Raw genomic sequence first — 115343 nt, forward strand, 5'->3', positions numbered from 1 at the left:
ATCAGGACCGACAGGGCGTGCGGCCCGACGTCCCACAGCCCGCCCTTGGCCTTGCGCCAGGGCGAGTCGGCGTAGGCGCTGGGCGTGCCGTCGGGCGGGAAGACGGCGCCGAGCCAGTGCGCGGCCGCCGTGAACCAGCCGGTGCGGCCGGCCTGCTCGGCGACCCAGCCCGCGGTGGGCTCGGCGAAGCGCAGGGTGAGGAAGACCACGGAGGCGACCCCGTGGCGGGCGACCGCGTCGGCGACGGCCCGGGCGTCCTGCGGCGTCGTCGCGACGGGCTTGTCGAGCAGCAGATGACATCCGGCGGCGGCCGCGCGCACGGCGAGCGGGGCCTGGATGTCGGGCGGCAGGGCGAAGGCGGCGACGTCGCAGTCGGCGAACAGCGCGTCGGGGTCTTCGTACACCTTCACGCCGTGTTCGTTCGCCAGCTCCGCCGCGGCTTCGGGCCGGCGGCCCCACACGCCGGCGAACTCGGAGCCGGCGTGCGCCGCGAGGGCGGGGGCATGGGTGCGGTGCGCCCAGGGGCCGGTGCCCAGCAGTCCGACCCGGGGGCGGGGGCCTGCGGGGGCCCGACCGGCTGCGGTCGCGGCGATGGTCTCGGCGGCGGACCCGGAGGGGCCTCCGGCACGGTCTCCGGCGGGGCTCACATCAGACGAAATGCTCACGCGGCCAGTGTGCCCCACTCGGACGGGTGCTCGACCGTCAACCCGCACACGCCGGCCGACCAGCGGCGTAAACCTCGGTAACACGGGGTTCACACACGGGCAACGGAAGAGAAATCGCGGGCGGGCACGCTGCGGTCAACACCGCAGCGATGAAGCAGCGTCCAGCAGCACCCGCAGAGTCTGAGGATGGGGCCCCGTGAGCTACAAGGCTGAATACATCTGGATCGACGGCACCGAGCCGACGGCGAAGCTTCGCTCCAAGACGAAGATCCTGGCCGACGGCGCCGAGCTGCCGATCTGGGGCTTCGACGGATCGAGCACCAACCAGGCCGAGGGCCACGCCTCCGACCGGGTCCTGCAGCCGGTGTTCTCCTGCCCGGACCCCATCCGCGGCGGCGACAACGTCCTGGTGCTGTGCGAGGTCCTGAACATCGACATGACCCCGCACGAGTCGAACACCCGCGCGCTGCTGCGTCCGGTCGCCGAGAAGTTCGCCGGCCAGGAGCCGATCTTCGGCATCGAGCAGGAGTACACCTTCTTCGACGGCGCCCGTCCGCTGGGCTTCCCGGTGGGCGGCTTCCCGGCCGCGCAGGGCGGCTACTACTGCGGTGTCGGCTCGGACGAGATCTTCGGCCGCGAGATCGTCGAGAAGCACCTGGACCACTGCCTCGCGGCGGGCCTGAGCATCTCCGGCATCAACGCCGAGGTCATGCCCGGCCAGTGGGAGTTCCAGGTCGGCCCCGTGGGCCCGCTGGAGGTTTCCGACCAGCTGTGGATCGCGCGCTGGCTGCTCTACCGCACGGCCGAGGACTTCGGCGTCTCCGCGACGCTGAACCCGAAGCCGGTCAAGGGCGACTGGAACGGCGCGGGCGCGCACACCAACTTCTCCACGAAGTCGATGCGCGAGGACTACCGCGCGATCATCTCCGCGTGCGAGGCACTGGGCGAGGGCAGCAAGCCGCTCGACCACGTGAAGAACTACGGCGCCGGCATCGACGAGCGCCTGACGGGTCTGCACGAGACCGCCCCGTGGAACGAGTTCAGCTACGGCGTCTCGGACCGCGGCGCCTCGGTCCGCATCCCGTGGCAGGTGGAGAAGGACGGCAAGGGCTACATCGAGGACCGCCGCCCGAACGCCAACGTGGACCCGTACGTGGTGACCCGCCTGATCACGGACACCTGCTGCACCGGCCTGGAGAAGGACGGCCTGGCCTGACGGCCGCGCCCGGCGCCGACACCGACACGACGCCGACACCGACGCCCGCCGAGCCTCCCGAGGCCCGGCGGGCGTTGTCAGTGCCGGGTGGCACGGTGGACCCATGTTGGCGATCAGGATCCACACGGAGCGCGGCGAGTCGTACGAACGGCCCGCGCTCGGCCTTCTGTCCGAACTCGTGGCGCGCATCGGCGCGGACGGGGACCACTTCGTCATCGTCGAGCGGCTGACGGCGGATCCGGACGAGTACATACAGGTGTGGCACGACGAGGGCGGGGACTACCAGCTGGAGCACCGCGCCGGCTCCGCCGACCGGCACTTCCGGACGTACCTGCCCACGGCGGCCGAGGCGGCGACGGTCATGGCCCGCTGGGCCCGCGGGGAGGAGGACTGGGACACCGGCCCCCGCTGGGAGCGCCTCGACTTCCCACCGGAGCCCGCCGGCGCCGACGCAGCGCCGCTCGATCCGCAGGTGGAAAGGGAGTTGGCGCAGGCCGTCCGAGAATGGCTGCGCTGCGGCTACGACAGCCGGGACGCACTCACCGAGTCCGCCGAGGACCACCTCGTCGACGGTGACGTCCGGCCCGTCTCCCGCGACCAGGCCGCACAGCTCGTGGAGCGGCTGTGGCGGGAGCGGGTGGCCGAGCAGGCCGAGTGGGAGGGCACGACCGATCCGGAGCGCATCACCCGCGCCTTCGCCGCCCTGGAGGCCTCCGGCATCACGGCACGGGAGAACTTCACGTGCTGTCGCCGCTGCGGTCTCGGCGAGATCCGGGCGGTCGGCTCGCAGGACGCGCGCGGGTTCGTCTTCTTCCACTCTCAGGCCACCGAGGGGGCGGCCGCCGGACAGGACCTGTTCCTGCTGTACGGAGGGTTCGAGTCCGACGAGGCCCTCACGGCCTCGGTCGGCCGGGAGGTCGTCGCGGCGCTCACCGCCGAGGGGCTCGCGTGGGCGTGGGGCGGCTCTGCCCACGATGCGATACGGGTGACGGGACTGGACTGGCGGAAGCGGTTGGCCAGTTGATGGATTGTCCCGGTTTGCCGGGCATGGGGATTGAATGGCGAGACATTGGTCCGCGATACGAGACGCCGCCTGCCCCGGAGCCGGCACTTCTGCTTGAATGGGGCCATGGCCAGCCACCCGCACACCTCGTCAGGTCGCAGCGACCTCGAGCCGTTCTGGCCGTCCCGTCAGGACCACGACTTCGATCGTGAGTGTTGCCGCGCGAAGAACGCGCCGGCCCTCTAAAGCCTCCGGGACCTCTCCTCCGGGCTTCCCCGAGGCCTTCGGTCTGCGCGGTACGACATCGATGACGCACGCACGTCTCCTGCCGACCACTCCGCGTGAAAGAGCTGACCACTCATGGCGAACACCCGCTCCCTGACCTCCGCTGCGACCGCCGCTTCCCTTGCCCATCCGCCCAGTCCCCGCCACCGGCTGCGCGCCGTCGACCGGGACGAGGTGGCCCGGGTCGTGGACTTCCTCCCGCCCGGCGCCACTTGGCTGCCCGCGCCCCAGCACACCCTTCCGGCGCTGCCGGGCCAGCCGCCGATGGTCGGCTACCTGGTCCTCGTACCGGCCGACCAGCAGCCTCCGATCGCCTTCGCGCCGCAGGCCGTGGCCGCCCCGGTGCAGTCCGTCCCCGGCCCGGCGGGCGCTCCCGACGAGGACGACGCCCTGATCCGGATCGACGCGGCGCAGCGGACGGCCGAGGTCGACGGGCGCGTACTCGACCTGACGTACCTGGAGTTCGAGCTGCTGGCCCACCTCGTGCAGCACCCGCACCGGGTGCACAGCCGGGACCAGCTGGTCACCACGGTCTGGGGCTACGGCCACGTCGGCGACGGCCGGACCGTGGACGTCCACATCGCCCGGCTGCGGCGCAAGCTGGGCGGCTCCCACCGCGGTGCGATCCAGACCGTGCGCCGGGTGGGCTACAAGTACGCGCCCTGACCCCCGCCCCCTGACCGACCCGACGACGACGGTGGGCCCGTACTCCCCAGGGGAGTACGGGCCCACCGCGTTCACCGGTCCCGCGCTACGCGGCCGCGGCCGCCGCCCGACGGCGCGCCACGAAACCGAGCAGCAGGTCCACCACCAGGAAGGCGGCCAGGCTGACGCCGAGCAGCGGGATGAACCAGCCCACCAGCGCGGTCCCCGCGGCCAGCGGCAGCAGCACGGTCACGGGCAGCTTGCGCCAGGCGCCGCGCGGCTGGGGGCGGCCCACCGACAGCGTGCGGTCCTTCGTCGGCCGGCGCATCCACCACATGCGGTAGCCCCAGAAGATCAGGAACATCACGGCGACGGCCAGCGCGCCGAGCACGATCTGGTTGGCGGGGCCGAAGGTCTGGCCCATGTGCAGGTCGATGCCGAAGCGGGTCATCTTGGCGAGGACGGGATAGTCGGCGAAGCGCAGTTCGTCCATGATCCGGGCGTCGGCGGGGTCGACGGCGACCGTGTCGAGGTGCACCGGCACCTGCTTGTCCTGCTCCTTGATCACGTACCCCTTGCCCTCTGCGGGCAGGGTCACGCGGATCGCCTCGGTGACGCCGGCGTCACGGGCGGCGGCCACGGCGCGGTCTATGCCGACGTCGGCGGTGGACGCGGGCGGGGGCATCTGCGTGCCCTCGGGCATGTGGTGGCCGGCGTGCTCGTCGGCGCCGCCGGCCCCCGCTCCCGGGTTCAGCTTGGCGGAGACGGCGGGAGTGGCCCCGCCGAGGCCGTCCTGGAGCTGCCCGATGTTCTCACCGGCGTACTTCGACCAGGTCAGGCCGGTGGCGGAGAGCACGACGAGTCCGGCGACGGACCAGAGGCCGACGACCCCGTGCCAGGACAGGGTCCGGCGCCGCCCGGTGGCCACCCGGTCCGGGAGGACGAGCTGCGCCGTGCGCTTGCGACGGCGGCCGATCCACAGGGCGAGGCCGCCGAGCGCGACCACCCACATCCAGCTCGCGGCCATCTCGCTGTAGTTGCGGCCGAACTCCCCCAGCTGGAGGTTGGAGTGGAACGTGCTCAGCCACGCCCGCAGCGGCAGCGCGTCGCCGATGGTGGTGAGCTGCCCGCGCACCTCGGCGGTGTACGGGTCGACGAACACGGTGAGGGTCTCGCCCTCCGCGAGGCCCGGATTGTCCATGATCACCCGGGTGGTGGTCTCGGCGTCGGGGCCGGGCCACACGGACACGACCTCGCCCTGCGGTGCGGCGCCCTTGGCCGCCTCCATCTGGGCGCTGAGCGGCAGGGCGCCGTCGCCGACGCGGGCGACGGTCAGCTCGTCGGCGTAGACGATCTTCTCGGCCTGCCAGGAGGCGGCGTACAGGAGCCCGGTGGCGGCGGCGAGGAACAGCAGCGGGGCGATGAGCAGGCCCGCGTAGAAGTGCATGCGCAGGAGCAGCGGGCGTACGGCCGCCCAGCTGCCGCTGGGGCTCTTGGATGTGGCGGGCGGATCGGAGTCCGGGGTGCGGACGTCCTGAACCTCGTCAAGGGACATGTTGGTCCTAGGGGTTGGCGAAGGCATGGGGACTGCGGCCCCGGACCTCGCCTCCCCTCTCACGGACGCGCCGTGGAGGTGCGCCGGATCAGGCGCGGGCAGGACGGCCGGGGGCCGTGGAGCGGTGGGCACTGCCGCTCCGGGGCGGCCCGCGGCGCACCACGGCGTGGGCGTGGACCGCTCCGCGCAGTCGGCGCGCCCGCCGGTGCGGGTGCGGGGCGGGGGAGGCGGGCGGGGCCGGTACGGCCGCCACCCGGGCCCGCAGCAGGTCGATCGCGCGGGCGAGCGGCCGGGCGGCATGCACGGCGACGGCGCCCAGGACGCGGGCCAGCCGGAAGACGGCGGCTTCGCCCCGCGCGAGCCAGGCGGCGCAGAGCAGCCCGGCGAGCACGTGCGCGGCGATCATCCCGGCGCCGCCGTGACCGGCCGTCCCGGCCATGTCGGCCATGTCGGCCATGGCGGTCGTGTCGGCCGTGCCCGCCACATCGGCAACGCCGGGGGCCCCGGCGGCGGTCAGGCCCGCGTCGGCCGCTGACATGTCGTGGTGGTGCTGGACGGCGCCGGGCCCGGTGGCGGTCCCCGCCGCACGACTGCCGGAGAAGACGAGGTGCAGCACGCCCTGGACGGCGAGTACCGCCGCGGCGATCCCGACGGGTCCCCGCCGTCGTCCGGCGGCGAGCCGGGCGAGGCCGAAGGTCACCGCGAAAGCACCCAGAAGGCCGAAGAAGGGGATGTCCTTGCCGGACATGTACGAATGCCCCACCGCGCCCAGGACGACGCACACCGCCGCGAACATCGCGGCTCGGGTGGCGCGCAGCGGCGCGAAGGATTCGAACATGGCCGGGACATGTTCGCACGACGCCCCTTGGCTTCCACCAGGGGCTTATCCGATCATGAGCATGTGAATCCAATTCCATGGGGCGCGGTGTACGCCGGCGCGGTCCAGCTCGGGGCATACGCCCTGGAGCGCACCGGACCGGCCGATCGGGAGCGGCTGCTCCGGGACTGCTCGACGAACGTCGACAATCTCGCCGCCGGGCGCTGGGAGACCCTGCTGAGCAGTGCTCTCGTCGTCGAAGAACCGATGCCCCTGCCGTACGCACTGCTGCTGGTCGCGGTGCTCGGCTACGCCGAATACGCCTACGGGGCCTGGTGGACGGCCGCCGTGTTCCTCTTCGGGCACGCCTCCGCGACCCTCCTCGTGTACGGGGCGCTGCGCGGTACCACCGATTCCGCGACCCGGCGCGCCCTGGACGTGGGGACGAGCTACGGATTCAACGCCGTCCTCGGCGCGCTGACCTCCGCCCTGCCCCGCGGGGCCGTCCGCACGGCCGCCCGGGCCGGATTGCTGGCGCTCGCGGCGGCGCCGGCCCTCAGGCGGGGCCGGACCTTCACGGACGCGGGGCACCTCGCGGCGCTCGGGATCGGCATAGGGGTCTCGCTGGCCCTCGACTGTCTCCCTGGTGCGAAACATCAGAAAATGGCCTGAATCGTCCCACCGTCGCACCGAGCCGCGCGTACGACCGCAGCACCGCGACACCGCATGACACGAGTAACCGAACACCGCTGGAGCCGCCACGATGACCGCCACCCCGTCCACCACCGTCGCCAACTTCCGCGACCTCGGCGGCACCCCGCTCTCCGGCGGCCGCACCGTCCGACACGGCCTGGTCCTGCGCTCCGGCCAGCTCGACCGGCTCGACCTCGACGCCGACCCGGTGGTGGCGGCGCTGGGCGTGCGTACCGTCATCGACCTCCGCACCGACGCGGAGCGCGCCGACCACCCCGACCGCATACCGGCCGGGGCCCGGCTCCTCGTCGGCGACGTCCTGGCGGACAAGCTGCGGGACGCCGGCAGGAAGCCCGCCGCCGCGCAGCTCAAGGACCTGCTCTCCGACCCCGTGGTGGCCGAGGAGCGCCTGGGCGGCGGCAAGGCGCAGGCCCTCTTCGCCGACACCTACCGGTCCTTCGTGCACTCCGGCTCCGCGCAGGCCGCCTACCGCATGCTGCTCACCGAGGCCGCCGACCCGCAGGCCGGCCCGCTGCTGTTCCACTGCACGGCCGGCAAGGACCGCACCGGCTGGGGCGCGACCGTCATCCTGTCGCTGCTCGGCGCGGACGAGGACACCCTGATGGCCGAGTACCTCTCGGTGAACCCGGCGGTCAAGCAGGCCTTCGCCCCGATGATCGAGGGCTTCACGGCGGCCGGCGGCAACCCGGACATCGCGCTCGCGCTGATCGGGGTCTTCCCCTCCTACCTGGAGGCCGCCCTCGACGAGGTCGAGACCCGCTACGGCTCCATGGAGAAGTACGTGCGCGAGGGACTCGGCGTCCCCGACGAGACGGTCGAGGCGCTGCGGGCCCGCCTGGCGGGCTGAGCCCGCCCCGGGCGCGCTGGGGGTGACCATCCGACGATTCGCTCGTTCTGCTGAACGTGACTGCGCCGGATACCGCCACCCGCCCCCTGCCCCCCGTGTCCGTGCCGCCGGACGTCGAGCAGGCCGAGGCCGCCATCGTCGAGCACTATCCGCGGCTGGTGCGGCTCGCCTATCTGGTGCTGCCCCCCACGCTCGGCCGCAACCGGCGGGTACTCACCGCGCACTCGCTGGTCCAGCGGGCGCTGCCGCGCGGGCGGCGGGACGCCGCGGCCGGCGCCGCGGCCGTGCAGGGCGGGGTCCCGGGGCAGCGGGGCGGCCCCGAGGACTCCGGGTACGCGTACGTCCGGCTGCGGGTGCTCCGCGCGGCCCTGGAGGCGGGGCTCCCGATGACGTTCCGGGCGCTGCCGCGGCGTGCGCAGCTCCCGCCGGTGCTGCCCCAGGTGTGGGGCCTGCGGCTGTTCCCCCGCTCGGGCGGGGCCGAGGAGCTCGCCCTCGACCAGTGGCTGGCCACCCTCGACGGCCCCGGCCGGGCCGCCTGCGTGCTGCGGGCCCTGGAGCGGCTGCCCGAGACGGATGTGCTGCGGGTGCTCGACGAGGCCGGTGTCCCGGACCCGGCCGCGGCGGTCCGGGAGTCCGGGGATCCGGCGAACGACGCGCTGTTCGCCTCCCCCGAGTTCGACCCGTGCGTGCTCCAGGCCCGGCCCACCGACCTGCTGCGGCGCCGCCGTCTGACGCGGGCCGCGCTGGCCGCCGGAGCCGCCCTCGCCGTGTGCGGGGCGCTGCTCGCGCTGCCCGGCGGGGGCTGGGGCGCGGACGGGGCGGCCGCGCCGCCGTACGCGCGCAACGCCGCCGCCGAACAGGCCCTGGATCCCGCGAAGCTGGTCCGGGCCGCGCCCGCGCTCTGGCACACGTCCTCCCGTACGGACTTCTCGACCTGGCCGGCCCGCGGGGACCGCACGGACGACACGGCGCTGCTGCGCCGGGCGCTGGCCGTCTGGGCGCGGCCCGGTTCCTCCGTGGTCGTGTCGGCCACCCCGGGGACCCCGTCGGGGCCGCCGATGGGACCGGCGCAGCTGCTGTTCGCGGGCGCCGTCGACCAGGCCGTGGTGGTCCTGCTGTACGACGGCCTGCGCGTGGTCCGCTACGCCGAACCGCGCTCCGGGTCCTCGGGCGCGGCCCTGGACTTCGCCCGGACCGACGGCGCCTCGGCGGACACCGCGACCGCGCTGGTCGTGAGCCGGGTCGACGGCAACGTCCGCTACCTGACCGCGCCCTGGGTGACGGGGGCGGCCCTGCGGGACCTGCTCAAGCCCGGCGGCCCGGCGACGGTGCTGAAGCCGACCCAGGACGGTGTGACCCCGCCGGTGCCGGGTCCGGCGCCCACGGGCGACTGCACGAGCTGGAACGCCCTGTCCCTGACCGGGGACGGAGCCACCCGGCTGATCACCGACCTGGGCGAGCTGACCCCGGCCCGGCTCACCTCGGGGGCGCCGGGGGCCGAGCGGAACGTGACGGAGGCCGCGGAGCTCGCGGACTGGTCGAGGATCGCCTGCCTGTTGCCGTCGGTCCGCTCGCACGGGGTCCGCGCGGTCAACGCCTGGACGTACGCGAAGCAGCCGCTGCCGGAGGGCGACGGGACGGCGACCTGGCTCTGTACGCGGGCCGAGACCTGGCAGGGCGCGGCGGACCGTGTGCAGGCCCAGTTCCTGGCGCCGGGCTCGGCCGCGGCGGCGCAGGCGGCGGCCGCGGAAGGGACCGCCGCGTGCGGGCCCCGGGAGCCGCGGGTGCTGGCGGGCGTGCTGTGGAAGTCGCGGGCGGGTCAGTGGTACGTCCTGGCGGCGGGCAGCGCGCAGTTCACCTCGCTGTCGGTGTCGGGCGGCGGGGTGAGCGGCTCGGCGAACGGCAACCGGCTGGCGGTCAAGGCGCCGGCGGGTGCGCAGGTCGACCTGTCGGGGAAGCTCACGGACGGGACGAAGGCGGGCGTGCTGCGCTGACCGCCGGGGCGGGCCATGGGCGCGTGCCGGGACAGCCGCGAAGTCGCGTGAAGATTCAACGACCAAGCGGCCGAAGGGAGTTGGCGGGATCCGGACATGACGGTCACTGCGTACACATGGCATGATCGGATACCGGTTACCGCTCGGTAATCCCCCACACCCCTGCCCCTTTTGAAGGTCCACCACGTGCGCACGCTTGCCCGCAGCCTCCTCCTCCCCGGTCTGACCGCCCTCGCGCTCACCGCCACCGGCTGCGCATCGACATCCCACACCGGCGCCGCCGAACCGGCCGCGCCCGCCCCCCTCACCCCGTCCGCCGACGGCACGTCACAGCAGCTGGACGTGGCCGCCGCACCCCAGGGCGAGCCCACGCCCGCGGCCGTCGCCCGCGGCGGCTCCAAGGGCAGGACGGAGAAGTCCACGCTGAAGGTCGCCTCGTACGACGCGGCCACCGGACGGGCCGTCATAGCCAAGGCCCCGCCGAAGGGGCCCTCCGAAGCACCCTCGAAGGACAAGTCGCCCGAGGCCGACAAGCCCGTCGCCGCGGGTGACGTCATCGCCAGCGCCCCGGCGCCCGGCGCCCCGAACGGCCTGCTCGCCAAGGTCACCGAGGTCGTCGGCAAGACCGATCGGGGCACCGAGGTCAAAACCGCCTCGACGACACTGGCCGCCGTCCTCAACGACGACAAGGCCGACGGCAAGGTCCCCGTCGACCCGTCGTCGGTGGTCGTCGAGCCCCTGATGAAGGGCGTCACCTTCTCCTGGGCCAAGAGCGAGGGCCTGAAATTCGGCCCCGAGGGCGCGAAGCTGCCGCTCGGAAACCTGCGGCTCGACGTGAACGCCTCCGTCGACACCGCCCCGGACGCCCCCGCCTCGGCCGGCGCCTCCGTCTCCGGCTTCGTCCAGCTCGCCCCGCAGGTCGAGTTCTCCTACGACGGCACCCAGGGCGGCGGCTCCGGCCCGCGCGGCGCGTTCCTCGGGATGAGCGGCGACTGGTCCTCGCAGTGGAAGCTCCAGGGCCGCGCCGCCGCGAGCACCGGAGCACCCAAGCGGATCCCCTTCGCCAAGCTGCACGCCTCGCCGGTCATCCAGGTCGGTCCGGTGCCGGTCGTCGTCAACCTCGGCCTGACCTGCTACATCCAGGTGGAGGCCGACGGCAAGGTCACCCTCGACGTCCAGCAGGACGTCCAGGGCGACTTCAAGGTCGGCGGCAGCTACGCCTTCGGCAAGGGCTGGACCCCGGTCAGCTCCTCGAACGTGAAGAGCACGCCGGTCCGGGCGACCGTCACCGCCGCCGGGCGGGTCAAGGGCGCGCTCGGCGCCGAGGCGTCCGTCGGGCTCTACGGCGCCGTCGGCGTCACCGGCGACTTCGCCCCCTATCTGCGCGGCGAGGCCGACGTCAAGGCGGCCGCGTCCAGCGACGGCAAGGCCTCCGTCAGCGGAGCCTGGGCGCTGTACGGCGGGTTCGACCTGAGCGGCCAGCTCCAGCTGCAGCTCTCCCTCTTCGGCACGCCCGTCTTCGAGCGCCGGATCCCGCTGGGCTCCCTGAACCGCGAGTGGGCCCTCGCGAGCGGCAGCACCGGTCGGTAGCCGGACAGGCCCACCCGCCGGACGGCGGCGGGCGCGAGAAGTGGGCGCAGGGGTCTTCTCACTCCCTGTACCCATCAGTACATTGACGCCATGTCTAATACGCCGCTCGCGCCCGCCCCCGTGGCGTCGGAACACGTGGACCTCAGGCCCCGGAACGTGTCCTTCGGCTGGGAGGACACCCCGCTGCACTGGCTGCCCGGCGAACCTTTCGCCGGGCACATGATCAACGTGCTGCACCTGTTGCTGCCCGCCGGCGAGCGGTGGTTCGTGCACGTCTACAAGCAGGCGCTCCCGTACATCGAGGACGAGCGGCTGCGGGAGGACGTCGTCGGCTTCATCGGCCAGGAGGCCATGCACGCCGCCGCCCACGACGACGTCCTCCCGCACCTGAAGCGGCTGGGCCTCGACCCGACGCCCTACACCGCGCAGGTGGACTGGCTGTTCGAGAAACTGCTCGGCGACCGGACCCTGCCGCCGGGCCGGGCCCGGCACTGGTGGCTGATGGAACGGGTCGCGATGATCGCGGCGATCGAGCACTACACGGCGTTCCTGGGCGACTGGGTGCTGGGCGCCGACGAACTCGACCGGCGGGGCGCCGACCCCACCATGCTGGACCTGCTGCGCTGGCACGGCGCGGAGGAGGTCGAGCACCGCTCGGTGGCCTTCGACCTCTTCATGCACGTCGACGGCGGCTACCGGCGCCGGGCCCGGACCTGGGCGACCGCCTTCACCGCCCTGGTCTTCCTCTGGCAGCGCGGGGTGCGCTTCTTCATGGAGAACGACCCCCACCTCGTCGGCGGCAAGGCCTCCTTCGGGCAGTTCTTCCTGGCCGGGCAGCAGGGCGTGCTCCCGTCGACGGGCTCCATGCTGAAGTCCATCCCGAAGTACCTCTCCCGTACGTACCACCCCTCGCAGGAGGGCTCGACCGCCCGGGCGGTGGCCTACCTGGCCTCCTCCCCCGGCGCGAACGGCGGGGTGCGGGCGTGAGGCGCGCCCTCGTGGCCACGGCGGTCGCGGGTGCGGCCTGGGCGGCGCGGCGGGCACTGAACCGCCGTATCGGGCAGTCCCCTCTGTGGCCGCTGCCGGCCCTGGAGGTACCCGTCTCGGGCCACTCCCCGCGCCGAGCGCTGCGTGCGCTGATCGTCGCCCGTGCGGAGCCGGCGCAGGACGTCCTGGAACTGACCCTGGAGTCCCCGGAGCTGCCCGCGTGGACGCCGGGCGCGCACGTGGACGTCACCCTGCCCTCGGGCCTGGTCCGCCAGTACTCGCTGTGCGGCGACCCGGCGGACGAGGGCCGCTACCGGATCGCGATCCGGTTGGTCGAGGACGGCCGCGGCGGCTCCCGCGAGGCGCACGCACAGCTCGTCGAGGGCGCAGAGCTGGAGTTGCGCCCTCCGCGCAACCGCTTCGAGCTGCTCCCGGCTCCGTCGTACGCGTTCGTCGCGGGCGGCATCGGCATCACCCCGATCCTGCCGATGCTCCGCGCGGCCACGGCGGCGGGCGCCGACTGGACCCTCCTGTACGGGGGCCGCTCCCTCGACTCGATGCCGTTCCTGGACGACCTTGCGGCCTACGGCGACCGGGTCACGGTCCATCCCGAGGACGAGGTGGGCCTGCCGGACCTGACCCCGCTCGCCACGGCGGCGCCCGGCACCCTGGTCTACTGCTGCGGGCCGGAACCCCTGATGCTGGCCGTCGCGGAGGCCGCCCAGGATCAGGCGTGCGTGCACCTGGAGCGCTTCGCGCCGTCCGCCGCGCCCGGTGCGGCGCGGGCCTTCACGGTCGAACTGCGCCGCTCGGGACGGCTCGTCGAGGTCGGCGCCGGGGAGAGCACGCTCGCCGCGGTGCGCAGGGAGCTGCCGGACACCCCGTACTCGTGCGAGCAGGGGTTCTGCGGGACCTGCCAACACCGCGTCCTCGCGGGCGAGGTGGACCACCGCGACGACCTGCTCACCGACCAGGAGCGCGGGGAGTCGATGCTGCTGTGCGTCTCGCGCGCGAAGGGGGACCGCCTCGCCCTGGACCTGTGAACGCTCCCCAGTAGGGTGTCCGCATGACGACCGGAGTGCGGCGCAGAATGGGTGTCGAGGAGCGGCGGCAACAGCTGATCGGGGTTGCCCTGGAGCTGTTCAGCCACCGGTCGCCCGACGATGTGTCGATCGACGAGATCGCGGCGGCCGCGGGGATATCCCGGCCGCTGGTCTACCACTACTTCCCCGGCAAGCTCAGCCTGTACGAGGCGGCTCTGCGGCGGGCCGCCGACGAGCTGGCGCAGCGGTTCGTGGAGCCGCGGGAGGGGCCGCTGGGGGCGCGCCTGCTGCGGGTGATGGGGCGGTTCTTCGCGTTCGTCGAGGACCACGGGCCGGGCTTCTCGGCCCTGATGCGGGGCGGTCCCGCGGCCGGCAGCAGCCGTGCCAACGCGATGATCGACGAGGTCCGGCAGGCGGCGTACGAGCAGATCCTCACGCACCTCGGGATCGGGCTCGCCCAGGTGCCGGCCCGGCTCGAACTCGTGGTGCGCTCCTGGGTGTCGCTCGCCGAGTCCACGGCGCTGATCTGGCTGGACGGGCGCCGGATCCCGCGGGGCGAGCTGGAGCTCCAACTGGTGCACGACTTCGCGGCGCTGGCCGCGGTGAGCGCCGCGTACGACCCGGAGATGGCGGGGATCCTCGTACGGATCCTGGCCGACGAGCCCGCCGACGGGCCCTTCGGGGAGCTGGTCGGGCGTCTGGTGGGGCTCGTTCCGGGTGGCGCCGCCCCCGCGGTGTGACCGGCGCGCATACCGCGCCCTCTCTTGATCACGACCGGTGGCGATCACCGATAATGCCCGCGTGATCATTGACGACGGGATCTTGTTCCGGCCGGCCGTGGAGAAGGACGCCGGCACGCTGGTGCGGCTGTACGACGAGGCCGCCCGCTGGATGGTGAAGCACGGGATCGAGCAGTGGAAGCCCGGCGACAAGGACGCCGCGCACTTCCGGTCGAAGATGCACGACGGAGAGGTGTGGCTCGCCGGCGACGCCGACGGGCGGGTGTGCGGGGCCTACGAGTTGTGGTGGTCCGACGAGGAGGCCTGGGGGATCCAGCCGCCCGTCGCGGGCTACGTGCACCGGCTGATGGTGTCGCGCGAGACCGCTCCCGCCGGGGCGGGGCGCCGGCTGCTCGAACATGCCGAACGGCGGACGGCCAGGACCGGGCGGGAGCGGGCGCGACTGGACTGCGTCTCCACCAACCCCCGGCTGCTCGCGTACTACTTGGACGCGGGCTACCGGGTGGTCGGGGAGCTCCCCGACAAGCGGGGGAAGGACGGCAGGACCTACGGGGTGATCCTGCTGGAGAAGCGGCTCGACCGGCTCACCGTCGTGTGAAGACGGCCACCGTGCGCGCCGGGACGGTGAACTCTCCTGTCCGTGCGTCGTAGGCGGACTGCTTGACGGTGGCGTCGGAGCCCGCCGCCTGCACCGGGTGCAGGCGGTAGCCGGTGCCCGCGAGGGCGGTGACGCGCTGGGGCTGGGCGGTGGGGGTGGCGTTGAAGACCACCACCAGGTCTCCCAGGGTCATGGTGATCACGCCCGGGGTCTCCTCCCGGCCCGAGAGCGGGAACGCCAGCCGGGACCGGACGGCCTCCGCCGTGGCGAGGGAGAAGTCCGGCTCGGTGGTGCGGATCTTCAGCAGGTCGCGGTGGGCCGCCGCGGTGGCGTTGATGTCGGTGCAGGTGGGCGCCGGCCCCGTCAGCAGCGGCTTCGCGTAGGGCCACTTCGGGGCGTTGTCGGCGGCCGGGGGCAGGCCGCGGCCGAAGCCGTTGCCGGCGCGGCAGTCCCACTGGATGGCGTTGAACCAGTCGCCGCTGTCGTAGGAGTTGCGGTCCAGGGACTTCGAGCGCAGCAGGTCCGTGCCGGCCTGGGAGAGGGCCGGGCCCTGGGAGAGGGTGGCCGTCGCCATGGCCAGGACCTGCATGCGGGCCTTGTCGGCGTTGCCGGTGGCGGGCGGGAGCTTGAAGGTCAGGGCGTCGGCGAGGGTCTCGTTGTCGTGGGCGTCCGCGTAGGCGAGGGCGTCGCCGGGGGCGGCCGCGTAGCCGGCCGGGGCGCCGTTGTAGTCCACCTCGGAGCCCTTCACGCGGCGCCCGGAGGTGTCGGTGAAGGCGTACGAGGCGAGGTTGCCGGAGAGGCCGACCTTGATCAGGTCCTGGGAGTGCAGGAGGCGGGCCTTCTGCTGCTCGGGGGTGCCGTTGGCGGGCGAGCCGTTCGGGGCGGTGAACAGGCCCGACGCGAAGCCCTGGACGCGCGGGTCCTCGTCGAAGGGGCCGCCGCCGCGGACCGCGTCGCGCGCCCGGTCGGAGAAGGTGGCGATGCCGGTCCCGGCCATGTTCTTCTGCGTGGCCTGCACGAAGCGGGCGTCGTCGGCGATCTCGCCGAAGTTCCAGCCCTCCCCGTAGAGGATGATCTTCTTGCCGTCGACGCCGTCCTTGGCGGGCGTCAGGGCGTCCAGCGCGGCCCGGACGGCCAGGATGTTGGCCTTCGGGTGGTGGCCCATCAGGTCGAAGCGGAAGCCGTCGACCTTGTACTCCTTCGCCCAGGTGACGACCGAGTCGACGACCAGGCGGCCCATCATGGCGTTCTCGGGAGCGGTGTTCGCGCAGCAGGTGGAGGTCGCGACGCTGCCGTCGGCCAGCAGGCGCTGGTAGTAGCCGGGGACGATGCGGTCGAGGACAGACTTGTCCGACTGACCGGCGGCGACGGTGTGGTTGTAGACGACGTCCATCACCGTGCGCAGCCCGGACCCGTTCAGGGACTGGACCATCCTGCGGAACTCGACGGTACGGGCCGTGCCGTTGGGGTCACTGGCGTAGCTGCCCTCGGGAACGGTGTAGTGCAGCGGGTCGTAGCCCCAGTTGTAGGAGTCCTTCGCGGCGGCCGCCGCCACGCACGCCTGCTGCTCCTGCGAGTCCGGCGCGTACACCGCGAGGTCGCAGGCGGGCTGCGTGCGGTCCGCGGCCTTCTCGGGGATGGTGCCGATGTCGAAGGCGGGCAGCAGGTGGACGTAGGAGGTGCCGGCGGCGGCCAGGTCGCGCAGGTGGCGCATGCCCGCCGAGCCGGTGTCGGTGAAGGCAAGGTACTGGCCGGGGTGGCCGCTGGTGCGGTCCGCGACGGAGAAGTCGCGGATGTGAAGCTCCTGGATCTGCGCGGAGGTGAAGGGCACGGCCGCGGGCTTGCGAAGGGACTTCCAGCCGGGCGGCGCGAGCTTGGGGTCGGCGAGGTCGACGGCCAGGCTGTGGGTGGAGTCGGCGGTCAGGGCGGTGGAGTAGGGGTCGGTGACGAGGTTGCGGACCACCTGGCGGGTGCTGGGGGCCCACACGGTCACCGCGTAGCGGTACGGCTTCCCGGTCCAGGAGCGCTCGCCGCGCACCGACCAGACGCCGGTGGCGTCGTCGCGGCGCATGGCGACGGTACGCCCGTCGAGTTCGAGGGACACCTGCTGGGCGGTGGGCGCCCACACGGACAGGGTGGGGCGGCCGTCCTTGAAGACCGGGCCGAGGGCCGCGGTCGTCGCGTACAGGTCGTCGAGGACCCCGGCGAGCTGGACGCCGGTGGCGGCGAGGACGGCGCCGTTCGCGGCGCGGGCGGAGGCGACGAGCTGCCCGCGCAGGGCCTCCCGTACGCGGTCCCGGTCGCGCGGGTCCACGCTGAATGCGGAGTACGCCGCGAGGTGCGGGAACTTCTGCTTCTGGGCGGCGGTGAGTTCGGCGCGGGCCAGCCGCAGCCATTGGGCCGGGCCGGTCAGCGCGCCGTTCTCCGCCTTCACGGCGCCGTCGCGGGAGGCGAGGAGCTGGACGGACGCGGCCGCCGCGGGGGCGTTCCAGGCGACGGTGTCGCGGTCGATCCAGACCGCCTGCGACGTGGTGAGGTCGAGGGCGGCGGAGGAGCCGGCGGGCTGCGGCAGGAGGTACTTCTCCCGGCCGCCCAGCATCCACACCTCGTGGCCGGTGGCCTTCAGGTCCAGGGACTGATCGGTGGGCAGGTCCTTCTCGTCGCCCTTGTGCAGGATGTAGCTGAGGCTGGTGGCGCCGGCGGCGAGCGGGACCTCGTAGACCGCGCCGTAGGAGTCGGTACGGGCGGGGAGCAGCGGCTTGGACCAGTCGGTCGGGGCCGCGGCCCCGGTCCAGACATGCAGGCCCCAGCCGTCGTAGGCGCCGTCGGGGCGCTGGTAGTGCAGTACGGCCTTGCCCTGGTCCTGCGGCGGATGGGCCGGGCGGTCGGTGCGGGCGGGCTCCTTGCCCTGCTCCAGCCAGATCTCGCCGGTCTTCGTCACGTCGATGGTGCGGTCGGCGGCGACGTCCTTGTTGCCGTCCTTGTCGATGACGAGGTAACCGACGGAGGAGGCGCCGGGCTTGAGCCTGACGTAGGCGAAGGCGCCGTAGGCGTCGCGGCCGGTGAAGCCGTGGCCGGCCGGCCACGGGGTGGCCTCGCCGTCCGCGATGTCGCCCCAGGCGTACAGCCGCCAGTCGGTGTAGTCGCCGTCGGGCCGGTTGTAGTGGACGACCGCGTAGTCGCGCTGGGTGGCGGTGGGGACCTCGACGGGCGGGGCCTGTCCGGCGGCGGACGCGGCGAGGGCACTCGCGGTACGGCCGGCCGAGTCGACGACGACGGCCTTGTAGCGCAGCGGGGTCCCGGCGGGCGCGGTGACGTGCTGGGTGACCTTGTAGGGGGCGTGGTCGGCGGAGCCGAGGACCTGCCACTTCTCGTTGCCGGTCTGCGCGGCGAAGACGACCCGGTTCAGGCCGCCGCCGCTGACGTCGGCGGACAGCTCGACGGTGCCTGCGGCGCCGGGGGCCGGGGGCTTGAGCGTCAGGGCGGGCTTGGCCGTGGGGGCGGCGAGGGGGGCGGCGGCCTGGAGGACCACCGAGCCGAGGGCGGGGACGACGACGGTGAGCTTGCCCGCGGCGGAGGCGCGGATCAGGGCGGTGCCGCCGTACAGGGTGCGGTACTGGGCGCCCGCCGGGGCGTCGATCTCGACGGTGCGGGACTCGGCGCCGTTGTTGGCGGCGACCAGGTACTCGGTACGGGTACGGGCGTCGGTGCGCGCGAAGGCGTACACGCTGCCGTCGGCGAGGCGCTCGCTCTGGATGCCGTCGCGCAGGGCAGGGTGGGCCTTGGTCAGCTTCGCGAGAGCACTGATCTCCTTGTAGAGGGGGTGCTCCGGATCGTAAGCGTCGCTCGCGTGCGTGCGCGCCGTTCCGAGCTGGTCGTCGTCCAGATAGTCGGCGACCTTCGAGGCGAACAGCGGCTGGCGCGAATCCTTGTCGCCGCCCGCGCCCGTGTAGCCCTGCTCGTCACCGGAGTAGACCACCGGGTTGCCCCGGGAGAAGAACATCAACTCGTTGGCGAGCCGGTAGCGGCCCAGCAGCTCCTGCTCGGCGGCGCCCGGCCGGTCCTGCTTCAGGAAGGCGCCGAAGCGGCCCATGTCGTGGTTGCCGAGGAAGGTCACCTGCTCGTAGGCGTTGGCCTTGCCCGAGGTGTAGCGGTAGTCGTCGGCGAGGACGGAGCCCAGCCGCGAGGCCGCCGCGCCCTGGGAGGCGTACGCGCGGATCGCGTCCTGGAGCGGGAAGTCCAAAGTGGCGTCCAGGCGGCCCCGCGTCACGTACGGGGAGGTGACGGCGGTGTCGGCGGAGTAGACCTCGCCGAACATGAAGAAGTCGTCGCGTCCGCGCTCGGCCGCGTACTCGTCGAGGGCGGTCGCCCACTGGGTCCAGAACTCCGTGTTGACGTGCTTGACCGTGTCGATGCGGAAGCCGTCGATGTCGAAGTCCTTGACCCACTTCTCGTAGATCTTCTCCATCCCGCTGACGACCTCGGGACGCTCGGTCCACAGGTCGTCGAGGCCGAAGAAGTCGCCCTGCTCGGAGGACTCGCCGGCGAAGGTGGAGTCGCCCCGGTTGTGGTACATCGTCGGGTCGTTGAGCCAGCCGGGCACCTTGAGGTTCTTCTTCGCGTCCGGCACGAACGGGGTCCTCGGGAAGGACTCACCGTCGGCCTTCGGGAATTTCCGCTTCCCGTCGGCATAGTCCTTGTCGTCGAACGGCACGCCGTCCTTGGTCAGGTACGGGAACGCCCCCTTCGACAGGTACGAGTAGGAGGCCTCCCGGTAGTCCACGACGTCGGCGGTGTGGTTGGTGATGACGTCGAAGAAGACCTTCATCCCCTTGGCGTGCGCCTTGTCGATCAGCCGTTCCAGGTCCGCGTTGGTCCCGAAGTGCGGGTCGACCTGGGTGAAGTCGGTGATCCAGTAGCCGTGGTAGCCGGCGGAGACGTCGTTCCCCTTGCCCTGCACCGGCTGGTTCTTGAAGATCGGCGCCATCCAGATGGCCGTGGTGCCGAGCCCCTTGATGTAGTCGAGCCGGTCGGTGAGCCCCTTGAGGTCGCCGCCCTGGTAGAAGCCCTTGTCGGTGGGGTCCAGGCCGGTCTCCAGGCGGGAGCCGGTCAGTCCGCCCCGGTCGTTGCGCGGATCACCGTTCGCGAACCGGTCCGGGAGCACGAAGTAGAACTGCTCGCGGGTCAGGTCATTGCGGGCCGGTTCGGCGGCCAGTTTCGCGTCCGAGGGCGGAGCGGGCGCCTTGGCCTCGGCGGCCGCGGCGGGGAGGGCGGGCAGGAGCGTCACGGCCAGGGCGGCGGCGAGCACTCCTGCGGCAGGGCGTATCAAGGCGGGTCTCCTTGTGTACGTGTCGCATGGATGAGGGCCGCCCGGCGGGGGGCGGGGAAGGTGGTGCCGGGCGGCCCTGGTCTGTGGGGCGGGTTCAGTTGCGCCAGGTGTCGGTCAGCGTGACCTTGCCGCTCGCGGGGACGGTGGCCGTCCGGTTGGCGCCGCTCTCCCAGGTGACGTTCCCGGAGGCGTCCTTGCGGATGTACTTGTACGCGAAGGACGTGCCGGCCGGGAGCGTGACGTCGAGCTTCCAGACGGGGTAGGCGGCCGGGTCCAGCTTGAGCGCGGCGCCGGTGTTCCAGTTCCCGAGCTCGGCGCGGTCGCCGGTGACGTAGATGTTCTGGCCCGGCACGGTGGTGGCGTTGACGGCGAACGCCGCGCCGCCGGGGCCCGCGGGGGTGCCGGCGCAGGTACGGGCGTTGACGTGCAGGGCGAGGGCGGTCCCGGCGCCGAGCGTGGCGGTGAACTGGCCGCCGGAGCCGACGGTGACGGTGCGTCCGCTCTGCACGTCGCAGTAGTCGCCGGCGGGGAGCGAGGTCTGGAACGTCCGGGTCAGGGCCGAACCCTCGTGGTTGATCGCCACGTAGGCCTTGGAGCCGCGCCCGAAGGCGATCTGGTCACCGCCGTTGTCCCACCAGTTCACGACGCCCTGACCGCGCGCCGCGTTCCGGAAGCCGACCATGGAGGAGATCTCCCGCCAGGCGTGCTGGCACTTCCATCCGTCCGAGTAGCAGGCGTTGACCGTGCCGCCGTTCGGCGGGCCGGCGTCCTTGTCGGTCCACTCGTAGCCGGAGTGCACGTCCGGGGAGCCGTAGGGCCAGGCCAGTGTGAAGACCGTGGCGAGGGTGTAGGCGGACCCGTCCTTGTACGTCAGCGTGTCCCCGACGCGCTCGGTGTCGTGGTTGTCGACGAAGACGCCGCTCTGGGCGGACGGCATGTAGCCCCAGGCCTCGCCGAAGTTCTTCAGGTGGGCCAGGTTCTCGTTCTGGAACACGCGCTTGAGGTCCCGGGCGTACCGGAACTCCTGCACGTCACCGCTGCCGAGGTACTCGCTCGGCTGGACGGCTTCCCCGGCGCCGTATATCGCCTCCTGCTTCCAGTAGACCCCGGGGTTCGTCAGCCGGGACTTGATGTCGGCGAGGTCCGCGGCGGGCATGTGCTTGGCGGCGTCGATACGGAAGCCGTCGACGCCCAGCGACAGCAGGTCGTTGAGGTAGCCGGCGATCCGGCCCCGCACGTGGTCCTGGCCCGTGTCCAGGTCCGCGAGCTGCACGAGTTCGCAGTTCTGAACGTTGCCGCGGTCCTGGTAGTTGGAGATCGTCGTCCGGCAGTCGTCCAGGTCCGAGCCGGAGTAGATCCCCGGGTAGTTGTACTTCGTGTACGAACTCCCGCCCGTCCCGGTGAGGGTGGCGCCCGCGTCCGCCGGGCCCGCCATGTGGTTGATGACCGAGTCGACGACGACCTTCACGCCCGCGGCGTGACAGGTGTCGACCATGGCCTTGAAGGCCGTACGGTCGCCCAGCCGGCCGGCGATCCTGTAGCTGACGGGCTGGTACGAGGTCCACCACTGGCTGCCCTGCACGTGCTCCTGCGGGGGCGACACCTGGACGTACCCGTACCCGGCGGGGCCGAGGCTGCCGGTGCAGGCCTTGGCCACGGAGTCGAAGCGCCACTCGAAGAGAACGGCCGTGACGTCCTTGTCGCCCGGGGGCGTGGCGGCTGCCTGCGGCGCGACGGCGGTGAGCGCGGCGGCGGCGGCGAGTGCGGTGGCGGTACTGAAAAGGGTTGCAGCTCTGACGGCCCTGGCAGGCATGCGGGGTCCTCCTGGGGGGAGAGGTGGGGATTGGAGCGACCGTAGGTCCCAGGTAGGAGCCCTGCAAGAGTTTGCGCAAGAGATTGCAGAATTGTTTCCGAGGCGTGTCCTGCTGGACAGACACCTCGACTAGGGCCCCCCAGAGGCGAGTTCACCCCTCAGGAACCCACACGACACCCGGCGCCGCGCACCGAAAGCGGCCGGGGGCGAGGACCAAGGCGCGGAGGGGCTCCGGGGGGGCGGGGCCGGTCGGTCGGAGGCCGAAGGCCGGGGGCGGCTCCGGGGAGCGGGAGCCGGCCGGACGGAGGCCGAAAGCCCGGGGGCAGCTCCGGGGAGCGGGAACCGAACGGACGGAGGCCGAAAGCCGGGGGGCGGCTCCGGGGGCGGGAACCGGCGGGACGGAGACCAAAAGCCCGCGGCGGCTCCGGGATGCGGGAGCCGAGAACTCGGCGGTCAGTGACGTCCTGGGGGCTTCCCGGCAGTCTTTCGGATTTCCGTGGCGGGACGGTCGGTCAAGGGTGGAGCGCAGCGACATCGCGAAGCGACGCGAGGAACGAGCGCCCTTGACGGGCCGGCCCGACACGGAGAGACGATGGGACTGACGGGAAACCCCAGCACATCCCTGATACCGGCCGAGCGGCTCCCGCTCCCCCACACCACCCCGCGCCGGGAGGTGGGTGGGCAACCGCCGACCCGGGGCGGTGGGGCCGCGGGGGTGAAGGCCCCGCCCCCGTGGCCCCGCGCCCCCGACCCCGCCGCACCCCCGACCCGCCCCCCTACACCGGCACTTGGCCCGTCGAGCCGCGCACCACCAGTTCCGGCTGGAAGACGTACTCCGTGCGCTGGACCGGGGTTCCGGAGACCGACTCCAGGAGGGCGCCGACCGCGGCCGTCGCCATCGCCCGTACCGGCTGGCGGACCGTGGTCAGCGGCGGGTCCGTGAAGGCGATCAGCGGCGAGTCGTCGAAGCCGACCACCGACACGTCCTGCGGCACCCGCAGGCCGCGCTCGCGCGCGGCCCTTATCACCCCGAGCGCCATCGGGTCGCTGCCGCACACGATGCCGGTGCAGCCGCGGTCGAGGAGGGCGCCGCCCGCGGCGTGCCCGCCCTCGACCGTGAAGAGGGTGCGCTGGATCCGCCCCTCGTCCTGCGCGTCCGGTACGACGGACCGGAAGCCCTGCTCCTTGCGGGCCGAGGGCACGTAGCGGGTCGGCCCGATGGCCAGTCCGATCCGTTCGTGCCCGAGGTCCTGCAGGTGCCGTACGGCCATCTCGGCGGCCGCCCGGTCGTCCGGGGAGATGAAGGGCGCGTTCACGTGCTCGTTGAAGCCGTTGATCATCACGAACGGCAGCCCGCGGGAGGCGAGGCGCTGGTAGCGGGCGGGGTCGGCGTGGGAGTCGGCGTGCAGCCCCGACAGGAAGACGATGCCGGTGACCCCCCGCTCCTCCAGCTGCTCCACCAGTTCGTCCTCGGTGGCCCCGCCCGGTGTCTGCGTGCACAGCACCGGGGTGTAGCCGTGCCCGGCCAGGGCCTGTTCGATGACCTGGGCGAACGCCGGGAAGATCGGGTTGGTCAGCTCCGGGATGAGCAGTCCGACCAGGCCGTTGCTGCGGCGCTTGAGTCGGACGGGCCGCTCGTAGCCGAGCAGGTCCATCGCGGCCAGCACCTTGTGCCGGGTGCCGGCCGCGACGCCCGCCTTGCCGTTGAGCACGCGGCTGACCGTCGCCTCACTGACCTGGGCCTGCGCGGCGATGTCCGTCAGCCGGAGGGGGGACGTCACCCCGCCGTCACCTGCCACCACACCGTGGTGTCGGCCGGCAGCACGCCGTCCTCCACCGTCGCACCGCTGGACAGCAGGGCCTTGCCCGCGACGGGGAACCGTACCGCCGTGCCGGTGGTGTTGGCGGTGCAGAGGAAGTCGCCGCGGCGGAAGACCAGGACGCCGTCGGGAGCCTCCTGCCAGTCCACGGACTCGCCCGCGCCCAGGTCCGGGTGCTCGCGGCGCAGCCGCAGGGCGGCCCGGTACAGCTCCAGGGTGGAGGACGCGTCGCCGGTCTGCGCCTCGACGCTCAGCTCCGCCCAGGAGTCCGGCTGCGGGAGCCAGCTGCCGCCGGTGCCGAAGCCGTACGGGGCCTCGGTGCCCGACCACGGGATGGGGACCCGGCAGCCGTCGCGGAAGCCGTCCTGTCCGGCCGCGCGGAAGAACGACGGGTCCTGGCGGACCTCGTCCGGCAGGTCGGTGACGTCGGGCAGGCCGAGTTCCTCGCCCTGGTAGACGTATGCCGAACCGGGCAGCGCCAGCATCAGCAGGCTCGCCGCGCGGGCCCGCCGCAGGCCGAGCTCGCGGTCTCCGGGCTCGCGCAGCTGGGTGCCGAGGCCGGCGGGGTTGGCGAAGCGGGTGGCGTGCCGGGTCACGTCGTGGTTGGACAGCACCCAGGTGGTGGGGGCGCCGACGGGGCGCATCGCGGCGAGCGAGCCGTCGATGACCTCGCGGAGCGCGGTCGCCTCCCAGTCGCTGGTCAGGTACTGGAAGTTGAAGGCCTGCTGCATCTCGTCGGGGCGGACGTAGCGGGCCGTGCGCTCGACGGTCGGGGTCCATGCCTCGGCGACCAAGACGCGGTCGCCCTCGTACTCGTCGAGGATGCGGCGCCAGGAGCGGTATATCTCGTGGACGCCGTCTTGGTCGAAGAAGGGCATGACGTCGTTGCCGAGCAGCTTGAGCTGGTCCCTGGCGCCGAGGTCGGGCAGCCCGGGGGCCTTGACCAGGCCGTGGGCGACGTCGACGCGGAAGCCGTCGGCGCCGAGGTCGAGCCAGAAGCGCAGGATGGAGCGGAACTCGTCCTGGACGGCGGGGTGGTCCCAGTTGAAGTCGGGCTGCTCGGGCGCGAAGAGGTGCAGGTACCACTCGCCGTCCGCGACCCGGGTCCAGGCCGGGCCGCCGAAGATCGACTCCCAGTCGTTGGGCGGCAGTTCGCCGTCCTCACCCTTGCCGGGACGGAAGTGGAAGCGCTCGCGCAGTCGGGAACCGGGGCCTTCGCGCAGCGCCTGCTTGAACCACTCGTGCTGGTCGGAGCAGTGGTTCGGGACGAGGTCGACGATGATGCGCAGGCCGAGTCCGTGGGCTTCGCGGATCACGGCGTCGGCGTCGTGCAGGGTGCCGAACATGGGGTCGATGGCCCGGTAGTCGGCGACGTCGTAGCCGGCGTCGGCCTGCGGGGAGGCGTAGAAGGGGCTGAGCCAGACGGCGTCGACGCCCAGGTCCTTGAGGTAGGGCAGGCGGCTGCGGATGCCTTCGAGGTCGCCCATGCCGTCTCCGTTGGAGTCGGCGAAGCTGCGCGGATAGACCTGGTAGATCACCGCGTCTCTCCACCAGCCGGGCAGGGTGCCGGTGGTGGTGGGAAGTGCGTCGGCGAGGTGCTGGGTCATGTCGTCCTTGAAGAGGTCGGGCCGGGAGGTGGAACGGGCAGGCTCGGGTGGTCAGCCCTTGGTGGCGCCTGCCGTCATCCCGGCGACGAGGTGACGCTGGGCGAATACGAAGAAGATCGCCGCGGGGATGGCGATGAGGACCGAGGCGGCGCTCATGGCACCCCAGTTGGAGGTGTACTGGGTGACGAAGGTCTGCAGGCCGCCGGCCAGGGTGAGGTTCTCGTCGCCGACCATGAAGGCGGAGGCGTAGGCGACCTCGCCCCAGGCGGTGATGAAGGCGTAGAAGCCGGTGACGGCGAGGCCGGGCTTGGCGAGCGGGAGGATCAGCCGCCAGAAGGTGCCGAAGGGGTTGAGTCCGTCGACGCGGCCGGATTCGTCGATCTCGACGGGGATGGTGTCGAAGAAGCCCTTCATCATCCATGCGCAGAACGGCACGGCGATGGTGAGGTAGGTGATGATCAGGCCGACGGGCTGGTTGAGCAGCCCGAGCTGTCCCATCAGGTTGTAGAGCGGGACGATCAGGATGGCCATGGGGAACATCTGCGTGATGAGCAGGGTCCACATGAGCGGCTTCATGCCGGGGAACTTGAAGCGGCTGACCGCGTATCCGGTGGTGGCGGCGATGAAGACACCGAGGACGGTGGTGACGCCGGCGACCAGCACGGAGTTGAGGAACCAGTCGAGGAAGTGGCTCGACTCCAGCAGGTACTCGTAGTTGCTGAGGGTGGGTTCCTTGACGAAGTCCGTGGTGATCGCGTGCTGCGCGGGCTTGAGCGAGGTCAGCAGGATCCACAGGACCGGGAAGACGGCGATGACGGACGCGACGACGAGCGTCGCGTGCAGGCCGACGGAGGCGAGCGGGGAGCGGCTGCCCCGGGTACGCGTGCTGGTCATGGTCACCACACCTCTCCCTGCTTGCGCAGCGAGCGCCGGTAGACCAGCGCGAAGATCATGAGCAGCAGGAGGATCAGTACGCCCCACGTCGCGGATACGGCGAAGTCGCGCGGGCTCGTGATGAAGGCCTCCCGGAAGGCCTGGGTCACCAGGATCTCGGTGGAGTCTCCCGGTCCGCCGCGGGTGAGCAGGAAGATCACCGGGAACATGTTGAAGGTCCAGATGGTGGAGAGCAGGATCACGGTCATGCTCACCGCGCGCAGCCCGGGCAGGGTGATGTGCCGGAAGCGCTGCCAGGCGCCGGCGCCGTCCATCTCGGCCGCCTCGTACAGCTCGCCGGGGATCGACTGCAGGCCGCCGAGGAGGGCGACCATCATGAAGGGGATGCCCAGCCAGACGTTGACGGCGATGACCGAGAACTTGGCCCAGGTCGGGTCGTCGAGCCACGGCACGGCGGCGATGCCGCCGCCGTCGAGGACCTTGTTGAGGATGCCGTTGTCGCGGTTGAAGAGGAACCGCCAGGCGAAGACGGAGACGAAGCCGGGCACGGCCCAGGGCAGGATGAGCGCCATTCGGTAGGCGGCGCGGCCCCGGAACTGCCGGTTCAGCATGTTGGCGAGGGTCAGTCCGAGCACGAACGTGATGGACACGCACGCGACGGTCCAGACCACCGTCCACACCAGCCGCTGCAGGAACACCGGGTCGCCGAGCACCGCCGTGTAGTTGTCGAGTCCGATGAACTCGTACGTGGCGTCGATGTGGCGGGCGCCGATGTCACGGGCGACGTTGCGCTCGTTGGCGTCGGTCAGCGACAGGTAGATGCCGCGGACGAGCGGCCAGCCGATGATCACGCCGAGGACGAGCACGACCGGGGCGACCATGGCCCAGGCGTACCAGTGGGTGGCGAGGGCGCGCCTCAGGCCACCTGTGTTGCGTGTGTTCCCTGTGTTCCCGCTGTCAGTCCAGCGGCTCCGGCCGCGGACGGCGGAGTCGTTCCCGACTCCGTCGTCCGCGGCCTTCACCACAGACTGGCTGGTGTCAGCAGCCATCGTTTCGTTACTTCCAGCCCTTGAGGATCTTGCGGAACTCGATGCCGGCCGCCTTGGCCGCGTCCTCCGGGCTCGACGCCCCGGTGATCGCCTTGGTGTATTCGACCTTCAGCGGCTCGAAGAGGGAGCCGTTCTCCGGGATCCAGGCGCGCTCGACGGCCTTGTCGACGGCCGGCTTGAAGAACTGGACCATCTCGCTGCTCTTGACGTCCGGCTGCTCGTAGGCGGCGGTACGGGTCGGCAGCAGGCTCAGCTCCTTGGCGGACTGGACCTGGACCTCCTGGGAGGTCATGTACTCGACGAAGGCGTGGGCGGCGGCGCGGTTCTTCGAGCCGGCGTAGACGCCGAGGTCGTGGCCGCCCTGCGGGGCGCCGGCCTTGGCCGAGCCGGCCGGGACGGCGGCGATGCCGAGGTTGGCCTTGTCCTTGAACTGGTCGCCGGCGTAGGTGTCGGCGACGGCCCACGGACCGTTGATCATCATGGCGGCCTCGCCGGTCTTGAAGGCCGTCTGCATGTTGGCGTAGCCGTCGGTGGCGTTGGTGACCGCGGCACCCGAGGCGACCAGGTCGCGGGCGGTCTTGAAGGCCTTGACGCCCGCCTCGTTGTCGACGGTGACCGTCTTGTTCTTCGCGTCGACGAGGTCGCCGCCCTCGCCGTAGATCAGCGGGAGGAACCAGTAGGAGTCGTCGCCGCGCAGGTAGAGGGCGGCCTTGCCGGTCTTCGCCTTGATCGCCTCGGCGGCGGTCTTCAGCTCCGCCAGCGTCTTGGGGGGCTGGACGCCGGCGTCGGCGAGCATCTTCTTGTTGTAGAAGAGGCCGAGGGTGTCGATGACCTGCGGCACGGCGTAGGTCTTGCCCTCGTACTTGCCGCTGGCCGCGGCCTGCGGCAGGAACTCGCTGTCGACCTTCTTCGCCATGTCCGCCGGGACCTCGTCGAGGTAGCCGAGGGAGGCGAAGTCCGCGACCCAGCCGACGTCGGCGCGGATCACGTCAGGAGCGTCGGAGCCGCTGCTGAAGGCGTTCTTGACCTTGTTCTGCGCGTCGCCGTACGGGACGTTGACGTACTTGACTGTGACCTTCGGGTGCTTCGCCGTGAACCCCTCGGCGATCTTCTGGAAGCTGGCCTTCTCGGCGTCGTTCGCGGTGTCCCACCACGTGACCGTGCCGGAAAGCTCGCCGCCGGCGTCGGTCCCGCCGTTGCCCTTGTCGTCACCGCCGCAAGCCGTCGCCGCGAGCGCCAGGGCCGCGACCAGCGCGGTGGCCGCTATGCCACGCCGCATATGAACTCCTTCGATGATCCCGGCCGCGCCCTCGCGGTCCCGAGTTGCCAGGAACGTAACAAGACTGAAAGAGGACCGAAAGGGCTTGCGCAAACTTTCTGCAAGCGGAGGCGATCGTTACATCCGTGTGTCCGGACGGTGTCCGCAGCTTGCTGTTAGTTCGAGGCACGTTCGACTGGCCGAGCCCGCAACCAGGGGGGTAGTAGCCGCGTTGACCCCGATATGACCCACGAGTCGACGGCCGTCGGCCTTGCAAGCGCTTACAGCAACGCCACGGCTGCGAGCGGTGACTGGTGGCGCGATGCCGTCATTTACCAGGTGTACGTACGCTCCTTCGCCGACAGCGACGGTGACGGGATCGGCGACCTGCGCGGCGTCCGATCCCGCCTCCCCCACCTCGCCCGCCTCGGGGTCGATGCCGTGTGGCTCACCCCGTTCTACGTCTCCCCGCAGGCGGACGGCGGCTACGACGTCGCCGACTACCGGGCCGTCGACCCGCTCTTCGGCGACCTCGCCGACGCCGAGGACCTCCTCCGGGCGGCCCATGGGCTGGGGCTGCGGGTCATCGTCGACGTGGTGCCGAACCACACCTCCGAACAGCACCCGTGGTTCCGGGCCGCGCTCGCCGGGGAGCCGGGTGCTCGGGAGCGCTACCTCTTCCGCCGCGGGCGTGGCGCGGACGGGAGCCTCCCGCCGAACGACTGGGAGTCGGTCTTCGGCGGCCCTGCCTGGACCCGCGTCGCGGACGGCGAGTGGTATCTGCACCTCTTCGCGCCCGAGCAGCCGGACCTCGACTGGAGCCGTCCGGAGGTCGCCGCCGAGTTCGACTCCGTCCTGCGCTTCTGGCTCGACCTCGGCGTCGACGGCTTCCGCATCGACGTCGCCCACGGCATGGTCAAGGCCGACGGCCTGCCGGACATCGGCCGCGGCGCCCAGGCCACGCTGATCGGCACCGAGCCGCTGCCGTTCTTCGACCAGGACGGGGTCCACGAGATCCACCGCTCGTGGCGCCGGCTGCTCGACTCCTACGAAGGGGCGCGCATCGGGGTCGCCGAGGCGTGGGCCCCGTCCTCGGAGCGGCTCGCCCTGTACGTCCGCCCGGACGAGCTCCACCAGGCCTTCAACTTCCGCTTCCTGAACTGCCCCTGGGACCCGGCGGCGATGCGGACCGTGATCGACGAGTCCCTGGCCGCCACCACCTCGGTCGGCGCCCCGACCACGTGGGTGCTGTCCAACCACGACGTCGTCCGCCATGTCACCCGCTACGGCGGCGGGGCGCAGGGCCTGGCCCGAGCCCGGGCCGCGGCCATGCTGATGCTGTCCCTGCCCGGCTCGGCCTACCTCTACCAGGGCGAGGAACTGGGCCTCCCGGAGGTCACCGCCCTCCCCCCGGAATGCCGCCAGGACCCGGCCTTCCGCCGCGTCCGCCGCCCGACCGTCATCGCCCCGCGCGCCGGCGACCACCCAGCACCACAGGCCCACGCCCCCACCCGGCCGGAGGCCGAAACCGCCGCCGGGCCGCAGGCCGGAGCGTGCCGCGAGCCGCAGGCCGCGACCGGGACCGGGCCCGCGCCCGACCTGCCGACCGCGCCGGAGGCGGACGGGCAGGACGGGTTGCGTGACGGCTGTCGCGTACCCCTCCCGTGGGCGGGGGCCGAGCCCCCGTACGGGTTCGGGCCCGGCGGCAGCTGGCTGCCGCAGCCCCCCGAGTGGGCCGGCCTCAGCGTCGCCGCCCAGACCGGCGACCCCCACTCCACGCTGGAGCTCTACCGCGCCGCCCTGGAACTGCGCCGCGCCATGCCGGGACTGGGCGCCCCCGAGGCCGGCGCGTCCCCCGACCCCCGCGGGATGCACTGGCTCCCCTCCCCCGACGGGGTCCTCCTCTTCACCCGCCCCGGCTTCGCCTGCAGCCTCAACACCCGCCCGGAGCCCGTCGAACTCCCCGCGCCCGGTCGCCCCGTACTCTCCAGCGCCCCCGTCGAGACCGACGGCCGCACCGTCCGTCTTCCCCCGGATTCGTGCACGTGGTGGGCATTTTGACGTGGCGGCCGGTACAGTCCAATCCCGTGACCGCACGGCTAGCCGACATCGCAGCCCAGGCGGGGGTCAGCGAAGCCACAGTCAGCCGCGTGCTCAACGGCAAGCCCGGTGTGGCCGCGGGCACCCGCGAATCCGTGCTGGCCGCGCTCGACGTGCTCGGCTACGAACGCCCCGTACGGCTGCGCCAGCGCAGCGCCGGCCTCGTCGGACTGATCACACCCGAGCTGGACAATCCCATCTTCCCGGCGCTCGCCCAGGTCATCGGCCAGGCGCTGACCCGCCAGGGATACACGCCGGTGCTGGCCACGCAGACGCCCGGCGGGTCCACCGAGGACGAGCTGACCGAGATGCTGGTCGACCGCGGCGTCTCCGGGATCATCTTCGTCTCCGGCCTGCACGCCGACACCACGGCCGATATGGGCCGCTATGACCAACTCCGTGGCCAAGGCGTCCCCTACGTCCTGATCAACGGCTTCTCCGACAAGGTGCAGGCCCCCTTCGTCTCCCCCGACGACCGTGCGGCAATGCACCTCGCCGTCACGCACCTCGCCGCGCTCGGCCATACCCGGATCGGCCTCGCGGTCGGACCGAAGCGGTTCGTGCCGGTGCTGCGCAAGATCGAGGGCTTCCGGGCCGGGATGAAGGAGCGCCTCGGCCTGGACGAGGCCGAGACCGAGGAACTGATCCAGCACTCCCTCTACTCGCTCGAAGGCGGTCAGGCCGCCGCTTCCGCGTTGATCTCGCGCGGCTGCACGGCAGTGGTGTGCGCGAGCGACATGATGGCGCTCGGTGCGATCCGTGCGGCCCGCCAGCAGGGACTGCGGGTGCCGCAGGACGTCTCCGTCGTCGGTTTCGACGACTCCCCGCTCATAGCGTTCACCGACCCGCCGCTGACCACCATCCGCCAGCCCGTGCAGGCGATGGGGCAGGCGGCGGTGCGGACCCTGCTGGAGGAGATCGGCGGTACGCCGGCCCCGCACAGTGAATTCGTGTTCCTGCCGGAACTGGTGGTGCGCGGCTCCACGGCCTCGGGCCCCGGTCAGCGGCGCGGTCCGTCTCGTACCTGAGACGGACCGGCTGCGCCGAAGACCGTCCCGGGGGATGATCGGAGGCGAGAGCTCATCTGGCAGACTCTCTCCCCATGGGTGAATCGAGCGTGAAGACACTGGAAACCCGGACGGACGTCTCCTCACCCGAAGTGGTCGAGACCGAGACCCGCCCGGAGTCCGACCGCGCCCTGCTCTCCCGGCTGCGCGCCCCGCGCCGACCGCGGATCTGGTTCGAGATCGTGCTGATTCTGGTCAGCTACTGGACCTACTCACTGATCCGCAACGCGGTGCCCGAGCAGAAGTCGATCGCCCTCGCGAACGCCGACTGGATCTGGAGTGTCGAGCGGACCCTCGGCATCGCCGTCGAGCAGTCGGTCAACCACGCCGTCAATTCCGTGACGTGGCTGATCGTGGGCATGAACTACTACTACGCCACGCTCCACTTCGTCGTGACCATCGGCGTGCTGGTGTGGATCTACCGCTTCCATCCGGGGCGGTACGCCGCCACGCGCCTGGTCCTCTTCGCCACCACCGGCGTCGCCCTGGTCGGCTACTACTTCTACCCGCTCGCGCCGCCCCGGCTGATGAACGGGCAGGACTTCATCGACACCGTGCTGGTGCACCACACCTGGGGCTCCATGGCCTCCGGGAACCTCAAGCACATGTCGAACCAGTACGCTGCGATGCCGTCCATGCACATAGGGTGGTCGCTGTGGTGCGGCCTGACGATCTTCGCGGTCGCCTCGGCCCCCTGGGCCCGGATCCTGGGCCTGCTCTACCCGACGGCGACCCTCGTCGTCATCGTCGCCACCGCCAACCACTTCTGGCTCGACGCCGTCGGCGGCATGATCTGTCTGGCCTTCGGCTACACCGTCTCGCGCACCTGGTACGGCGCGATGCCGCACCGCCTGCCCCGCCACCCCGAGCACACGGGCCCGCACCCCGCGGCGCAGATGCTGAACCGCTTCCGCACCCGCGCCTAGGACTGCCCGCGGCTCGTGCGCTCGTATTCGACCTGGGTCAGTGGCCGCCCGTCACCGAAGTCGTGGCTACGGGTGGCGCCGCTCTCGGTGAAGCCGGCCTTGGTGTAGAAGCGCCGGGACTGGTGGGTGTCGCGCAGCGTCCACAGGTGCGCCCGGGCGAACCCCGCGCCGCTCAGCTCCTCCAGCGTTCCCGCCATGAGCGCGGCCGCGGCGCCGCTGCCCCAGCTGTCGGGGTGGCTGTAGAAGGAGAGGATCTCGGCCAGGCCCGGCCGGGTCGAGGACGAGCGGTAGGCGGACATGGCCACAGGCCGGCCGTCCCCTTCGGCCAACAGGATCGCGGAGTCCTGCTGCGCGAGCCGTGCGTGCCAGCGGGTACGCCTGCTCGCGATCCCGTCCGCGGCGAACCCAGGATCGAAGAAGGGCGCGTACGCCGCCTCCCAGGCGGCGGCGTGGATCTCGCCGAGGACGTCCCCGTCGTATGGGCGAGCGCGACGAACCGTGAACTTCATTTCCACCACCTTCTGAGCGGGGCCGCCTCATCGCCCGGGGCGATTCTCTCCAGGGCCTCGGTGAGCGTGCGGACATATGCCTGGTCGGCGAGGATCCTTACCCCGGCGAAGGGTCGGCTGAGCCGTTCTTCCTGCGCCAGGAGCCCTCGCAGCAGGGACGCCGCCGAACCGGCCGGGGCGCCCATCTCTCCGAGGCGGTGGACGGCTTCCCGCACCGGCATGGCCGGGCTGCCCGTCCAGGCCGGGTCCACCTCCGCGAGCAGCACCGGTATCGCGGGAGCAGGGTCCCCGGTGATGCGCCAATACGCGTGCGCGGCGGCGACCCGCGTCCACGCGCCGGCCGATTCCGTCATGCGGAGAACGGGGTCCGCGTGCGCCGCGGCCAGGGGGCCGAGGTCGGCGTGGAAGGGCAGGCCGTGGCTCGCCGTCCCCGACCGCACGGCCGCCGCGCACACGTCGAGGGCGAGGGTCGGGTCGCCGGTCACCTTCCAGTGCGCCCAGGCAGCCAGGCGTGTGTGGGGGCGGCCGGCTCCCGGGTCACGACCGGTGGCGTATGCGGCCAGCCGGTCGGCGGCGACCGCGGCCGGGGGGCCGATCCGGCCGAGGGCGCGCAGGGCGTCGTAGGCGTACGGGGTATCCAGAATCCGCATCACCTCGGGCACGGCGGGCGCGGCGGCAGGTCCCCACAGTGCGAGGAGTTCCAGGAGGGCGGTGCGTTCCGGCTCGCGCCGCAGGGCGGGCCGCACCACGGGGAGCAGCTCCGCGGCGGGCAACGCGGCCAGGATGCGTACGCGGGGACGGTCCCCCGGGAGGCGGTTGTCGTCGGCGAGGCGCCGCAGGGCGGGCAGCGCCCGGACGTCACCCATCCCGGCAAGGGCGAGCGCGAGCACGTTGTCGCGGTACACGGAGCCCCGGCCGAGGGACTCGGCGATCAGGTCGGCGTGCGCGGAGACGGCAGGGCCGGCCTGCGACACCGCCTGATCGGCGTCCCGGCTGGTGTGCGTGCCGTCGCAGGCGGCCTCGACCACGACCGCCCAGCACCACGGCTCGGGCCGCCGGTGGCGGAAGACAGCCTTGGTGGCTTCCGCGAGTCGGATCACGCGGCGGCGTGAGCGACGAACCCGTTCCAGGCGTCCGGACCGACGGCGAGGCGCGCGCCCTCGGGACGCTTGGAGTCCCGGACGAGGACCGCGCCGGGGGTGTGGGCGACCTCGACGCAGTTGGGGCCATCGGCCGTGCTGTAGCTGCTCTTGACCCATGCCAGGGCGAGGAGGTCCTCGCCCGACGGCTTGACGGTCATGTCTCCCCCAGTACCTTTTCGATGAACATCAGCGATTCGCGAGGCGTCAGGGCCTGTGCCCGGATCATGCCATAGCGCATGTCGAGGATCTGGACCTCTTTGGGTTCGGTGATCAAGCGACTGGACAGCTGAACTTCGTTGTGTCCGATCGTCGTTCCGTCCTTGAGACGCATGACCGTGAACGATGCGCCAAGACCGGAGTGGTCCTCGACCGCGATGGGCATCACCTGGATCTCCACGGTGCGCAGCCGGCCGACCTCCAACAGGTGTTCCAACTGGCCGCGCAACACCATCTTGCCCCCGATGGGCCGTCGGAGGACAGCCTCTTCCTGTACGACGGTCAGGAGCGGGGCCGGATGTCGTCGGAGGATCTCCTGGCGGGCGAGCCTCGCAGCGACCAGACGTTCGACCTCGTCCTCCGAGAACCCCGGGCGCCTCAACCCGAACAGGGCGCGGGCGTACTCCTCCGTCTGGAGCAGACCCGTCACCACGACGTTGTCGTACGACCCGATCTCCACCGCCTCGGATTCCAACTTGGCCAAGTCCCGAACCTTCTTGGGATAGCGGGCCCTCTCGATGTCGGCCTTCATCGCGGCGATTTTCCCGCCCGCCCCAAGGACCTCGTCCGCCTTGTCCAGGAACTCCGGGCGCGGAATACGGGCTCCGCGTTCGATCTTGTAGATCAGGTTCGCCCCGTATCCCATCCCCTCACCGAACTTCGCCCGGTCGAGCCCTGCCGCCTCGCGCCACATCTTCAGCTGGCGTCCCACCGTGGCGATGACCGCCCCCGATTCGTCCTCCGGGTCGAGTTCCCAGCTCGACTCGTCGGCGCCGTCCGTGTTCACATCCGCCTCCCCTTGGACCGCGAGGACACCACCGGACCGCCCTGGACAGCCGTCGTACACAGCGCCCTCAACTCTGTTCAGAGTACGCACGGATGGCCACGCTGAGTCACGTGAATCAGGAAATCTCCCTCGTCGCCACGCTCCCTTCCACCCCGCGCGGAGCCCGCGCCGCACGCGCGCTCGCGGTGGACCAACTCGCGGAGCGAAAGCTTCCGTTCGAGGATGCGGCACAGGTCGTCGCCGAGTTCGCCGCGAACGCCGTGACCCACGGCAGGGTGAGCGGGCGGGACTTCCGGCTCGCGCTGCGCCTCGCGCCGGGGCCTACGCTGCGTATCGAAGTGTCCGACACCCGGAGGGAGTTCGGGCCGCTCGCAACCGGCGGCGCACCGGACGCCGAGGCAGAGTCGGGGCGGGGACTGGTGCTGGTGTCCGCGCTCGCCGTGCGGTGGGGGACGGACCTCGGGCCGGCACCGCTGAAGACGGTGTGGGCGGAAATGGATTTGGCGAGTCCGATTTCACCGGATCGAGGTTTCCACGACCCGGTGGATCAATATCCGGTGCCGCACGACGCCTAAAGACCAATAACCGGGGGAAATGACCTTCCATACCTCCCCCTCCCCTCTCACCCGGTCGGGTGAATCACCCCAACCGAGCTGGCGGGCAGGGCAATTCGCCGGGCACTCTGAATCCCGACAACCCCTAAAACGCATTCGGCCCCCGGCCGGGACGGCAATCCCGGTCGAGGGCCTGACCACAGCGGAAGCGAACCCCTTCCCCATGGCTGACCAGCAGCTTAGCGCGCCTGTGCGCGTCCCGTCGGGGATCCGACACGTCAACCACGACCACCGCCGCGGCTACGTCAAGATCGGCAACCATCTCGCCCAGCACCGCGAGCTGAGCATGGCGGCGATCGGCCTGGCCACGCACATCCAGTCGCTCCCGACAGGCTCCAAGGTCACCATCAAGGCCCTCGCCGAACGCTTCCCGGAGGGCGAGGTCCGTATCGCCACCGCCCTGCGTGAGCTGGAGCGGCACGGCTACCTGGCCCGCTTCCAGGAGCGGCTTCCCACGGGCCGCGTCGTGACCTGCACGGTGTCGTACAACAACCCGCCCGCGATGGCCGACGCCACCCGCGAGCGGCGGATCCCGTCCCAGCGGTCCGAGCCGAAGCCCGTCCCCCAACGGGACCCGGATCCGGAGCCCGAACCGGAGCCCGAGCCCGGCCCGGAGCCCGCGCCTGCAGGCGCGCCCGAACCCATGCCGTCCGAGGTCGAGTTGGCGGCGCGGGAACTGCTGGCCCGGCTGCGCCTGCGCGATCCGCGGTTGCTGCTGTCCGAGCGCGACACCGTACGGCTGGCGCCCGCCGCGGCCGTCTGGCTGGAGCGCGGACTGACCCCGAGCGCCGTGACCGCGGCTCTCACGCGCTCGCTGCCGACGCCGCCGATCCACTCCCCCGCCGCGCTGCTCACCCACCGCCTGCGGGAACTGCTGCCGCCCCGCCTGCCGGACCACCCCTGGACACCCCACCCGGCCGGCCCGGACCGTACCGTCCACCCCCTCCGCACATGCGACGGCTGCGAACTCGCCTTCCGCTCCCCCACCCCCGGCCGCTGCCGGAGCTGCGCGCCGCCGACGGCCGGGACGGCCACCGCCGTCGCCTGAACCCTGCGGTGCGGTGCCCGCGCGCTACAGCGATTCGTCGGCGGCCCGGTCCATGAACGACTGCAGTGCGGCGAGCTGCGCCTTCACCGCCTCGGCGAATTCGGCGTCGACCTTCGCCAGGTCGACACCTTCGGGGCCCTTGGCGTACCAGTCCGTCGCCAGCTCCCCCACGCGCGCGGAGCGGGTGTCGATCGCCGCCAGGTCCCGCCGCCCTTCGGACGGTGCCACGAGGCGCGCCGTCGTGAGGGCCCGGGAGAGGTCCGTGTTGGCCGGCGCGTATCCGCCCTCGACCTGGCGCCGCCTCTCCTGCGGGGTCTTGGTGGGGTCGAGGCTCACGCTCAGCAGTTGGGTGGCCTGCTGCACGTACTTGTTCACGGCCGCCGCGAGTTCCACGTAGGCCGCCCGGCGGATGTCCGAACGGCGGGCGTGGGCCTCCTCCCGGCGCGTGTCCTTGGCCTCGAAGTAGGCGAGCGCGCTTCCCGTCAGACCGGCCAGGGCGCCGATCAGCGCTCCGGCGAGCGCGGCGGTCGTGGCGGTCGCGGCGGTCGCGGCGCTCCGCTGTCTCGGACGTTCGCTCGTCCCGTCACCGGCCCTGTCCTTCTTCTGCGTCATGCAGTACCCCTACCGCGGCCGAACCGGCTCGGCACCTGCAACCACCTGTAGGCACGAACACGCACAGTCGCGCGAAGGAATTGCTACGGGCCGATCATGCCGACCGTCGTCCTGATCTTTTCCGGGCCCCGTCAATTCCTCCGAATGGTTCCGCGGGGAATGCGGGCGGGTTGTTCCGGCACCCTCCGCCGGGCCCTTTCCCCCGCAGCCAGGACCACGCCCTGGGCCGCGCCCTGGACCGCTCCCGTCAGGGCACGAGCCCCGACGCCGCGGTCCGGCACCTGGTTGCGTGACATGCGTCACGACACGAACCCCAGCGCCGGAGGGCTTCCCCGGCGTACCAGCCCATCGACATTTCGATATTTGTCCGTTTTGGATTCGACATTCCCCTCACCTACGGGAACGGAATCCCGGCTACCGCCTGACCTGCCGCCTACTTCCCTGGTCACGGCCGCTCCTGAAGACACATCACATGGTTGTGCAAGTGACCTGATCGTGACCATGCACGATCAACGGCCCGTTTCAAGCGGCGTGCCGAATCCTCCGCGTGAGCGCGAAACGGAAACTTGCCAGGCCAATGGCGGGCTTCTAAGAATGTCGACCATTCCGGCGTCCCGCAGTTCCGGCGCCCGGAAGCTTCGCGATCACCGAATGAGGTCACGCATGCAGAAGCATCGGAAGAAGAAGCAGTACCGGAAGATAATCATCGGCGTCAGCGCTCTCGGAATCGTGGGTGTCCCCACGGCCGCCATGGCCTGCTTCGACACCGGCGGCGACGACACCGGCCGGACGCGCACGGTGAGCCACCAGGCGCAGCGCCCGTGGCAGTACGTGCCCACGGCCGTCCCGAACACCACGGTTCCGGTGGACGTCCCGACGGCGCCGAGCAGCTCACCGGCGCCCGAGCAGCCGGTCGTGGAGACCTCCCAGCCCGCGCAGCCGCCGCAGGCGCAGCCCTCGCAGGCGCAGCCGCCGCAGGCCGCGCCGCAGCCCGCGAAGCCGCCGGTCACCAGGAAGCCTCAGGCGCCCCAGCCGCCGAAGACCTCGCCCGCGCCGGCCGCCTCCGGCTCCGTCGCCGCCGTCCTCGCCCTGGTCAACCAGGAGCGCGCCGCTGCCGGATGCCAGGCCGTCACCCTGAACGCGAAGCTCACGAAGGCCGCCCAGGACCACAGTGCGGACATGGCCGCCAACAGCAACATGTCCCACACGGGCTCCGACGGCTCGGACCCCGGCGCCCGCATCACCCGCGCCGGCTACGCGTGGAGCACGTACGGCGAGAACGTCGCCTACGGCTACAGCACGCCCGAGAAGGTCATGGAGGGCTGGATGAACAGCCCCGGCCACCGCGAGAACATCCTGAACTGCTCCTTCAAGGAGATCGGCATCGGCCTCGCCCAGCCGAACCACTACTGGACCCAGGACTTCGGCACGGCCCGCTGACGCCCGCGCCACTACGGAACAGCGGAGCGCGGACCCTTCCCCGGGTCCGCGCTCCGCTGTTCCGTGTCCACGGCCCACGGCCCCCGGGCGGCAGAAGGCTGGTCAGCCTCCGTAGAAGAGTTCCTCGACCACCGCGCGGGCGCGGCGCGTGATGCGGCGGTAGTCGTCCAGCAGCTCGCCGACCGTGCCTTCGGCGTAGCCGAGGTAGCGGCCCACCGCCCCCAGTTCCCGGGCCTCGGACGGGAAGGTGTCCCCGGCGCGGCCCCGCACCAGCATCACGGCGTTGCGGACCCTGGTCGCCAGCACCCAGGCCTCGTCCAGGATCTGCGCCTCGTCGGTCGGGATCAGCCCGGCCGCGTGGGCGGCCGCGAGGGCCTCGCGGGTCCGGGTGGTCCGCAGGCCCGGCTCGGCATGGGCGTGCCGCATCTGCATCAGCTGCACGGTCCACTCGACGTCGCTGAGACCGCCGCGGCCCAGCTTGGTGTGCAGGGTCGGGTCGGCGCCGCGCGGCATCCGCTCCGACTCCATACGGGCCTTCAGCCGGCGGATCTCGCGCACCGCGTCGTCGCCGAGTCCCTCGGCGGGGTAGCGCAGCGGGTCGATCAGCTCGATGAAGCGGCGTCCCAGCTCCTCCTCGCCCGCCACCGGCTCGGCCCGCAGCAGCGCCTGGCTCTCCCAGGTCAGCGACCAGCGCCGGTAGTAGGCGGCGTAGGAGGCCAGGGTGCGCACCAGCGGGCCGGAGCGGCCCTCGGGGCGCAGGTCGGCGTCGATGAGCAGCGGCGGGTCCGCGGTGGGCAGCTGGAGCAGCCTGCGCATCTCGGCGATGACGGTCTGGGCGGCCTTGGCGGCCTCCTGCTCGTCGACGCCCTCGCGGGGTTCGTGGACGAAGAGGACGTCGGCGTCGGATCCGTAGCCGAGTTCGTGGCCGCCGAAGCGGCCGACGCCGATGACGGCGAAGCGGGTGGGCAGGGTGTCGCCGAATTGCGACTGCACGGCGGCGCGCAGGGCGCCCGCGATGGTCGCCGCGGTGATCTCGGAGACGGCCCCGCCGACCCGGTCGACCAGGGCTCCGTGGTCCTCCTCGGCCGGGCTGTCCTCCGTGCCGTAGGAGCCGATGATGTCGGCCGCGGCGGTGCGGAACAGCTCGCGGCGGCGCACCCCGCGGGCGGCGGCGACGGCGGTCTCCGGGTTCTCGGCGCGGCCGACGGCGGCGAGGACCTCCTGGACCAGGGCCTCGTGCGTACGTGGCGCCAGGCCTTCGGGGTCGCCGAGCAGGGCCACCGCCTCCGGGGCCCGCATCAGCAGGTCGGGGGCGAGGCGACCGGCGGACAGTACGCGGGCGAGGTTCTCGGCGGCGGCGCCCTCGTCGCGCAGCAGGCGCAGGTACCAGGGGGTCTTGCCGAGGGCGTCGGAGACCTTGCGGAAGTTCAGCAGGCCGGCGTCCGGGTCGGCGGAGTCGGCGAACCAGCCCAGCATCACCGGCAGCAGGGTGCGCTGGATGGCGGCCTTGCGGGTGACGCCGGAGGCGAGGGCTTCGAGGTGGCGCAGGGCGGAGGCCGGGTCGGCGTAGCCGAGGGCTTCGAGGCGCTGGCCGGCGGCGCGCGGGGAGAGCCGGGTCTCGCCGGGGGTGAGCTGGGCGACGGCGTCGAGCAGCGGCCGGTAGAAGAGCTTCTCGTGGAGGCGGCGCACCACGGAGGCGTGCCGGCGCCAGGCCTTGTTGAGCTCGGCGACGGGTTCGGTGCGCAGGCCCATGGAGCGGCCCAGGCGCCGCAGGTCGTTCTCGTCCTCGGGGACGAGGTGGGTGCGGCGCAACCGGTAGAGCTGGATGCGGTGCTCCATGGAGCGCAGGAAGCGGTACGCGTCGTTCAGCTGGGCGGCGTCGGCGCGGCCGACGTAGCCGCCGGCGGCGAGCGCGTGGAGGGCGTCGAGGGTGGTGCGGGAGTGCAGGGTGGCGTCGCTGCGGCCGTGGACGAGCTGGAGGAGCTGGACGGCGAACTCGACGTCGCGCAGGCCGCCGGGGCCGAGCTTGAGTTCGCGGTCGACCTGGGCGGCGGGGATGTTGTCGACGACGCGGCGGCGCATCTTCTGGACGTCGGGGACGAAGTTCTCGCGTTCGGCCGCCTGCCAGACCAGGGGCGTTATGGCGTCGATGTAGGCGGCGCCCAGGGCTTCGTCGCCGGCGACGGCGCGGGCCTTGAGGAGCGCCTGGAACTCCCAGGTCTTGGCCCAGCGCTGGTAGTAGGCCATGTGGGAGGCGAGGGTGCGGACGAGGGGTCCGTTGCGGCCCTCGGGGCGGAGGTTGGCGTCGACGGGCCAGATGGTGCCCTCGACGGTGGTCTCGGAGCAGATCCGCATCAGGTGGGAGGCGAGGCGGGTGGCGGCCTGGAGGGCCTTGGCCTCGTCCGTGCCGTTGACGGCGTCCCCGACGAAGATCACGTCGACGTCGGAGACGTAGTTGAGCTCGTTGCCGCCGCACTTGCCCATCGCGATGACGGCGAGGCGGCAGAGCGCCGCGTCCTCGGGGGCGGCGGCGGTGGCGATCCGCAGGGCCGCGCGGAGGGTGGCGGTGGCGAGGTCGGCGAGCTCGGCGGCGGTCTGGGCGACGTCGATGGTGCCGCAGACGTCGCGGGCCGCGATGGAGAGCAGGCAGCGGCGGTAGGCGACGCGCAGGGCGACGGGGTCGTGGGCGTCCGCGAGGCCGCGCTCGAACTCGGGGAGTCCGGGGTGCAGGTCGGCGGCCTCGTACGTGACGAGGCCGATCCAGTCGCGGGGGTGGCGGGCGAGGTGGTCGCCGAGGGCCTCGGAGGCGCCGAGCACGCCGAGGAGGCGGTCGCGGAGGGGTTTGGCGCTGACGAGGGTGTCGAGGAGCCCGGGGAGCTCGCCGGAGGGCTGGGCCTCGGCGAGCCGGACCAGCCCGCGCAGGGCCAGGTCGGGATCGGCGGTCGCCCCGAGGGCGTCGAGCAGCACGGGATCGGCGCGGACGGCGGCGAGCGCGCCGGCGTCGAGCAGCCGGGCGGCTGCGGAGGGGTCGGTGAAACCGCTGCGGAGCAGCCGGATGAAGGTGCTGCTCCTGCGTCCCGGGACCGTCATCCCGCCGCCTCCCGCGGTCGTCGCTGCCACTGCCTTGGCTCTCGTTGCACTGCCCTGACCTGCCTGGGTCGAGCCTAGCCGGAGCAGGCGTTCGACTCACCGGGACGTACCATGGCGTGGATTATCGGATTATCTGAATAGTTATCGCGTGATGGGGCCCGCTCCCCGCCGACCGGCCACGAGGAGCCCCATGTCCGACGGACACCCCCGCCCCGGCCCCCCGGCGGGCGGAGCCCCGGGCCCGGACCCTGATCCGACGCACCGGTACGGACAGGCCGTGCAGTACGAGCCGTTCGGGCCGGACGGGCAGTACGGGCAGTACGCGTGGAACCAGGAGTCCCAGTCCCAGTCCCAGCAGTACCACCAAGCCCACCTGCCCCACCAGCATCAACACCCCGAGCCCGTACGTGAGTTTCACCATGCCCCGCAGGCCGGGTGGAGCGGCTGGACCGGCGGGGCGGACGACCGGCCCCACCAGCCGCAGCAGTTCCACGAGCCCCACGCGCGCTTCCTGCCTCAGCAGACCGACGGATTCCGGCGGACAGACGCTCCCGTCCTGCCGCAGCAGGCCTACGAGTTCCAGCACCCGGGGTTCCCCGAACCCCGCCACCCGGCCGACGCCGAAACCGCCGGACCGCCCACCGCCTCCCAGGCGCCTGCCGACGGCCGCGAAGCCGGCACGGCCGCGGCCGCCAACGGCACTCCCGGCCCCGCCCGGACAACCACCGCTGCCCCGGATCCGGCGGGCGGCCGCCGGGCCGCACGGCTGGCCGGCGAAGCCGGGGCACCGGACGGCCCCGTACGCGCGGCCGACGGCCGCAAGGGCACAGCGGCCGGCCGCAGGGCCGCACGGCTGGCCCGCGAAGCCCGGGCCACCGACCAGGCTCGCGGGCGCGCAGAGGCGTCCGCCTCGGCCCCAGGCCGCGGCGGCAGCCGCAGGGCGGCTCGCGGAGGCGGGGCCGTGCCGCGGGCGCAGCGGCGGCGGGGCGGCGGGGGCGCGGCCGGGCAGGGCCCGCAGCGGAACCACCGGTGGGCCGGCCTCGTCAAGGCCGTCGCACTCTGCGCCGCCGTCGCCGCCGCCGGCATGCTCGTACTCCGGGCCGGCACAGCCGTCGAGGGCCTGGGCGGCGGCTCCCCCGCAGCCCCGCACGGTCCGGACCCCGCACCCTTGGCGGCCGGCGCCGTACCCGACCCCGGCCGCGTGGTCCAGATCGTCGCGCACCCCGACGACGACCTGTACTTCATGAATCCCGACCTGCGTTACTCCATATCCGCCGGCCACCCCGTGACCTCCGTCTACCTCACCGCGGGCGAGGCCGACGGCGTCAACGCCGCCCCCGCCAAGGGAGCGACCACCGCACCCAACAAGCCCGCCTACGCCGAGGCCCGCCAGAACGGCATCCGCGCCGCCTACGCCAAGATGGCCACCGGCGACCGCAGCAGCGCCTGGAAGCGCACCGTCGTCCCGACGAAGGGCGGCGGCCACGCCGAGGTCGACGTCCTCGTCGCCAACCCCCGGGTCAACCTGGTCTGGCTGCAGCTGCGCGAGGCCGGCCACGGCTACGCCGACGTGCCCGACAGCCTGCACGGCCTCTGGGACGGCAAGGTCGCCCGTCTGGAGTCGATGCTCTCCTCCGGCACCCCGGTCAAGCAGCGGTTCGCGTACTCGAAGGACCAGGTCGTCCAGACCCTCGTCGGCGTGCTGGAGCAGTACACGCCGACCACCGTCCGCTTCCAGGACCCGACCCCCGGCCGGTACCCGGACACCAAGCAGTACACCGACCATCAGGACCACTTCTACGGCGCCCGCTTCGTGCAGATGGCCACGGCCGCCTACGCCAAGGACGTCAAGGACCGCCCGCACTTCGCGGTGCAGAACTACGTCGGGTACTTCAACGGCTCCCTCCCCAGCGCACTGGACCCGCAGGAGGCGAAGGAGAAGCTCGACAGCCTCGACACCTACGCCTGGCTCGACCGGCAGAACCACTGCGGCAGCGACGCGGGCTGCGGCGACCTCAAGGTCTCCGATCACCCGGCGGGCAACCGCTGGACGGACTCCATCAACTACGCCCGCGGCACCGGCACCAACTGGCTGACCTCCGACAAGGACCACGGCCTGTGGGCCTTCAAGGTGCTCGACGGCCAGGTCGCCGTCTGGCACCGGCCCGGCCCGGTCGGCGCCTGGCGCGGCCCCGACCTGCTGCCCGGCACCGGAATGGACCCCGGCGTGTCCGCCGTGACGCTGAAGGACGGCCGCATCGCGGTCTTCGGCACCCGTACCTCCTTCGGGGCGCGGCCCGCCGACTACAAGCGCGAGGTCGTCCACGCGGTGCAGAAGGAGCCCGGGGCGGACGGGTTCGGGGAGTGGCAGTCGCTCGGCACCCCCGAGACCGCGGACGAGACGTGGACCTCCGACATCAGCGCACCGGCCGTCTCGGTCGACGGCACCGGCCTGCTGGCGGCGTACGTCCGCGACGGCGCGTACGGCCTGCGCGGCCGGGTGCAGCAGGCCGACGGCGGCTGGGGCCCCTGGGAGAAGCACGGCGGCGAGGACCTGCACGGCGCTCCGGTCACCGCGACCGACGGCGCGGGGCGGCGCATGGTGCTGTCCGCGACGTCGAAGACGGTCGTCGGCTGGGCGCAGCCGAAGCCGGGTGCCCCGCTGGGCCGGGCCACGGCCACCGGGCTGCCCGACACCACGCTCCCGCTGACGGCGGAGGGCCGCGAGGGCGGGGTACGGCTGTGGTTCCGCAAGCCCGGCTCGGGCAACGTCCGTACGGCTCTGTTGACGGCCGACGGCGGGCTGAAGGTCAACCACATGACCGACCTCGGCGGGCTGAACGGCTTCGGCTCGGTCACGGCGAGCGGGCACGTGCTGGCGGGTCGCGCGGCGGGCGGACAGCTGGGCTCGGAGGTCGGGCCGGGACGTCCGTGGGGGCGGTCCCCGCTGATGTTCGTCGGCGCGCCGTCGTCGACGATGACCGGGAGGAACATGGTCAGCCTGGCGGTGGTGGGGCTCGACGCCCGCCTGTACGTGACCTCTTCGGCGGACGCCCCGGACGCGTACCTGGCGCCGTGGCAGCCGGTGGGCCCGCGCAACGCGGCTCCGTAGCGCGGCGCGTTCTCCGCGGCGCGGCGCGTTCCCCGCAGCGCGGCGCGTTCTCCGCCACGCGGCGCGCTCTCCGCCACGCGGCGCGTTCTCCACAGCCCGGCAGCCCGGCCCGACTTCCGCCACGTGGCCGGGACTTCCGCCACGCGACCCCATAACACCCCATAGCACTCCACACCGTCGCCACGCCCGGACCGGACGAATTGCCTCCACTTTGGCGGCACTTACCCGGTCTTTTCCGGAAAGCTGGAGTCATCGGCCGCTTCGGTGAACCAAGTTCGCCGATTCGGACTCTCTCTGACTGCTCAGCGTTTTCTCCTGCCCGGAACGAACCCAAGGCGTGCCCGATGCCCGTGACCCGTCGCCGCTTCGCGGCCCTGCTCACCGTGCTGACAGCCGGCACCACCGGCGTGCTCTCCGTACTCTCCGTGGCCTCCGGCCAGCAGACCGCCGCCGGGACCGCACAGGAGAAGAACCCGACCGTCGTCCAGCCCGCGAGCGTCACCTCCGGGTCGGTCGTCCAGGTCGTCGCGCACCCCGACGACGACCTGTTCTTCATGAACCCCGACCTCAGCCGCTCCCTGGTCTCCGGCACCCAGGTCACCACCGCCTACCTCACGTCCGGCGAGTCCGACGGCCGCAACGAGGCGCACGGCAACGCCGCCAAGGACCCCGAACAGCCCGCCGACCGCGCCCACTACGCGGAGGCCCGGCAGAACGGCATACGCTCCGCCTACGCCCAGATGGCCACCGGCGACCGCACCAGCGCGTGGCGGCGTACGGTCGTGCCCACGGCCGGCGGAGGCCGCGCCGAGGTCGACGTCCTCATAGCGAAACCGCAGGTCAACCTGGTGTGGCTGATGCTGCGCGAGGCCCGCAGCACCGGTGAGGACACCCCCGAGAGCCTGCGCGGCCTGTGGAACGGCCGGATACCCGCGCTGGAGTCCCAGCTGACCACCGGGACCCCGGTCAAGCAGGGCTTCTCGTACACGAAGGACCAGCTGATACAGGCGATAGCCGGGGTCCTGGAGCAGTACCGGCCCACGACGGTACGGATGCAGGACCCGACGCCCGGCCGGTACGGCGAGAACGGCCGCTACACCGACCACCAGGACCACATGTACGGCGCCCGCTTCGTGCAGGCCGCCACCGCCGCCTACGCCCAACAGGTGCAGCGGCGCCCGCACTTCTCGGTGCAGAGCTACCTCGGCTACCACAACAGCACGCTCCCGCACTCGCTGGACCCGCAGACGGCCGAGACGAAGACCGGCTACCTGCGGACCTACGCCTGGCAGGACCACCAGGACTACTGCGGCAGCCCCTCGGGATGCGGCGACCGCAAGGTCGCGGGCAACCCGACCGGGCGCAACTGGGCCCAGTCGCTGCGCTACACCCGCGCCGACAACGCGTCCTGGCTGACGGAGGGGACGCCCGGCCGCCTCTGGGCCTTCACGGTGCTGGACGGCCGCATGGCCTACTGGACGCGCGCCGCCGGCGGCGCCTGGGAGAAGCCGGTCTTCCTGGCGGGCACGGGCATCGACCCGGGCGCGACCGCCGCCCGGCTGCCCGACGGCCGCGTCGCCGTCCTCGCCACCCGCACCGTCCTCGGCCCCGCCCCCGCGGACTACCGGCGCGAGGTCGTGTACGCCGTCCAGGTCGCGCCCGACGGGGCGTTCGGCGCGTGGCAGTCGCTCGGCACCCCCGAGAAGGGCGACGACGACGGCACCTCGGCGATCAGCGCACCCGCGGTCGGCGTGGACCGGCGGGGCCTGCTCACGGTCTACCTCCGCGACTCCCGCCGCACGCTGCGCGCCGTCGTTCAGCAGCCGGACGGCGGGTTCTCGCCCTGGCAGCGGCTGGGCGGCGAGGACCTGCAGAGCGACCCGGTCACGGCGGTCGACTCCGCCGGGCGGCGGCACGTGTACGCGACGACGACGACATCAGTGCTGGCCTGGACCCAGGCCGACCCGGACGGCCCGCTGCGCGGGCCCTCGCCGACGGGCCTGCCGGCCACGACGGTCCCGCTGACGGCGTCCCCGGACGGCGCGGGCGTCCGCCTGTACTTCCGGCGGCCCGACTCGGGGGTGGTGCGCACCGCCGTGGTCACCGCGGGGCCGGCGACCCGGCCCCAGGTCTCCAGCGTTACGGAGGCGGGCGGCCGGGCCGGCTACGGCGCGGTCGGCGCGGCGGGCCGCCACGTGGCGGGCCGCGCGGACAGCGGCACGGTCAGCACCTCGGGCCTCGGCGGCCCGCCGGCCTGGGCGGAGTCCCGCATGCTCTTCGCGGGCGCCCCGGCGGCCGTCCAGGAACCCGACGGCACCACCACCACGACGGTCCTCGGCCTGGACGCCGAACTCCACACCTCCACCACCCCCGCGCCCCCCACCCGCCCCACCTGGCACCGCGCAGTCCGCTGACGGGCCGGCCTCAGCCCTGTGGGGCGGGCGGCGGGCGTCAGGGGACGGCGGGCAGGAGGGCGTGGATTCGGTCGGGGGTCCAGGTGCCGGCCGCGCCGGGGCAGGTGGAGAGGTATTCGGCGGTGTCCTGTTGCGTCCAGGGGCCGGAATCCAGGAGGCCGGTGGCCAGGTGGCGCAGGTACGCGGCGGCCGGGGTGCGCAGTTCGACGTCGCGGAGGGTCCACGGCGCGGTGAAGGTCACCACGGGGATCCCTTCGATCGTGCCCGGGCAGACGAGTGTCTCGTACCGGCCGGGGCCCAGGGCGTGGCGGCCGTCCCGCAGGACGCTCGTGAGGTCGAGGTCCGCGCACGGTTCCCGGGCCATCTCCTGCGCGGCGATGTCGGACAGCTGCCCGGTGGTCACCAGGTGTGCCCGCCCGCGGATCCGGCCGGGGGCGGTGGGGTCGTAGTAGCCCCGTCCGCCGGTCCACACCAGGGACTCGGTGGCGAAGTACAGGCGGCCGTCGAGCTCGACCGGGACCGAGCGCTCGGGCGCCCGCCGGTCGCGGCAGCCCGGGTGGGCGCGCGTCGCTCCCGGCGGGGCGCCGCCGGCGATGTAGGCGGCGAGGCGGTCCGTGTGCATGTTGGAGCCGTAGGAGGCGTACCAGACGCGCTGGGGGTCGGGGATCGTCCGGGTGAGCGGACGAACGGTGTGTACGGCCATGCACGGGTCCTCGGGGCTGAGCGACGCGGGTTCCACCAGTGCGCCTGCACGTGCCGGGCGGAACGTATGCGGCTTGTCGGGCAAAAAAATTCTACCCAGGCCACCGAGCCGCCGGTGGTCCCGCCGGTGGTCCCGCCGGTGGTCCCGCCCGTGCGGGGCCGGGAACGCTGCGGGGGCGGACCGACGTCGCCGTCGGTCTGCCCCCCGCGGCGCGGGCCGCCGGATCAGGCACCCAGGTGGTGACCCTTCGCCCACTCCCGCTCGCCGTCCGTGAGGCAGGTGGAGGTGTAGATCGGGCCCGTGAAGCCGGGCTTGGTGGCGGGCACCGCGGCGAGCGAGGAGCACTTCGACGAGAGGCCCGCGCGACCGCCGGAGAAGTAATCGATGTCGACCCCGTCGTTGGCCAGAGCCGCACCGGCCCCGCCCAGCAGGATGCCGGCGGCCAGGACGGACGCGGTGACAGCAGAACGAATACGCATGACTCCCCTAAGGATCTGTGGAACGACGACGCGCTGGTCGATGTGCGCGTCGGCCGGTCCAACGCCTGGGGACACCGCCGGGAACGGCAGTTCACTCCAATGCCCGCGGCAGTATCGTTTCACCAACTCCCGCCCCCTGTGCGTCCCCCTTGTGCACCCCTAGCGCCGGGGATGGAGTGTCACGGGCAGCCGGCCGAGCGCGATGCCGAACTCGGTACGGTAGATCCACACCTCCTCGTCGGTGGCCGGCTCCTCCTCCGGGCTGGTGCTGTGCCACCACGCCCGGTCCGGAAGTCGGCGAGCGCCCGGGGCCGTGTCTGCAGCCGGTACGCGGGCACGCCATCGCGCAACACGTCGAGGTCGCCCTCCGTACCGTCAGCGGCCGCCTTGACGAGGAACACCCCGCCGGGATCCTTCTGCTCGCACGGACCGTCCAGGTCGAGCGGATGCGCGCTGTGCTCGCCGAAGCCCACGTCGGCGAGCCAGCGCCCCTCGACGCGCAGCGCGAGGTGGTCGTACGGGATGCCCCGCGCACCGTCCTTCCCGTACACGCGCGCCTGGAAGAGCTCCACGCGGTTCGTCGGGCCGGGAGTCGGCGGCCTGGGCAGCGGGGGCGGCCACGGCCAGCAGTGGCAGGCACAGGAGTGCCGCGACGAGGAGCTTGCGCATCGGGGTGTTCCTCATTCTGATGGATGCCGGTGACGTGCGGGGGGAGGACGGTCGGTCGGTCAGTTGACCGTGAAGACGACGTCGGCGTTCTTGCCGCCGGCCTGTCCGGGCGCAGGAGTGGCCCGCGGGCACCTGGCAGTCGTAGGAGTTGCCGCCAGCGAAGGGGTTGTTCCAGCGGAAGACGACCTTGCCGCCGCCGGACATCTGGTACTCGGCCGAGCCCTCCGTCCCGGTGGCGAAGCCGTCGGATTCGCTCTGCCAGCGCGCCACCGCGCCGTTGTTCATGACCGACGGAGGCAGGTTGTCGGCGCTCCAGATGCCGTGGCCCAGGCCCGCACCGGTCCGGGCCAGCAGGCCGCCGGACTGGTTCACGACCGTCACGCGGACGCTGCGCACGGGGGTGACCGCGAAGGCTCCGGCCTGTGAGAGGGCCGCGACCCGGGCGGTGGACTTCGCCGTCAGGGCGAAGTTGACGGTGGCGTTGTTCCCGCCGCCGCCCGAGCGGCTGCACTCGTAGCCCTCGGGAGCGTCGCAGCTGTAGGAGTTGCTGCCCAGCGACACCGCCCTGCGCGCGCAGGAGGAGGCCCTGCGGGAACAGCGCCGGCGCATCCAGCTGCAGCGCGACGGACTGGCTGCGCTGACGCCGGTCTACCTCCAGGCCCGCCAGCACGTCTTCCCCCAGGCAACCATCGACCACCTGCCGGACAAGCTGGCGGTGCGCTCGCTGTTGTCGGACGTGATCGACTCCTGCCACAGCGAGGTGCTGGTCTCCAATCACGGCGGCTCGTTCCCGCCCGCGGCGCTGCGGGAGGCACTGCCGCGCGACTTGGCACTGCTCGGGCGCGGCATCCGGATGCGGAGCCTCTACCAGCACGCGACGCGGTTCGCCAAGCCCCCGCGGCTGCACGCGGAGCAGCTCATCGGGGCGGGCGCCGAGATCCGGACGCTGCCGGAGGTGCTGCCGCAGATGATCGTGGTGGACGGGGCGCTGGCCCTGCTGCCGGCCAGGTCGGGCGGCGCGCTGCTGATCCGGGAGCCGGACCTGCTGGCCTATTTGCTGGACGTGGTCGAGCGGGACTGGGAGAACGCCGCGCCGTTCGCGACGGGGCCGCAGGCCGCGCACGACGTGTCCAAGACGATGAAGCAGAGCATCCTCGTGCTGCTCGCCAAGGGGCTCAAGGACGAATCCATCGCGCGCCGCCTGGGCATCTCCCTGCGCACCTGCCGCCGCCATGTCTCCGAGCTACTGGAGGGGCTCGGCGCGCACAGCCGCTTCCAAGCGGGGGCATCGCCGAACGCCAGGGCCTGACCGACCACCCGGGCCGCCCCGCCCAGGCCGACACCGCCGCCACCCGCCCCACCCGTGCCCGTGCCCGCCCCGGCCGTACCCGCGCAGGCCGCGCCCATCGCAGGTGGGCTCGCGGTCGGCCCGGAGTGTCCCGGCTGTGGCGGGGCGATGCCCGTGCCCGCCGCGGGTCCGGGCCGGGCAGTGGGCGTCCGCCCCGCCATTGCTCACCCAGCTGCCGCTCGCGCTCCTACCGGGCCGACAGTAAGACCAGAGGGCCGGTCCGTGTGACGGCGGCGCCGCGGCGGACCGTACGGGCGTCACGAAACCACCGACCACGTCACGTAACCCCTGAGGGCCCAGGCTGGGAGACCTACGCGGCCGTGTGGCGGTACCGCCCTCTGATCTTGCATGTTCGGACCAAGGGAACCTTAGAGCCCGTTCTGGCAACCGCCGTTCCCCTCCCTGCCGGATCGTCACCCTGTGGGGCAGCTCGGAGACCCCCGCCCGGGGCGACGACCTCGTCGCGAAGCTGATAGGCGCCGAGGGACCGCGGGCTGCAGATGTCGGCGGTCCCGCTTGAGTGCACGCCGCGCCCGAGGGTGATCACACCGAGTACGTCATTTGCGCTGGTTTACCGACTACTTGAGGTGCTTGCATGGTTGACGTTCCGGCGGAAGGGAACAGGCTCAGGCGAGCACGGTCTCGCGTTTGGTCGTGCGCGCGGCGTTCACTGGCGGCGAGGGGGACGAATGCACCCGCGAATCAAGACACCGGCGGCATTACTACTGAGTCGAAGGAGCTTCAGTTCCATCCTTTTTTTCTTTGTCGCCGCCTCGCTGGCGGTCTCGGCCCTGCTCGCCCTCGGCCTTACCGAATACAGCTCCCATAAGATTTCATACCTGACCGCTTTCCGTCTGACGCTGTCTTCGGTGTGGAACCCGGGGGACCTGATGTTCCAGGAAGACGAGTCTGCGGGCTACTACGTTTTCGCGGGATTCTCCACGCTCGCCGGAGCTGTCGTCCCCGTTCTATTGCTGGGGTCATTTGTCTTCAAGCTATTCAATCGCGACCCGTTGCAGTGGCGGAGCAAGATCTCGCTGATAAACCGCCCCGGAGAAGGGGCGGTCATGGTGCTGCGCTTCTACAACGGAACACAGATGAGTCTGGTGAATATGTCGATCGACGTGATCGCCCGATACGAGACGACCGCTGTACCTAAGTCGCTGATCAACAAGCCACTTGATTGCCTCTCCGGGACGAAGCGGGTCAATCGCGGGTTCTGGGCCTACAGCACTCCGGGCGTCCCTTTTACGGTCCGGGTGCCACTTTCCGAGACGCTGAGCGCTGCCCAGACGTACGAAGGGGGCGTGATAGACCTTCAGGGTCAGATGTTGGAGAAATCGCTCGTCGACATCATCGCGCTGGCGAGGGGGACCGTCGTCGAGACAGGAAGAGATTTTGCAAGCATGTACCGCTACAGCACAGAGGACTGCTTCTCTATCGGCCACCCAGCAGAGATCGAAGTCGATGAATCCACCAACCCGAGGCACTGGAACGGGTGGCGGCAGTTCGAAGAGAGTTTCGACGTGTACTTGTTTGCGTACGGCTCGCTGGTGAGCGGCAGTTCTATGGCTCGCACCGTCGGCCATGAGTATCACCCTTTTGACGGACCGATTGCCGCCCGACTGTACGGTTGGCGGCGAACGTGGAATGTTGCTTCGGACACCTCGCAGCTCGCCACTAGGGTGTACCGGATGCCAGACGGTTCGACATATGACGGGTGGGTTCGTTCATTAGGGATCAAGCGGGACCCTTCGGCCTTCTGCAACGGAGCCGTGTTTCGCGTTTCCGCGAAAGACCTTTCCCTTCTCCGTATCAGGGAGCATAGCTACACCGAACAGGACGTCAGCACCGAGGTCACGTGGACCGGGAAGCCGGCAGACGCCAAGGTGGTGACGTATGTTCCTCACGATAGGCTTGTTCCCGAACCGCGGAACCCGGGAGATGTTCGCCCTACCGTGATTCGGAGGGGCTACATAGCGCTGATCGAAGACGCCTTTCGCGTACTGGGCGGTGAATCACTAGACGAGTACAGGGACACCACGGACGAGCCGGACGGGATTTTCGTCCAAGACATGGATATCGAAGTCGTCGACTGAATGGTCTGGTGGCTTAGCCGGGGCCCTGCCCCGCCCTCATACGCTGGCCGATCGGTGCCGACGTGGAACTACCACACCGACCGGCCCCGCATCGCGGCAGCAGCTGCTTTCCACCCCCACAGTTCCGGTGGTGCGGTCGCCCTCAGGCACTCGTCATCCGTGACGCCGGGGGTACGGGCGCCCAACTCCGCTCGTCTCCCACAGCTGGCTGGCCTCGCGCCGGAACTGACGTCCGACAGACAAAGGCCGTTGGAGGATCGCGACCCAGGCCTTGGACGCGGGGAACGCCTCAGCATCGGCGCTGGTGAGCGGGCGGTGGGTACCGCCGAATCGGGACCCTGTACCGGTGCGTCATAGACGAATCCACCCAACAATTGCAGGCATGCCCGTCGTTCGGCACAGTCACCGTCACCGGCCTAAGGGCTGTCCCGTAATGCCCGGTGGATCGGCGCGCGGCGTCGGGTGCGGTGCCTCGCAAGGCGGAGGTGCGTCCTGGCAGTGGGCCGTATCCGGGCGTTCCGACAACGCGGCGGGGTGCCGTAGCTGTCGTCGTGCGCCCGCCGGGGTTGCGGGACGTGCTTGCCTGGCCTGCCCGCGCCGCCTGCCTGCCTGCCTGCCTGCCTGGCTGCAACTGGTGAACACGGCCAAGCCCGACGGCGAAACCAGCCGCGGCATACGGCTGCAGACCGATCGCCGCGAATGCGTCCTGACAGAATGCGCCTTTAACGCATGCACACTAGGCAAACTGCTCTGCGACCGGGACCTGTACGAGGCGGCAAGAGGGACGGCCCATAGGCGGCCCAGAGCACCCAACACTCCGGGCCGGTGGTCGTCGACCACCGGCCCGGAGTGTTGGGTGCTCTGGGGTTACAGCACCGGGAGGTTCTTGCGGAGTTCGAAGGCGGTGACCTCCGAGCGGTACTCCTCCCACTCCTGCTTCTTGTTGCGGAGGAAGTCATGACCCCCTTCTCCCACCAGGCGGGTCATCCTCCGACCCGGCGCCGACCAGTACCGGAGGGGCCGCCGATGGTCGTCCTCGGTGGCTGGCGGCCACCCTCTGACGGCCCACAGACGGCCCAGACGAAGCACTGGCTACCGGACGTCCAGGCAGGCGTATACGCCGGGTTGTCGCGGCCCAGGACGTGTAGCCGGCGCTAGCCCAACACCTCATCCTCGCGTCCGGGCCAGGCCAGGGTGATGCCCACTCGCCTACAGAGGCTGATCCACCTAGTCGGCAGGCTCGTACTCCACCCACAGAACGGCGCGCACGCTGGCGGCGCGCTCCCGCAGCCTGTCGTGATAATCGAGGAGCTGCCCCCACACCGGCTCGCAACTGACGTGTCTCGTTTGCCAGGGTCAGCGACTTCACCTCGCATTTCGTCAAGTCATCAACCGTCAGTCGCCATGCCAGGTCGAAGTCGGGGTCTGTGACTCTCGGGGAGAGGATCTCAGCCCACGGGTCTGAGCCCATTCGTCCACGACCACCCAGCGGAGGCCAGGATCCTCCTGCCAGTACTAATCCGGCGTGCTCCGCTGCTGGGTAGGGGGGCCAGTGATTCGCCCTCGTCCCACCAGTCCCCCACGGGGCCCGGTGAGCCAGATGACGAAGCGATCCCCAGCCGCCAGCTCCTGCCGGTAGCGACCCACACTCCAGGACCGGAGCTCGTGCCTGTCTCGACGGAATCCGCCTAGGTCAAAGACGTCCGGGTTGCACGTAAGGAGCCAAGCGTTCATACCCCACCCTGGGGCCCGTCGACAGTCCACGGCAGAGTGGGCGCCTCCAAAGTTAGGCGCTGGCCGCCTTTGCTGGGGTTGACGGAAGACGTCCGATCAGGACGGACACCGCGCGCGTCAAAGATCCGCACCGCCAGCCCCATGGTTCGTAGGGCCGTGTACCCCTACTGGGTCGCAGGCGGGGCCGGATGACGCATCGCCCGGCACAGACTCCAGTGGCACATCGAGCTGAGCCGTGATGCCCTTGATATGTGGGGAGCACTCGAAACCCTGAAGACCGGGGCCAGCAAGATGCAGTGCGACGGCCGACCATTCGCGGAACTATCGACACGCCGTTATCACGATCTCCCTCGTAGCGGGCAGTCTAGGCATCCTCGTAGCCCTTCACATCGGGCAGGCCTACCTGACGCGACACATTGCCATCCTCGTCATTCTTGCATACTCCTAATCTTTTGGTGCACTCGTTCCGCGGCAGGGGCGATCGGCTCCTGCCTGGCGATACTGGTTATGATTGCCGGAGTTATCACTCACACCACGAGATAGGCATTTGGCGAGACATTATTGATGACTGACCCTCGATCCCAGGTTAAGGACGGTTCGGTCTCACATTGACCCTTTCGGAGAGCACTCGGTTTCCGGAGGTGTGTTTCATGGCGGTAAACGGTTCGGCAAACGTAACGGGAGACAGTGCGAACCAACCGCCCGGTGGAGGTTGGCGCATGGCGTTTAGGGTGGGTGGCGGCATAGTCGCGTCAGTGATCGCCGGTCTGCTCATCTGGTATCTCACGGAAGGCACCAAAGACCCTCCTGCTGGAGGTTCGATAGAGAGTGTTTCTCTAAGTGACGGAAATCCCTGCTGCACATACAATGTCAAGGCTTCAATCAAAGGCTATGACGGCGAAGATTGCATGACTCGGGCAGTCATAATTGACGCTATAACCAACGAACAAGGAACGCAGTTTGACGTTGCTCGATACCGGCCCGACAGTGACGACGATGAGGGCGCCATTGATAGCTATATAGGAATCAATACGCCCGGGAGTTACATAGTCCGCTTCATCCTTTATGCGCCGAACGGAACGGAACTCGACCGGCAGGATAGTGGTCCGGTAACCGTGAGCGACAATTCTGGTTCTGTCGCGCCCGGTGCTGACTATTCCCCGTAAACTAAGGCGCCACTCCCCGGCCTGCGACCCCCCTGCCTGATCCCCCGGTCACCGGCGGGAAGGGGGGCGTCTGTGGCCGTCGCCAGTCGCCCTCGGCCACCGTCCGACGGCCCACAGACGGCCCAGGCACACCGCCCTGCAGTGCAGGTGAGCGCTCGATTCAGGCGAGCACATCGTCTTCACGACCGGGCCATGCGAGCGTGATCCCGACACGCTCGCACAGGGCGATCCATCGCGACTCCGACGGCGCGCGCTCTACCCACAGAACAGCGCGCACGGAGTCAGCCCTGCCCTGGAGCCTGTCGTGGTAGTCGAGCAGCTGTCCGATGCCCGCGCGCAGCTGACGTGTCTCGTTGGCCAACGTCAGCGACTTCACCTCGCACACCGTCAGCTCGGCTGCAGTCAGCCGCCACCCGAGGTCGAAGTCAGGGTCACCGATACCCGGTGAGAGCACCTCCAGCCCGCGTGCGGCTGCCGCCTTTGCCAAGTCGTTCTGCAGTTTGCGGTGGGCTTTGAGATTCCTCCCCACGAGATCAGAGTCAGAAGGGCTGAGCTGGGCAGGGGTCGGCTCTACTGATTCGTCCGCTACGCGGTATCCGCAACCGATCGGAACGCTAGCCGGCTGAGTGGTACTACCGACCGGCGCCAGGTGGAACCGGATGACCTTCCGGAGCGGCCCTCCGCCCGTCCCCGGCGCCTCACCCCATGAATACGGCTGGTCCGGGTCCACCGCGAACTCCCCGACGTACCGAACCACACCACGCGACCCTTCGAAGAGCCGCAGCGCGAGCCCCAGACTCACATGGTCGCGGGTGGAACCATTCCCCAAGCTGTCGAAGGTCTGCGGGCCGGTCTGCCCGTCTCCCGTGTAGTGAAACGTGCCGTCCTCTGCCCACTTGTCGAAGTAGCCGTGCTGATGGCCCGTCTTCGGATCGGTGAACAGCAAGATGTTGTCCGACTTGGCACACTTGCTGATGCCACCCTGGCGGCTACCCCCGTACCGGTCGTGCAGCTCCTTGCGCTTGATGGTCTGGCCCGGGAGAAGATGCCACGCGGGCCCGGTGTCCTCGGCCTGTTCGTCTGCGAAGGCCTCTTCGAAGGCACCCCACTGCTCCTCCGTCACCCTGTGGGGGTTCGTAGCGAACAGGGAGCGCAGCGGCGACCGCTCCTCAAAGCGCGCATCCTCCTGGAAACGCTGCCGCGGGATCGCCTGCTTGAGCCACTCATCCATGACCAGGGGCGCGTACCAGCGGGTGCCGGGGTCCTCTTGCCAGTACTCATTCGGGGCGCTCGCCTGCTGCGTCGGGACGCCAGTGATACGCCCCCTGCCGACAAGGCCGCCCCGGGGCCCGGTCACCCACATCACGAACTGGTCACCGGCGGCCAGCTCCTTGAGGTGCCGCCCGACGCTCCAGGATCTGAGGTCGTGCCCATCCTGCCGGTACCTGTCGAGCTCAAACATCTCCTGGTTGCACGCCAGAAGCCACGTCGCCATGCCCACCCCCGTTGGGTCGAGGAGATCAACCACACGAGACTACGGCAGGGTTATGACAAGGACTCAACGGTGCCGCTCCACACGCGCAACCTTGGCTAGGTCGCGACAAAAAGGCGCCAGCGTTTCGCTCATCGTGGCGACCACTAGAGCGTGGCATCCTCCGAGCGCCACACCTGTGTGGCGTCACCATCAAACCAAAGTGCACAATCGGCATAGACGGAGAAATTCTTGAACCTTCCCCAATGGACAGCCGTCCGCGCGGCCTTCTCCACGTGATCCACAGACATAACGGTGGACCACCTCTTTCTCATCAGAATCGCGAAGGCCCTGGCAACGTCATGCCCGGAACAGTATCGAGCTTGATCACCGATCTGTTCCATTTCTTCCGTCAAGGCCGCAAGGATTTCACTGGCCGGAACCTGGCATCGCTTAGAGCGATTTAGAGCCACGGAGACCAAAGCACTCAGATCCACGAACAGCCCCCCGGGATCTACGACCTCATGCAGGGGGAAATCCCGCAACCGGAGCTGGAAACCGTCCCGCTCGGAAACGAAACGCAAGACACCCACCGGGAACGCCATATCAAGGCATATTTTCTGAATGTCCTTTTCGGCGCACCCCTCTCCAGCGGCCCTGTACCCGCCCCTTACACAGTATCCGCTAGCCACAGCAGAGTACGCGCCGGAAAAGAAGACGCACATATCCAAGTCATATTGATCAGTGTAGACGATCCGCCAGTCATCAATCTCCCCCGGAATGAGATCCTTCCAGTCGCGATCGAGAACCGAATAGACACCCGGGAATCCGTCTTCAAATGCCAGGGTTAGAGCCTCCCTGGCACTCTTCTTCCCGGAGGCAGGAATAGCCACAAACAGCTCGGCCTCAAGAAAGCGATCGAAGATCGATATATCCCCATCCCCCTCAACGATGAGGAAGTTCCTACGATCGTTCGTGCGCTGCATAATGATCTCGGCGTAGAGATCCTCGCCCGTGAGCTCGGTGAACAACGACTCCCCCTACTCAGCCGCATCCGCGTCGGGACCTAGAGAGATCATGCGACTTCGCCAACGCGCGGCGATTTGAGGAGAGTGCGTTGCCACTACGGACCGAAACTTGACCAATTTAGCAATCCTGCGCAGGTCATCAATGAACCGCTTCTGCCAGGAAACATGCAAAGAGATCTCAGGCTCATCGATGAGCACCAGGGCGCCGGGCTGAACGTTGAAGAGCAGGTCATAGAGCAGTACCAGCTCATGCTGCTCCCCCGAAGAGAGCATAGAAAGGCCAAGTTCGGAACCCTCGTCGCTCACCAGCCGCAATCCACGCCGCCTGTCAATTTCAAGCCGTTTATAAAGAAACCTGGCGTTAACGATCTCTCGCAGTAGGCTTACCTTGGCGAGCAAATCACTGAACGTAGAAAGCTTTTTTTCCGTATCTTCCAAGTATGTCCAAAGAACATTCCTCTGCCACGCCTCCATCTTCTGCGGAATGTCAATCTTTCCGACCTTCTCATCGAGCAGGGAGATTGCGGAGAGGGACTTCCTCAACTCATTCTGCTCGGCATAGCGCTGCCGAATTTGCTCTTCGGTTGGCGAATCTGATCGAAATTGCAGCACGCGCCTCGGGTAAGTTCGATCCAATTCCTGTGAAGTCTGAGAGTTTTCTGCCAGCGCTTCAGCCAAGCGTCGAGCCAGATCTCTCCCGAACTCTTCAACTTTGCTCGTAGCGGCTGATTGTGCGGACCTTCTATACTCACCCGGCTCGGGGGCCGGCAAAGTCAGGAGGCGCTGGGTCTCGATTAGATGCACGTCATTCTGACCCACAAACTTCCTGATCTCTGGATGCACCTTCTCCCCTGCCCATCGAGGCGAGCGGGCGGAGATCCTTTCCGCATACCGATAGACGAGGTCAACCGTAGAGACGATCTCACCTGTTCCGATCATCCAGTTATTTCGGTCCACGGATTCGACCCCAAGAATCCTGGACGCCCAATCGCGAAATCGCGGTGAATTATACTCTTCGGTATCGAATACGGTTTGGCTGTCAACTTCAGGAAGTCCAGGTCGCGTCAGCGTGAAAAACAAGTGCTGGGTAGTGGCCTCAGGCTCTTCGTCTGGCAGGAGTGTGGGCTGCTGCTGCGAGCGCCGACACACTTTCAGGGAGGAACCGTCAGAGTAGCCGAGAATCACCTCGGAAAATGGCACCCGGAAAAGACTGTAAAGCTGCAACGGGCCGGACAACGCGCGGATAAGCTCTAGGAGCATGGTTTTGCCGACGCCATTTGGGCCGTGGAGGATGATGAACTCATCCGGTTCCGGAAAGGAAATCTGATGGTCAAAGCGACCAAGGAGGCCCCGCACTTGAATCTCTGACAATTTCCGCCTGGGAGTCACACTTCCCCCTCACTGCGTACCCGATTAGCAACAGAGGGTAATCTTATGGGAGCTCGCTCGTAGTGTCAGCCATCCCGCCGAAACTGGGGTCCCGCCACCACGTCGGACAGTCCGGACAATCCTCGTGAGACTGTTCGGGCGTTCATGCTGGTCAGCGCGCACCAGCAGCCGCGACACTCCTCGCGCCGGGCCACCCGTGCGAAGCTGGATCGCGACCCCAGTTGAAGGAGGAGCGCGTGCCGAGCCCCAGCCCGCGTGGGACGTATCAGGTGATCTCGCAGGTGCTGCGTGACCGAATCGCTGCTGGTGACTACGCCGACGGGTTGCCGTCCGAGGCGGAGATCGGGCGGGAGTTCGGCGTGGCGCGTACGACCGTGCGGCGCGCGCTGCGGGCCCTCGAAGAGGCGGGGGCCGTCAAGTCCGTGGCCGGCGTTGGACGTGCTGTGGCGGGGAGTGCCGAGTCTCCGCCGTACGAGCGGATCATGAATGACCTGCTGGGGCAGATTCAGAGCGGGGAGCTTCCCGCCGGCGCCCAGCTGCCGAGCGAGGCAGTGCTCGCCCAGACGTACGCGGTTGCCCGTGGGACCGTGCGCCGTGCGGTGCGCGAGCTGGAGACCTCCGGGCACGTCGAGGCTCGGCACGGCGTGGGGCGGTTCGTTCGCTCCTCTTCTTGAAACCCGAAGCTTGAACTCCTGGTTCTGACTCTCTCGGAGGCGCTGGATATGCAGTTGGCCAAGTGGGCCCACGATCTCGCCGAGTCGCTGCTCGCCAAGGACCTGCCACGGCGGTGGGCTCACTCCCAGCGGGTCTACGCACAGGCCCTTGCACTGGCGCCGGCGCTTGGTGCCGACGCCGAGCTGTTGGCCGCCGCCGCCATCGCGCACGACGTCGGGTATGCCGAGCGGGCGGTAGACACCGGTCAGCACATGATTGACGGCGCCCGGTACCTGCGGGACGTGGTCGGGGCCGACCCGCGGTTGTGCAGCATCGTCGCCTTCCACACCTCCTCGCCCTGGGAGGCCTCCGAGCTCGGCTTGGCCGATGCGCTCGCCGAGTTCGGGCCTGCAGAACCCCAGCTGGTCGACGCCATCACCTACTGCGACCTGACCAGCAGTCCTGTCGGCGATCTCGTCGACCCATCCCATCGGCTCGCCGAGGTGCTGGAGCGGTACGGGCCGGACCATGTCGTCTTCCGGGCCGTGTCCGCGGCGCGACCGGAGCTACTGGAGCGGGTGGACCGAGTACGGGAGCGGCAGGCCGAGGCGTTGGCGGCTCGGCTCAGCTGATCACCGGAATCGGCACATCTCGGAAGCCTTCATTTAGACGTCGGCGCGTGGTCGGAGAGATGTCCAGGTCATCCAGCTCCGACCGAGGCACCCACCGCACGGCGAACGACTCCGAGCTGACCTTGATCTCGCCACCGACCGGCCGGGCGCGGAAGCAGAGGGAGAACTCCTGGCGGACCTCGCCGTCAGCGAAGGCAATGACGTGGCCGGGGTCCGTGAAGATGCCCACCAGACCGATCACTTCAACGTGGATGCCGGTCTCTTCGAGGACCTCACGCACGACCGTCCCTGCGATGTTTTCCCCGACCTCCTGAACGCCGCCAGGCATGCCCCAGCGGCCGTTGTCGGAGCGTCGTTCGAGGAGAACTTCGCCGGTGTCGTTCACGACGAATGCCGTTACCGCAGGCACGATGCTGTTGGCCTTGGGGGCGTCCGGGTCGTCGAAGTAGTCGGTGCGGCGGCTCATGAGGACCTTTCGATAGGAACGGCTTCGTCCCAGACCTTCTCGAAGCTTTGCTGGTACGTCGAGGCCAGCTCGGCGCCCGCGACACGACGAAGGTGCAGGACCGGGGTCAAGGGTGCGCTCACGCCATAGACCTGGGTGTTCACCAGCCATTCGTCGTCCGAGCGGTACAAGGAGTTGTGCAGCGTGGACCGGTGCATGCGGAACTCAATGCCTGCTACCCCGTACAGCGGGCGGTATAGCTTCATCACCTCCCGCACCTTGTAGGCCACCCCCTCGCCGATCTCTTCTTCCTGTCCCCGCCGCTGGACCTCCGGGCTGTCCGGATCCCCCAGGAGGATGCGAGCCCGTACGCCAGCCGCCGCCTTCTGACGAAGCAGTTGCGGCCAGCGTGGGTTCTCGGCAAGGAACACGCCGGCGTGGACCAGAACCCCGATCTCCCGCTCGGCCCGGCCGAAGAGTTGGAGCCAGAGCTCGGGTGGGACGTAGGAGCGGTGTGGGTACACCTTGAGGACTTCGGCATCGGCAGCGTCTTGCCGCTGCCCTTCTGGGAGACCGTTCGGCCAGAGGTAGGCCTCGTCCTCGCGCAGGTAGGCGGCTATCGCGAGGCGATGGCGGCGGTACGGTGCCCGGCCTTGGGTGATCCACCGTTCCACGGTCTTCGGGTCCACGCCGACGTGTTCGGCCATGACTTCGATCGTGACGCCGTGCGTGAGCATCGCCGACCGTAACCGCTCGTTTGCCATCCCAGCTCCCAGGGACGTCCAGGGACGTACTCGACTCCCCGAACGCTACCGAGGACGTCCCAAGTCGTCCAGGGAGGTGGTGACTTCGTCCCGGGGGTGTGAGCCACTCTGATGTCACGCCCCAGGAGGGCCCGAAAGCAGCGAAGGACTTGACAGCCGCAATCGAGCGCTCCATCGTGAGATACACGTTCAAGCATGTATCTCTTGCTGCTAGGGACGGCTACGGCCGCCCTGACCTGGACGGACGTGTGCCCGGAGGGCCTGAGAGGGCTCTAAGGAAGCGCCGGTTCTTTGACAACTGAATGGGGATCACGCCGCCTCTCCTCGACCAAGTAGGCGGCCACGCGGGTCTTCCGCGTGAGGTACAGCGCAACCCCAACCCTTCCGCGGTCACGCCGGCCGCGCCGGTTGCCTCCCCCGCCCGTCTCGTACGGGCGGGGTGCGGGGAGCTGGAGCTCCATCAGCACGTTTCTCTGCCCGGCGGTGGGACTCCCCACCAAGGTCGCCCGCCGCCGTGGCTCTCCCTGACCCTCCGATTCAGGAGCGCATTCATGCGTACGTACATCGGCGGCCACGAGGCCGTCAGTGCCAACGACTTCGTGGAACTGGCCCTGGGAACCCCGGTTGAGCTGTGGCTCGGGGTGGAGGGCGAGACCGAGGAGGAGCGCGCGGCCCGGATGGCCGCGGCGCGCGACATCCTCGCCGAGAACCCCAACATGCCGGATGACGTCAGTCGGGTCGCGGCCGAGGTGATCGAGGCCTACGCGCCGGAGCTGTTCAACGTCATCCCGGTCGGCCCGCGCCGCCCGGCCGGCCGCCGCGCCGTCGCCTTCAAGGGGGCAGCGTGACCGCCGGACCGTACGAGGCCGTGGGCCTTGGGCGCCCGTCCGTGCCGCCGCTCACCCGCCCGGAGATGGGTCTCGCCGGGGTCGGCGCCCTCGCGGCCGCCGGTGTAGGGGCGCTCGGCTTGATCTCCTCGTTCGACGCGGTCTCGGCCGCCGCCGGCCGCTGGGGATTCGGTGAACCGTGGATGCTGCCGGTTGGCATCGACACGGCGATCCCGGTGTTCACCGTGGCCAACCTGCTGCTGATCAGGATGGACATGGCCCTGGTCTGGGTCCGGTTCGTTCCCTGGGTCCTCACCCTGATCACATGCGGGCTGAACATCGCCGCCGGGCAAGGACTGTGGGCCAAAGTCGCCCACGGCACGATGCCGCTCCTGTGGGTGGTCTTCTCCGAGATCGGGGCCCATATCTACGCCGTTCGCATCGGAGCCGCCACCGGCCGCCGGATGGACAAGATCCGCGCCTCACGGTGGCTGCTCGCCTTCCCCTCGACCTTCTCTCTCTGGCGGCGGATGACGCTCTGGGAGATCACCTCATACGCCGATGCGCTGGAGCGAGAGAAGGAGCGCCAGCTCGCCCGCGCCGACCTGCGCGAGGAGTACGGGTGGCGGTGGCGGTCGAAGACCCCACGCCGCGAACGGGTCCTGCTGCGGCTCGGCGAACTCGCCCCCGAGGGTGTCGAGGAGCCACCCGCGCCGACACCCGAACAGCAAGAACCGCCCAAGGAACTGAAGGCGCCGCGGAAGCGGCCCGCCCGCTCCAAGGCCAAGAAGGCGCCACGGACCGCTGAGGCGCTCCTCGCCGAGGCCCGCGAGGCCACGGTTGCGTGGCCCGACAGTGCCATCAACGCCGAGGCCATCCGCACGCACCTGCACTGCTCGGCCGCCAGCTCCCGCACCCTGCGGGACCAGCTCCTCGCCGACCGGGCCCACGCCCGGCCCCTCAACCCGATCGAAGCCGACACCGACGAGGCTGCGGCCGAGGCGCCCGAGGAGGTCGCAGCATGAACACCCTGACCACCGCTCTCACCGCGGTCTTACCCCTCGCGGCCGGCTGGTCCGCCCACGTGCTGTGGCTCCGGCGCCGACTGCACACCGCCCGCCGCGACCCGCTCACCGGCCTGCACACCCGCGACGGCTTCACCCACCGCGCGGCCGATCTGCTGCGCAAGGAGCGCGCGATCGTCCTCCTCGCCGACGTGGACGACTTCAAGCACATCAACGACCGGTACGGCCACGCCGCTGGTGACATGCTCCTGAAGGCGTCCGCGGACCGACTCGCCCACTACGTCGGTGCCAGCGGTGTCGCTGGCCGCCTCGGGGGAGATGAGTTCGCCGCCGTCATCTTCGACCCGCACGGCACGGCCGAGGACCTCTTCGCCGCACTCCACGCCGTGCTCGCTCGGCCCGCGGACCCTGCCCACCCGGAGCTCCGAACGACGGTCTCGCTTGGATGGGTGCGAGCCGCGGACTTCCCCGGCGAGGACCTCTCTCAGCTGCTCGGCCGCGCGGACGAAGCCATGTACGCGGCCAAGCAGGCTCGCGCCGGTGTCAAGCGGGCAGGCCTGGGACGGCTGTTCGCCACGATGGCGGGGCGCCGCGCCGGCCGTAGCGGCGCCCGTACCGACACGACGGCGACGGGCGCGGCGGCCTGATGGCCGCCGTCACGCTCACCCAGTGCTTCGACCCGACCGGCGCGACGTACGGGATACCGACGTACCCCTGGCGCTACGCCCCCGAAGGCCTGGCCACCCGCCGCCAACTCCGCGCCGAGGGCCTCCGCCCCGGAGGCCAGCCCATCGCCGCACAGCTGCTGCGCCCCCGCTACCGGCGCGAGCCGCTGGTTGCCTACCTCTACCGGATCGACCGGGCCAAGCCCGTGCGGGCGATGACCTCCCGCAAATGGGGCGCACTCGCCCTCGCGATGCTCGCCCGCCGCACCTGCCCGAACTGCCGCACCGACGCCGGGTACGTCATCCCGTCCTCGCTCGGCGTGTGCGTGTCCTGCGCCTACCCCGACGACCGCACGCCGACTGATCCCCGACCCCGAGAAGCCTGACCTCACGGGCCCGGCCGCCTACCTCTCACAGCGCCGGCCGGGCCCGCCTTTCCCTTCACGCTGGAAGGAACCATCAGTGAAGCACCCCGACGACGAGAACGAACTCTTCTCCCGACTCGAAGCCGACATGGCCGCCGATCTCGGCGCCGACGTCGTCGACCTCGGCAAGGCACGCTCCGCCCGCGCCGAGTCGCCCGACTCCATCACCGGCACCGCCCCCGACTCGGCGGCCGACGCCGACCACGACGGGTCGGACGACCCGTCGGCCCGCCGGTTGGTCGACGGGCCGGACGTCGCCGGCCCCGGATACCTCGGCCGACTGGCCGGGGCGAAGCGGCGGGCGATCGTCCCGGCCTGGCTGCAGTCGACCACGGAACTGAAGGCCGCGGCCCGCTGGGTCACCGGGCACTACGCGCACCTGGCCGGGTACCACGCCCTCCGCTCGCCGGTCTACGCCGGGCGCCTCGCGCTCCAGGCCCCGCGCGGCGCCGCCAGGTTTGTGGGCGGGAGCCTGCGGTGGGTGGCCGACCGCGAGGGCGAACCGGTCCGACTGGCCGCCGTCCGGCGCGAGGACGTCGGCGAGTACCTGAAGCTGTCCCGCCAGCGCGACGGCCGCGTCCGCCTCCGTACCCTGGTCGCCGCGCTCGCCGCCGTGGTCGGCCTCGGGGCTGCGCTTGCGCTGTACGTCCTGGCGCCCGGCTGGCTCCAGGCCGTCTCCCTCGGCACGGTGCTCCTGGCGCTCGGCGCGGCCGGCGGCCACGCGGACGCCCCGGTCGTCCACCGTGCGGTGGAGGTCACCAAGGCGCCCAAGCTCACCTCGGACATCGTCCTGCGAGCCCTCGGCGCCTTGGGTATCGCTCCCATCTCCCAGGCTCAGGCGAAGGGCAGAAACGGTTTCACCTTCACCGCGCCCATCACCCGCGACGGTCCCGGGTGGCGTGCCGAGGGCGACCTCCCGTACGGGGTGACCGTGACAGACGTGATCGAGCGTCGCGACAAGCTCGCCTCCGGCCTGCGCCGGCCGCTCGGGTGCGTGTGGCCCGAGGCCGTGCCCGACGAGCACACCGGCCACATGGTTCTGTGGGTGGGGGACCAGGACATGACCAAGGCGACAAAGCCGAAGTGGCCGCTGCTGGTCAGCGGGGTGGTGGACCTATTCCAGCCCGTCGCCTACGGCACCGACCAGCGCGGACGCTGGGTCCACGTGACCCTGATGTACATCGCCGGGGTGATCGGCGCGATCCCGCGCATGGGCAAGACGTTCCTGCTGCGCCTGCTCCTGCTGATCGCCGCGCTGGACCCGCGGGCCGAACTGCACACGTACGACATGAAGGGCACCGGCGACCTCGACCCGGTCGGCAACGCCGTCTCCCACCGACATGCCGCAGGCGACGACGACGAGTCCGTCTCCTACACGCTCGCCGACTTCCGCGAACTTCGGGAAGAGCTGCGGCGCAGGGTGAAGGTGATCCGCTCTCTGCCGCGGGATATCTGCCCGGAGAACAAGGTCACCAGCCTCCTCGCGGACAAGCGGTCCCTCGGCCTGCACCCCATCGTGATCGGGGTGGACGAATGCCAGGTCCTCTTCGAGCACCCCGAGCACGGGAAGGAGTTCGAGGAGATCGCCACCGACCTGGTCAAGCGCGGCCCGGCCACCGGGATCGTGCTGCTCCTGGCCACCCAGCGCCCGGACGCCAAATCCCTGCCCACCGGGATCTCCGCGAACGCTTCGGCCCGCTGGTGCCTGAAGGTCATGGGCCAGACCGAGAACGACATGGTCCTCGGCACCTCGTCGTACAAGCGCGGAGTACGCGCGACGATGTTCGCCTGGGGCGACAAGGGCATCCACTACTTCATGGGTGAAGGAGCCGACGCCCGGATCGTCGCCTCCACCTACGTCGACGCCCCCGGCGCCGAGACCATCGCCGGCCGGGCCCGCCAGGTCCGGAAGGATGCCGGGCTCCTGACCGGCCACGCCCTCGGCGAGAGCCCGGAGCAGGTCACCGGCCCCTCGTACGACCTGCTCGCCGACGTCCTCGCCGTCGTCCCGGCAGCCGAGGAACGCGTGTGGAACGAGCGGATCGCCGCCCGCCTCGCCGAACTGCGGCCCGAGGTCTACGACGGCTGGAAGGGCGAGAACGTCACCAGCGCCCTCAAGCCCCACAGCATCAGGACGCGCGACGTCGCCGGCATCAGCGACGACGGCAACCGGACCACCCGCCGCGGCATCCTCCGCGCCGACGTCGCCAAGGCGATTGCGGAGCGTAGCGAAAAGCCCGGCGCTGCATAGCGCCGGAGGGGTGCTACCGGTAGCACGCATACCCGCTACCGGTAGCACCCCCGCTAGCACACCACACCGCACTTGATCAGGCCACTAGCGCATAGCAGCCCACCTGCGGAAAGCCTTGAAACCAGCCTGGGAGGGCCCTTCATGACCCCTGCCCTGCTCGCTATCACCTGCCTGCTCGCCATCACTTTCGGTTACATCGGCTTGTGTGCGGCCTCGCCGTTCGGGACCTGCCGCAAGTGCCGAGGCTTCGGCTTCGCCCTCACCACGGACCGCAAGGGCCGCCTCAAGCGCGGCAAGCACTGCCGCCGCTGCGACGGCCACGGCAAGCGCATCCGGCTCGGCCGCTGGCTCTACAACCGCGCCGCCCGCACCTACCGCGCCGGCACCCGCTGACCCGTCACGCCAACGAGACCGGAGCTGTCCCGATGACCTTCACCATCTCCGCCGTGCTCCTCTTCGGCGCCGCGTCCTTCTTCGCGCTCAAGACCAAGGCCGCGGGCGCCGGAGCCGCCATCGTCCTGTTCCTCTTCGGCTTCTTCGCCGCCGGCACCGGCGCGTACGAGCCGATCGCCAACGTCGTGAAGTCCACCGCCCAGGCACTCACCGACCTCGCCGACTAGGAGCCAGCCGTGAACGACCAGAGGCCCACACACGTCCACAACCCGATCCCGCTCTCCCCGCCCGCCGCGCCGGTCGTCCCGTTCCAGCCGCCTTCCCTGCCCGACGTCCAGACCGTGCAGCTGCCCGACGGCCGCCTCATCACCGGCTACGCCCTCACCCCCGTCAAGGAGCCCGAGCCGCACCGGCCGCGCCCGGTCATCAGCCCGCTCGCGGTGAACATCGCACTCGGCGGGATCGGCTTCGCCGCCGCATGCGGCGGCCTGATGCTCCTGACCACCTTCATCTCCGCCGTTGCCGCGCTCATCCAGCAACTCCTCATCCTCGCCGCGGTCATCTTCGGCGGCTTCATCGCCACCCAGGTCCTCGGCAGCCACCACGGCCGCGACCGCGGAACGGTCGTCAACATCCGCCGGGCCGTCTTCAAGCGCAACCACTTCCACATTTGAGGAGCCGACGTGTTCGAGATCCGCGTCATCTGCACCCCGACCGAAGCCGACGGCATCGCCAAGGCACTGTCCGCGACGTTCAAGACTGGGCCGGTCCGCCAGCACCCCACCCGGGGAGGCGACCGCGTCCGCCTCTACCTGACCGCCGAGGAACAGCCCAGCTGCTGGCCGGCGCCCGAGGTCGCATACGCCACCGCGCCGAGCATCATCAGCGAGATCGGATGGACCGCCAGCGGAGCCCGGGACTGCCTGCACGGCATCCACGTCCGAGAGTTCTGGCTCCGCAAGGCCGCACTCCTGGACCGGATCGCCCTCACCGACAACGACCCCCACAGCGACGCCGCCACCCTCGCCGTCGAAGCGGCCCGGCGCCTGATCGCCATCGACGACTCCGCCGGCCTCGGCCCCAGCGGCTACGCCGACGGCCCGTACACCCCGGACCACCCGGACAGCATCCGCGATCCCCGCGGCTACGCCCGCGAGGAATACGCCTGCTGGATCCGGCGCCAGTAACTCCGCCCGCGGCGGCGGGACTCCCCACCAAGGTCGCCCGCCGCCGCGGCTCTCCCTCCCCGTCCGAAGACAGACAGGAGACACCAAGCATGACCCACCTCAAGCCCGTTGCACACCGGGCCAAGGGGCTTCCCTTACCTCGCAACCTGTACGACTGCCCCACAGTGCCCCGGCACCTGGCCACAGCTCTCTCGCTCGCCGAACGGGGCCTGCCCGTGATGCCGCTGCGGGAGGACAAGGGCCCCATGGGCAACTGCCGCGCCTGCCAGAAGAACATCTGCGGTGGCCGACCGAACATGAAGACCCCCGGACCTTGCGCGTGCGCGGCGCCGTGCCACGCTTGGGCCGCCGCCACGATCGACCCGCACACCCTCACCTCTGCCGCCTGGGCCCCGGCCTGGCGGCGGGCCGGAGCCGTCGCCTACCACCCCGGCGGGGCCGGGGTCACCGTGGTCGACCTCGACAACGCCGACGCAATCGCCTGGGCCCGGCAGAGCCTGCCCATCACGCGGACCGTGCCAAGCACCCGCGGGGAGCACTGGATCTACCTCGGCACCATGGCCTCCCGCAACGACGTACGCCCCGGCGTCGACATCAAGTCCCTGATGTCCTACGCCCGGTGGCTCGGTCCCGGCACCGGCACCGGCACCATGGCGCTGTTGCCGGACGTCGTGCGCGCGCTCGCTGCCAAGGAGCCCACAGCGGGCCGACCTGTATCAGGCGCCACCATCGTCTCGGCGCCGGCCGGGGGTGGGCGGTGCCCCCACCGCTCGCCCGCCTACCTGGAACGCGGGATCGCCATGGCGGAGCAGCGGATCGAGGAGGCCTCGGAGGGCATCCACACGGCCGTGTACCGGATGTTCCTCGCGGTCCTGTCCGCGCACGGCCGGTGCGGCTGCCTCACCGATGCGCACATCGGCCGCCTGTTCACCGCCGCGCAGGCCAAGGGCGAGTCCCTGCGGCACTGCGAGGATGCCTGGACCAACGCCCGCACCACGCTGGGGATGTGACCGTGACCGACGAGGACAAGACTCCGGCACGCCAGATCATCACGGACTACGCGCAGGCGCACTTCCGGTACTTCCGCACCACCGAAGGCACCGTCTATGCCCAGCGCAACGGCCACCCCGTCGCCCGTCCGATCCGCTCGCAGGGCACGACCGGCAGCCACCGGCAGGAACTCATGGTCGGCCTCTACAACGACGGACTCGGCTCATTCAACGGCTCCGCCCTCAAGGAGGCACTGGACTTGATCGAAGCACTCGCCCTCAGCCAGGACGTACAAGCCACTCACATCCGCGTCGCCCCAGGATTCGACGGCGCGACCTGGCTGGACCTGGGCCGCGACGACGGCAAGTCCGTCCGCATCCACCCCACCGGCTGGGACATCCTCACCCCCGACCCGCGCGAGGTGTGCTGGCGCCGCACCCAGCTCACCGGCGAACTGTCCCTCCCCGAGAAGGACACCGACGGCAAGGGCATCGACGCTCTGCTGAGGCTCTGCAACTTCGCCAACGCCGAGAGCGAGTGCCTCGCCGTGGCGTGGCTGATCGGCTGCCTGGAGCCGTCCATGCCTGTCCCCGCCCCGTTCCTCACCGGCCCGCAGGGCGCTGGCAAGTCCACCGGCGGGCGGATGCTGGTGCGGATCATCGAGGGCATGACCGGCGACCTGCGCCGCGCACCGAAGGACGAGGAGAACCTGATCACGGCCGTCGCCGCCGGATGGGTCACCGCCCTGGACAACCTCTCGCACCTGCCCCCGGACCTGTCCGACCTGCTGTGCTGCATCGTCACCGGCGCCGAGAGCATCAAGCGCGCGCTGTTCAGCGACGGGGACGTCTACCGCTCCCGCTACCGCCGCCCCCTCCTGCTGACTGGCATCGACGTCGGCGTCATCCGCCCCGACCTCGCCGAACGCCTCCTCCCCCTCCGCCTGGAACGGCCCCGGGTACGGCGGACCGAGGCAGAGTTGTGGGCGGAGTACGAGAGCGTGCTGCCGGTCATCCTCGGCTCCCTGCTGGACCTCGCCGTCAAGGTGCGGGCGACCGAGGCCGAAATTCCCACAGACCTGCGGATGGCGGACTTCGCCCACCTCTGCGCCCAGCTCGACACCGCCACCGGCCTCGGATCCTTGACCGCCTACCGGGCCAGCCTCGACGACCTCAACGACGACGTCATCGAAGGCGACCTCCTCGCCCAGACCGTCCTCAAGCACGCCGCAGGCCTCGGCCCGGGCGACGAGGTCCGGATGACCTCGACCGAGTTGCTGCACGCCCTCACCCAGCTCTACACCGGAGACGACTTCCGCACCCTGCCCAAAGGCTGGCCCACCACCGGCAAGGTCCTCTCCGATCGCCTCAAGCGGCTCCAGCCCACCCTCGCCGCCCGCGGCGTCCTCGTCGACTGGGGCCGCACCAGGACCGCCCGCTACATCGAGATGACCCGCCCGGCCGCCCCACCGCCCGGCCAGCAGGAAGCCGCGTTCTAACCGGCGCCACCACGACCGGTCCCCGGCACAAGCAAGAGGAGCACCCGCCACCCGGGGGGCGTGCTCCTCTTGCTGTTCCGGCGGCATGCCGCCGCTGCAAGGGACGCGCCGCGCAGCGGCCCCCTCTTCACGCTCGAAGACGCACCGCACCACAACAGACACCACCCTCTCTTTTTCCTAAGAGAAGAGACGCTGCGTCACCCACGTCACCACCAGGCTCCAAACGGCCCGTGACCTGCGGCTACACCGGTGACGCAAACGACCAACGGCTGCGTCATCACGCGTCACCCGCGTCACCGGCCCGCGTCACCCCGGTGACGGTGACGCAGGCCGGTGACACACAGCCCAGCTACCACGTCATCGAAAACCGCAGGTCAGAACAGCTGATGACCCAGACGACGCGATGACGCAGAAATCCGGACTTCGGACACACACCCGCCGGAGGAGCAATGCCCGCTCAGAGCGACCCCCGCGCCATCCTGCGCGGCGGACTCCCCGACCGTTACCTCAACCCCGAAGACGTCGCCGAGATCCTCGACGTCCCGGTGGAGACCCTCTACCAGTGGCGCAAGAAGCGGACCGGCCCGCCCGGATTCCGCGTCGGCAAGCACACCCGCTACGACCCAGCCGACCTCTACGACTGGATCGCCGAACAGAAGCGCAAGGACATCAGCCAAGCCGCCTAATCACCCACACCACCGCCGAGGGCGGGCCCACACCCGGGCCCGCCCTCGGCGCTTGCCCAGAAAGGCCCATACGTGGCAGGCCACATCCAAGACCGGTGGTTCAAGACCGAGCAGGGATCCGACGGCAAGCCCCGTCGGATCAAGACCGACCGTTATGGCAGCGGCATGCGCTACCGCGCCCGGTTCATCGGACCGGACGGCACGGAGAAGTCGAAGAGTTTCCCCGACAGGCAGAAGCGGCTCGCCGAGAAGTGGCTGGCGCACATCGAGGCGGACATGTCCCGGGGGCAGTACATCGATCCCGCCGCCGGCCGAATCACGTTCCGGGAGTACGGAGAGAAATGGCTCGCGTCGCTGACGACGGACATGACCACGCGGTCGTCTGTCGAGGTGCAGATCCGCAAGCACGCGTTCCCGTACCTCGGCACGCGGCCGCTCGACTCATTCCGGCCGGAGCACATCCGCGACTGGCTCAGCGAACTGGAGCAGGTCCTGCCGGTCTCCTCGTACCGGCGCGTCATCTTCGCGAGTGTGTCCGCCGTACTCGCTGCCGCGGTGGATGACGAGTTGCTAGCGAAGAACCCGTGCAAGGCCCGTACAGTCCGGGCGCCTGCGCCGGTCGCTCCGCGGGTCAGGCCGTGGACAACCGAGCGACTCTTCGCCGTTCGGGCGGCGCTGCCGAAGCGGTACCGGGCGGTGGCCGATGCCGGCGGGGGACTGGGGCTCAGGCAGGGTGAGATCTTCGGCCTGCAGGACGACCCCGAGGACTTCCGCGGTGAATGGCTACGGGTGGCCAATCAGGTGAAGGTGGCGAACGGGCACCTCGTCTTCGGTCCGCCCAAGCGGGAAAAGGAACGGGATGTGCCGCTCCCCCGCCGTATCGGGCAGGTGCTGCGGGAGCACCGCGAGGAGTTCCCTCCGGTGGACGTGACGCTTCCCTGGCTGAAGCCGGACGGGCCGCTCGTCACCAAGCGACTGCTGTTCTCCCTCCCGGGCGGGGGCGCGGTGCGGCGCACCGACTTCAACACCCGCGTGTGGAAGTTCGCCCTCGTGCAGGCCGGCGTCATTCCGCAGCCGCGGCCGGGCGAGCGCCACCAGGCCGCGCGCGAGCACGGGATGCACGCGCTGCGGCACTTCTACGCGTCCGTCCTGCTGGACTCCGGGGAGAACATCAAGGCCCTGAGCACGTACCTCGGACACGGCGACCCCGGCTTCACGCTCCGGGTCTACACGCACCTGATGCCGAGCAGCCACGAGCGCACCCTGCGGGCCGTCGATGAGGTCTACCGGGCGGCCGATCCGGCGCCTGACGGCCCACAGACGGCCCAGGAGGGTTGAAACGGGTCCGGGCCGACGGCTGAGTGCCGTCGGCCCGGGGTGCCGTGTGACTGGAGTATCGCCGCTGGCCTGCGGTTACAGCACCGGGAGGTTCTTGCGGAGTTCGAAGGCCGTGACTTCCGAGCGGTATTCCTCCCACTCCTGCTTCTTGTTGCGGAGGAAGAAGTCGAAGACGTGTTCGCCGAGGGTTTCGGCGACCAGTTCGCTGCGTTCCATCAGGGAGATGGCCTCGCCGAGGTTCTGCGGGAGGGGTTCGATGCCCATCGCGCGGCGTTCGGCGTCGGAGAGGGCCCAGACGTCGTCGTCGGCGCCCGCCGGGAGTTCGTAGCCCTCCTCGATGCCCTTGAGGCCGGCCGCCAGGAGGACCGCGTACGTGAGGTACGGATTGGCGCCCGAGTCGATCGAGCGGACCTCGATGCGGGAGGAGCCCATCTTGCCCGGCTTGTACATCGGGACGCGGATCAGGGCCGAGCGGTTGTTGTGGCCCCAGCAGATGTACGACGGGGCCTCGCCGCCCGCGCCGGCGCTGCGCGAGGAGCCGCCCCAGATGCGCTTGTAGGAGTTGACCCACTGGTTGGTGACCGCGGCCGTCTCGGCGGCGTGCTTGAGCAGGCCCGCGATGAAGGAGCGGCCGACCTTCGAGAGCTGGTACTCGGCGCCCGACTCGTAGAAGGCGTTGCGGTCGCCCTCGAAGAGGGAGAGGTGGGTGTGCATGCCCGAACCCGGGTACTCCGAGAACGGCTTCGGCATGAAGGTGGCCTGGACGCCCTGTTCGAGGGCGACCTGCTTCATGACCAGGCGGAAGGTCATGATGTTGTCGGCCGTGGAGAGGGCGTCGGCGTAGCGCAGGTCGATCTCCTGCTGGCCCGGGGCGCCCTCGTGGTGGCTGAACTCCACCGAGATGCCCATCGATTCGAGCATGGTGATCGCCTGGCGGCGGAAGTCCATGCCCACGTTCTGCGGGGTGTGGTCGAAGTAGCCGGAGTTGTCGGCCGGGACCGGGCGGGTCCCGTCCAGCGGCTTGTCCTTCAGCAGGAAGAACTCGATCTCCGGGTGGGTGTAGAAGGTGAAGCCCAGGTCGGAGGTCTTGGCGAGGATGCGCTTGAGGACGTAGCGCGGGTCCGCGAAGGACGGGGAGCCGTCCGGCATGAGGATGTCGCAGAACATGCGGGCGGTGCCGGGTGCCTCGGCGCGCCACGGCAGTATCTGGAACGTGCTCGGGTCCGGCTTGGCGATCATGTCGGACTCGTAGACCCGTGCGAAGCCCTCGATGGCGGAGCCGTCGAAGCCGATGCCCTCGTCGAAGGCCTGCTCCAGCTCCGCGGGGGCGACCGCGACGGACTTGAGGAAGCCCAGTACGTCGGTGAACCACAGGCGCACGAAGCGGATGTCGCGCTCCTCAAGCGTCCGGAGGACGAATTCCTGCTGCTTGTCCATGCCTTCATCCTCGCAGTTCAGACGGCCTGTGCACCACCGCCTGAAGGGCCGCGGCACAGTCGGGTCGACCCAGTATCGCCAGTGGTGGTTTCCGCCACATTACGCACCCGGGAAAGCTCACGGCACCCCCGCACTGACCTCGGCCCGGTCATGAGCATTACCATCTGCGCCCATGGGGGGCCGGCAGTACACGCAGCGGAGGCGTCGGGGACGTTCCGTGCTCCGCCGCGCCGCCGTGCTGACCGTGCTCGCAGCGCTGACCGGCGCGCTGTTCCTCTGCGCGCGATCCGGTGATCCGGACGTATCCTCCGAGGCCCGGGCTCCGGGTGCGGCATACCGTGCGACGCACGGTGCGGAGCGCGCCGTCTGCGTGGCCCCGTACGACCTGCCCGGCTGCTCCCCCCTCGCGCACGTGACCCCGGCCGTGCTGCCCGTGCCGCCGCCCGCCGTGACCGTGACGGGCGGCGGTGGGCCGCTGCCCTGCGCCCCCACGAGGGCCGCGGGGCGGATCCGGCCGCCCGAGCCGCTGGCGCGCGCCCCCGACCTGCATGTTCTCCAGGTGCTGCGGACCTGACGGGTCCGGTTTTGCGTTCCGTCCACCCCCCTCATCAGAAGAAGGAACCAGGGCACATGGCCAGCAAGTCCGGCAGTACCCCCCAGCACACCGACCCGAACTCCCGCCAGGCGCGCATAGCCGAGATGCGCCGCGCCGAGAAGGCCCGGGAGCGTCGCAACAAGGCGATCGCGATCACCGTCTCGTCGGCCGTCGTCGTCGGTCTCGTCGGTTTCGGCGCGTGGGTGCTGATCGACCAGAAGCAGGCCGAGCAGCGCAAGCAGGAGGCCGCGGAGCAGCTCCGCAAGGAGGCCGAGGAGATCCGCAAGAAGCCGGTCGAGGGCGAGCAGCTCTGGGACGCGAAGAAGCTCGGCCGCAACCACGTCGAGACGCCGGTGAAGTACGAGATGAACCCGCCGGTCGGCGGTGACCACCACCCCCGCTGGATGAACTGCAACGGCGACGTCTACAAGACCCCGCTGCCCGAGGTGAACGCCGTCCACTCGCTGGAGCACGGCGCCGTCTGGGTGACGTACAACGAGAAGGCCGCCCCGGCCGACGTGGACAAGCTCGCCGCGACCGTCGGCAAGACCCCGTACACGCTGATGAGCCCGGTCAAGGAGCAGAGCGGCTCGATCATGCTGAGCGCGTGGGGCAAGCAGCTCACGGTGGACAGCGCGGACGACCCCCGGGTCAAGCAGTTCTTCACCAAGTACGTGCAGGGCGAGCAGACCCCGGAGCCGGGCGCGGCCTGCACGAACGGGTTGGCGGCCAAGTGAGCCGCGCGGTCCCCCGTACGTACTGGGTCGCGGGCACGGCCGTGCTGCTGGCGCTGCTGTTCGCGGCGGCGGCCACGGTCGCCGCGGCGAACGGCGGATCGGCGGCCCCGCCCGCGGCCGCGCCCCGGACGCCGGGACTGCACTCCCCCGACGCCGGCTTCGCCCGGGACATGGCGGTCCATCACCAGCAGGCGGTGGAGATGTCCTTCATCGTGCGGGACCGCACCCAGGACGAGGCGGTGCGCACCCTCGCCTACGACATCGCCAACACGCAGGCCAACCAGCGGGGCATGCTGCTCGGCTGGCTGGACCTGTGGGGACTGCCGAAGGTGGTGGCCGACGAGCCGCCGATGTCGTGGATGGGGAGCTCCGCGGGCCACGGCGGACACGCCGGGCACGGCCCCGCCAAGCCCGGCGCGCTGATGCCCGGCATGGCCACCAAGGAGGAGCTGGAGCAGCTCGGCGCCGCCTCCGGGCGGGACGCGGAAGTGCTCTTCCTCCAGCTGATGACCGACCACCACAAGGGCGGCGTGACGATGGCCGAGGGGTGCGCCCAGCAGTGCGGGACCCCCGTCGAGCGGGAGCTGGCGCAGGGGATGGTCGACGGGCAGCGCTCGGAGCTCACGCTGATGGCGGACATGCTCAAGCAGCGCGGAGCCACACCGCGCGGGTGACGGGACACGCTCGTACGGTGGGGAGAGGCGCCCTCTCACCCGTACGGGCGTGTGCTCCGCCGTTCGGGGCCCCGCCCGGGGCACCGTCCGGGTTCCCGTCCTGGGGCGGTCGGGTGGGCCGAACGGCCGCATTCCGGCGGGGGCGCCGGGCCGGGCGCGCCCGCACCCGGCCGTGAACGGCGCGCTCAGGAGGTTCGGTCATGACCACCGCCGCAGAGATCATGCACCCCGGGGCCCAGTGGATACCGGCGCACGAGACGGTCGACCGGGCCGCCGAGCTGATGGCCCGGCTCAATGTGGGTGCGCTGCCCATCAGCGACACCGAAGAGCGGTTGTGCGGGATCGTCACCGACCGCGACATCGTCGTGAACTGCGTGGCGAAGGGCCTGGACCCGTCGAAGATGACGTGCGGGGACATGGCCCGGGGCACTCCGCGCTGGATCGACGCCGACGCGGACGTGACCGCGGTGCTCGACGAGATGGAGAGCCACCAGATCAAGCGGCTGCCCGTGATCAAGGACAAGAGGCTGGTCGGGATGATCAGTGAGGCCGATCTGGCCCAGCACCTGTCCGAGGACCAGTTGGCCGGCTTCGTCGAGAAGGTCTACGCCCGGCGCTGACCAGGACCGGCACCCGGACCAGGGCCCGGCCCAGGACCAGGACCGGCCGGCCGGCCGTCCCGCCGCTTCCGCTCGCTCGTCTCCACGACCGCCCGGGCCACCTGGTCCGGGCGGTCGTGCATGACCAGGTGGCCGGCGGGCTCGGCGACCTCGAAGCGGGCGCCGAGCCCGTCGGCGAGGTCCGCCTGGCGGCCCAGCCAGCGCAGTGCGCCGCGGCCGGCCGATCCGTCGTGACCGGCGAGGACGGTGGCGGGGGCGGTCAGCGGGCGGGTCCGGCGCAGCGCCGCCAGTTCGGCGGCCATGTCCAGGTATCGGGAGTTCTCCAGCAGGGCGCCGCGCCAGACGCGGCCGGTGCGGTAGCAGCGGCGTACGAGGTCCCGCGCGGCCGGGTCGCCGCCGCCCGTGCGTGAGGCCCGTACGGTGGCCCGGCGGGCCGCGGGGCCCAGCGCGGCCGGCAGCCCCGCGGCGGTCACGGCCCGGCCGAGGGCGCGGGCCGCGGCGGTGCGCAGCGCGGCCGGCAGGAACGTACGGGGGTCCTCCTCGACGCTGGCGTCGAGGAGGACGAGGCCGGCGGTGCGGCGCGGGTACAGGCGGGCGAATCCCTCGGCGTGGAAGGCGGCGATCGAATGCCCGACGACGGTGACCGGGTCGGCGGCGGGCCCGCCGTACCCCAGCGCGTCGAGCAGGCCGGCGATCCGGTGGGCTTCCCCGGCGGTGGTGGGCGGTGCGGTGGCCGGGCCGCTGAGGCCGTGGCCGGGGCGGTCGAAGCGGACGACGGTGCGGCCCTCGGCGGCGAGCAGCGCGGCGACCGCGTCCCAGTCGAACCAGGCCATGGCCAGTCCGGCGCTCAGGACGCAGACGGGGCCCCGGCCCTCGACGAGGACGTGCAGCGCCGTTCCGTCGACGCGCACGAAAAGCCCCGTTCGGCCTGTTCGGCCCGTTCGACCTGTTCGGCCCGTTCGGCCCGTTCCTGCGCTTCGCGGGTTCGGCGGCTCGGGCGCGGTCATGTGCGGCGTTCCTTGTGGACGGAGTGGGCGAGCAGGCCCAGCCAGATCGCCACGAGCAGGACCTGCAACCGCTGACCGGCGCCCAGGGCCCAGGTGCCGCGTCCGGCGGTGAACATCGCGATGGAGGACAGGGTCCAGGCGGTGGCGAGCAGCTCCAGGGCGACCAGCGCGGGGCCGTAGCGGGCGAGCGGGGTGAACCAGCCGTAGCGGCGGGCGGCGACGGTCAGGGCCACCAGCCCCACGAGGGCCCCGGTCATGGCGAGGGTGCTGCTCACGGCGTGGGCCTGGTGGGTGGCGGGGACGAGCCCGGCGGTCTCGCGGGCGGCGCATTCGGGGTCCGCGGTGGGCGTGCAGCTCAGCGGGAGCCAGGCGTCGGCCGCGGTGGCCGCGCCGAAGAGGGTCACCCCGGCCCAGCCCACGACGGCCCAGATGCGGCGGGACTCGGCGTACTTCAGCAGCCGGATCAGGGCCAGCAGGCCTCCGGCGAAGGCGAACAGCCCGGCGGTGAAGTCGGTGGCCCGGAAGAGGCCGCCGAGCGGCTGGTCCTGGGCGGCGAGTTCGCTGACGTACGTCTCGATGGGGTTGAGGCCCGTGGAGAGGACGACTTCGAGCACCCACGCGGTGTAGGCCGCGCCGGCGAGGCCGATCAGGAGGGCGACCGGCCAGGCGGTGCGCTCCGTGAGCCCATGTGGGGACATAGTGTGACTGATCCTAGGCAGGCCCGGGGGCGATCCTCCGATCGGATACCCACCCCGGGTAGGGTTCCGGCCATGACGCGCAGGGCTCAGCGAGTCGCCCCGGGGCTTCAAGCTGCTGCTGCTCGCCGCGCTGCTGCTGGGCACCGTCACCATGCTGTCCCCGGGCCGTCCGACTGAGTCCCACGCCATGGAGGACGTGTCCGCGAGCCGCTGCGTTGCCTCGGCCGGGGCTCCCGGTGCGGCCGTGCGCGGTGGTGCTCACCACAGTCCGGCCGCCCTGCCGCAGATGCGGGGACCTGCCCGGGAACCGGCTCCGGAGCCGGCGAGGGCCGCCCGGGGCCGATGCGGCCCGCACACCGGGGTCCAGCGGGACCGCGGCCCGTACGCCCCGTGATCGTCGAGGACCCGAAGGAGCCGCTCTCCTACGACAAGGAGTGTTCGACGCCGACAACCCGGGGCTGCGGACGGCGCACTGCCGCACTGCCACGACGTCTGATCGGCTACCAGCCGTAGGGGCGGCCCGGGAGCGACCTGGGACCGCACGCGAATTCGGAAGGGCGTTCGCCACCGGCATGGCACCCTTGCTCTGATCACGACAGCCGCGACAAAGGACGCTTCCGCCGGTATGACCACCCCGCCGAACACGCCCAGCTCCCCCACCGGCCCGCCGACGGAACCGGCGGGCACGCCCGTTTCCGGGGCGGCCCCGATACCGGCGCCCGCGCAGCCGCTCTCGCTCGAAAAGACCCCCGCCGCCGAACCTGCCGAGGAACCCGCCGAACCTGCCGCCGAACCTGCCGCGGAGCCGGCCGGGCGGACCTCCGAACCGACCCCCGAGCCGGAAGCGGCCCGGCCCGCCGCCCCCGCGGGCCCCGCCGCCGAATCGGCTGCGACCCCCTCGGCGTTCGCCCCGCCCGCCCCCGCCCCCGCCCCTGCCTTCGCGACCCCGGCCGCGCCGTTCGGCGCGCCCACCGCTCCGGGTGCTCCCGGCCCCGGCGGCCCCGTGAACCCGTGGGGACAGCAGGCCGCCGGCTTCGGCGCCGCCCCGTACCCCGGCTACCCGCAGGCCGCCGCCCCGGCCACCAACGGCCTGGCCGTCGCCGCCCTGATCGTCGGCGGCTTCGGCATCATCTTCGGCTTCGTACCGTTGCTGTTCTGGCTCGGCGGCATCCTCGCCCTGATCGGCGTGGGCCTCGGCATCGGCGCCATCGCGCGCGCCAACAAGGGCGCCCCGAACAAGACGATGGCCATCGTCGGCACCGTTCTCGCCGGGGCGGGCATCCTCGCCTCCATCGGCGGCTTCTTCCTGACCGTCGCCGTCTTCGAGCGGGCCGCCGACCGCGTCGAGACGGGCATCGAGGACAACGAGCCGGACCTGGACGGCCTGTACCCCAGCGGGGGGCCCCGGCCCTCGGCGTCTCCCTCACCCTCCCAGGTCCCCGGCCTGACCAGCGCACTGCTGTTCGGCGAGACCTTCACGTACCCGAACGGCGTCAAGGTGAGCCTGTCGACGCCGAAGAAGTACGAGCCGAAGGGCATCATCGCCCGCGAGCAGGTCAAGAACGCGATCCAGCTCACGATCACCATCACCAACGGCTCGAACGCACCGCACGAGGTGATCTACGCCGTGCCCAACGTCCGCGACGACAAGGGCATGACGGCCGAGATGGTCTTCGACAGCGGCGGCGGGAGCAGCGTCCCGAAGATGGTGAAGGGATCGATCCTGCCGGGCGAATCCGCCAGCGGCGTCGTGGCGTTCGAGATCCCCGAGGGCACCAAGAGCATCACCGCGGACATCTCCGCCGGGACACTGCTCGACGACGTGAAGTACGTCGGCCCGATCGGCTGACACAGCCGTACGGCGGGCCCGGGCGGCACGCCGGAAACCCCGGAAACACGCGGGGCCCAGGACATCGCGTCAGAAAGACGATTAGACTGGGCCCCGTGCCTCAACTACGCCTCGCTCTGAATCAGATCGACTCGCACGTCGGCAACATCGCCGCCAACGCCGACTCGGTCGTCCACTGGACCCGGCACTCCGCCGAGCAGGGCGCCCACCTGGTGGCGTTCCCGGAGATGGTGCTGACCGGGTACCCCGTCGAGGACCTCGCCCTGCGCGGCTCCTTCGTCGAGGCCTCCCGCAGCGCACTGCGCGAACTCGCGGAGCGGCTGGCCGCCGAGGGGCTCGGCGAGCTGCCGGTCGTCGTCGGCTACCTCGACCGGAGCGAGAAGGCCGCGCCCCGCCTCGGGCGCCCGGCCGGCTCCCCGGAGAACGCGGCGGCCGTCCTGCACAGCGGCCGGGTGGTGCTCCGCTTCGCCAAGCACCACCTGCCCAACTACGGCGTGTTCGACGAGTTCCGGTACTTCGTGCCGGGCAACACGCAGCCGGTGATCCGCGTGCGCGGCGTCGACGTGGCCCTGGCCATCTGCGAGGACCTCTGGCAGGAGGGCGGCCGTGTCCCGGCCACCCGCTCCGCCGGGGCCGGGCTGCTGGTCTCGATCAACGCCTCACCGTACGAGCGGGACAAGGACGACGTACGCCTCGAACTGGTGCGCAAGCGCGCCCAGGAGGCCGGCTGCACCCTCGCGTACGTGGCGATGATCGGCGGCCAGGACGAGCTGGTCTTCGACGGCGACTCGATCGTCGTCGGCGCCGACGGCGAGGTCATCGCGCGCGCCCCGCAGTTCTCCGAGGGCTGCGTCCTGGTCGACCTCGACCTGCCGGCCGCCCGGGCGGACGCCCCCGAGGGCGTGGTCGACGACGGGCTGCGCATCGACCGCGTCGTGCTGTCCGCGGAGCCGGTGGAACCGTACGAGCCGGTCGTGCCCGGCGGCTACGCCGACCGGCTCGACGATGACGAGGAGGTCTACGACGCGCTGGTCGTCGGCCTGCGCGCGTACGTGAAGAAGAACGGGTTCCGCTCGGTCCTGATCGGGCTCTCCGGGGGCATCGACTCCGCGCTCGTCGCCGCCATCGCCTGCGACGCGATCGGCGCACAGAACGTGTACGGCGTCTCGATGCCCTCGAAGTACTCCTCGGAGCACTCCAAGGGCGACGCGGCCGACCTGGCGGAGCGCACCGGCCTGAACTTCCGCACCGTGCCGATCGAGCCGATGTTCGACGCCTACATGGGCTCGCTGGGCCTCACCGGCCTGGCCGAGGAGAACCTCCAGTCCCGGCTGCGCGGCACCATGCTGATGGCGGTCTCCAACCAGGAGGGCCACATCGTGCTGGCCCCCGGCAACAAGTCGGAGCTGGCCGTCGGCTACTCCACCCTGTACGGCGACTCGGCGGGCGCGTACGGCCCGATCAAGGACGTCTACAAGAGCGACGTATTCCGGCTCGCCCGGTACCGCAACCGGGCCGCCGCCGAGCGCGGCGAGACCCCGCCGATCCCGGAGAACTCGATCGTGAAGCCGCCGAGCGCCGAGCTGCGCCCGGGGCAGGTGGACACCGACTCGCTGCCGGACTATCCGGTGCTCGACGCCGTTCTCGCCCTGTACGTGGACCGGGACCACGGGCTGGACGAGATCGTGGCCGCCGGCTTCGACGCCGAGCTGGTCGCGAAGATCCTGCGGATGGTCGACACGGCCGAGTACAAGCGCCGCCAGTACCCGCCGGGTACGAAGATCTCCGCGAAGGGCTTCGGCAAGGACCGCCGGCTGCCGATCACGAACGGCTGGCGCGAGCAGGCGTAGGGACCGCGGGCAGGCAGGAACCGCGGCAGGCGCAGGAAGGGGCCTCACCACCGTCGTGGTGAGGCCCCTGGCGCGTTCCGGGTGCGCCGCTACTTGTGGACCTGCAGCCGCGCGGCGACCGGCAGGTGGTCGCTGCCCGTGCGGGGCAGGGTCCAGGACGCCTCGGGCCGGATCCCGCGGACCATGATCTGGTCGATGCGGGCCATCGGGAACTGCGCGGGCCAGCTGAAGCCGAAGCCGTCGCCCGCCGCGCCCTGGGTGGAGCGCATCTGCGAGGTGACCTCGGACAGGGCGCGGTCGTTCATGGTGCCGTTCAGGTCGCCGAGGAGGACGACCTTCTTCAGGGGCTCGGCGGCGAGCGCGGCGCCCAGCGCGTCGGCGCTGTCGTCGCGCTGGTTGGCGGTGAAGCCGGCGTTCAGCTTGACGCGGACCGAGGGCAGGTGGGCGACGAAGGCCGCGACGTCGCCCTGGGGGGTGGCGACGGTGGCCCGCATGGCCCGGGTCCAGCCCATCCGGATGTCGACGGGCGCGCTGCCGCTCAGCGGGTACTTGCTCCACAGCCCGACGGTGCCCTCGACCGAGTGGTACTTGTACGTGCTCGCCAGGGCCTTCTCGTAGACGGGGACGACCCCGCCCTTGAGCTCGGTGAGGGCCAGGACGTCGGCCCCGGAGCGGGCGACCGAGGCGGCGGTGCCGCGCGGGTCGGGGTTGTCGGCGTCGACGTTGTGGGTGGCGACGACGAGGTTGCCGCCGGTGCCCGACTTGTCGAAGACCAGACCGCCGAAGAGGTTCAGCCAGACCACCGCGGCCAGCACGACCGCGATCAGCGCGGTGGCCGACCGCCGCAGGACTGCGCCGCCCAGCAGGACCGGGACGGCCAGGCCCAGCCAGGGCAGGAAGGTCTCGGTGAGGCTGCCGAGGTTGCCGACGTCGTTGGGCAGCTCGGCGTGGAAGATCATGATCAGCGACAGCAGTGCCGCGATCGACGCCAGCACCCATCCGCGCCGCCAGATCCCGGGGTCCCCGCCCAGTTCGGCCAACCGGCGCACGAAGCGGGGCTCGGAGGGCTCGGGCTCCGAGCCGCCGTTCCCCGATTCCGTCCTGTACGCCTGTGCCATGCCACTGCCCTCACTGCCGTGCTCGCGCTCCGTCCCCGCCCCTTGACCCTAGGCGATGAAGCGGAGCCTTCCGTGCCGTATGTCACGACCGTCCGTCACGGTCGCACGTACGGGAGGACGAACGGCTGAACGCAAGGGGTTCCGCTTGTCACGAAACGCGCACATTGGCGCCACCGGACCGGCGGGCCCTGCGGACCACTTCCGCCCACGCCCCCGGGGATGCCACCATGGTGGGTGAGTCCGGGGACACCGTGAGGGTGCCTCGAGATGACACAAGGAGCAGTTGCAATGACGCACGCCGTTTCGCCTGCCCGCGAACCCGCAGCCGCCGCCTCCCCCACCCTGTACGGAGGCACGGGCACCCGGCGCATCACCGTCCGCGACCTGACCCTCGCCAAGGAACGCGGCGAGAAGTGGCCCATGCTCACCGCCTACGACGCGATGACCGCTTCCGTCTTCGACGAGTCCGGCATCCCGGTCATCCTCGTCGGCGACTCGATGGGCAATTGCCACCTCGGTTTCGACTCCACCGTCCCGGTGACGATGGACCACATGACCATGCTGTCGGCGGCCGTCGTGCGCGGCACCAGCCGTGCGCTGGTCATCGGCGACATGCCGTTCGGCTCGTACCAGGAAGGCCCCGTGCAGGCGCTCCGCAGCGCGACGCGCCTGGTCAAGGAGGCCGGAGTGGGCGCCGTGAAGCTGGAGGGCGGCGAGCGTTCGCTGGCCCAGACCGAGCTGATCGTGCAGTCGGGCATCCCCGTCATGTCCCACCTGGGTCTGACCCCGCAGTCGGTCAACGCCATGGGCTACCGGGTGCAGGGCCGCGGCGACGAGGCCGCGCACCAGCTGCTGCGCGACGCGAAGGCCGCGCAGGACGCGGGCGCCTTCGCGGTGGTGCTGGAGCTCGTCCCGGCCGAGCTGGCCGCCGAGGTCACCCGGTCCCTGCACATCCCGACGGTCGGCATCGGCGCCGGCGCGGAGTGCGACGCGCAGGTCCTGGTGTGGACCGACATGATGGGCCTGACCGGCGGGAAGATGCCCAAGTTCGTCAAGCAGTACGCGAAGCTGCGCGAGACGATGACCGACGCGGCGAAGGCCTTCGCCGAGGACGTCGTCGGCGGAACCTTCCCGCAGGAGCAGCACGCGTTCCACTGAAGCGCCCCGTGAAGCGCCCCGCGAAGCGCCCCGCTGACGTGGGGTGACCGCTCCGACAGCCCGCCGACCGCGCGTCGGCGGGCTGTCGTATGTCTGTCGTACGTTTGTCGGTCGCCTGTCGGTGCTTTGTCAGTGGCGCCTGGTCCCATGGTGGGCATGACGCGAAACGACAAGAACCCCAACGCCGTGGAGGTGCGGGGGCTGGTCAAGCACTACGGCGAGACCAAGGCCCTCGACGGTGTCGACCTGGATGTCCGTGAGGGCACGGTCCTCGGGGTCCTCGGGCCCAACGGCGCCGGCAAGACCACGCTGGTGCGCTGCCTCTCCACCCTGGTCGTCCCCGACGCGGGGACGGCGACCGTCGCCGGCTTCGACGTGGTCCGCCAGCCGCGGCAGCTGCGCCGCACGATCGGCCTGACCGGCCAGTACGCCTCGGTCGACGAGAAGCTCTCCGGCTGGGAGAACCTCTACATGATCGGGCGGCTGCTCGACCTCTCCCGCAAGGACGCCCGCCTCCGCGCGGACGAGATGCTGGAGCGCTTCTCCCTGACCGAGGCGGCGAAGAAGGCCGCCATGAACTACTCCGGCGGCATGCGCCGCCGGCTCGACCTGGCCGCCTCCCTGATCGGCCGCCCGGCCGTGATCTACCTGGACGAGCCGACCACCGGTCTCGACCCGCGCACCCGCAACGAGGTGTGGGACGAGGTCCAGCGCCTGGTCGCGGAGGGCGCCACCGTGCTGCTCACCACGCAGTACATGGAGGAGGCCGAGCAGCTCGCGAGCGAGCTGACGGTCATCGACCGCGGCAAGGTCATCGCCAGGGGCAAGGTCGACGAGCTGAAGGCCCGCGTCGGCGGCCGCACCCTGAAGGTCCGTCCCGTGTCCTCCTCGGACCTGCCGGGCATGGCCCGCTCGCTGGCCGAGGCCGGACTGGACGGCGTGGCCGGCTCCCAGGCCGTGCCGGACGAGGGCGTGCTCCTCGTACCGATCCTGAGCGACGAGCAGCTGACCGCCGTGGTCGGCCTGCTGGCCGCCCGCGGGTACGCGATCGCCGACCTCGGCACCTACCTGCCCAGCCTCGACGAGGTGTTCCTGGCCATCACCGGCCAGAAGCCCACCCTCGTCGAGGACTCCGTCCCCACCGAGAAGACCGAGGAGGTCGCGGCATGAGCACCGTAACCACGACGAAGCCCGCGCCCACCGCGCCCGGTCAGCCCTCGGTGGCCGCCCCGCGCGGGGAGGGCCGGATCGGCCTGCGGGCCAACCTGCGGCACATCGGCGCCCTGGTGCGCCGCAACGCCCTGCAGATCAAGCAGGACCCGGAGTCGATGTTCGACGTCCTGTTCATGCCGATCATCTTCACGCTGCTGTTCGTGTTCGTCTTCGGCGGCGCCGTCTCCGGCAAGGGCAACCAGAGCCAGTACGTCAGCTACCTGGTCCCGGGCCTCATGGCCATGATGGGCATGAACATCGCCATGGCGGTGGGCACCGGGGTCAACGACGACTTCAAGAAGGGCGTGATGGACCGGTTCCGGTCCATGCCGATCGCCCGATCGTCCGTACTCCTCGCCAAGATCGTCGTCGAGATCGGCCGGATGCTCGTCGCCATCGCGATCCTGCTGGGCATGGGCTTCATCCTGGGCCTGACGATCAAGGGCTCGATCGTGGACCTGTTCCTGTCCATCGGCCTGTCGGTGGTCTTCGGCGCCTCGCTCATGTGGATCTTCATTCTGCTGGGTCTCACCCTGAGCTCCGCGCAGGCCGTCCAGGGCATGGCCATGATGGTCCTCATGCCGCTCCAGTTCGGCAGCTCCATCTTCGCCATGCCGTCCACGATGCCGGGCTGGCTGCAGACCTTCACGGACTACAACCCGCTGTCGAACCTGGCGGACGCGGCCCGGGCCCTGATCAACGGGACGCCCGTGGGTGATTCGGTGTGGATGACGCTGGCCTGGTCGCTGGTTATCACGGCGGTCACCATGCCGCTCGCGGTGCGCAAGTTCCGCCAGAAGACCTGACCCGGGGACCGGTCCACTCCGGATCGCGTCCCGGACGGGCACCGGCCGGGAGCCGGGTCAGATGAGGGCGGTGGCCTCCTCCAGGGTGAGGCCGCCGCCTTCGGCGTACGCCGCCTCGTAGGCGGTGTCGCCGAGCGCCGACCGCGCCAGCTTCTCGGCGAGGGCGAAGTCCTCGCGTTCCGTGGTCACCGGGAAGTGGTCGGGCGGCAGCAGGGCTCGGTAGGCGCCGAGCAGCCGGGCGCCGTCGTACTCCCGCCGCGGGCCGCCGGGCGACACGAGGGAGACGGCCGCCGTCAGCAGGAAGGTGGCGGGCAGGTGCGGGGCGACCATCAGCGCCAGCGGGTGCCGGAAGGCGGCCGCGGCGTTCCGGATGCCCTGCAGGGCGTCCTCGTAGCGGCCGTCCTGGTTGTCCAGCCAGGCCGACGTGGCCAGCAGGAACACGTCGAAGATGGCGTAGGCGCCGTAGGCGAACTCCTCGCGCAGCACCTGGATCTGGACGCGGGCCTCGGCGATCCGGCCGGTACGGCCGAGGATGCCCGCGAGGAACATCCGGGCCGCGGGCATCGCCTCGTTGCCGAACCGCTGCACCGTGGCGGTGATCTCGTTGAGGATCCGCTCGGCCTCCGCCATTTCGCCGTTCTCGGTGAGCGTCCCGGCCATCCGGACGCGCAACACCGTCACCTGCGCCTTCGCACCGAGGCGTTCGGCGTGGGCGATCGCCTCGCGGTAGTCGCGGGCGGCCAGGGCGTGCTCGCCGCGCCGCTCCCGGGACTCGGCGCGGGCGGACAGCGCCTCCGCGCAGCCCCAGTCGTCGCCCAGTTCCCGGAAGAGCTCCAGGCTCTCGTCGGCGTCGCGGGAGGCGTCGCCCGCCCAGTCGGCGCGGTTGGCGAGGATGTTGGCGCGCAGCTGGAGCGCGGAGGCGAGCTCCCAGCGGTAGCCGAGCGCACGGGTGGTGGCCACGGTCGCGTCGACGACCTGTTTGAGCAGCCCGGCGTCGCCCGCGATCATGACGGCGTAGATCCACAGGGAGGCCGGCGTGCGGCAGGTCTGCGGGAGTCCGGGCCGGTAGGTGGCGATCACCCCGTCGACCAGGGCCCGGACCTCGGGGTCGTCCCAGTCCTTGTTGGTCTGGTCCCGCGCCGCCAGCCGGACCAGGTGCAGGGCGCGCCAGGCCTCGGCGAGCACCTCACCGGTGTAGGGCGGCGGCGCGTCCACGAGCTGCCCGTACACCGGCTCGGCGGGGACGACCGGGGCCACGAAGGGGTTGGGTCCGAGCGTGGCGACCGCCTCCGCCCAGTGCCGGGACTCGGTCCGCTGGTCGTGCAGGTGCCAGTACCAGCCCAGGGAGTGGACCAGGCACAGCGCCTCGTCCGCGTCCCGGGTGGTGACGGCCCGGCGCAGGGCCGTACGGAGGTTCTCGTACTCGGTGGCGAGCAGCTCCGCCGCCTCGCGCTGGCGGCGACCGCGGAGCAGGGGGTCGCTGGTCCGGGCGAGCTCGCGGTAGTGGACGAGGTGGCGGTGGGCGGTTTCCTCGCGGTCGCCGCCGGCTTCGCCGAGGCGCTCGGCGGCGTACTCGCCGACCGTCTCCAGGAGGCGGTAGCGCATGCCGGAGGCGCCGGGGCCGGGGGCGGCGACGACGAGGGACTTGTCGACGAGGGAGCCGAGGGTGTCGGCGACGTCGAAGGCGGCGTCCCGGTCGGCGTCACCGTCGGCGTCCCCGTCGGCGCAGACGGCTTCGGCGGCGGCGAGGTCGCAGCCGCCGGCGAAGACGGACAGGCGGCGCAGGACGGTCCGCTCGGCCTCGTCGAGGAGGCCCCAGGACCAGTCGACGACGGCCCGCAGGGTCTGCTGGCGCGGCAGGACGGTACGGGCGCCGCTGGTCAGCAGCCGGAAACGGTCGTCGAGCCGGTCCGCGATCTGCCGCGGGGTCAGCAGCCGCAGCCGGGCCGCGGCCAGCTCGATGGCGAGCGGCAGCCCGTCGAGACGGCGGCAGATCTCCGCGGCGGCGGCCGGGTCCTCGTCCACGGTGAATCCGGCGCGGGCCGCCGCCCCGCGGTCGCCGAGCAGGCGCAGCGCGATCGGGTCGGGCAGCGGTTCGACGGGGCGCAGGGACTCCCCGGGCACGCCGAGGGGTTCGCGGCTGGTGGCCAGGATCTGGACGCCCGGGCAGTGGGTGAGGAGGCGTTCGGTGAGCTCGGCGGCGGCCTCGACGACGTGCTCGCAGTTGTCGAGCACGAGCAGCAGGCTGCGGTGGGCGCAGTGCTCGACGAGGCGGGTGGCGGGGTCGTCGCCCTTGCGGTCGGTCAGCGCCCGCAGTTCCTCGGCGGCGGCGCCGCGCAGCTTGGTCTCCCGTGCGCCGACCGCGGCGAGGGTGGCCTCGGCGACGTCCTCCGGGTCGTCGACGGGGGCCAGCTCGACGAGCCACACGCCGTCGGGCCAGCCGCCGCGTGGCGCGTGCGCCTCGGCGGCCTCCTGCGAGAGCCGGGTCTTGCCGGCGCCGCCGGGTCCGAGGAGCGTGACGAGCCGCGCCCGCGCGAGATCGTCCCCGATGACGCGGATGTCGTCCTCCCGGCCGACGAAGGTGGTCAGCCGCGCCCGCAGGTTGCCGTTGCCGTTGCCGTTGCCCTGGCCGGGCGGGGCGGGGGCGGTTGCGGGGGCGGGCGCGGATCCGGTGCCCCTGCCCGCACCGGGCCCGGTCTGCGGGCCGGGGGCCGGGGAGGCGGGACCGCGGCCGCCGGCCGCCCCGTGGCCCGGGCCCGGGGCCGTGCCATAGGCCGGGGCCGTGCCATGGGCCGGGGCCGGGCCATAGCCCGAGGCCGTGCCGTGGCTCGGGGCCTGGGCATGGGCCTGGCCCTGGGCATGGCCCTGGCCCTGGGCATGGGCCTGGCCCTGGGCATGGGCCTGACCCTGGGCATGGGCCTGACCCTGGGCATGGGCCTGACCCTGGGCCGTGCCATGGCCCGGGGCCGTGCCGTGGGCCATGGCCGGGCCATGGGCCGGGGCCGGGCCATGGGCCGGGGCCGTGCCATAGCCCGAGGCCGTGCCGTGGCTCGGGGCCTGGGCATGGGCCATGGCCGGGCCATGGGCCGGGGCCGGGTCCGTGCCGTGGCTCGGGGCCGGGGCCTGACCCTGGGCATGGGCATGGGCATGGGCCTGACCCTCGGCCGTGCCATGGCCCGGGGCCATGCCGTGGGTCGGGGCCGGGGAGCGGTCCGGGGCGTCGGCCGGGTGTTCCGGGCCGGCGGGTGCGAACCTCGGCCCCGCAGCCGCCGACCAGGTCATCGGGGCGGGATCCGCCGGGTCCAGGAGTTCGGCGTGGAGAGCGCGCAGGGCCGGTCCGGGGTCCGTGCCGAGCCGGTCGGCCAGGTCCCGGCGTACCTCGTCGTAGGCGGACAGGGCCTCCGCCGGGCGGCCCGCGTCGCGCAGGGCCCGGATCCGCAGTGCCTGGAGCGGCTCGTCCAGCGGCTGCCGCGCACACAGCGCGGTCAGCTCCGGCAGGCACTGCTCGGGCCGGCCCAGGGCCAGGGCCGCCGTGAGCCGGCCCCGGCGCGCGTCCATCCGTACGGCCTCCCAGCGCGCGGCCTCCGCGGCCGGGTCGGGCAGGTCCGCGAGAGCCGGGCCGCGCCACAGGGCGAGGGCCTCCTCGTACAGGGCGGCGGCCTCGGCCGGGTCCCGCGCCTCGGCGCCGGCCCGGGCCAGCCGCTCGAAGCGGTACAGGTCGACGTCCTCCCGCTCGGCGGCCAGCTGGTAGCCGCCCTCGGCGGACAGTACGGCCGTGTGCCCCAGCGCCCGGCGCAGCCGGCCGACCAGTGCCTGCAGGGCGGCCACGGCGTCCGCCGGCGGGTCGGCGTCCCACACCTCGTCGACCAGCAGCCGCACCGGCACCACCCGCCCCGGGCGCAGCGCGAGCGCCGTCAGGAGCGCACGCAGGCGTGCCCCGCCGACGGTTACGGGGGTCCCGTCGTCGCGGTGGGCCTGGGCGGAGCCGAGAATCGCATAACGCACCGGCCCATTGTCCCCGGACCCCGGCTCGGCCCCGAACCGTTTTCCGTACGCGGCCCGGGATAGGTTTCCCCGCATGGGTCATCAGGGTGCCCGCCACGAGCGGCGGATCAGTTCGGTATTCCTCGGCATCTTCGCCGTCATGGCCGTCACGGGCTGGGCGGTGTGGACGGGGTACTCGACGAGCACCGGGCTCGCGGTGTTCCTCTTCGTGACGTCGGCGTGGATCGTCTCCCTCTGCCTGCACGAGTACGCGCACGCCCGGACCGCCCTGCACGGCGGCGACCTCACGGTCGGCGCCAAGGGCTACCTGACGCTGAACCCGCTCAAGTACACGCACGCGCTGCTCAGCATCGTCCTTCCGGTGGTCTTCGTGATCCTGGGTGGGATCGGTCTGCCGGGCGGCGCCGTCTTCATCGAGCGGGACCGGATCCAGGGCCGCTGGAAGCACAGCCTGATCTCGGCGGCGGGCCCGCTCACGAACGTGGTCTTCGCGGTCGTCTGCACGGCGCCGTTCTGGCTGGACGCGCTGGACGGGGTACCGCTCGCCTTCCGCTACGCCCTGGGCTTTCTCGCGATGCTCCAGGTGACGGCGGCGATCCTGAACTTCCTGCCGGTGCCGGGCCTCGACGGCTACGGGGTGATCGAGCCCTGGCTGTCGTACCGGGTGCGGCGCGAGGTGGAGCCGCTGGCGCCGTTCGGCCTGATCGCCGTCTTCGCGCTGCTGTGGATCCCGGCGGTCAACGCCGTCTTCTTCGACGCGGTGGACGGCGTGCTGTCGGCGCTGGGCGTGTCGGACCTGGAGACCTACTGCGGCCGCGACCTCTACCGCTTCTGGCAGGAGGGCACCGGCCTGTGCGAGGTCCCGCAGGACTGAGGGCTGCGGACCTCAACAGTCGGCGATCATGAACGTCGCCGACATACGGACGGAATGGAGCCATGGGAAACCTGGAGATGAGCACCGGCGACATGCGGGTCGTCATCCGGCTGCTGACGGCGGTGGAGCGGACGCCCGAACAGGACCGCGTCCTGGCCGTCGCGCGGGAGCGGTGCGCCCGGATCGACGCCCGCCTCGACGACCACGGCATCACACTGGGCGTGCCGGTCGCCCAGGCGCTGGAGGAACTGCTGGCCGACGGCCCCAGCACGGACATGGGGCCCGGCTACAGGTACGCCTTCCAGGCGCTGGTGGCGGTGAACTTCTCCGACACCTACGACCTCGGCCACTGGCGGCGGCCCTCCTGGTTCCACACCGTCGACGAGGAGATGACCCGCCACGGGGTCCCGGCCGACCTGGCGCCCGCCGCGCTCCTCTTCTCCGGCCCGCCGATCCGCCTCCCGCACCCGGGCGACGTCCTCCCGTCCATGGGCACCTTCCCGGCCTCCCGGGCCGCGGAGCTGGTCCGGGCGTACGAGGCGGTCCTGGACCGCCTCGACCCCGAGGTGCGCGAGACGGCGGAAGTGCTCCTGGGGCCCATGCGGGTCGAGGCCGAGGAGTGGGAGCGGACGAAGAGGGCGGGCCGCACCGAGGACACCGTCTTCTTCTGGCTGCACTGAGCGGCGGCGGCCGCCGCGGCTCAGACGTTGCGGGCGGTGGCGGCCTTCTCGGCCTTGGCCTTGCGCATGTAGTACCAGGCCATGTTGGACGTGAGGCCCGCCAGCAGCACCCACACGATCCCGAGGAAGCTGCCCTCCACGAAGGCGACGACGGCCGCGGCCACGGCAAGGGCGCAGACGACAACGGCGAAGACGGCAAGGCGGGGCATGGGAAGAGCTCCTCGGGAACACGTAAGGGGGTCGAGCCCCTCCAGTGTCCCCCATGCCCCGCAGTGCTGCCGTAAAGGACCCGGCCGGGTACGGACCGGTCAGACGTCCGTCGTGCGGAGGCCCGCGTGAGCCTTGTAGCGGCGGTTGGTGGAGATCAGGTTCGCCACGAGGGCCTCGACCTGGTGGGCGTTGCGCAGGCGGCCCGCGAAAATGCCGCGCATGCCCGGGATGCGGGCGGCCAGGGCCTGGACGACGTCGGTGTCGGCGCGGGATTCGCCGAGGACCATGACATCGGTGTCGATCTCGTCGATCGACTCGTCCTGGAGGAGGACCGCCGAGAGGTGGTGGAAGGCCGCGGTGACGCGGGAGTCCGGAAGCAGGGCGGCGGCCTGCTGGGCGGCGCTGCCCTCTTCGACCTGGAGGGCGTAGGCGCCCTGCTTGTCGAAGCCGAGCGGGTTGACGCAGTCCACGACGAGCTTGCCCGCGAGGTCCTCGCGCAGCGCTTCGAGGGTCTTGGCGTGGCCCTCCCACGGCACCGCGATGATGACGATGTCGCTGCGGCGCGCGCACTCGGCGTTGTCGGCGCCCTCCACTCCGAGCCCCAGTTCGTCGGCGGCGCTCCGGGCGCGGTCGGCGGCACGGGAGCCGATGATCACCTTCTGGCCGGCGCGGGCGAGCCGGTAGGCGAGGCCCCGGCCCTGGTCGCCGGTGCCGCCGAGGACGCCGACGACGAGGCCGGACACGTCCGGCAGGTCCCAGGGGTCCTTGGCCGGCGGCTTCTGCGTGCTGTCTGAGGAAGTCATGGGGGCGAGGGTACTGCCGGGTAGCCCACGGTCGAAGAGCGGGGAAGCGCCCCCCGTGTCGGCGTGATGCGGCAGGATGCCGCCATGGATGCCGTCAGGGTCGCCCTGCTGCGCGAGGTGCTCGCCGGTACGCAGTGGCCGGGCGACGCCCGCCGCTTCGCCGGCTCGCTGCGCCGGTCCGTCGTTCCGGCCGGCGGGAACCTGCTGCTCGTGGGGACCGAGGGCTACGAGCCGTGGCACCTGGCGGCGCACCTCGTGGACGAGGCCGCCTGGGCGGGCAGCCCGGAGCTGTCGCCGACGCTCGTGCGCCACCGGGTACGGCCCGGGGAGCCGCCGCACCTGTCGGTGGGGCTGGGCCGGCTGGCGGCGGCCGGGCGCGGGCACACGGTGCTGGTGGTGGCGCCCCGGGAGCCTGGCGAAGGGCTGCTGGAGCGCGTGCACGACGCCCGGCGCGCGGGGGCGACCGTACTGTCCCTGGACGGCGGGGACCGGGACCTGGCCGCGCTCGCGCACGACGCCCTGTCGGTGCCGGAGGGCGGCGCCGAGCTGGACCTGGACACCGTGCAGCACCTGGTCAGCGCGGCGGCCGGGGAGAACGGCCCGCCGGCGCCGCGCGGGTCCCGCCGACTGCGGGACCGGCTGGCGGGGCTCGTCGACCGGCTGACCGCGCCGCCGCCCAGCCGCTGGTAGCCGCCTACGGGCCCGTCAGCCGGCGGTGCCCGTGCCCTCTTCTTCCTCGCGGGTCTTGTCGTTCCAGTTGGGGTCGTTCTGCCACTCCAGGTTGCGTTCCTGCGCCGTCTCCATGGCGTGGGCGGCCTCCTCGGGCGTTCCGTAAGGGCCGAACCGGTCCTTGGCCGGGCACTCGGGGCCTTCCTCGACCTTGTGGTGGACCAGGCAGTAGTACCACTCGCCGGGTTTGCCCACCTGGCGCTTCTTGAACAGGGCCATCGCCGTCCAGGCTCCTCTCGATGCCTCCGCAAGCCGCTGTGTGCCGCTCTATCCCGCCATGCTGCCCCATCCCCGCTGGATACACTCGCTTGCATGTCCGGTCAGTCGCTGCTCGTACCAGGCGAGCTCTCTCCCGCCCGTTCCGTTCCCGGAAACATCCGCCGACCCGAGTACGTCGGCAAGCCCGCGCCCACTCCGTACACCGGACCGGAGGTGCAGACGCCCGAGACCATCGAGGCCATGCGCATCGCCGGCCGGATCGCCGCCCAGGCGATGGAAGAGGCCGCCAAGCTGATCGCGCCGGGGGTGACCACCGACGAGCTCGACCGGGTCGCCCACGCCTACATGTGCGACCACGGCGCCTACCCCTCGACGCTCGGCTACCGGGGCTTCCCGAAGTCGCTCTGCGCCTCCGTGAACGAGGTCATCTGTCACGGCATCCCCGATTCCACCGTCCTGCGCGACGGCGACATCGTGAACCTCGACGTGACGGCATACATCGGCGGGGTGCACGGCGACAACAACGCCACCTACCTGTGCGGGGACGTGGACGAGGAGTCGCGCCTGCTGGTGGAGCGCACGCGCGAGGCACTGAACCGGGCGATCAAGGCCGTCAAGCCGGGCCGCCAGATCAACGTCATCGGCCGGGTCATCGAGTCGTACGCGAAGCGCTTCGGCTACGGCGTGGTCCGGGACTTCACCGGCCACGGCATCAACTCGTCCTTCCACTCCGGCCTGATCATCCCGCACTACGACAGCCCGCACGCGACCACGGTCATCGAGCCGGGGATGACCTTCACGATCGAGCCGATGCTGACCCTGGGCACCCACGACTACGACATGTGGGACGACGGCTGGACGGTCGTCACGAAGGACCGCAAGCGCACCGCACAGTTCGAGCACACCCTGGTGGTGACGGACTCCGGGGCGGACATCCTGACCCTTCCCTAGCCGGTTACCCGACCGGATTTTTTACCGACACCACGTCGGGAACTCATTGACTTAGGCATGCCTAAGTAGGAGTATCGGGCGTGGCGGCACTGCCGCCACGCCCGTTTCCTCTTTCTGGAGGTCCGCCTTGGACGCCTTCTCTACGGTCATCCGCGTCGCGTCGCACGAGCAGCACACCGAGGCCGAGACGTCGACCTTCATGAGCGACCTGCTGGGAGGACGGCTCGGCGTGGACGCGTACACGCGGTACACCGAGCAGCTGTGGTTCGTGTACCGGGCCCTGGAGGAGGCGGCCGAGTCCCTCAAGGACGACCCGGTGGCAGGCCCGTTCATCCGGCCCGAGCTGATGCGCGTCGCGGAGATAGAGCGGGACCTCGCGCACCTGCTGGGCCCGCGGTGGCGCGAGACCGTGGTGGCGCTGCCCGCGACCGAGGCCTACGCCGCACGTGTGGCCCAGTGCGCGGCCGAGTGGCCGGGCGGGTACGTCGCCCACCACTACACCCGTTACCTGGGCGACCTCTCCGGCGGACAGATCATCCGCGACAAGGCGGAGCGGACGTGGGGCTTCGAGCGCAAGGGCGACGGCGTCCGCTTCTACGTCTTCGCGGACATCTCCAACCCGGCGGCCTTCAAGCGGACCTACCGCGAGCTGCTGGACGCGATCGCCGCGGACGACCTGGAGAAGCAGCGCATCATCGACGAGTGCAAGCGCGCCTTCGACTTCAACGGCGCGGTCTTCCGCGAGCTGGGCGAGGAGTTCCCCCTCAGCGCGTGACCCCGGGGAGGGGAACGGGTACGGGTACGGGACGGGTGCGCAGTGCACCTGGCCCGGCCCCGCGGCTGTTTCAGGGTCCCGCCGTGAGCGCCCAGAGGACGAGCCAGGTGACGAGCAGTACGTTCGGGTAGAAGAGGGCCATGAGGCAGCCGGCGCTCCCCAGCGCGAGGCGCCGCCTGCGCTGCGCGCCGGTCCGCGGCGGGATCCAGGTGGCGGCCACCAGCGCCAACGGCGCGACGTAGAACAGGGCGTAGGGGCCCGGGGCACCCGGCCCGTACGAGAGCGCCTGGCCGAGCCACGCGGCGGCCGGCGCCAGCACGGTGAACATCACCGCCACCGGCAGCCACGGCCGCCGCTCGTCGGGGTGCGCGGGCGTCGGGGTCGTCGGGGTCGTCGGCGTCGTCATGACGCCATTGCACGACGCCGACCGGCGCCCGCGTCAGGGCCCGCGTACTCATTTCTCCCGGACGGGGTACCTAACGGGGTACCTGAAGGCTGTCCCCTCAACCCCGGTGGGTCGGCGCGCCGCGTCGGATGCGGTGCACCGCCAGGCGGAGGAGCGTCCTGATACTGGGCCGTATCCGGGCGTTCCGCCAACGCGGCGAGGTGCCGTACGTCGTGCGCCCGCCGGAAATTACAGGACAGCCCTAGGGGGTCGCGGGCGGGGCGAAGCGGACGCGGCCGCCGACCTCGATGGTGCCGTCCGCACCGGGGGCGGTGAGGATCTGGGAACCGGCGCCCTGGGTGATGTTCAGGGCGCGGTCGAGCTCGGCCGTCAGCAGGATCGCCGCCGAACCGGTGGCCTCGTCCTCGGCGATGACCCCGTCGGGGCGCCGCGGGAAGCCCCGGGCCCGTACCCGGCCCGCGGCCTCGTCCTCCCACGCCCAGGCGTACAGCCAGCCCTCGCCCTGCGGCGGCGCCGGGAGCGCCTCGACCTCGGCGACGCTGTCGTACTGCCGGGTGCGCTTGCCCTCGACCCATTCGGGCCGGGCCGTGATCCAGGTGAACTCGCCGTCGTCACGGGCCCATACGGAGCCGACGGGCGGCTGGAGCTCCTCGATGTCCAGCAGCCACGCGACCCCGACCAGCGGGTGTCCCGCGAAGGACATCCGCGTGCCGGGGGTGCGGATGTCGACGACCCCGCGCTCGGGGTCGTCGACGAACACCGTCTCGCTGTAGCCGAGTTCGGCGGCCAGCGCCTGCCGGGACTCGTCGTCGGGGCAGGTCCGGCCGTCGCGCACGACACCGAGCAGGTTGCCGTACCGGCCGTCACCCGCGCAGAAGACCCTCAGCACATCGAGATCGTTCACGCGGAAATTCAAGCACGGTTCAGACGTGGGCCGTACGCCGCCTGCGTGCGAGGTGGAGCGCGCCCGCGCCGGCCGCGATCACGACACCGGAGGTGGTGAGCAGGGCCCCGGCCGGGATCTCGGCCCCGGTGTCGGCGAGGTTGCCGCCGACGGAGCCGCCCCCGGCCGAACCGCCGCCCGCGGTGCCGCCCGTACCGCCGGCGCTCCCTCCGGCGGTTGCGCCGGAGCTGCCGCCGGCGCTGCCGCCCGTGGCCCCGCCGTCGGTGCTGCCGCCCGTGGACGGCAGGGTCGCGTCCTTGTCCACCGCCACCGCGAAGGTGAGCGGATCGATCGCGTCGCCGGCCTTGTACATGGAGCCGGTGGTGTCGTTGGCGAAGGCGGCCGCGCCGTCGGCGGTGAAGGCCGCGGGTACGGCGTTCAGCGCCAGCACGCCGTTCTTGGTCTTGTAGTCGGTCTTCGACAGGTCGAGCGTGGCGAAGGCGACGCCCGTCCTGCTGCCGGCGGAGTTCTTGACGTCGACGTAGAGGGTGCCGGTCCTGCCGGTGGTGTCGACGCGGGGGTTGGCGAAGGTCATGTCGATGCCGTGGGCGGCGTACTGGAAGCGGAGGTTGCCCTCGAAGGAGGCGTTCAGCTTCTGCTTCGCCACGTCCAGCTCGCCCTTGCCGAAGGCGAAGTCGAAGAGGTCGCCGTTCTTGGCGGCGCCGCCGGCGGGGGTGATCGAGCCCGCCCCCAGCACGTACCGGCGGAAGGACTCCTTCACGCCCCACGTCAGCTTGCCGTTGAGGGCCTTCTGCGTCCCGTCGGCCGGCGGGGCGGGGTCCTTGGTGGGGGTCGGCTTCGTCGGGGTCGGCTCGGGGGCCGGGGGCTCCTCGAACTTCAGGCTCGCGGTGAGCGGGTCGCCGGCCCTGCCCTCGTAGCCCGGGGAACCGAGTGCGTCCGCGGCCTCCTTGGTGAGGGTCGTCGCGAGGCCTGTCATCGACTGGCCGGCGAAGGCCACCGTGGCCAGCGGCACGTCCTGGGCCGTGGCGCCGGACTTGGTGACGTCCGCGGTCAGCTTCTTGGTACCGGTGTCGATCCGGATGTCGGAGAGCTTGACCTCGAAACCGTGGCCGGTCGGCGGGGCGGGCGAGGAGAAGATGACGCTGCCCTTGAAGGCCGCCTTCACCACGTGGCCGCCGGCCGGGTCGTACTGGCCCGTCGGCTCGACGAACCGCAGGGTGCCGTCCGCGTTCTGCCGGGCGCCGTCGGCGACGGTGATGGTGCCCTTGGCCATGCCGGTCACGTAGGCGCGGTAGCTGGCGAGGACGCCCCAGTCGAGGGAACCTCCGACGATCTTCACCGGCCCGGTCGGGGGGCCGCCCGCGGCGGTGGCCGGCAGTGCGAAGGCGGTGGCGCCGAGTGCGGCGGCGGTCAGGACGGCGGCCGCGAGGGAGATCGGGCGGCGGATGGACGACATGGCGGGAACTCCTGGGAGAGGGAAGGGGAAGGGGAAGGGGGTGGTTCGCTACTTCGGCGCGTCGGCGGACTGGGCGTCCTGCCCGTCGGCATCCGCACCGGCCCCGGCCGGTGCGGGCGCCTTCGCCCCCGGCCCATCCGGTCCGTCAGACGCCCCCGGCGCGGATCCCGTCGCCGGGTCCGAGCCCGGGACCGGGGCCGAGCCCGGAGCGGACTTCGCGGCCGGGACCGGGGCCGTCGCCGGAGCCGTGGCCGGAGCCGGAGCCGGGGCCTGCGGCGGGATCGGAGCGGGGGCGGACTTCGTGGCCGGAGCCGAGGCCGAGGCCGAACCCGACCTCGCGGCCCCAGCCGGTGCCGGGTCCGGGACCGAACCCGGAGCGGACTCCGCGGCCGGAGGCGGGGCGGAAGACCGCGCCGGCTCTGTGGCAGGGGCCCCGGCGGCGGAGCCGGAGGCCGGGGTCGGGGTGGGCACCGGGGCGGCGGGAGCCGCACCGGCAGCGGGGGCGGAGGCGGCGGCCGTTGGGGCTGCCGTACGGCGCTTGCGGGCCATCAGGAGGGCTCCGGCGCCGGCCGGCAGCAGGACGGCCGCGGCCAGGCCGGCGTAGAGGCCGGTGCTCGAGGACGAGCCCGACTCCGCGGCGGGAGCGGGTTCGCCCGCCGACGGTGCGGGAGCGGGCGCGGCCGACGGCGAGGCCGTGGAGCCCAGGTCGGGCAGGGCCGGCAGCTTCGCGGTCGCGTCGAGGGCGACGGCGAGCGAGACGGGGTCCATCTCGGTTCCCGCCCTGTACAGGGAGTTGAAGGCGTGGGAGCCGCCCTCGGTGAGGGTGGCCGGGGCCTCGGTCAAAGTCACCAGCGCGCCCTCGCCCTTGAGGCCCTTGGCATCGAACTCCACCAGCGCGACGGCGTTCTTCGTCGTGCCCGCGGTCGTGACGTCCGCGGACAGCACGCCCTTGCCGTTATCCACCTTCACGCCCACTTTGCCGAGCCTCAGGTCCAGGTGGGTGCCGGTGAACCGGACGGTGCCGGCGAAAGCGGCCTCAAGAGTGCCTTTCTCGCCGTCGTACGCACCCCTGCCCTGCGGGAATCGGAACAGCGCGCCGCCGTCCTGGGCCCCTTCGGCCAGGGTCCACTTGCCCCGGCCGATCGAGCCGGTGACGTACTCCCGGAAGGTGCGGCGCACCCCCCAGTCGACGGCGGCGTCGGTGAAGGCGCCCGGCGCCTGCGACGCCTGGGCCGTGGCGCTCGGCTGCGGGGCCACCGGCGGCGAGGACTCCGCGGCCGGGGCCGTCTTCACGTCGGCGGACAGGGATGCGGACAGGGAGAGGGGATCGAGCTGTGCACCGGCCGGGTAGTAGCCGGCGAACGCCCGGGCGCCCTGGGCGGTGAGGGTGACCGGGATGTTCGTGAGGGTCAGCGGGGTGGCGCCGCCCTTCATGTTGATCCCGCCGACGCCCAGCGTCGCGAAGGGCACCTGGCTCTGGTTGCTGACCGTGCCGGTGTCCTTGGCCTTGCTGGAAACGTCCACGTACAGCGTCCCGCCGCCATCGCCGATCTTGACGGTGGGGCGGCTGACGGTCATGTCCAGCTCGTACACGCCGTCGGACTTCTGATGACCCTGGAACGTGACTCCGCCCGTGTACGAGGCTTCGAACGTGCCGGGCCCCGGGTCGTAGGAGCCGGTCGCCGAATGGAAGCGGAACTGGCTTCCGCCGACCGTGGCGGCTCCGCTCTTCAGCTTGAAACCGCCTTTTGCCACCGGGCCGGTGACATAACTCTGGAAGGACGACTTGACGCCCCAGTCCAGCCGGCCCCCCTGTACGGCGCCCGCGTGAGTGGCACTCGCCGACAGCAGGGCCCCCAACAGGCCCGCCAGCAGGGCGATGGTGAGCGTACGGACGGGTCTCGCGGGCATGAATGCCCCCTCCAGATCTGTCAAGCAAGGTTAGGCTAACCTAAGCTAACCGGGACCGGATGGAAACCCCCGGCCCCAGAACCCCAGTCGGACGATCAGGACGGTGCTTCGTGCCTACGCCCGCCGCGTCACACCGCTTTCCCCGTCTCGCAGTTGCCGTGGCAGCACTGGCATTCGCGCTGACGGCCTGCGGAGGTACGGCCACCCCTTCGGGCTCATCCGCCCCCGCGCCCGCCGCCGCCCCGGACCGGGTGGAGCCACTCGCCGCGACGCCACAGCCCGACCTGCCGGCGACCGTGGCCTCGGCCGACGGCACGCGGGTCACTGTCGCGTCCGTCGACCGGGTGATCCCGCTGACCGGCAGCCTCAACGAGATCGTCCACACCCTCGGCCTCGGCAAGCAGGTCGTGGCCCGGGACATCACCGCCACGTTCGAACAGGCCGCCGTGCTGCCGGTGGTGACACGTGGCCACGACGTCTCCGCCGAGAGCGTGCTCTCCCTCCGCCCCACGCTCGTCCTGGCGGAGACCACCACGGGCCCCGCCGAAGCGGTCCAGCAGATCCGCGACGCCGGCATCCCGGTACTCGTCGTCGCTCCCGCCAAGGGGCTGGACGACGTACCGAAGCGGATCGACACCGTGGCCGCCGCGCTCGGCGTCAAGGACGCCGGTACGCAGCTGAACCAGCGCACCGCGGAGCGAATCGCCGCCGCCCGCGGGAACGTTCCCGCCGCCACGGGCAAACAGCCCCGGGTGGCCTTCCTCTACCTCCGCGGCACCGCCTCCGTCTACCTGCTGGGCGGCTCGGACTCCGGAGCGGCCTCACTCCTCGAAGCGGCCGGCGCGGTCGACACCGGCAAGGAGTCCGGCCTCGGCAAGGACTTCACCCCCATCACCAGCGAGGCCCTGGCGGCCGCCGCCCCCGACGCGATCCTGGTCATGTCCAAGGGCCTCGAATCGGTCGGCGGCATCGACGGCCTGGTGAAGATCCCGGGCGTCGCCCAGACCCCGGCGGGCATGGACCGCCGCGTGGTCACGGTCGACGACGGCGTCCTCCTCAACTACGGCCCCCGCACGGACCAGGTCCTCTCCTCCCTGATCACCCAGCTCTACGGCAAGGGAGCCTGAGGTGGCCCTCTCGCAGGAATCCGCCGGGGCCGGGAGGGTGTCGGGGCGATCCCCGCAGGGCGCCGAACGCACCGCCGACGCACGGTCCGACCCCGAGCACCGTTCGGCGCCCGAGGAGACGCCCCGGCGCGCGCCCGGCCCCACCAAAGCCACCGCCCCCGGCGAAGCCCCCGCGACCACGCCCGACCCCGCCAAGCCCACCCGGCCGGCCCAGCCCGCAAAGCCCGCCAAGCCCGCCAAGCCCGCCAAGCCCGCCGCAGGCGTACGGCGCAGCCGGAAGGCTCTCTGCCTCACCCTCGCCCTCCTCACCACCCTGCTCCTCCTCGCCCTGATCTCGGCCGGCACCGGCGCCTACCGCATCCCCACCGCCGACGTACTCGCCTCCGCCCAGCACCGCCTGGGCCTCGGCGGTGCACCGCTCGACCGCGTCGGCGAGAGCGTGCTGTGGAACGTCCGCCTCCCCCGCGTCGTGCTCGCGCTGCTCGTGGGCGCCGGCCTCGGCTGCGCGGGCGCGCTCATGCAGGGCGTCTTCGGCAACCCCCTCGCCGAGCCCGGCGTCATCGGCATCTCGGCGGGCGCCGCCGTCGGCGCGGTCGCCGCCATCGGTCTGGGCCTCCGCTTCTTCGGCAACTGGACCGTCACCGTCTGCGCGTTCGTCGCCGGGCTGATCACCGTCAGCGCGGTCTACCTCCTCTCCCGCAGCGGCGGGAAGACCGAGGTCGTCACGCTCATCCTCACCGGCATCGCCGTCAACGCCTTCGCCGGCGCCCTCATCGGCCTGTTCCTGTTCTTCGCGGACAGCGGCCAGGTCAACCAGATCACCTTCTGGCAGCTGGGCTCCCTCGCCCAGGCCACCTGGCCCAGGGTGCTCGCGGTCCTCCCCTGCGCCGTCGCCGGCCTGCTCATCGCCCCCTTCTACGCCCGCCGGCTCGACCTCCTCTGCCTCGGCGAGCGGCCCGCCCGCCACCTCGGCATCGACGTCGAACGCCTGCGCCTCGCCCTGATCCTGGTCGTCGCGCTGCTGACGGCGGCCGCCGTGGCCGTCGCCGGCGTCATCACCTTCATCGGCCTGCTCGTCCCGCACCTGCTGCGCATGGCCAACGGTCCCGGCCACCGCTTCCTGGTCCCCGGCAGCGCCCTCGCCGGCGCTGTGGTCCTGGTCGCCGGCGACCTCGCCGCCCGGAACCTCGCCCAGCCCGCCGAGCTCCCCCTCGGCGTTCTGACCGCCCTGATCGGCAGCCCCTTCTTCTTCTGGCTGCTGCGTCGCACCCGCCGCAAGCAAGGAGGCTGGGCGTGACCCGTACACCCCCCACCCCCACCACCCGCACCGCGGCCACGCCGGCCCGTTTCCTCTCCCGCGGCCGCCGCACCGTCCCGGCCCGGCCGCTCCCCGGCACGGCCCTCGCCGAAGCCGTCGGCCTGCACGTCCGGCTCGGGCAGCGCGACGTGCTCGCCGGCATCGAACTGACCGCCCGCGCGGGGGAGGTGCTGGCCCTGGTCGGCCCCAACGGCGCGGGCAAGTCCACCCTGCTGGGTGCACTCGCCGCCGACCTGCCCGCCGCCTGCGGCGAGGTGCGGATCGACGGCCGCCCGGTCGGTGACTGGAGCGCCGCCGACCTGGCGCTGCGGCGCTCCGTCCTGCCCCAGTCGGCCGCGCTGTCCTTCCCCTTCCCGGTGGAGGACGTCGTACGGATGGGCCGCGCGCCCTGGGCCGGCACCCCCTTCGCCGACGCGGACGAGGAGGCCGTGGCCACCGCGATGTCCGCCGCCGAGGTCACCGGGTTCGCCGGGCGCCCCTTCTCCGCGCTCTCCGGCGGCGAGCGGGCCCGGGTCGCGCTGGCCCGCGTACTGGCCCAGCGGGCCCCGCTGCTCCTGCTCGACGAGCCGACCGCCGCCCTCGACCTGCGCCACCAGGAACTCGTGCTGCGCATCTGCCGGGAGCGGGCCGCGGCCGGGGACGCGGTCGTCGTCGTCCTGCACGACCTGGGGCTGGCCGCCGCCTACGCGGACCGGGCCGCCGTCCTGCACGACGGGCGGATCGCCGCGGACGGCCCGCCCGCCGAGGTGTTCGAGGACGCCCTCCTCAGCCGCGTCTACCGCCAGCCCGTCGAGGTGCTCCCTCATCCGCGCACGGGGGCCCCGCTGGTGGTCCCCGTACGCGCCGCGCACGCCAACCGCATGCCGGACGGTCTGCCCTCTTGACCCCCGCTTGACCGCCCCATGGGCTCGTCGTGTGGCGTCCGTGACGCCGCTGTGTCCGGGGCCGGAACGTGAGAGCTGAATCACTGCACGAGGGGGTATGGGTCAAGTAAGGCTCGGTTAAGTTAGGTCCGCCTCACCGGCCTCTCCCCCTTGGGACGGCCCTCGCCCGACGCCCAGGAGCCTCCTATGCGCCCCGCTCGCCTCACCGTCGTCGCCACCTCCGTGGTGGCCGCCCTGACCGTCGTCACCGGCTGCTCCGAGAAGAGCGACAAGGGCGACGACGCGATCCGCGTGGCGGCTTCCGACAGCGCCTGCGACGTGTCGAAGACGGAGTTCCCGGCCGGCAAGGTGCAGATCGACGTCGAGAACAAGGGCTCCAAGGTCACCGAGGTCTACGTCCTCTTCCCGGACGCCCGCATCGTCACCGAGCGCGAGAACATCGGCCCGGGCACCAAGGCGTCCATCACCGCCGAGATCAAGGCGGGCGACTACGAGATCGTCTGCAAGCCCGGCATGAAGGGCGACGGCATCGCCAAGAAGGTCAAGGCGACCGGCGCCCAGGACGGCGGCGAGAAGCGCAGCCCCGAAGCGGACGCCGCCGTGGCCGCCTACCGCGCGTACGTCGTCGCGCAGGCCGAGGAGACCCTCCCCAAGGCGCAGGCCTTCGCGGACGCGGTCAAGGCCGGCGACGTCGAGGCCGCGAAGAAGGCGTACGCGCCCTCCCGCATCGGCTGGGAGCGCACCGAGCCGGTCGCCGAGTCCTTCGGCGACATCGACCCGAAGGTCGACGTCCGCGAGGACGGCCTGGAGGCCGGCCAGGACCCGGCGAAGGACTGGACGGGCTGGCACCGCCTGGAGAAGTCCCTGTGGGCCGACAACAAGATCGACGACAACGACAAGAAGCTCGCCGACACCCTGATCACGGACCTGACCGACTGGCAGAAGAAGGTCGGCCAGGCGGAGATCACCCCCACCTCGATCGCCAACGGCGCCAAGGAACTCCTCGACGAGGTCGCCACCGGCAAGGTCACCGGTGAGGAGGAGCGTTACTCCCACACCGACCTGGTCGACTTCAAGGCCAACGTCGAGGGCGCGCAGAAGGCGTACGAGCTGCTCAAGCCGATCGCCGAGAAGAACGACCCGGAGCTGTCCAAGCAGCTGGACACCCAGTTCGCCGCCCTGAACACCCTTCTGGACAAGTACCGCGCCGACAAGGCCTCCTACGAGTTCACCTCGTACGACAAGGTCGGCGAGGCCGAGCGCAAGGAGCTCTCGGACGGCGTGAACGCGCTCGCCGAGCCGCTCTCCAAGCTCGCCGCCGCGGTCGCCAAGTAACGGCCCACCGGGAAGCAGACGGAATCAGACGGGAGTAGACGATGACCGAGTCGGACGCGGCCTCCGGACAGCCCCTGCAGGACGGCGGCGGCCCCGCCGCGGCCCCCGGGGCCGCCCCCTCCCGACGTGCGGTGCTCGGCTGGGGCGGGGCCGGGCTCGCGCTCGGCGCCGCCGCTGCCGGCGGTGCGGCCGCGGCCTTCGGCGGCGGCTCGGACATGGTGTCGGCGGCGGCCGCCGGCGCGGCCGTGCCCTTCCACGGCGAGCACCAGGCCGGTATCGCGAGCGCCGTGCAGGACCGCCTGCACTTCGCGGCCTTCGACGTGAAGACGAAGGACCGCGCGGAGCTGGTCAAGCTCCTGAAGGAGTGGACCGCGGCGGCCCGCCTGATGACGGCGGGCCTCCCGGTCGGCGACGTGTACGAGGGCCTGCCGGAGGCCCCGCCGACCGACACCGGCGAGGCCCTGGGCCTGAAGGCCTCCCGGCTCACCCTGACCGTCGGTTTCGGGCCCGGGCTGTTCGCCAAGGACCGGTTCGGGCTGGAGGGCAGGCGCCCCGAGGCGCTGGTGGACCTGGAGCTCTTCCCCGGTGACAACCTGGACCCGGCACGCTCCGGCGGCGACCTGTGCGTCCAGGCCTGTGCCGACGACCCGCAGGTCGCCGTGCACGCCATCCGCCAGCTGGCCCGGATCGGCTTCGGCCGGGTCGCGGTGCGCTGGTCGCAGCTCGGCTTCGGCAAGACCTCCTCGACGACGCCCGACGAGCAGACCCCGCGCAACATGATGGGCTTCAAGGACGGCACCCGGAACATCTCCGGTACCGACCGGGCGGCCCTGGACAAGCACGTGTGGGTCGGCGCGGGCGACGGCAGCGACTGGCTGACGGGCGGTTCCTACCTGGTGGCGCGCCGGATCCGGATGAACATCGAGACCTGGGACCGGACCCCGCTGCAGGAGCAGGAGGACATCTTCGGCCGCGACAAGGGCGAGGGAGCCCCCGTGGGCAAGTCCAAGGAGCGCGACGAGCCCTTCCTGAAGGCGATGAAGCCGGAGGCGCACGTCCGCCTCGCGCACCCGGACACCAACAACGGCGCGACGATCCTGCGGCGCGGCTACTCCTTCACCGACGGCACGGACGGTCTCGGCCGCCTCGACGCGGGCCTGTTCTTCCTCGCCTACCAGCGTGACGTCCGCACGGGCTTCGTCCCGATCCAGCGGAACCTGGCGAAGTCCGATGTCCTCAACGAATACATCCAGCACGTGGGTTCGGCCGTCTTCGCCGTCCCGCCGGGCGTCCGCGACAAGGACGACTGGTGGGGCCGGACGCTGTTCGCCTAGATCCGCCGGAGAGGAAGAACCAACGTGTTCGGCAACTATCTGATCGGCCTGCGCGAGGGGCTGGAGGCCGGCCTGGTCGTCTGCATCCTCGTCGCGTACCTGGTGAAGACGGACCGCCGGGACGCCCTGCGTCCGGTGTGGCTCGGCATCGGGATCGCGTGCGCGCTCTCGCTCACCTTCGGCGCGCTGCTCGAATTCGGCTCCCAGGAGCTGACCTTCGAGGCGCAGGAGCTGCTGGGCGGCAGCCTGTCGATCATCTCGGTGGGGCTGGTGACGTGGATGGTCTTCTGGATGAAGCGCACCGCGCGGCACCTGAAGGCCGAGCTTCACGGCAAGCTCGACTCGGCGCTCGCCATGGGCACCGGCGCCCTGGTCGCGACCGCCTTCCTGGCGGTCGGCCGGGAGGGCCTGGAGACCGCGCTGTTCGTGTGGGCGTCGGTACGGGCCAGCGGCGAGGGCTCTTCGGCGCCACTGGTCGGGGTGCTGCTGGGCATCGCGACGGCGATCGTGCTCGGGTACCTGTTCTACCGGGGCGCCGTGCGGATCAACCTGGCGAAGTTCTTCCGGTGGACCGGCGCGATGCTGGTGGTCGTAGCCGCGGGCGTGCTCGCGTACGGCGTCCACGACCTCCAGGAGGCCCGCTTCCTGGGCGGCCTGAACGACAGGGCCTTCGACATCAGCACGGCCGTCCCGCCGGACAGCTGGTACGGGACCCTGCTCAAGGGAGTCTTCAACTTCCAGCCGGACCCGACCGTCCTCCAGCTGGCCGTGTGGGCGCTGTACGCGGTCCCGGTGCTGGTGCTGTTCTTCGCCGAACGCGGCGGCCGCCGCCCGGCGAGCACGCCCACGCCCTCCGACGCCCCGAACGCCGCCCCCGCCGCCTGACGGTTCACCAGAGCCGGTCGACGCTCCCGGGGTGGAGCGGGACCCGCACGCCGGTGAAGGCCTGGCGGTCCCCGGCCGGGGCGTCGGTGAAGAAGGCCGCCATCACCGCCTTGTCGAAGCCGGGGGCGTCGGTGGCCAGCGGCTCCTCGGGGGTGCCTCCGACGAGGACCGTGCCGGGCAGCGGCGCGAAGCCGGCCGCCTCGTAGAACGGCGCGAGGGGCCGGTCGCAGCTGAACAGCGCCAGGTCCACGGCCCGGTCCGCCGCCAGTTCCGCCAGGGCGGCGGCCACCAGCCGCCCCCCGAGCCCCTGGCCGCGCACCGCGGTCCGCGTCACGACGGAGCTCAGCCCGGCGCCGCGGTACGTGCGCCCCGCCAGCGGGATCTCCTTGTACAGCAGCGCCAGGGCGGCGGCAACCGTCCCGTGCCGGTCCACCAGCAGCAGGGCTCGGGGTTCGAGCGCCGGATCATGACCCGGGGTGCAGCCTGGCCAGGCCTCCGCTTCCAGGTCGGCGACCTGGACGGCCAGCGCGGCGGGCACGTCGGCCTCGGCGAAGCCGACCACCCGCAGCTCCGCGCTCACCCTGCGGCTCCACGCATGGCGGGCGGACGCGCCGCCGCCGCGGCTCCGCGCCGGACGCCGCGCCTCAAACGCCGGCGGGGCGGAGAAGGGCGGGCGCATTCCTCGCGGCAGAACCAGTCCTGCCGGCGATTGAGGCGCGGGGGTTCGAGGGCAGAGCCCCCGGCCTTCGCGCCGTGCAGGGCCTCGTGCCGGACGGGTGCGCTCACGCCATGCGAACGGCCGTGCCGCCGACGCGGACGCGGGGGTCGCCCGCGTGCAGTGCGACCGTGAGGACGCCCGGGCGGCCCATGTCCGCGCCCTGGTGGAGGGTCAGCTCGGCCTCGTCCGGAACCAGGCCGAGCTCCCGGGCGTACGCGCCGAAGGCGGCCGCCGCGGCCCCCGTCGCCGGGTCCTCGACGACTCCGCCGACCGGGAACGGGTCGCGAACGTGGAACTCCGCCGGGCCCGCGCGGTGCACCAGCTGGACCGTGGTGAGGTCCAGGCGCCGCATCAGCGCCTCCAGGCGGGCGAAGTCGTAGTCGAGGTCCGCGAGGCGGGCCCGGGTGGCGGCGCCGAGCACCAGGTGGCGGGCTCCGGCGTAGGCGATCCTCGGCGGGAACGCCGGGTCGAGGTCGGCCCGCGGCCAGTCCAGCGCGGCGAGGGCCTCGGCGAGGTCGGCGGCGCCGATCTCCTCGGTGTGCGGCTCGACGCTGGTCAGCGTGGCCCGCAGGCGGCCGTCCTCGGCGGTGACCGACACCGGCACGGTGCCCGCCCGGGTGGCGAGGAGGAGGTCACCGGGCCCGATCCGCTCCGCCAGCGCGACGGCGGTGGCGATGGTGGCGTGGCCGCAGAAGGGGACCTCCGCCTTCGGGCTGAAGTAGCGCACGGTGAAGGAGCGGCCCTCCTGCCCTCCGAGCCCCTCCGGCGGGCCGGTGCGGAAGGCCGTCTCGCTGTAGCCCAGCCCGGCGGCGATCTCCAGCATCGCGGCGTCGTCCAGCCCGGAGGCGTCGAGCACGACCCCGGCGGGGTTGCCGCCGTCCGGGTCACTGGAGAAGGCGGTGTAGCGCAGTACGTCGGTATCGGTCATACCGTCATGATCGACGCCCGCCCCACGCGGTGGCAACGGAGATCCAGGGGCGGCGGAGGCCCGGGACTGCGGAGGCCCATCCGGGGCTGCGGAGGTCCGGGGGCTGTGGAGATCCGGGAAGGGCTCAGCCGCGGCCGATGTACGGCATGGACGTGGCCATCACCGTCGCGAACTGCACGTTCGCCTCCAGCGGCAGCTCGGCCATGTGCAGGACCGTGCGGGCCACGTCGGCGGCGTCCATGACCGGTTCGACAGCCAGCTGCCCGTTGGCCTGGAGGATTCCGGTCTGCATCCGCTCGGTCATCTCGGTCGCCGCGTTGCCGATGTCGATCTGGCCGCAGGCGATCCGGTACGGCCGCCCGTCCAGCGACAGGGACTTCGTCAGGCCGGTCATCGCGTGCTTGGTCGCGGTGTAGGCGATCGAGTTCGGCCGGGGCACGTGAGCGGAGATGGACCCGTTGTTGATGATGCGGCCGCCCTGCGGGTCCTGCCGCTTCATCTGCCGGAAGGCGGCCTGCGCGCACAGGAAGGAGCCGGTCAGGTTGACGTCCACGACGGAGCGCCAGGCCTCGTAGGTGATGTCCTCCAGCGGGACCCCGCCGGGCCCGAAGGTGCCCGCGTTGTTGAAGAGCAGGTCGAGGCGCCCGTACCGGGCGCGCACTGACTCGAACAGCCGAGGCACGTCGTCCGGGTCGCTCACGTCGGCCCGCACGCACAGCACGTCGGCGTCGGCCCCGGCCGCGGCGGCGGTCTCCTCCAGCGGTTCGGCCCGGCGGCCGGCCAGGGCCACGGCCCATCCCGCCCCGGCCAGGGTCAGGGCCACGGAGCGGCCGATTCCGGAGCCGGCGCCGGTCACCACGGCGATCTTCTTCGTACGTTCGTCCATGGGGCCGCAGGGTACGTCACAGCGCGCTCCGGTCCCCGGACGTTCCGATTGCTGAGAGCATGGGTCGGTCAGGGGTGCATAAGAGCAGATGAGAAGACTGGAGTACCGCATGTCGGAGAGAGGCCCCGCGACGGCACCCTCGCACGACTCGTCGCCCGAATCGCCCTCCGCGTCCACCACCGCGCCCCTGAAGGCAGCACGCCGTACGAGCCTGCTCGTCACCTTCATACTCGGCGGGCTCACCGCCCTCCCGCCGCTCTCCATGGACATGTACCTGCCGGCCCTGCCGCAGGTCACCGACGCCCTGAAGAGCCCCGCCGCGACGATCCAGCTGACCCTCACCGCCTGCCTCGCCGGCATGGCGCTCGGCCAGCTCGTCATCGGCCCGATGAGCGACAGGTGGGGCCGCCGCCGCCCGCTGCTCGCCGGCATGGCCGTCTACGTCCTGGCCACCGCGATCTGCGCCCTCGCCCCGACCGCCGAGCTGCTGATCTCCTTCCGGCTGCTCCAGGGACTGGCCGGGGCCGCCGGTGTCGTCATCGCGCGCGCCGTCGTACGCGACCTGTACGACGGCGAGGAGATGGCCCGCTTCTTCTCCACCCTGATGCTCATATCCGGGGCCGCCCCGATCGTCGCGCCGCTCATAGGCGGCCAGGTGCTGCGCTTCGCCGACTGGCGGGGCGTCTTCGTCGTCCTGACCGGCGTCGGCACGGTCCTCACCCTGATGGTCTGGCGCGGCCTCGGCGAGACCCTGCCACCCGAGCGGAGGCACACCGGCGGTGTCGGTTCCGCGCTGCGGACCATGCGCGGGCTGCTCGGCGACCGGGTCTTCACCGGCTACACCCTGACCGGCGGCTTCGCCTTCGCCGTCCTCTTCTCCTACATCTCCGCCTCCCCCTTCGTGGTGCAGGAGATCTACGGGGCCTCGCCCCAGACCTTCTCCCTGCTCTTCGGGCTGAACTCCGTCGGCCTGATCCTCGTCGGGCAGATCAACGGCAAGCTGCTGGTCGGCCGGGTGCGCCTGGACAAGGTGCTGGCCGTCGGCCTCGCGGTCGTCCTGGCCTCCGCGGTGTCCCTGCTGCTGATGACCACGGGCGTCTTCGGCGAGGTCGGGCTGATCCCCGTCGCCACCGCGCTGTTCGTCCTCATGTCGGCGATGGGCATCGTGCTGCCGAACACCAACGCGCAGGCGCTGATGCGGACCCCGCACGCGGCCGGATCGGCCTCCGCGCTGCTCGGCACCTCCTCGTTCCTGATCGGCGCGATCGCCTCGCCGCTGGTGGGCATCGCGGGCGAGGACACCGCCGTTCCGATGGCAGTGGTGCAGCTGGTGTGCGCGGTGCTCTCGACGAGCTGCTTCCTGGCCCTGTGCCGGCCGTGGCAGGGCGCCTCCCGCCCCGCCGGCCTCTGAGGCGCACAGACGCGGGGCGCGGGTCCGGCGCGGCCCGGGCGGCGGGGGCGCATTCGCCCGCGGCGTAAACTTCGCAGGTGAACGCCTCCGCCCCCACCACCGCCGAGACCCTCCGCAGCACGCTCGGCGGGCTGCTCGACGGACTCCCGCCCAAGCAGGCCTCGGCCGCCGTCGAGCGGCTCATCGCCAGCTACCGGGGGCGGACCCCCACCGACGCGCCCGTACTGCGCGACCGCTCGGACGTCGTGGCGTACGCGGCCTACCGCATGCCGGCCACCTTCGAGGCGGTACGGGCCGCCCTGGACGCGCTGGCCGAGGCGGCGCCCGGCTGGGCGCCGGCCTCGCACGTGGACGTGGGCGGCGGCACCGGCGCCGCGACGTGGGCGGTGGACGCCACCTGGGACGGCCCCCGGCAGACCACGGTGCTGGACTGGGCGGAGCCGGCGCTGGCCCTCGGCCGGGAGCTGGCGGCGGCCTCCGGCTCGCCCGTGCTGCGCGGCGCCGAGTGGCGGCGGGCCGTCATCGGCGCCGGGATGGCCGTCCCCGACGCCGACCTGGTGACGGTGTCGTACGTACTCGGCGAGCTGACCGGGCAGGCCCGCACGGCCGTCGTCGCCGAGGCGGCGCGGGCCGGCCGGGCGGTGGTGCTGATCGAGCCGGGCACGCCGGAGGGGTACCTGCGCATCCGCGAGGCCCGCGACCAGCTGATCGCGGCCGGACTGCGGGTCGCCGCGCCGTGCCCGCACGACGGGACCTGCCCCATCGAGGTCGGCCAGGACTGGTGCCACTTCTCGGCGCGGGTCAGCCGCTCCTCCCTGCACCGGCAGGTCAAGGGCGGCTCGCTCCCGTACGAGGACGAGAAGTTCAGCTACGTCGCCGCGACCCGCTTCCCGGTGGAGCCGGCCGCCTCCCGGATCACGCGCAAGCCGCAGATCCGCAAGGGTCTCGTCCTGCTGGAGCTGTGCGGCCCCGAGGAGGGCGACGGGGCAGGCCTGACCCGGGTCAACGTGACCAAGCGCCACGGCGGCCTCTACAAGGCCGCTCGGGACGCCGACTGGGGCCAGGCCTGGCCGCCGCCCCCGGAGGGCCGGATCCGGGCACGCCCTGCGGAAACGCCTTAGGTCGTGTCGTGAAGGTCCCGCCTGGCCGGCGGGGCCTGCCCCGCCCTTCGGGCGGCCGGCGCTACTTCGACGGCACTTCCTGGGGCCGCAACTCCTGGGTGCAGCACTTCACGCTGCCGCCGCCCTTGAGCAGTTCCCCGAGGTCCATCGGGACCGGTTCGAAGCCCCGGTCCCGCAGCGGGCCGAACAGCCCGGTGGCCGCCTGCGGGAGCAGCACGTGCCGGCCGTCGGACACCGCGTTCAGGCCGAGGGCGGCCGCGTCCCGGCCGTCGGCGATCAGCGCGTCGGGGAAGAGCCGCCGCAGCACGCCCTGGCTGCCGGGCGAGAAGGCGTCGGGGTAGTACATGACCTCGTCGCCGTCGAGGACGCTGAGCGCGGTGTCCAGGTGGTAGTAGCGCGGGTCGACCAGGTCGAGCCCGATGACGGGGCGGCCGAAGAACTCCTGGGCCTCGGAGTGCGAGAGCGGGCTGGAGCGGAAGCCGCGGCCGGCGAGGACGAAGCTCGCCGTGACGGCGAAGTCGCCCTCGCCCTCGTTGACGTGGGCGGGCTCGTGGACGTCCTGGTAGCCGTGGTCGCGGAACCATTCGAGGTGGATCCGGGCCTCCGGCGCCCGTTCCGGGTAGGCGAACCGGGCCCCGAGGACCCGGCCGTCGACCACCAGCGCCCCGTTCGCCGCGAACACCATGTCGGGCAGTGCGGGATCGGGTACGAGGGTCTCGACGGTGTGGCCCAGGGACAGGTACCGGTCCCTGAGGTCTTCCCACTGGGCCTGGGCGAGGGGCAGGTCCACCGGTTTCGTGGGATCCATCCACGGGTTGATGGAGTACGTGACCTTGAAGTGTGCGGGTGGGCACATCAGGTAGCGCCGGGGTGTGGCGTCTCTGCGCAAAGAAGGCTCCTCACGACTTTCACGACTCAAGACGAGTGCTGGAAGGAATCGTCTCTCCTGGACCGGTACGGCGCAGTGGACCGATGGGGTGGTTTACGAAAACGAGGGGCGCCGCGGAAGCCGAGGAGACGAGACGTCTCGCTGCGATACTTGCGGGCATGACCAAGTCCCCTGACGCCACGCGCCGCAGCGACCGTTCCCGGCGCGCCATCCTCGACGCCGCGCTCGCCCTGGTCGGAGAGGTCGGCTACAACAAGCTGACCATCGAGGCCATCGCCGCCCGCGCCGGCGTCGGCAAGCAGACCATCTACCGCTGGTGGCCCTCGAAGGCGGCCGTCCTCCTCGAAGCCTCCCTCGCCCTCGCCGGGGACGCGGAGGCGGACGCCGAGTGGACCGGCTTCCCCGACACCGGGGACCTCGCCGCCGACCTGAAGTACGTACTGCGGGCGACGGTCGACGAGTTCAACGACGAGAAGTACGAGGCCCCCGCGCGCGCCCTGACCGCGGCCGGAGCCACCGACCCCGAGCTCGGCGCCCGCTTCACCGAGCAGTTGCTGGAGCCGCAGCTCGCACTGTACGAAGCCCGGTTGCGCACGGCGCGCGAAGCCGGCCAGCTCGCGCCCGACACGGATCTGCGGCTGACGGTCGAGATGCTGCTCGGGCCGCTGACGTACCGCTGGCTGCTGCGCACCGCGCCCCTCACGCACGCGTACACCGACTCACTGGTGGACGGGGTGCTCGGCGGGGTGGCAAACGTCACCGCCCGCTAGCCGCCCGACAACCTGCGTTCACCCGGGAATGTTTGCCCCGATTCGGTGGGTATGTTGGCGTTGGCACTCACCCATCCCCGGCCCCCCGGTCATCGAGAGCGGTCACCCGGGGCCCAGGATGGTGGGACCATGTGAAGGTCTGCCGGGGCAACGGTGAGGTGAGGGGATAGATGGGATCTGAGTCCGGCCGCGTCAAACGCGGCGAGCAGAGCAGGATTTCCCAGTGGCTGCGCCGGCGGCAGAAACCCACCGCCGAGGACCCCGCACGAGAACGCGAGGCGCTCCTCCTGGCCGTCTCCGCCGCCGGTCTGCCGCTCGCCCCCGCCGCCCATCCCGTCGGCTACCGATGTTCGTGCGACCGCATCGGCTGTCCGACCCCGGCCCGACATCCGGTCTCCTTCGCCTGGCAGACGCAGTCGACCACCGACCGCGCGCAGATCGAGCGGTGGGCGCGCAACGAGCCCGACGCCAACTTCATCACCGCGACCGGCATGGTCCACGACGTGCTCGACGTCCCGCTGGAAGCCGGCGCCGCCGCCCTCGCGCGGCTCCTGGAGGCCGGCATCAAGGTCGGCCCCGTCGCCGAATCGGGCGGCAACGGCGACCAGGCCCGGATGCTCTTCTTCACCGCCACCCGCGGC

General features: G+C 71.6%; 101 protein-coding genes and 2 pseudogenes (1 of these 103 running past the window's edge). 62 read left to right on the forward strand and 41 right to left on the reverse strand.

All coding sequences use genetic code 11. From position 1 onward, the window contains the following. The coding region (locus AB0F82_RS14810; protein ID WP_362627675.1) for a Gfo/Idh/MocA family protein at positions 1–593 on the reverse strand (593 nt) is incomplete at its 3' end. Positions 594–861: 268 nt separating this feature from the next. Here AB0F82_RS14810 and glnII point away from each other — a divergent pair. The 3 genes from glnII to AB0F82_RS14825 all read left to right on the forward strand — a co-directional run bounded on the left by glnII (position 862) and on the right by AB0F82_RS14825 (position 3835). Further along, positions 862–1881: a glutamine synthetase gene (gene glnII / locus AB0F82_RS14815; protein WP_356812169.1), complete on the forward strand. Its 1020-nt coding sequence runs from the start codon at positions 862–864 to the stop codon at positions 1879–1881. A gap of 103 nt (positions 1882–1984) precedes the next feature. Continuing rightward, entirely contained in the window at positions 1985–2905 is a 921-nt protein-coding gene (locus AB0F82_RS14820; protein WP_362627162.1) for a DUF6891 domain-containing protein, read from the forward strand. A gap of 339 nt (positions 2906–3244) precedes the next feature. Further along, entirely contained in the window at positions 3245–3835 is a 591-nt protein-coding gene (locus tag AB0F82_RS14825; RefSeq protein ID WP_356812167.1) for a winged helix-turn-helix domain-containing protein, read from the forward strand. Positions 3836–3920: 85 nt separating this feature from the next. Here AB0F82_RS14825 and AB0F82_RS14830 read toward each other — a convergent pair whose 3' ends face one another. Both AB0F82_RS14830 and AB0F82_RS14835 read right to left on the reverse strand, forming a co-directional pair. After that, positions 3921–5369 carry a PepSY-associated TM helix domain-containing protein gene (locus tag AB0F82_RS14830; RefSeq protein ID WP_362627165.1) on the reverse strand — a complete coding sequence of 483 codons (1449 nt, stop codon included), beginning with the start codon at positions 5367–5369 and terminating at the stop codon, positions 3921–3923. Between the two features lie 88 nt (positions 5370–5457). Continuing rightward, the gene (locus AB0F82_RS14835; protein ID WP_362627168.1) at positions 5458–6207 is read right to left on the reverse strand and encodes a hypothetical protein; all 750 of its coding nucleotides are present in this window, start codon (positions 6205–6207) and stop codon (positions 5458–5460) included. 63 nt (positions 6208–6270) lie between these two features. Here AB0F82_RS14835 and AB0F82_RS14840 point away from each other — a divergent pair, with 63 nt between their 5' ends. From AB0F82_RS14840 to AB0F82_RS14875, 8 genes are all read left to right on the forward strand, one after another. Further along, a complete protein-coding gene (locus AB0F82_RS14840; protein ID WP_362627171.1) occupies positions 6271–6858 on the forward strand; it encodes a rhomboid-like protein in 588 nt (195 codons plus the stop codon). Between the two features lie 91 nt (positions 6859–6949). Beyond that, positions 6950–7747, forward strand: coding sequence for a tyrosine-protein phosphatase (locus AB0F82_RS14845; protein ID WP_362627174.1), 798 nt, complete (start codon positions 6950–6952; stop codon positions 7745–7747). Between the two features lie 56 nt (positions 7748–7803). After that, positions 7804–9741 (forward strand): hypothetical protein, encoded by a 1938-nt coding sequence (locus tag AB0F82_RS14850; protein ID WP_362627176.1) that lies wholly within the window; start codon positions 7804–7806, stop codon positions 9739–9741. Positions 9742–9927: 186 nt separating this feature from the next. Continuing rightward, a complete protein-coding gene (locus AB0F82_RS14855; RefSeq protein ID WP_362627179.1) occupies positions 9928–11331 on the forward strand; it encodes a hypothetical protein in 1404 nt (467 codons plus the stop codon). 90 nt (positions 11332–11421) lie between these two features. Further along, positions 11422–12318, forward strand: coding sequence for a metal-dependent hydrolase (locus AB0F82_RS14860; RefSeq protein WP_362627181.1), 897 nt, complete (start codon positions 11422–11424; stop codon positions 12316–12318). Further along, positions 12315–13361 carry a PDR/VanB family oxidoreductase gene (locus tag AB0F82_RS14865; RefSeq protein ID WP_362627183.1) on the forward strand — a complete coding sequence of 349 codons (1047 nt, stop codon included), beginning with the start codon at positions 12315–12317 and terminating at the stop codon, positions 13359–13361. The genes AB0F82_RS14860 and AB0F82_RS14865 overlap by 4 nt, the downstream gene beginning before the upstream one ends. A 23-nt stretch (positions 13362–13384) precedes the next feature. Beyond that, a complete protein-coding gene (locus AB0F82_RS14870; RefSeq protein WP_362627186.1) occupies positions 13385–14101 on the forward strand; it encodes a TetR/AcrR family transcriptional regulator in 717 nt (238 codons plus the stop codon). Between the two features lie 61 nt (positions 14102–14162). Further along, complete coding sequence (locus AB0F82_RS14875; protein ID WP_030828561.1) at positions 14163–14699, forward strand: GNAT family N-acetyltransferase; 537 nt, start codon at positions 14163–14165, stop codon at positions 14697–14699. Here the strand turns inward: AB0F82_RS14875 and pulA are convergent. The 7 genes from pulA to AB0F82_RS14910 form a co-directional block, all read right to left on the reverse strand. Next, positions 14686–20028 (reverse strand): pullulanase-type alpha-1,6-glucosidase, encoded by a 5343-nt coding sequence (pulA, locus tag AB0F82_RS14880; protein ID WP_362627189.1) that lies wholly within the window; start codon positions 20026–20028, stop codon positions 14686–14688. The genes AB0F82_RS14875 and pulA overlap by 14 nt on opposite strands. Positions 20029–20122: 94 nt before the next feature. Further along, entirely contained in the window at positions 20123–21841 is a 1719-nt protein-coding gene (locus AB0F82_RS14885) for a carbohydrate-binding module family 20 domain-containing protein (protein ID WP_362627192.1), read from the reverse strand. A gap of 776 nt (positions 21842–22617) precedes the next feature. Beyond that, a complete protein-coding gene (locus tag AB0F82_RS14890) occupies positions 22618–23622 on the reverse strand; it encodes a LacI family DNA-binding transcriptional regulator (RefSeq protein ID WP_362627195.1) in 1005 nt (334 codons plus the stop codon). Next, positions 23619–25268 carry a glycoside hydrolase family 13 protein gene (locus AB0F82_RS14895; RefSeq protein WP_356812155.1) on the reverse strand — a complete coding sequence of 550 codons (1650 nt, stop codon included), beginning with the start codon at positions 25266–25268 and terminating at the stop codon, positions 23619–23621. The genes AB0F82_RS14890 and AB0F82_RS14895 overlap by 4 nt, the downstream gene beginning before the upstream one ends. Positions 25269–25319: 51 nt before the next feature. Further along, on the reverse strand, positions 25320–26162 hold the full coding sequence (locus AB0F82_RS14900; protein ID WP_356812154.1) for a sugar ABC transporter permease: 843 nt from the start codon (positions 26160–26162) through the stop codon (positions 25320–25322). A 2-nt stretch (positions 26163–26164) separates the two neighbouring features. Then, positions 26165–27211, reverse strand: coding sequence for a carbohydrate ABC transporter permease (locus AB0F82_RS14905; RefSeq protein ID WP_362627198.1), 1047 nt, complete (start codon positions 27209–27211; stop codon positions 26165–26167). A gap of 7 nt (positions 27212–27218) precedes the next feature. Beyond that, the gene (locus tag AB0F82_RS14910; protein WP_362627201.1) at positions 27219–28490 is read right to left on the reverse strand and encodes an extracellular solute-binding protein; all 1272 of its coding nucleotides are present in this window, start codon (positions 28488–28490) and stop codon (positions 27219–27221) included. Positions 28491–28712: 222 nt separating this feature from the next. Between AB0F82_RS14910 and AB0F82_RS14915 the strand changes: the two genes are divergently transcribed. The 3 genes from AB0F82_RS14915 to AB0F82_RS14925 all read left to right on the forward strand — a co-directional run bounded on the left by AB0F82_RS14915 (position 28713) and on the right by AB0F82_RS14925 (position 32562). Continuing rightward, on the forward strand, positions 28713–30530 hold the full coding sequence (locus tag AB0F82_RS14915; protein WP_362627204.1) for a glycoside hydrolase family 13 protein: 1818 nt from the start codon (positions 28713–28715) through the stop codon (positions 30528–30530). A gap of 26 nt (positions 30531–30556) precedes the next feature. Then, positions 30557–31597, forward strand: coding sequence for a LacI family DNA-binding transcriptional regulator (locus AB0F82_RS14920; RefSeq protein ID WP_030659145.1), 1041 nt, complete (start codon positions 30557–30559; stop codon positions 31595–31597). Positions 31598–31671: 74 nt separating this feature from the next. Further along, a complete protein-coding gene (locus AB0F82_RS14925; protein WP_362627207.1) occupies positions 31672–32562 on the forward strand; it encodes a phosphatase PAP2 family protein in 891 nt (296 codons plus the stop codon). On the opposite strand, the gene AB0F82_RS14930 is transcribed toward AB0F82_RS14925, so the two are convergent. The 4 genes from AB0F82_RS14930 to AB0F82_RS14945 are packed head-to-tail and all read right to left on the reverse strand — an operon-like array spanning position 32559 to position 35216. Then, positions 32559–33071: a GNAT family N-acetyltransferase gene (locus tag AB0F82_RS14930; RefSeq protein ID WP_362627210.1), complete on the reverse strand. Its 513-nt coding sequence runs from the start codon at positions 33069–33071 to the stop codon at positions 32559–32561. The genes AB0F82_RS14925 and AB0F82_RS14930 overlap by 4 nt on opposite strands. Beyond that, entirely contained in the window at positions 33068–34171 is a 1104-nt protein-coding gene (locus tag AB0F82_RS14935; RefSeq protein WP_362627213.1) for a hypothetical protein, read from the reverse strand. Before AB0F82_RS14935 ends, AB0F82_RS14930 begins: the two co-directional genes overlap by 4 nt. Further along, positions 34168–34371, reverse strand: a complete 204-nt coding sequence (locus tag AB0F82_RS14940; protein ID WP_362627216.1) for a DUF397 domain-containing protein — start codon at positions 34369–34371, stop codon at positions 34168–34170. The genes AB0F82_RS14935 and AB0F82_RS14940 overlap by 4 nt, the downstream gene beginning before the upstream one ends. After that, positions 34368–35216, reverse strand: coding sequence for a helix-turn-helix domain-containing protein (locus AB0F82_RS14945; RefSeq protein WP_362627678.1), 849 nt, complete (start codon positions 35214–35216; stop codon positions 34368–34370). The genes AB0F82_RS14940 and AB0F82_RS14945 overlap by 4 nt, the downstream gene beginning before the upstream one ends. Positions 35217–35326: 110 nt before the next feature. Here AB0F82_RS14945 and AB0F82_RS14950 point away from each other — a divergent pair, with 110 nt between their 5' ends. Both AB0F82_RS14950 and AB0F82_RS14955 read left to right on the forward strand, forming a co-directional pair. Then, positions 35327–35791: an ATP-binding protein gene (locus AB0F82_RS14950; protein ID WP_362627219.1), complete on the forward strand. Its 465-nt coding sequence runs from the start codon at positions 35327–35329 to the stop codon at positions 35789–35791. Between the two features lie 202 nt (positions 35792–35993). Beyond that, positions 35994–36878, forward strand: a complete 885-nt coding sequence (locus AB0F82_RS14955; protein ID WP_362627222.1) for a helix-turn-helix domain-containing protein — start codon at positions 35994–35996, stop codon at positions 36876–36878. 24 nt (positions 36879–36902) lie between these two features. Here AB0F82_RS14955 and AB0F82_RS14960 read toward each other — a convergent pair whose 3' ends face one another. Beyond that, positions 36903–37490, reverse strand: a complete 588-nt coding sequence (locus AB0F82_RS14960; RefSeq protein WP_362627225.1) for a hypothetical protein — start codon at positions 37488–37490, stop codon at positions 36903–36905. A 663-nt stretch (positions 37491–38153) separates the two neighbouring features. Here AB0F82_RS14960 and AB0F82_RS14965 point away from each other — a divergent pair. Beyond that, positions 38154–38930 carry a CAP domain-containing protein gene (locus AB0F82_RS14965; RefSeq protein ID WP_362627228.1) on the forward strand — a complete coding sequence of 259 codons (777 nt, stop codon included), beginning with the start codon at positions 38154–38156 and terminating at the stop codon, positions 38928–38930. Between the two features lie 102 nt (positions 38931–39032). Here AB0F82_RS14965 and AB0F82_RS14970 read toward each other — a convergent pair whose 3' ends face one another. Beyond that, on the reverse strand, positions 39033–42020 hold the full coding sequence (locus tag AB0F82_RS14970; RefSeq protein ID WP_356812139.1) for a bifunctional [glutamine synthetase] adenylyltransferase/[glutamine synthetase]-adenylyl-L-tyrosine phosphorylase: 2988 nt from the start codon (positions 42018–42020) through the stop codon (positions 39033–39035). Positions 42021–42210: 190 nt separating this feature from the next. Here AB0F82_RS14970 and AB0F82_RS14975 point away from each other — a divergent pair, with 190 nt between their 5' ends. Then, positions 42211–45132, forward strand: a complete 2922-nt coding sequence (locus tag AB0F82_RS14975; RefSeq protein ID WP_362627231.1) for a PIG-L family deacetylase — start codon at positions 42211–42213, stop codon at positions 45130–45132. A 344-nt stretch (positions 45133–45476) separates the two neighbouring features. Further along, positions 45477–47546 (forward strand): PIG-L family deacetylase, encoded by a 2070-nt coding sequence (locus AB0F82_RS14980; protein WP_362627234.1) that lies wholly within the window; start codon positions 45477–45479, stop codon positions 47544–47546. A 37-nt stretch (positions 47547–47583) separates the two neighbouring features. Here the strand turns inward: AB0F82_RS14980 and AB0F82_RS14985 are convergent, their stop codons facing one another. The 3 genes from AB0F82_RS14985 to AB0F82_RS14995 all read right to left on the reverse strand — a co-directional run bounded on the left by AB0F82_RS14985 (position 47584) and on the right by AB0F82_RS14995 (position 49300). Next, positions 47584–48249: a histone deacetylase gene (locus AB0F82_RS14985; protein ID WP_362627237.1), complete on the reverse strand. Its 666-nt coding sequence runs from the start codon at positions 48247–48249 to the stop codon at positions 47584–47586. 224 nt (positions 48250–48473) lie between these two features. Next, positions 48474–48728, reverse strand: a complete 255-nt coding sequence (locus tag AB0F82_RS14990) for a hypothetical protein (RefSeq protein WP_356815700.1) — start codon at positions 48726–48728, stop codon at positions 48474–48476. Between the two features lie 179 nt (positions 48729–48907). Further along, the gene (locus AB0F82_RS14995) at positions 48908–49300 is read right to left on the reverse strand and encodes an arylamine N-acetyltransferase (protein WP_436842094.1); all 393 of its coding nucleotides are present in this window, start codon (positions 49298–49300) and stop codon (positions 48908–48910) included. 284 nt (positions 49301–49584) lie between these two features. On the opposite strand from AB0F82_RS14995, the gene AB0F82_RS15000 reads away from it, so the two are divergent. From AB0F82_RS15000 to AB0F82_RS15010, 3 genes are all read left to right on the forward strand, one after another. Continuing rightward, on the forward strand, positions 49585–49914 hold the full coding sequence (locus AB0F82_RS15000) for a hypothetical protein (RefSeq protein WP_362627240.1): 330 nt from the start codon (positions 49585–49587) through the stop codon (positions 49912–49914). Between the two features lie 27 nt (positions 49915–49941). Next, complete coding sequence (locus AB0F82_RS15005) at positions 49942–50706, forward strand: helix-turn-helix transcriptional regulator (protein ID WP_362627243.1); 765 nt, start codon at positions 49942–49944, stop codon at positions 50704–50706. A gap of 728 nt (positions 50707–51434) precedes the next feature. After that, entirely contained in the window at positions 51435–52844 is a 1410-nt protein-coding gene (locus AB0F82_RS15010; RefSeq protein WP_362627246.1) for a gamma-glutamylcyclotransferase family protein, read from the forward strand. Between the two features lie 867 nt (positions 52845–53711). Here AB0F82_RS15010 and AB0F82_RS38675 read toward each other — a convergent pair. Further along, positions 53712–53894: pseudogene (locus AB0F82_RS38675) on the reverse strand (glutamine synthetase); the annotation flags it as partial. A gap of 1439 nt (positions 53895–55333) precedes the next feature. Between AB0F82_RS38675 and AB0F82_RS15020 the strand changes: the two are divergent. After that, complete coding sequence (locus AB0F82_RS15020; protein WP_362627252.1) at positions 55334–55744, forward strand: hypothetical protein; 411 nt, start codon at positions 55334–55336, stop codon at positions 55742–55744. Positions 55745–55904: 160 nt separating this feature from the next. On the opposite strand, the gene AB0F82_RS15025 is transcribed toward AB0F82_RS15020, so the two are convergent. The 3 genes from AB0F82_RS15025 to AB0F82_RS15035 all read right to left on the reverse strand — a co-directional run bounded on the left by AB0F82_RS15025 (position 55905) and on the right by AB0F82_RS15035 (position 59614). Continuing rightward, positions 55905–57272 (reverse strand): hypothetical protein, encoded by a 1368-nt coding sequence (locus tag AB0F82_RS15025; protein WP_362627255.1) that lies wholly within the window; start codon positions 57270–57272, stop codon positions 55905–55907. Between the two features lie 110 nt (positions 57273–57382). Beyond that, positions 57383–58246 (reverse strand): hypothetical protein, encoded by an 864-nt coding sequence (locus AB0F82_RS15030; protein ID WP_362627258.1) that lies wholly within the window; start codon positions 58244–58246, stop codon positions 57383–57385. 9 nt (positions 58247–58255) lie between these two features. After that, complete coding sequence (locus tag AB0F82_RS15035) at positions 58256–59614, reverse strand: AAA family ATPase (protein ID WP_362627260.1); 1359 nt, start codon at positions 59612–59614, stop codon at positions 58256–58258. 254 nt (positions 59615–59868) lie between these two features. On the opposite strand from AB0F82_RS15035, the gene AB0F82_RS15040 reads away from it, so the two are divergent. Together AB0F82_RS15040 and AB0F82_RS15045 are read left to right on the forward strand one after the other, a co-directional pair. Next, a complete protein-coding gene (locus AB0F82_RS15040) occupies positions 59869–60306 on the forward strand; it encodes a GntR family transcriptional regulator (protein ID WP_362627263.1) in 438 nt (145 codons plus the stop codon). Between the two features lie 48 nt (positions 60307–60354). After that, positions 60355–60918, forward strand: coding sequence for an HD domain-containing protein (locus AB0F82_RS15045; RefSeq protein ID WP_362627266.1), 564 nt, complete (start codon positions 60355–60357; stop codon positions 60916–60918). On the opposite strand, the gene AB0F82_RS15050 is transcribed toward AB0F82_RS15045, so the two are convergent. Then, complete coding sequence (locus tag AB0F82_RS15050; protein WP_362627269.1) at positions 60911–61384, reverse strand: NUDIX domain-containing protein; 474 nt, start codon at positions 61382–61384, stop codon at positions 60911–60913. The genes AB0F82_RS15045 and AB0F82_RS15050 overlap by 8 nt on opposite strands. Beyond that, positions 61381–62127 carry an XRE family transcriptional regulator gene (locus tag AB0F82_RS15055; protein ID WP_362627272.1) on the reverse strand — a complete coding sequence of 249 codons (747 nt, stop codon included), beginning with the start codon at positions 62125–62127 and terminating at the stop codon, positions 61381–61383. The genes AB0F82_RS15050 and AB0F82_RS15055 overlap by 4 nt, the downstream gene beginning before the upstream one ends. Positions 62128–62678: 551 nt before the next feature. Here AB0F82_RS15055 and AB0F82_RS15060 point away from each other — a divergent pair. From AB0F82_RS15060 to AB0F82_RS15120, 13 genes are all read left to right on the forward strand, one after another. Next, entirely contained in the window at positions 62679–62975 is a 297-nt protein-coding gene (locus AB0F82_RS15060) for a hypothetical protein (RefSeq protein ID WP_362627275.1), read from the forward strand. 65 nt (positions 62976–63040) lie between these two features. Then, complete coding sequence (locus AB0F82_RS15065) at positions 63041–63979, forward strand: DUF2637 domain-containing protein (protein ID WP_362627681.1); 939 nt, start codon at positions 63041–63043, stop codon at positions 63977–63979. After that, positions 63976–64626: a GGDEF domain-containing protein gene (locus tag AB0F82_RS15070; RefSeq protein WP_362627278.1), complete on the forward strand. Its 651-nt coding sequence runs from the start codon at positions 63976–63978 to the stop codon at positions 64624–64626. The genes AB0F82_RS15065 and AB0F82_RS15070 overlap by 4 nt, the downstream gene beginning before the upstream one ends. Next, complete coding sequence (locus tag AB0F82_RS15075) at positions 64626–65030, forward strand: RRQRL motif-containing zinc-binding protein (RefSeq protein WP_362627282.1); 405 nt, start codon at positions 64626–64628, stop codon at positions 65028–65030. Before AB0F82_RS15070 ends, AB0F82_RS15075 begins: the two co-directional genes overlap by 1 nt. A gap of 76 nt (positions 65031–65106) precedes the next feature. Then, complete coding sequence (locus tag AB0F82_RS15080; RefSeq protein WP_362627285.1) at positions 65107–67320, forward strand: cell division protein FtsK; 2214 nt, start codon at positions 65107–65109, stop codon at positions 67318–67320. 141 nt (positions 67321–67461) lie between these two features. Further along, entirely contained in the window at positions 67462–67713 is a 252-nt protein-coding gene (locus AB0F82_RS15085) for a hypothetical protein (protein WP_362627288.1), read from the forward strand. A gap of 32 nt (positions 67714–67745) precedes the next feature. After that, positions 67746–67940: a hypothetical protein gene (locus AB0F82_RS15090; protein ID WP_266838727.1), complete on the forward strand. Its 195-nt coding sequence runs from the start codon at positions 67746–67748 to the stop codon at positions 67938–67940. 9 nt (positions 67941–67949) lie between these two features. Then, the gene (locus tag AB0F82_RS15095; protein ID WP_362627291.1) at positions 67950–68387 is read left to right on the forward strand and encodes a hypothetical protein; all 438 of its coding nucleotides are present in this window, start codon (positions 67950–67952) and stop codon (positions 68385–68387) included. A gap of 9 nt (positions 68388–68396) precedes the next feature. Then, positions 68397–68900: a hypothetical protein gene (locus tag AB0F82_RS15100; RefSeq protein ID WP_362627294.1), complete on the forward strand. Its 504-nt coding sequence runs from the start codon at positions 68397–68399 to the stop codon at positions 68898–68900. 218 nt (positions 68901–69118) lie between these two features. After that, a complete protein-coding gene (locus AB0F82_RS15105; protein WP_362627684.1) occupies positions 69119–69910 on the forward strand; it encodes a bifunctional DNA primase/polymerase in 792 nt (263 codons plus the stop codon). Further along, positions 69907–71388, forward strand: a complete 1482-nt coding sequence (locus AB0F82_RS15110; RefSeq protein ID WP_436842095.1) for an ATP-binding protein — start codon at positions 69907–69909, stop codon at positions 71386–71388. The genes AB0F82_RS15105 and AB0F82_RS15110 overlap by 4 nt, the downstream gene beginning before the upstream one ends. A gap of 449 nt (positions 71389–71837) precedes the next feature. Next, on the forward strand, positions 71838–72074 hold the full coding sequence (locus AB0F82_RS15115) for a helix-turn-helix transcriptional regulator (RefSeq protein ID WP_119096242.1): 237 nt from the start codon (positions 71838–71840) through the stop codon (positions 72072–72074). A 72-nt stretch (positions 72075–72146) separates the two neighbouring features. Then, positions 72147–73412, forward strand: a complete 1266-nt coding sequence (locus tag AB0F82_RS15120; RefSeq protein ID WP_362627297.1) for a tyrosine-type recombinase/integrase — start codon at positions 72147–72149, stop codon at positions 73410–73412. A gap of 75 nt (positions 73413–73487) precedes the next feature. Here the strand turns inward: AB0F82_RS15120 and AB0F82_RS15125 are convergent, their stop codons facing one another. Further along, entirely contained in the window at positions 73488–74849 is a 1362-nt protein-coding gene (locus AB0F82_RS15125; protein ID WP_030659205.1) for a glutamine synthetase family protein, read from the reverse strand. A gap of 217 nt (positions 74850–75066) precedes the next feature. Between AB0F82_RS15125 and AB0F82_RS15130 the strand changes: the two genes are divergently transcribed. From AB0F82_RS15130 to AB0F82_RS15145, 4 genes are all read left to right on the forward strand, one after another. Beyond that, the gene (locus tag AB0F82_RS15130) at positions 75067–75423 is read left to right on the forward strand and encodes a hypothetical protein (RefSeq protein WP_356815701.1); all 357 of its coding nucleotides are present in this window, start codon (positions 75067–75069) and stop codon (positions 75421–75423) included. 56 nt (positions 75424–75479) lie between these two features. Further along, a complete protein-coding gene (locus AB0F82_RS15135; RefSeq protein ID WP_362627302.1) occupies positions 75480–76181 on the forward strand; it encodes a DUF3105 domain-containing protein in 702 nt (233 codons plus the stop codon). Continuing rightward, complete coding sequence (locus tag AB0F82_RS15140; RefSeq protein WP_356815704.1) at positions 76178–76855, forward strand: DUF305 domain-containing protein; 678 nt, start codon at positions 76178–76180, stop codon at positions 76853–76855. Before AB0F82_RS15135 ends, AB0F82_RS15140 begins: the two co-directional genes overlap by 4 nt. A 200-nt stretch (positions 76856–77055) precedes the next feature. After that, a complete protein-coding gene (locus tag AB0F82_RS15145) occupies positions 77056–77475 on the forward strand; it encodes a CBS domain-containing protein (protein ID WP_362627305.1) in 420 nt (139 codons plus the stop codon). On the opposite strand, the gene AB0F82_RS15150 is transcribed toward AB0F82_RS15145, so the two are convergent. Together AB0F82_RS15150 and AB0F82_RS15155 are read right to left on the reverse strand one after the other, a co-directional pair. Beyond that, entirely contained in the window at positions 77460–78386 is a 927-nt protein-coding gene (locus tag AB0F82_RS15150; RefSeq protein WP_362627308.1) for an alpha/beta fold hydrolase, read from the reverse strand. The genes AB0F82_RS15145 and AB0F82_RS15150 overlap by 16 nt on opposite strands. Positions 78387–78478: 92 nt before the next feature. Next, entirely contained in the window at positions 78479–79180 is a 702-nt protein-coding gene (locus AB0F82_RS15155; protein WP_356814200.1) for a DUF998 domain-containing protein, read from the reverse strand. A gap of 625 nt (positions 79181–79805) precedes the next feature. On the opposite strand from AB0F82_RS15155, the gene AB0F82_RS15160 reads away from it, so the two are divergent. Further along, positions 79806–81029: a DUF4190 domain-containing protein gene (locus tag AB0F82_RS15160; RefSeq protein ID WP_362627311.1), complete on the forward strand. Its 1224-nt coding sequence runs from the start codon at positions 79806–79808 to the stop codon at positions 81027–81029. 95 nt (positions 81030–81124) lie between these two features. Next, positions 81125–82879 (forward strand): NAD+ synthase, encoded by a 1755-nt coding sequence (locus AB0F82_RS15165; protein ID WP_362627314.1) that lies wholly within the window; start codon positions 81125–81127, stop codon positions 82877–82879. Between the two features lie 89 nt (positions 82880–82968). Here the strand turns inward: AB0F82_RS15165 and AB0F82_RS15170 are convergent, their stop codons facing one another. Then, positions 82969–83997 (reverse strand): endonuclease/exonuclease/phosphatase family protein, encoded by a 1029-nt coding sequence (locus tag AB0F82_RS15170; RefSeq protein ID WP_362627316.1) that lies wholly within the window; start codon positions 83995–83997, stop codon positions 82969–82971. Between the two features lie 288 nt (positions 83998–84285). Here AB0F82_RS15170 and panB point away from each other — a divergent pair, with 288 nt between their 5' ends. The 3 genes from panB to AB0F82_RS15185 all read left to right on the forward strand — a co-directional run bounded on the left by panB (position 84286) and on the right by AB0F82_RS15185 (position 87173). Further along, on the forward strand, positions 84286–85155 hold the full coding sequence (gene panB / locus AB0F82_RS15175; RefSeq protein WP_030832402.1) for a 3-methyl-2-oxobutanoate hydroxymethyltransferase: 870 nt from the start codon (positions 84286–84288) through the stop codon (positions 85153–85155). Positions 85156–85302: 147 nt separating this feature from the next. Next, positions 85303–86325, forward strand: coding sequence for an ATP-binding cassette domain-containing protein (locus AB0F82_RS15180; RefSeq protein WP_436842096.1), 1023 nt, complete (start codon positions 85303–85305; stop codon positions 86323–86325). After that, a complete protein-coding gene (locus AB0F82_RS15185) occupies positions 86322–87173 on the forward strand; it encodes an ABC transporter permease (protein WP_362627323.1) in 852 nt (283 codons plus the stop codon). The genes AB0F82_RS15180 and AB0F82_RS15185 overlap by 4 nt, the downstream gene beginning before the upstream one ends. 57 nt (positions 87174–87230) lie before the next feature. Here AB0F82_RS15185 and AB0F82_RS15190 read toward each other — a convergent pair whose 3' ends face one another. Continuing rightward, positions 87231–91178 carry a BTAD domain-containing putative transcriptional regulator gene (locus AB0F82_RS15190; RefSeq protein ID WP_362627326.1) on the reverse strand — a complete coding sequence of 1316 codons (3948 nt, stop codon included), beginning with the start codon at positions 91176–91178 and terminating at the stop codon, positions 87231–87233. 73 nt (positions 91179–91251) lie between these two features. Here AB0F82_RS15190 and AB0F82_RS15195 point away from each other — a divergent pair, with 73 nt between their 5' ends. Continuing rightward, positions 91252–92052, forward strand: a complete 801-nt coding sequence (locus AB0F82_RS15195; RefSeq protein ID WP_356814210.1) for a site-2 protease family protein — start codon at positions 91252–91254, stop codon at positions 92050–92052. Positions 92053–92114: 62 nt separating this feature from the next. Beyond that, complete coding sequence (locus tag AB0F82_RS15200) at positions 92115–92732, forward strand: DUF7691 family protein (protein WP_362627329.1); 618 nt, start codon at positions 92115–92117, stop codon at positions 92730–92732. A gap of 20 nt (positions 92733–92752) precedes the next feature. Here AB0F82_RS15200 and AB0F82_RS15205 read toward each other — a convergent pair whose 3' ends face one another. Further along, positions 92753–92941 (reverse strand): hypothetical protein, encoded by a 189-nt coding sequence (locus tag AB0F82_RS15205; protein WP_030659233.1) that lies wholly within the window; start codon positions 92939–92941, stop codon positions 92753–92755. 99 nt (positions 92942–93040) lie between these two features. Further along, the gene (gene npdG, locus AB0F82_RS15210; protein ID WP_362627332.1) at positions 93041–93745 is read right to left on the reverse strand and encodes an NADPH-dependent F420 reductase; all 705 of its coding nucleotides are present in this window, start codon (positions 93743–93745) and stop codon (positions 93041–93043) included. Positions 93746–93829: 84 nt separating this feature from the next. Here npdG and AB0F82_RS15215 point away from each other — a divergent pair, with 84 nt between their 5' ends. Next, a complete protein-coding gene (locus AB0F82_RS15215) occupies positions 93830–94435 on the forward strand; it encodes a hypothetical protein (RefSeq protein WP_362627335.1) in 606 nt (201 codons plus the stop codon). Between the two features lie 15 nt (positions 94436–94450). On the opposite strand, the gene AB0F82_RS15220 is transcribed toward AB0F82_RS15215, so the two are convergent. Continuing rightward, a complete protein-coding gene (locus AB0F82_RS15220) occupies positions 94451–94693 on the reverse strand; it encodes a hypothetical protein (protein WP_356814216.1) in 243 nt (80 codons plus the stop codon). Positions 94694–94786: 93 nt separating this feature from the next. Here AB0F82_RS15220 and map point away from each other — a divergent pair, with 93 nt between their 5' ends. Both map and AB0F82_RS15230 read left to right on the forward strand, forming a co-directional pair. After that, positions 94787–95644, forward strand: coding sequence for a type I methionyl aminopeptidase (gene map / locus AB0F82_RS15225; RefSeq protein ID WP_356814217.1), 858 nt, complete (start codon positions 94787–94789; stop codon positions 95642–95644). Positions 95645–95771: 127 nt separating this feature from the next. Further along, a complete protein-coding gene (locus tag AB0F82_RS15230) occupies positions 95772–96419 on the forward strand; it encodes a heme oxygenase (biliverdin-producing) (RefSeq protein WP_356814218.1) in 648 nt (215 codons plus the stop codon). A gap of 70 nt (positions 96420–96489) precedes the next feature. Here the strand turns inward: AB0F82_RS15230 and AB0F82_RS15235 are convergent, their stop codons facing one another. The 4 genes and pseudogenes from AB0F82_RS15235 to AB0F82_RS15250 form a co-directional block, all read right to left on the reverse strand. After that, complete coding sequence (locus AB0F82_RS15235) at positions 96490–96825, reverse strand: hypothetical protein (protein WP_362627340.1); 336 nt, start codon at positions 96823–96825, stop codon at positions 96490–96492. Positions 96826–97066: 241 nt separating this feature from the next. Then, positions 97067–97729 carry a PhzF family phenazine biosynthesis protein gene (locus AB0F82_RS15240; protein ID WP_362627343.1) on the reverse strand — a complete coding sequence of 221 codons (663 nt, stop codon included), beginning with the start codon at positions 97727–97729 and terminating at the stop codon, positions 97067–97069. Between the two features lie 19 nt (positions 97730–97748). After that, positions 97749–99185 (reverse strand): HtaA domain-containing protein, encoded by a 1437-nt coding sequence (locus tag AB0F82_RS15245; RefSeq protein ID WP_362627346.1) that lies wholly within the window; start codon positions 99183–99185, stop codon positions 97749–97751. Between the two features lie 507 nt (positions 99186–99692). Continuing rightward, positions 99693–101096 (reverse strand): annotated as a pseudogene (locus AB0F82_RS15250) (HtaA domain-containing protein); the annotation flags it as partial. A gap of 110 nt (positions 101097–101206) precedes the next feature. On the opposite strand from AB0F82_RS15250, the gene AB0F82_RS15255 reads away from it, so the two are divergent. The 6 genes from AB0F82_RS15255 (at position 101207) to efeU (ending at position 107979) form a co-directional block, all read left to right on the forward strand. Beyond that, on the forward strand, positions 101207–102223 hold the full coding sequence (locus AB0F82_RS15255; RefSeq protein WP_362627349.1) for a heme/hemin ABC transporter substrate-binding protein: 1017 nt from the start codon (positions 101207–101209) through the stop codon (positions 102221–102223). 1 nt (position 102224) lies between these two features. Next, positions 102225–103520, forward strand: coding sequence for a FecCD family ABC transporter permease (locus tag AB0F82_RS15260; protein ID WP_362627352.1), 1296 nt, complete (start codon positions 102225–102227; stop codon positions 103518–103520). Beyond that, positions 103517–104425 (forward strand): heme ABC transporter ATP-binding protein, encoded by a 909-nt coding sequence (locus AB0F82_RS15265; RefSeq protein ID WP_362627355.1) that lies wholly within the window; start codon positions 103517–103519, stop codon positions 104423–104425. The genes AB0F82_RS15260 and AB0F82_RS15265 overlap by 4 nt, the downstream gene beginning before the upstream one ends. Positions 104426–104611: 186 nt before the next feature. Next, a complete protein-coding gene (gene efeO / locus AB0F82_RS15270; protein WP_362627358.1) occupies positions 104612–105760 on the forward strand; it encodes an iron uptake system protein EfeO in 1149 nt (382 codons plus the stop codon). Between the two features lie 41 nt (positions 105761–105801). Beyond that, complete coding sequence (efeB, locus tag AB0F82_RS15275; RefSeq protein ID WP_356814228.1) at positions 105802–107094, forward strand: iron uptake transporter deferrochelatase/peroxidase subunit; 1293 nt, start codon at positions 105802–105804, stop codon at positions 107092–107094. Between the two features lie 24 nt (positions 107095–107118). Continuing rightward, complete coding sequence (gene efeU, locus AB0F82_RS15280; RefSeq protein ID WP_362627361.1) at positions 107119–107979, forward strand: iron uptake transporter permease EfeU; 861 nt, start codon at positions 107119–107121, stop codon at positions 107977–107979. Between the two features lie 4 nt (positions 107980–107983). On the opposite strand, the gene AB0F82_RS15285 is transcribed toward efeU, so the two are convergent. The 3 genes from AB0F82_RS15285 to AB0F82_RS15295 form a co-directional block, all read right to left on the reverse strand. Continuing rightward, on the reverse strand, positions 107984–108559 hold the full coding sequence (locus AB0F82_RS15285) for a GNAT family N-acetyltransferase (protein WP_362627364.1): 576 nt from the start codon (positions 108557–108559) through the stop codon (positions 107984–107986). Between the two features lie 202 nt (positions 108560–108761). After that, on the reverse strand, positions 108762–109625 hold the full coding sequence (locus tag AB0F82_RS15290) for a PhzF family phenazine biosynthesis protein (RefSeq protein WP_362627367.1): 864 nt from the start codon (positions 109623–109625) through the stop codon (positions 108762–108764). Positions 109626–109749: 124 nt separating this feature from the next. Continuing rightward, a complete protein-coding gene (locus tag AB0F82_RS15295) occupies positions 109750–110511 on the reverse strand; it encodes an SDR family oxidoreductase (protein ID WP_362627369.1) in 762 nt (253 codons plus the stop codon). 109 nt (positions 110512–110620) lie between these two features. Here AB0F82_RS15295 and AB0F82_RS15300 point away from each other — a divergent pair, with 109 nt between their 5' ends. Then, positions 110621–111922, forward strand: a complete 1302-nt coding sequence (locus AB0F82_RS15300) for a Bcr/CflA family multidrug efflux MFS transporter (protein WP_362627372.1) — start codon at positions 110621–110623, stop codon at positions 111920–111922. 77 nt (positions 111923–111999) lie between these two features. Further along, positions 112000–113043, forward strand: coding sequence for a small ribosomal subunit Rsm22 family protein (locus tag AB0F82_RS15305; protein WP_362627375.1), 1044 nt, complete (start codon positions 112000–112002; stop codon positions 113041–113043). 61 nt (positions 113044–113104) lie between these two features. Here the strand turns inward: AB0F82_RS15305 and ddaH are convergent, their stop codons facing one another. Continuing rightward, entirely contained in the window at positions 113105–113962 is an 858-nt protein-coding gene (ddaH, locus tag AB0F82_RS15310) for a dimethylargininase (RefSeq protein WP_362627378.1), read from the reverse strand. Between the two features lie 128 nt (positions 113963–114090). On the opposite strand from ddaH, the gene AB0F82_RS15315 reads away from it, so the two are divergent. Together AB0F82_RS15315 and AB0F82_RS15320 are read left to right on the forward strand one after the other, a co-directional pair. Beyond that, positions 114091–114702 (forward strand): TetR/AcrR family transcriptional regulator, encoded by a 612-nt coding sequence (locus tag AB0F82_RS15315; protein ID WP_362627381.1) that lies wholly within the window; start codon positions 114091–114093, stop codon positions 114700–114702. A 170-nt stretch (positions 114703–114872) separates the two neighbouring features. Continuing rightward, positions 114873–115343 carry the 5' portion of a bifunctional DNA primase/polymerase gene (locus AB0F82_RS15320; RefSeq protein WP_362627384.1) on the forward strand. Its footprint extends 279 nt past the window's final position, so the window shows 471 of its 750 coding nt (coding positions 1–471); its start codon is at positions 114873–114875; its stop codon lies off the right edge, out of view.

Origin of the sequence: Streptomyces virginiae (genome assembly GCF_040638905.1) — a bacterium.
Classification (GTDB): domain Bacteria; phylum Actinomycetota; class Actinomycetes; order Streptomycetales; family Streptomycetaceae; genus Streptomyces; species Streptomyces virginiae_B.

What these genes read in the sequence shown, in the direction of transcription:
- AB0F82_RS14820 (WP_362627162.1), top strand. Translation starts at nt 1,985, where the DNA reads ATGTTGGCGATCAGGATCCACACGGAGCGCGGCGAGTCGTACGAACGG.
- AB0F82_RS14825 (WP_356812167.1), top strand. Translation starts at nt 3,245, where the DNA reads ATGGCGAACACCCGCTCCCTGACCTCCGCTGCGACCGCCGCTTCCCTT.
- AB0F82_RS14830 (WP_362627165.1), bottom strand. Translation starts at nt 5,369, where the DNA reads ATGTCCCTTGACGAGGTTCAGGACGTCCGCACCCCGGACTCCGATCCG.
- AB0F82_RS14835 (WP_362627168.1), bottom strand. Translation starts at nt 6,207, where the DNA reads ATGTTCGAATCCTTCGCGCCGCTGCGCGCCACCCGAGCCGCGATGTTC.
- AB0F82_RS14845 (WP_362627174.1), top strand. Translation starts at nt 6,950, where the DNA reads ATGACCGCCACCCCGTCCACCACCGTCGCCAACTTCCGCGACCTCGGC.
- AB0F82_RS14860 (WP_362627181.1), top strand. Translation starts at nt 11,422, where the DNA reads ATGTCTAATACGCCGCTCGCGCCCGCCCCCGTGGCGTCGGAACACGTG.
- AB0F82_RS14870 (WP_362627186.1), top strand. Translation starts at nt 13,385, where the DNA reads ATGACGACCGGAGTGCGGCGCAGAATGGGTGTCGAGGAGCGGCGGCAA.
- AB0F82_RS14885 (WP_362627192.1), bottom strand. Translation starts at nt 21,841, where the DNA reads ATGCCTGCCAGGGCCGTCAGAGCTGCAACCCTTTTCAGTACCGCCACC.
- AB0F82_RS14895 (WP_356812155.1), bottom strand. Translation starts at nt 25,268, where the DNA reads ATGACCCAGCACCTCGCCGACGCACTTCCCACCACCACCGGCACCCTG.
- AB0F82_RS14900 (WP_356812154.1), bottom strand. Translation starts at nt 26,162, where the DNA reads ATGACCAGCACGCGTACCCGGGGCAGCCGCTCCCCGCTCGCCTCCGTC.
- AB0F82_RS14905 (WP_362627198.1), bottom strand. Translation starts at nt 27,211, where the DNA reads ATGGCTGCTGACACCAGCCAGTCTGTGGTGAAGGCCGCGGACGACGGA.
- AB0F82_RS14910 (WP_362627201.1), bottom strand. Translation starts at nt 28,490, where the DNA reads ATGCGGCGTGGCATAGCGGCCACCGCGCTGGTCGCGGCCCTGGCGCTC.
- AB0F82_RS14915 (WP_362627204.1), top strand. Translation starts at nt 28,713, where the DNA reads ATGACCCACGAGTCGACGGCCGTCGGCCTTGCAAGCGCTTACAGCAAC.
- AB0F82_RS14925 (WP_362627207.1), top strand. Translation starts at nt 31,672, where the DNA reads ATGGGTGAATCGAGCGTGAAGACACTGGAAACCCGGACGGACGTCTCC.
- AB0F82_RS14930 (WP_362627210.1), bottom strand. Translation starts at nt 33,071, where the DNA reads ATGAAGTTCACGGTTCGTCGCGCTCGCCCATACGACGGGGACGTCCTC.
- AB0F82_RS14940 (WP_362627216.1), bottom strand. Translation starts at nt 34,371, where the DNA reads ATGACCGTCAAGCCGTCGGGCGAGGACCTCCTCGCCCTGGCATGGGTC.
- AB0F82_RS14955 (WP_362627222.1), top strand. Translation starts at nt 35,994, where the DNA reads ATGGCTGACCAGCAGCTTAGCGCGCCTGTGCGCGTCCCGTCGGGGATC.
- AB0F82_RS14960 (WP_362627225.1), bottom strand. Translation starts at nt 37,490, where the DNA reads ATGACGCAGAAGAAGGACAGGGCCGGTGACGGGACGAGCGAACGTCCG.
- AB0F82_RS14965 (WP_362627228.1), top strand. Translation starts at nt 38,154, where the DNA reads ATGCAGAAGCATCGGAAGAAGAAGCAGTACCGGAAGATAATCATCGGC.
- AB0F82_RS14970 (WP_356812139.1), bottom strand. Translation starts at nt 42,020, where the DNA reads ATGACGGTCCCGGGACGCAGGAGCAGCACCTTCATCCGGCTGCTCCGC.
- AB0F82_RS14975 (WP_362627231.1), top strand. Translation starts at nt 42,211, where the DNA reads ATGTCCGACGGACACCCCCGCCCCGGCCCCCCGGCGGGCGGAGCCCCG.
- AB0F82_RS14980 (WP_362627234.1), top strand. Translation starts at nt 45,477, where the DNA reads ATGCCCGTGACCCGTCGCCGCTTCGCGGCCCTGCTCACCGTGCTGACA.
- AB0F82_RS14985 (WP_362627237.1), bottom strand. Translation starts at nt 48,249, where the DNA reads ATGGCCGTACACACCGTTCGTCCGCTCACCCGGACGATCCCCGACCCC.
- AB0F82_RS14990 (WP_356815700.1), bottom strand. Translation starts at nt 48,728, where the DNA reads ATGCGTATTCGTTCTGCTGTCACCGCGTCCGTCCTGGCCGCCGGCATC.
- AB0F82_RS15010 (WP_362627246.1), top strand. Translation starts at nt 51,435, where the DNA reads ATGCACCCGCGAATCAAGACACCGGCGGCATTACTACTGAGTCGAAGG.
- AB0F82_RS15045 (WP_362627266.1), top strand. Translation starts at nt 60,355, where the DNA reads ATGCAGTTGGCCAAGTGGGCCCACGATCTCGCCGAGTCGCTGCTCGCC.
- AB0F82_RS15050 (WP_362627269.1), bottom strand. Translation starts at nt 61,384, where the DNA reads ATGAGCCGCCGCACCGACTACTTCGACGACCCGGACGCCCCCAAGGCC.
- AB0F82_RS15055 (WP_362627272.1), bottom strand. Translation starts at nt 62,127, where the DNA reads ATGGCAAACGAGCGGTTACGGTCGGCGATGCTCACGCACGGCGTCACG.
- AB0F82_RS15060 (WP_362627275.1), top strand. Translation starts at nt 62,679, where the DNA reads ATGCGTACGTACATCGGCGGCCACGAGGCCGTCAGTGCCAACGACTTC.
- AB0F82_RS15065 (WP_362627681.1), top strand. Translation starts at nt 63,041, where the DNA reads ATGGGTCTCGCCGGGGTCGGCGCCCTCGCGGCCGCCGGTGTAGGGGCG.
- AB0F82_RS15070 (WP_362627278.1), top strand. Translation starts at nt 63,976, where the DNA reads ATGAACACCCTGACCACCGCTCTCACCGCGGTCTTACCCCTCGCGGCC.
- AB0F82_RS15075 (WP_362627282.1), top strand. Translation starts at nt 64,626, where the DNA reads ATGGCCGCCGTCACGCTCACCCAGTGCTTCGACCCGACCGGCGCGACG.
- AB0F82_RS15085 (WP_362627288.1), top strand. Translation starts at nt 67,462, where the DNA reads ATGACCCCTGCCCTGCTCGCTATCACCTGCCTGCTCGCCATCACTTTC.
- AB0F82_RS15090 (WP_266838727.1), top strand. Translation starts at nt 67,746, where the DNA reads ATGACCTTCACCATCTCCGCCGTGCTCCTCTTCGGCGCCGCGTCCTTC.
- AB0F82_RS15105 (WP_362627684.1), top strand. Translation starts at nt 69,119, where the DNA reads ATGCCGCTGCGGGAGGACAAGGGCCCCATGGGCAACTGCCGCGCCTGC.
- AB0F82_RS15115 (WP_119096242.1), top strand. Translation starts at nt 71,838, where the DNA reads ATGCCCGCTCAGAGCGACCCCCGCGCCATCCTGCGCGGCGGACTCCCC.
- AB0F82_RS15125 (WP_030659205.1), bottom strand. Translation starts at nt 74,849, where the DNA reads ATGGACAAGCAGCAGGAATTCGTCCTCCGGACGCTTGAGGAGCGCGAC.
- AB0F82_RS15135 (WP_362627302.1), top strand. Translation starts at nt 75,480, where the DNA reads ATGGCCAGCAAGTCCGGCAGTACCCCCCAGCACACCGACCCGAACTCC.
- AB0F82_RS15145 (WP_362627305.1), top strand. Translation starts at nt 77,056, where the DNA reads ATGACCACCGCCGCAGAGATCATGCACCCCGGGGCCCAGTGGATACCG.
- AB0F82_RS15155 (WP_356814200.1), bottom strand. Translation starts at nt 79,180, where the DNA reads ATGTCCCCACATGGGCTCACGGAGCGCACCGCCTGGCCGGTCGCCCTC.
- AB0F82_RS15160 (WP_362627311.1), top strand. Translation starts at nt 79,806, where the DNA reads ATGACCACCCCGCCGAACACGCCCAGCTCCCCCACCGGCCCGCCGACG.
- AB0F82_RS15170 (WP_362627316.1), bottom strand. Translation starts at nt 83,997, where the DNA reads ATGGCACAGGCGTACAGGACGGAATCGGGGAACGGCGGCTCGGAGCCC.
- panB (WP_030832402.1), top strand. Translation starts at nt 84,286, where the DNA reads ATGACGCACGCCGTTTCGCCTGCCCGCGAACCCGCAGCCGCCGCCTCC.
- AB0F82_RS15180 (WP_436842096.1), top strand. Translation starts at nt 85,303, where the DNA reads ATGGTGGGCATGACGCGAAACGACAAGAACCCCAACGCCGTGGAGGTG.
- AB0F82_RS15185 (WP_362627323.1), top strand. Translation starts at nt 86,322, where the DNA reads ATGAGCACCGTAACCACGACGAAGCCCGCGCCCACCGCGCCCGGTCAG.
- AB0F82_RS15195 (WP_356814210.1), top strand. Translation starts at nt 91,252, where the DNA reads ATGGGTCATCAGGGTGCCCGCCACGAGCGGCGGATCAGTTCGGTATTC.
- AB0F82_RS15200 (WP_362627329.1), top strand. Translation starts at nt 92,115, where the DNA reads ATGGGAAACCTGGAGATGAGCACCGGCGACATGCGGGTCGTCATCCGG.
- AB0F82_RS15205 (WP_030659233.1), bottom strand. Translation starts at nt 92,941, where the DNA reads ATGCCCCGCCTTGCCGTCTTCGCCGTTGTCGTCTGCGCCCTTGCCGTG.
- npdG (WP_362627332.1), bottom strand. Translation starts at nt 93,745, where the DNA reads ATGACTTCCTCAGACAGCACGCAGAAGCCGCCGGCCAAGGACCCCTGG.
- AB0F82_RS15215 (WP_362627335.1), top strand. Translation starts at nt 93,830, where the DNA reads ATGGATGCCGTCAGGGTCGCCCTGCTGCGCGAGGTGCTCGCCGGTACG.
- AB0F82_RS15220 (WP_356814216.1), bottom strand. Translation starts at nt 94,693, where the DNA reads ATGGCCCTGTTCAAGAAGCGCCAGGTGGGCAAACCCGGCGAGTGGTAC.
- map (WP_356814217.1), top strand. Translation starts at nt 94,787, where the DNA reads ATGTCCGGTCAGTCGCTGCTCGTACCAGGCGAGCTCTCTCCCGCCCGT.
- AB0F82_RS15235 (WP_362627340.1), bottom strand. Translation starts at nt 96,825, where the DNA reads ATGACGACGCCGACGACCCCGACGACCCCGACGCCCGCGCACCCCGAC.
- AB0F82_RS15245 (WP_362627346.1), bottom strand. Translation starts at nt 99,185, where the DNA reads ATGTCGTCCATCCGCCGCCCGATCTCCCTCGCGGCCGCCGTCCTGACC.
- efeO (WP_362627358.1), top strand. Translation starts at nt 104,612, where the DNA reads ATGCGCCCCGCTCGCCTCACCGTCGTCGCCACCTCCGTGGTGGCCGCC.
- efeB (WP_356814228.1), top strand. Translation starts at nt 105,802, where the DNA reads ATGACCGAGTCGGACGCGGCCTCCGGACAGCCCCTGCAGGACGGCGGC.
- AB0F82_RS15290 (WP_362627367.1), bottom strand. Translation starts at nt 109,625, where the DNA reads ATGACCGATACCGACGTACTGCGCTACACCGCCTTCTCCAGTGACCCG.
- AB0F82_RS15295 (WP_362627369.1), bottom strand. Translation starts at nt 110,511, where the DNA reads ATGGACGAACGTACGAAGAAGATCGCCGTGGTGACCGGCGCCGGCTCC.
- AB0F82_RS15300 (WP_362627372.1), top strand. Translation starts at nt 110,621, where the DNA reads ATGTCGGAGAGAGGCCCCGCGACGGCACCCTCGCACGACTCGTCGCCC.
- AB0F82_RS15315 (WP_362627381.1), top strand. Translation starts at nt 114,091, where the DNA reads ATGACCAAGTCCCCTGACGCCACGCGCCGCAGCGACCGTTCCCGGCGC.